This window comes from Paenibacillus sp. FSL W8-1187, from assembly GCF_037965485.1.
GTDB classification, from domain to species: domain Bacteria; phylum Bacillota; class Bacilli; order Paenibacillales; family Paenibacillaceae; genus Paenibacillus_O; species Paenibacillus_O pasadenensis.
This window is the reverse complement of record NZ_CP150181.1, coordinates 2,968,328-3,083,670: the sequence shown is the minus strand read 5'-3', so window position 1 is coordinate 3,083,670 and position 115,343 is coordinate 2,968,328. Positions and strand designations below refer to the sequence as shown.

102 protein-coding genes and 1 pseudogene (2 of these 103 running past the window's edge) are annotated in these 115,343 nt (G+C 65.2%); 93 read left to right on the top strand and 10 right to left on the bottom strand.

Features of this window, described 5'->3' with window-relative positions; all coding sequences use genetic code 11:
• The 52 genes and pseudogenes from tsf to NYE40_RS13120 form a co-directional block, all read left to right on the top strand.
• A protein-coding gene (gene tsf / locus NYE40_RS13375; RefSeq protein ID WP_339278557.1) for a translation elongation factor Ts crosses the window boundary here: on the top strand, positions 1 to 118 show its 3' end. It extends 533 nt beyond the left edge of the window; the window shows 118 of its 651 coding nt (coding positions 534-651); its start codon lies beyond the left edge, outside the window; its stop codon occupies positions 116 to 118.
• 188 nt (positions 119 to 306) lie between these two features.
• A complete protein-coding gene (gene pyrH, locus NYE40_RS13370) occupies positions 307 to 1,035 on the top strand; it encodes a UMP kinase (RefSeq protein ID WP_028597404.1) in 729 nt (242 codons plus the stop codon).
• 1 nt (position 1,036) lies between these two features.
• Positions 1,037 to 1,591 carry a ribosome recycling factor gene (gene frr / locus NYE40_RS13365; protein ID WP_028597403.1) on the top strand — a complete coding sequence of 185 codons (555 nt, stop codon included), beginning with the start codon at positions 1,037 to 1,039 and terminating at the stop codon, positions 1,589 to 1,591.
• A 45-nt stretch (positions 1,592 to 1,636) separates the two neighbouring features.
• A complete protein-coding gene (locus NYE40_RS13360; protein ID WP_028597402.1) occupies positions 1,637 to 2,404 on the top strand; it encodes an isoprenyl transferase in 768 nt (255 codons plus the stop codon).
• A 26-nt stretch (positions 2,405 to 2,430) separates the two neighbouring features.
• On the top strand, positions 2,431 to 3,225 hold the full coding sequence (locus NYE40_RS13355; protein ID WP_339278556.1) for a phosphatidate cytidylyltransferase: 795 nt from the start codon (positions 2,431 to 2,433) through the stop codon (positions 3,223 to 3,225).
• A gap of 52 nt (positions 3,226 to 3,277) precedes the next feature.
• Positions 3,278 to 4,415, top strand: a pseudogene (locus NYE40_RS13350) (1-deoxy-D-xylulose-5-phosphate reductoisomerase).
• 78 nt (positions 4,416 to 4,493) lie between these two features.
• Positions 4,494 to 5,768 (top strand): RIP metalloprotease RseP, encoded by a 1,275-nt coding sequence (gene rseP, locus NYE40_RS13345; protein ID WP_028597399.1) that lies wholly within the window; start codon positions 4,494 to 4,496, stop codon positions 5,766 to 5,768.
• 21 nt (positions 5,769 to 5,789) lie between these two features.
• The gene (proS, locus tag NYE40_RS13340; RefSeq protein ID WP_028597398.1) at positions 5,790 to 7,238 is read left to right on the top strand and encodes a proline--tRNA ligase; all 1,449 of its coding nucleotides are present in this window, start codon (positions 5,790 to 5,792) and stop codon (positions 7,236 to 7,238) included.
• Positions 7,239 to 7,405: 167 nt separating this feature from the next.
• A complete protein-coding gene (locus NYE40_RS13335) occupies positions 7,406 to 11,710 on the top strand; it encodes a PolC-type DNA polymerase III (protein ID WP_153783726.1) in 4,305 nt (1,434 codons plus the stop codon).
• Between the two features lie 178 nt (positions 11,711 to 11,888).
• Positions 11,889 to 12,350 carry a ribosome maturation factor RimP gene (gene rimP, locus NYE40_RS13330; RefSeq protein WP_101809228.1) on the top strand — a complete coding sequence of 154 codons (462 nt, stop codon included), beginning with the start codon at positions 11,889 to 11,891 and terminating at the stop codon, positions 12,348 to 12,350.
• A gap of 26 nt (positions 12,351 to 12,376) precedes the next feature.
• Positions 12,377 to 13,474 (top strand): transcription termination factor NusA, encoded by a 1,098-nt coding sequence (gene nusA / locus NYE40_RS13325; RefSeq protein WP_101809227.1) that lies wholly within the window; start codon positions 12,377 to 12,379, stop codon positions 13,472 to 13,474.
• Between the two features lie 22 nt (positions 13,475 to 13,496).
• Positions 13,497 to 13,814: a YlxR family protein gene (locus tag NYE40_RS13320; RefSeq protein WP_028597394.1), complete on the top strand. Its 318-nt coding sequence runs from the start codon at positions 13,497 to 13,499 to the stop codon at positions 13,812 to 13,814.
• Positions 13,795 to 14,130, top strand: a complete 336-nt coding sequence (locus NYE40_RS13315; RefSeq protein WP_028597393.1) for a ribosomal L7Ae/L30e/S12e/Gadd45 family protein — start codon at positions 13,795 to 13,797, stop codon at positions 14,128 to 14,130. Before NYE40_RS13320 ends, NYE40_RS13315 begins: the two co-directional genes overlap by 20 nt.
• Entirely contained in the window at positions 14,123 to 16,882 is a 2,760-nt protein-coding gene (gene infB, locus NYE40_RS13310) for a translation initiation factor IF-2 (RefSeq protein ID WP_339278555.1), read from the top strand. Before NYE40_RS13315 ends, infB begins: the two co-directional genes overlap by 8 nt.
• Before the next feature lie 16 nt (positions 16,883 to 16,898).
• A complete protein-coding gene (gene rbfA, locus NYE40_RS13305) occupies positions 16,899 to 17,255 on the top strand; it encodes a 30S ribosome-binding factor RbfA (protein ID WP_028597391.1) in 357 nt (118 codons plus the stop codon).
• A complete protein-coding gene (locus NYE40_RS13300) occupies positions 17,252 to 18,235 on the top strand; it encodes a bifunctional oligoribonuclease/PAP phosphatase NrnA (protein ID WP_084136535.1) in 984 nt (327 codons plus the stop codon). Before rbfA ends, NYE40_RS13300 begins: the two co-directional genes overlap by 4 nt.
• Complete coding sequence (gene truB, locus NYE40_RS13295; protein ID WP_028597389.1) at positions 18,232 to 19,149, top strand: tRNA pseudouridine(55) synthase TruB; 918 nt, start codon at positions 18,232 to 18,234, stop codon at positions 19,147 to 19,149. Before NYE40_RS13300 ends, truB begins: the two co-directional genes overlap by 4 nt.
• A 30-nt stretch (positions 19,150 to 19,179) precedes the next feature.
• Entirely contained in the window at positions 19,180 to 20,130 is a 951-nt protein-coding gene (locus tag NYE40_RS13290) for a bifunctional riboflavin kinase/FAD synthetase (protein ID WP_028597388.1), read from the top strand.
• Between the two features lie 166 nt (positions 20,131 to 20,296).
• A complete protein-coding gene (gene rpsO, locus NYE40_RS13285; RefSeq protein WP_028597387.1) occupies positions 20,297 to 20,566 on the top strand; it encodes a 30S ribosomal protein S15 in 270 nt (89 codons plus the stop codon).
• A 193-nt stretch (positions 20,567 to 20,759) separates the two neighbouring features.
• Positions 20,760 to 22,862 carry a polyribonucleotide nucleotidyltransferase gene (pnp, locus tag NYE40_RS13280; protein WP_339280053.1) on the top strand — a complete coding sequence of 701 codons (2,103 nt, stop codon included), beginning with the start codon at positions 20,760 to 20,762 and terminating at the stop codon, positions 22,860 to 22,862.
• A 176-nt stretch (positions 22,863 to 23,038) separates the two neighbouring features.
• Positions 23,039 to 24,022, top strand: coding sequence for a polysaccharide deacetylase family protein (locus NYE40_RS13275; protein ID WP_043110851.1), 984 nt, complete (start codon positions 23,039 to 23,041; stop codon positions 24,020 to 24,022).
• A gap of 40 nt (positions 24,023 to 24,062) precedes the next feature.
• Complete coding sequence (locus NYE40_RS13270) at positions 24,063 to 25,328, top strand: pitrilysin family protein (protein WP_028597385.1); 1,266 nt, start codon at positions 24,063 to 24,065, stop codon at positions 25,326 to 25,328.
• Entirely contained in the window at positions 25,309 to 25,752 is a 444-nt protein-coding gene (gene dut / locus NYE40_RS13265; RefSeq protein ID WP_028597384.1) for a dUTP diphosphatase, read from the top strand. Before NYE40_RS13270 ends, dut begins: the two co-directional genes overlap by 20 nt.
• Positions 25,753 to 26,009: 257 nt before the next feature.
• Positions 26,010 to 26,909 (top strand): dipicolinate synthase subunit DpsA, encoded by a 900-nt coding sequence (gene dpsA, locus NYE40_RS13260; protein WP_028597383.1) that lies wholly within the window; start codon positions 26,010 to 26,012, stop codon positions 26,907 to 26,909.
• Entirely contained in the window at positions 26,906 to 27,493 is a 588-nt protein-coding gene (locus NYE40_RS13255) for a dipicolinate synthase subunit B (RefSeq protein WP_028597382.1), read from the top strand. Before dpsA ends, NYE40_RS13255 begins: the two co-directional genes overlap by 4 nt.
• Positions 27,494 to 27,652: 159 nt before the next feature.
• Positions 27,653 to 28,870 carry an aspartate kinase gene (gene dapG / locus NYE40_RS13250; protein ID WP_028597381.1) on the top strand — a complete coding sequence of 406 codons (1,218 nt, stop codon included), beginning with the start codon at positions 27,653 to 27,655 and terminating at the stop codon, positions 28,868 to 28,870.
• An 87-nt stretch (positions 28,871 to 28,957) separates the two neighbouring features.
• Complete coding sequence (dapA, locus tag NYE40_RS13245; protein ID WP_339278554.1) at positions 28,958 to 29,830, top strand: 4-hydroxy-tetrahydrodipicolinate synthase; 873 nt, start codon at positions 28,958 to 28,960, stop codon at positions 29,828 to 29,830.
• 438 nt (positions 29,831 to 30,268) lie between these two features.
• Complete coding sequence (locus tag NYE40_RS13240; RefSeq protein WP_028597379.1) at positions 30,269 to 31,948, top strand: ribonuclease J; 1,680 nt, start codon at positions 30,269 to 30,271, stop codon at positions 31,946 to 31,948.
• A gap of 156 nt (positions 31,949 to 32,104) precedes the next feature.
• A complete protein-coding gene (locus tag NYE40_RS13235) occupies positions 32,105 to 32,875 on the top strand; it encodes a ClpP family protease (RefSeq protein WP_084136546.1) in 771 nt (256 codons plus the stop codon).
• Positions 32,872 to 33,084: a YlzJ-like family protein gene (locus tag NYE40_RS13230; RefSeq protein ID WP_028597378.1), complete on the top strand. Its 213-nt coding sequence runs from the start codon at positions 32,872 to 32,874 to the stop codon at positions 33,082 to 33,084. Before NYE40_RS13235 ends, NYE40_RS13230 begins: the two co-directional genes overlap by 4 nt.
• A gap of 47 nt (positions 33,085 to 33,131) precedes the next feature.
• Positions 33,132 to 35,792: a DNA translocase FtsK 4TM domain-containing protein gene (locus NYE40_RS13225; RefSeq protein WP_339278553.1), complete on the top strand. Its 2,661-nt coding sequence runs from the start codon at positions 33,132 to 33,134 to the stop codon at positions 35,790 to 35,792.
• Positions 35,793 to 35,855: 63 nt separating this feature from the next.
• Positions 35,856 to 36,668, top strand: coding sequence for a spore cortex-lytic enzyme (gene sleB, locus NYE40_RS13220; protein WP_028597376.1), 813 nt, complete (start codon positions 35,856 to 35,858; stop codon positions 36,666 to 36,668).
• A gap of 157 nt (positions 36,669 to 36,825) precedes the next feature.
• Positions 36,826 to 38,097 carry a pitrilysin family protein gene (locus NYE40_RS13215; RefSeq protein WP_101809224.1) on the top strand — a complete coding sequence of 424 codons (1,272 nt, stop codon included), beginning with the start codon at positions 36,826 to 36,828 and terminating at the stop codon, positions 38,095 to 38,097.
• A gap of 5 nt (positions 38,098 to 38,102) precedes the next feature.
• Entirely contained in the window at positions 38,103 to 39,407 is a 1,305-nt protein-coding gene (locus NYE40_RS13210; protein ID WP_101809223.1) for a pitrilysin family protein, read from the top strand.
• Positions 39,408 to 39,421: 14 nt separating this feature from the next.
• Complete coding sequence (gene fabG, locus NYE40_RS13205) at positions 39,422 to 40,153, top strand: 3-oxoacyl-ACP reductase FabG (protein WP_052332921.1); 732 nt, start codon at positions 39,422 to 39,424, stop codon at positions 40,151 to 40,153.
• A gap of 111 nt (positions 40,154 to 40,264) precedes the next feature.
• Positions 40,265 to 40,516, top strand: coding sequence for a DUF3243 domain-containing protein (locus NYE40_RS13200; protein ID WP_028597372.1), 252 nt, complete (start codon positions 40,265 to 40,267; stop codon positions 40,514 to 40,516).
• 155 nt (positions 40,517 to 40,671) lie between these two features.
• Entirely contained in the window at positions 40,672 to 41,436 is a 765-nt protein-coding gene (locus NYE40_RS13195; RefSeq protein ID WP_028597371.1) for a DUF3388 domain-containing protein, read from the top strand.
• A 23-nt stretch (positions 41,437 to 41,459) separates the two neighbouring features.
• Positions 41,460 to 42,347: a RodZ domain-containing protein gene (locus NYE40_RS13190; protein ID WP_339278552.1), complete on the top strand. Its 888-nt coding sequence runs from the start codon at positions 41,460 to 41,462 to the stop codon at positions 42,345 to 42,347.
• A gap of 186 nt (positions 42,348 to 42,533) precedes the next feature.
• The gene (locus NYE40_RS13185; protein WP_028597370.1) at positions 42,534 to 43,025 is read left to right on the top strand and encodes a YajQ family cyclic di-GMP-binding protein; all 492 of its coding nucleotides are present in this window, start codon (positions 42,534 to 42,536) and stop codon (positions 43,023 to 43,025) included.
• Positions 43,026 to 43,106: 81 nt separating this feature from the next.
• Positions 43,107 to 43,682: a CDP-diacylglycerol--glycerol-3-phosphate 3-phosphatidyltransferase gene (gene pgsA, locus NYE40_RS13180; RefSeq protein WP_028597369.1), complete on the top strand. Its 576-nt coding sequence runs from the start codon at positions 43,107 to 43,109 to the stop codon at positions 43,680 to 43,682.
• Positions 43,683 to 43,761: 79 nt separating this feature from the next.
• Complete coding sequence (locus NYE40_RS13175) at positions 43,762 to 45,009, top strand: competence/damage-inducible protein A (RefSeq protein ID WP_153783719.1); 1,248 nt, start codon at positions 43,762 to 43,764, stop codon at positions 45,007 to 45,009.
• A gap of 238 nt (positions 45,010 to 45,247) precedes the next feature.
• The gene (gene recA / locus NYE40_RS13170; RefSeq protein ID WP_101809220.1) at positions 45,248 to 46,312 is read left to right on the top strand and encodes a recombinase RecA; all 1,065 of its coding nucleotides are present in this window, start codon (positions 45,248 to 45,250) and stop codon (positions 46,310 to 46,312) included.
• A gap of 100 nt (positions 46,313 to 46,412) precedes the next feature.
• Positions 46,413 to 47,096 carry a RecX family transcriptional regulator gene (locus NYE40_RS13165; protein WP_339278551.1) on the top strand — a complete coding sequence of 228 codons (684 nt, stop codon included), beginning with the start codon at positions 46,413 to 46,415 and terminating at the stop codon, positions 47,094 to 47,096.
• Between the two features lie 182 nt (positions 47,097 to 47,278).
• Positions 47,279 to 48,820, top strand: a complete 1,542-nt coding sequence (rny, locus tag NYE40_RS13160) for a ribonuclease Y (protein ID WP_101809218.1) — start codon at positions 47,279 to 47,281, stop codon at positions 48,818 to 48,820.
• 58 nt (positions 48,821 to 48,878) lie between these two features.
• Complete coding sequence (locus NYE40_RS13155) at positions 48,879 to 49,673, top strand: TIGR00282 family metallophosphoesterase (protein ID WP_101809217.1); 795 nt, start codon at positions 48,879 to 48,881, stop codon at positions 49,671 to 49,673.
• A gap of 127 nt (positions 49,674 to 49,800) precedes the next feature.
• Positions 49,801 to 50,061: a stage V sporulation protein S gene (locus NYE40_RS13150; RefSeq protein WP_028597363.1), complete on the top strand. Its 261-nt coding sequence runs from the start codon at positions 49,801 to 49,803 to the stop codon at positions 50,059 to 50,061.
• A gap of 132 nt (positions 50,062 to 50,193) precedes the next feature.
• A complete protein-coding gene (locus NYE40_RS13145) occupies positions 50,194 to 51,171 on the top strand; it encodes a dipeptidase (protein WP_339278550.1) in 978 nt (325 codons plus the stop codon).
• A 153-nt stretch (positions 51,172 to 51,324) separates the two neighbouring features.
• Positions 51,325 to 53,073, top strand: a complete 1,749-nt coding sequence (locus NYE40_RS13140; protein WP_101809215.1) for a 2-oxoacid:acceptor oxidoreductase subunit alpha — start codon at positions 51,325 to 51,327, stop codon at positions 53,071 to 53,073.
• Positions 53,060 to 53,932 (top strand): 2-oxoacid:ferredoxin oxidoreductase subunit beta, encoded by an 873-nt coding sequence (locus NYE40_RS13135; RefSeq protein WP_101809214.1) that lies wholly within the window; start codon positions 53,060 to 53,062, stop codon positions 53,930 to 53,932. Before NYE40_RS13140 ends, NYE40_RS13135 begins: the two co-directional genes overlap by 14 nt.
• Before the next feature lie 185 nt (positions 53,933 to 54,117).
• Entirely contained in the window at positions 54,118 to 54,696 is a 579-nt protein-coding gene (locus tag NYE40_RS13130) for a phosphate propanoyltransferase (protein WP_043110849.1), read from the top strand.
• Between the two features lie 183 nt (positions 54,697 to 54,879).
• A complete protein-coding gene (locus tag NYE40_RS13125) occupies positions 54,880 to 55,365 on the top strand; it encodes a YlbF family regulator (RefSeq protein WP_153783716.1) in 486 nt (161 codons plus the stop codon).
• A gap of 16 nt (positions 55,366 to 55,381) precedes the next feature.
• Positions 55,382 to 56,545, top strand: coding sequence for an iron-containing alcohol dehydrogenase (locus NYE40_RS13120; protein WP_339278549.1), 1,164 nt, complete (start codon positions 55,382 to 55,384; stop codon positions 56,543 to 56,545).
• Between the two features lie 70 nt (positions 56,546 to 56,615).
• On the opposite strand, the gene NYE40_RS13115 is transcribed toward NYE40_RS13120, so the two are convergent.
• Positions 56,616 to 57,230 (bottom strand): biotin transporter BioY, encoded by a 615-nt coding sequence (locus NYE40_RS13115; RefSeq protein WP_339278548.1) that lies wholly within the window; start codon positions 57,228 to 57,230, stop codon positions 56,616 to 56,618.
• Between the two features lie 170 nt (positions 57,231 to 57,400).
• Here NYE40_RS13115 and NYE40_RS13110 point away from each other — a divergent pair, with 170 nt between their 5' ends.
• The 10 genes from NYE40_RS13110 to NYE40_RS13065 all read left to right on the top strand — a co-directional run bounded on the left by NYE40_RS13110 (position 57,401) and on the right by NYE40_RS13065 (position 70,063).
• A complete protein-coding gene (locus NYE40_RS13110) occupies positions 57,401 to 60,070 on the top strand; it encodes an ATP-binding cassette domain-containing protein (protein ID WP_339278547.1) in 2,670 nt (889 codons plus the stop codon).
• Positions 60,071 to 60,211: 141 nt separating this feature from the next.
• Positions 60,212 to 61,465, top strand: a complete 1,254-nt coding sequence (locus tag NYE40_RS13105) for an MFS transporter (RefSeq protein WP_339278546.1) — start codon at positions 60,212 to 60,214, stop codon at positions 61,463 to 61,465.
• Positions 61,466 to 61,724: 259 nt separating this feature from the next.
• The gene (locus tag NYE40_RS13100) at positions 61,725 to 62,726 is read left to right on the top strand and encodes a DUF4184 family protein (RefSeq protein WP_339278545.1); all 1,002 of its coding nucleotides are present in this window, start codon (positions 61,725 to 61,727) and stop codon (positions 62,724 to 62,726) included.
• 342 nt (positions 62,727 to 63,068) lie between these two features.
• Positions 63,069 to 64,532, top strand: a complete 1,464-nt coding sequence (locus tag NYE40_RS13095; protein ID WP_101809203.1) for a HAMP domain-containing sensor histidine kinase — start codon at positions 63,069 to 63,071, stop codon at positions 64,530 to 64,532.
• Positions 64,529 to 65,218, top strand: a complete 690-nt coding sequence (locus NYE40_RS13090) for a response regulator transcription factor (protein WP_101809202.1) — start codon at positions 64,529 to 64,531, stop codon at positions 65,216 to 65,218. The genes NYE40_RS13095 and NYE40_RS13090 overlap by 4 nt, the downstream gene beginning before the upstream one ends.
• Positions 65,219 to 65,299: 81 nt before the next feature.
• Complete coding sequence (locus NYE40_RS13085) at positions 65,300 to 68,506, top strand: efflux RND transporter permease subunit (RefSeq protein WP_101809201.1); 3,207 nt, start codon at positions 65,300 to 65,302, stop codon at positions 68,504 to 68,506.
• Between the two features lie 130 nt (positions 68,507 to 68,636).
• The gene (locus NYE40_RS13080) at positions 68,637 to 69,017 is read left to right on the top strand and encodes a DUF3889 domain-containing protein (protein WP_043110847.1); all 381 of its coding nucleotides are present in this window, start codon (positions 68,637 to 68,639) and stop codon (positions 69,015 to 69,017) included.
• Between the two features lie 40 nt (positions 69,018 to 69,057).
• Entirely contained in the window at positions 69,058 to 69,369 is a 312-nt protein-coding gene (locus tag NYE40_RS13075) for a YbjQ family protein (RefSeq protein ID WP_028597348.1), read from the top strand.
• Positions 69,369 to 69,755 carry a DnaJ family domain-containing protein gene (locus tag NYE40_RS13070; protein WP_028597347.1) on the top strand — a complete coding sequence of 129 codons (387 nt, stop codon included), beginning with the start codon at positions 69,369 to 69,371 and terminating at the stop codon, positions 69,753 to 69,755. Before NYE40_RS13075 ends, NYE40_RS13070 begins: the two co-directional genes overlap by 1 nt.
• Positions 69,752 to 70,063, top strand: a complete 312-nt coding sequence (locus NYE40_RS13065; RefSeq protein WP_174817712.1) for a rhodanese-like domain-containing protein — start codon at positions 69,752 to 69,754, stop codon at positions 70,061 to 70,063. Before NYE40_RS13070 ends, NYE40_RS13065 begins: the two co-directional genes overlap by 4 nt.
• A gap of 97 nt (positions 70,064 to 70,160) precedes the next feature.
• Here the strand turns inward: NYE40_RS13065 and NYE40_RS13060 are convergent, their stop codons facing one another.
• A complete protein-coding gene (locus NYE40_RS13060) occupies positions 70,161 to 71,735 on the bottom strand; it encodes a GGDEF domain-containing protein (protein ID WP_153783710.1) in 1,575 nt (524 codons plus the stop codon).
• A gap of 231 nt (positions 71,736 to 71,966) precedes the next feature.
• Between NYE40_RS13060 and NYE40_RS13055 the strand changes: the two genes are divergently transcribed.
• Complete coding sequence (locus tag NYE40_RS13055) at positions 71,967 to 74,195, top strand: heavy metal translocating P-type ATPase (RefSeq protein WP_153783709.1); 2,229 nt, start codon at positions 71,967 to 71,969, stop codon at positions 74,193 to 74,195.
• 143 nt (positions 74,196 to 74,338) lie between these two features.
• Positions 74,339 to 75,244: a glycoside hydrolase gene (locus NYE40_RS13050; RefSeq protein WP_339280052.1), complete on the top strand. Its 906-nt coding sequence runs from the start codon at positions 74,339 to 74,341 to the stop codon at positions 75,242 to 75,244.
• Between the two features lie 359 nt (positions 75,245 to 75,603).
• Here NYE40_RS13050 and gluQRS read toward each other — a convergent pair whose 3' ends face one another.
• Positions 75,604 to 76,569, bottom strand: a complete 966-nt coding sequence (gene gluQRS, locus NYE40_RS13045; RefSeq protein WP_101809199.1) for a tRNA glutamyl-Q(34) synthetase GluQRS — start codon at positions 76,567 to 76,569, stop codon at positions 75,604 to 75,606.
• Between the two features lie 128 nt (positions 76,570 to 76,697).
• Here gluQRS and NYE40_RS13040 point away from each other — a divergent pair, with 128 nt between their 5' ends.
• From NYE40_RS13040 to NYE40_RS13020, 5 genes are all read left to right on the top strand, one after another.
• The gene (locus tag NYE40_RS13040) at positions 76,698 to 77,720 is read left to right on the top strand and encodes a hypothetical protein (protein WP_153783707.1); all 1,023 of its coding nucleotides are present in this window, start codon (positions 76,698 to 76,700) and stop codon (positions 77,718 to 77,720) included.
• Positions 77,721 to 77,786: 66 nt separating this feature from the next.
• A complete protein-coding gene (gene corA, locus NYE40_RS13035; protein WP_028597342.1) occupies positions 77,787 to 78,737 on the top strand; it encodes a magnesium/cobalt transporter CorA in 951 nt (316 codons plus the stop codon).
• 35 nt (positions 78,738 to 78,772) lie between these two features.
• A complete protein-coding gene (gene hrpB / locus NYE40_RS13030) occupies positions 78,773 to 81,436 on the top strand; it encodes an ATP-dependent helicase HrpB (protein ID WP_101809197.1) in 2,664 nt (887 codons plus the stop codon).
• A gap of 30 nt (positions 81,437 to 81,466) precedes the next feature.
• A complete protein-coding gene (locus NYE40_RS13025; RefSeq protein WP_101809196.1) occupies positions 81,467 to 81,748 on the top strand; it encodes a DUF1294 domain-containing protein in 282 nt (93 codons plus the stop codon).
• A gap of 693 nt (positions 81,749 to 82,441) precedes the next feature.
• On the top strand, positions 82,442 to 82,699 hold the full coding sequence (locus NYE40_RS13020) for a hypothetical protein (protein WP_101809195.1): 258 nt from the start codon (positions 82,442 to 82,444) through the stop codon (positions 82,697 to 82,699).
• Positions 82,700 to 82,821: 122 nt separating this feature from the next.
• Here the strand turns inward: NYE40_RS13020 and NYE40_RS13015 are convergent, their stop codons facing one another.
• Positions 82,822 to 84,879 carry a sensor histidine kinase gene (locus tag NYE40_RS13015; protein WP_339278544.1) on the bottom strand — a complete coding sequence of 686 codons (2,058 nt, stop codon included), beginning with the start codon at positions 84,877 to 84,879 and terminating at the stop codon, positions 82,822 to 82,824.
• Entirely contained in the window at positions 84,876 to 85,631 is a 756-nt protein-coding gene (locus NYE40_RS13010) for a response regulator transcription factor (RefSeq protein ID WP_228551525.1), read from the bottom strand. Before NYE40_RS13010 ends, NYE40_RS13015 begins: the two co-directional genes overlap by 4 nt.
• Positions 85,632 to 85,783: 152 nt before the next feature.
• On the opposite strand from NYE40_RS13010, the gene NYE40_RS13005 reads away from it, so the two are divergent.
• The 10 genes from NYE40_RS13005 to NYE40_RS12960 all read left to right on the top strand — a co-directional run bounded on the left by NYE40_RS13005 (position 85,784) and on the right by NYE40_RS12960 (position 96,576).
• Complete coding sequence (locus NYE40_RS13005) at positions 85,784 to 87,856, top strand: UvrD-helicase domain-containing protein (protein ID WP_153783705.1); 2,073 nt, start codon at positions 85,784 to 85,786, stop codon at positions 87,854 to 87,856.
• A 161-nt stretch (positions 87,857 to 88,017) separates the two neighbouring features.
• Complete coding sequence (locus NYE40_RS13000) at positions 88,018 to 88,872, top strand: EcsC family protein (protein WP_052332915.1); 855 nt, start codon at positions 88,018 to 88,020, stop codon at positions 88,870 to 88,872.
• 4 nt (positions 88,873 to 88,876) lie between these two features.
• Positions 88,877 to 90,136, top strand: coding sequence for a nitric oxide synthase oxygenase (locus NYE40_RS12995; protein WP_339278543.1), 1,260 nt, complete (start codon positions 88,877 to 88,879; stop codon positions 90,134 to 90,136).
• Between the two features lie 232 nt (positions 90,137 to 90,368).
• The gene (gene mbhE / locus NYE40_RS12990) at positions 90,369 to 93,221 is read left to right on the top strand and encodes a hydrogen gas-evolving membrane-bound hydrogenase subunit E (RefSeq protein ID WP_339278542.1); all 2,853 of its coding nucleotides are present in this window, start codon (positions 90,369 to 90,371) and stop codon (positions 93,219 to 93,221) included.
• Complete coding sequence (locus NYE40_RS12985) at positions 93,222 to 93,560, top strand: Na(+)/H(+) antiporter subunit C (RefSeq protein WP_028597333.1); 339 nt, start codon at positions 93,222 to 93,224, stop codon at positions 93,558 to 93,560. It abuts the gene before it with no gap.
• Complete coding sequence (locus tag NYE40_RS12980) at positions 93,553 to 95,043, top strand: Na+/H+ antiporter subunit D (protein WP_339278541.1); 1,491 nt, start codon at positions 93,553 to 93,555, stop codon at positions 95,041 to 95,043. Before NYE40_RS12985 ends, NYE40_RS12980 begins: the two co-directional genes overlap by 8 nt.
• A gap of 6 nt (positions 95,044 to 95,049) precedes the next feature.
• Complete coding sequence (locus NYE40_RS12975; RefSeq protein ID WP_028597331.1) at positions 95,050 to 95,526, top strand: Na+/H+ antiporter subunit E; 477 nt, start codon at positions 95,050 to 95,052, stop codon at positions 95,524 to 95,526.
• Positions 95,526 to 95,801 (top strand): Na(+)/H(+) antiporter subunit F1, encoded by a 276-nt coding sequence (locus tag NYE40_RS12970; protein WP_028597330.1) that lies wholly within the window; start codon positions 95,526 to 95,528, stop codon positions 95,799 to 95,801. Before NYE40_RS12975 ends, NYE40_RS12970 begins: the two co-directional genes overlap by 1 nt.
• The gene (gene mnhG / locus NYE40_RS12965; RefSeq protein ID WP_028597329.1) at positions 95,794 to 96,186 is read left to right on the top strand and encodes a monovalent cation/H(+) antiporter subunit G; all 393 of its coding nucleotides are present in this window, start codon (positions 95,794 to 95,796) and stop codon (positions 96,184 to 96,186) included. The genes NYE40_RS12970 and mnhG overlap by 8 nt, the downstream gene beginning before the upstream one ends.
• A 150-nt stretch (positions 96,187 to 96,336) precedes the next feature.
• Complete coding sequence (locus tag NYE40_RS12960) at positions 96,337 to 96,576, top strand: hypothetical protein (protein ID WP_339278540.1); 240 nt, start codon at positions 96,337 to 96,339, stop codon at positions 96,574 to 96,576.
• A gap of 111 nt (positions 96,577 to 96,687) precedes the next feature.
• On the opposite strand, the gene crtI is transcribed toward NYE40_RS12960, so the two are convergent.
• The gene (gene crtI, locus NYE40_RS12955; protein ID WP_339278539.1) at positions 96,688 to 98,187 is read right to left on the bottom strand and encodes a phytoene desaturase family protein; all 1,500 of its coding nucleotides are present in this window, start codon (positions 98,185 to 98,187) and stop codon (positions 96,688 to 96,690) included.
• Positions 98,188 to 98,362: 175 nt separating this feature from the next.
• Between crtI and NYE40_RS12950 the strand changes: the two genes are divergently transcribed.
• From NYE40_RS12950 to NYE40_RS12915, 8 genes are all read left to right on the top strand, one after another.
• Positions 98,363 to 99,559 carry a glycosyltransferase gene (locus NYE40_RS12950; protein WP_339278538.1) on the top strand — a complete coding sequence of 399 codons (1,197 nt, stop codon included), beginning with the start codon at positions 98,363 to 98,365 and terminating at the stop codon, positions 99,557 to 99,559.
• The gene (locus NYE40_RS12945) at positions 99,549 to 100,040 is read left to right on the top strand and encodes a glycosyl-4,4'-diaponeurosporenoate acyltransferase (protein ID WP_153783702.1); all 492 of its coding nucleotides are present in this window, start codon (positions 99,549 to 99,551) and stop codon (positions 100,038 to 100,040) included. The genes NYE40_RS12950 and NYE40_RS12945 overlap by 11 nt, the downstream gene beginning before the upstream one ends.
• Before the next feature lie 55 nt (positions 100,041 to 100,095).
• Positions 100,096 to 101,223 (top strand): DUF3900 domain-containing protein, encoded by a 1,128-nt coding sequence (locus NYE40_RS12940; RefSeq protein ID WP_153783701.1) that lies wholly within the window; start codon positions 100,096 to 100,098, stop codon positions 101,221 to 101,223.
• A gap of 73 nt (positions 101,224 to 101,296) precedes the next feature.
• Entirely contained in the window at positions 101,297 to 102,088 is a 792-nt protein-coding gene (locus NYE40_RS12935) for an undecaprenyl-diphosphate phosphatase (RefSeq protein ID WP_043110844.1), read from the top strand.
• Between the two features lie 129 nt (positions 102,089 to 102,217).
• Positions 102,218 to 102,352 (top strand): hypothetical protein, encoded by a 135-nt coding sequence (locus tag NYE40_RS12930; protein ID WP_255309697.1) that lies wholly within the window; start codon positions 102,218 to 102,220, stop codon positions 102,350 to 102,352.
• Positions 102,353 to 102,402: 50 nt separating this feature from the next.
• Positions 102,403 to 103,854: a spore germination protein gene (locus NYE40_RS12925; protein WP_228551523.1), complete on the top strand. Its 1,452-nt coding sequence runs from the start codon at positions 102,403 to 102,405 to the stop codon at positions 103,852 to 103,854.
• 19 nt (positions 103,855 to 103,873) lie between these two features.
• On the top strand, positions 103,874 to 104,968 hold the full coding sequence (locus tag NYE40_RS12920; RefSeq protein WP_339278537.1) for a GerAB/ArcD/ProY family transporter: 1,095 nt from the start codon (positions 103,874 to 103,876) through the stop codon (positions 104,966 to 104,968).
• Positions 104,955 to 106,178: a Ger(x)C family spore germination protein gene (locus NYE40_RS12915; RefSeq protein ID WP_339278536.1), complete on the top strand. Its 1,224-nt coding sequence runs from the start codon at positions 104,955 to 104,957 to the stop codon at positions 106,176 to 106,178. The genes NYE40_RS12920 and NYE40_RS12915 overlap by 14 nt, the downstream gene beginning before the upstream one ends.
• A gap of 59 nt (positions 106,179 to 106,237) precedes the next feature.
• Here NYE40_RS12915 and NYE40_RS12910 read toward each other — a convergent pair whose 3' ends face one another.
• The 3 genes from NYE40_RS12910 to helD all read right to left on the bottom strand — a co-directional run bounded on the left by NYE40_RS12910 (position 106,238) and on the right by helD (position 110,422).
• A complete protein-coding gene (locus NYE40_RS12910; protein ID WP_153783699.1) occupies positions 106,238 to 106,414 on the bottom strand; it encodes a hypothetical protein in 177 nt (58 codons plus the stop codon).
• Positions 106,415 to 106,571: 157 nt separating this feature from the next.
• The gene (locus tag NYE40_RS12905; protein WP_339278535.1) at positions 106,572 to 108,011 is read right to left on the bottom strand and encodes a hypothetical protein; all 1,440 of its coding nucleotides are present in this window, start codon (positions 108,009 to 108,011) and stop codon (positions 106,572 to 106,574) included.
• Between the two features lie 62 nt (positions 108,012 to 108,073).
• Positions 108,074 to 110,422, bottom strand: coding sequence for an RNA polymerase recycling motor HelD (gene helD / locus NYE40_RS12900; RefSeq protein WP_339278534.1), 2,349 nt, complete (start codon positions 110,420 to 110,422; stop codon positions 108,074 to 108,076).
• 359 nt (positions 110,423 to 110,781) lie between these two features.
• Here helD and NYE40_RS12895 point away from each other — a divergent pair, with 359 nt between their 5' ends.
• Entirely contained in the window at positions 110,782 to 111,234 is a 453-nt protein-coding gene (locus NYE40_RS12895) for a hypothetical protein (protein ID WP_028597319.1), read from the top strand.
• A 188-nt stretch (positions 111,235 to 111,422) separates the two neighbouring features.
• Positions 111,423 to 111,695 carry a hypothetical protein gene (locus NYE40_RS12890; RefSeq protein WP_101809185.1) on the top strand — a complete coding sequence of 91 codons (273 nt, stop codon included), beginning with the start codon at positions 111,423 to 111,425 and terminating at the stop codon, positions 111,693 to 111,695.
• Here the strand turns inward: NYE40_RS12890 and NYE40_RS12885 are convergent, their stop codons facing one another.
• Positions 111,696 to 112,142 carry a GNAT family N-acetyltransferase gene (locus NYE40_RS12885; protein WP_339278533.1) on the bottom strand — a complete coding sequence of 149 codons (447 nt, stop codon included), beginning with the start codon at positions 112,140 to 112,142 and terminating at the stop codon, positions 111,696 to 111,698.
• A 140-nt stretch (positions 112,143 to 112,282) separates the two neighbouring features.
• Here NYE40_RS12885 and NYE40_RS12880 point away from each other — a divergent pair, with 140 nt between their 5' ends.
• The 4 genes from NYE40_RS12880 to NYE40_RS12865 all read left to right on the top strand — a co-directional run.
• On the top strand, positions 112,283 to 113,017 hold the full coding sequence (locus NYE40_RS12880) for a metallophosphoesterase family protein (RefSeq protein WP_052332912.1): 735 nt from the start codon (positions 112,283 to 112,285) through the stop codon (positions 113,015 to 113,017).
• A gap of 162 nt (positions 113,018 to 113,179) precedes the next feature.
• Positions 113,180 to 113,758, top strand: a complete 579-nt coding sequence (locus NYE40_RS12875; RefSeq protein ID WP_052332911.1) for a conjugal transfer protein TraR — start codon at positions 113,180 to 113,182, stop codon at positions 113,756 to 113,758.
• A 186-nt stretch (positions 113,759 to 113,944) separates the two neighbouring features.
• Positions 113,945 to 114,862, top strand: coding sequence for a hypothetical protein (locus NYE40_RS12870; RefSeq protein WP_043110841.1), 918 nt, complete (start codon positions 113,945 to 113,947; stop codon positions 114,860 to 114,862).
• A 176-nt stretch (positions 114,863 to 115,038) separates the two neighbouring features.
• Positions 115,039 to 115,343: the 5' end (the start) of a serine hydrolase gene (locus NYE40_RS12865; RefSeq protein WP_052332910.1), read on the top strand. Its footprint extends 676 nt past the window's final position; 305 of the gene's 981 nt are visible here — the first part of the coding sequence; the start codon lies at positions 115,039 to 115,041; its stop codon lies beyond the right edge, outside the window.

Below are 115,343 nucleotides of genomic sequence, written 5' to 3'. Positions count from 1 at the left end.
CAGCACGATCGGCGAGAACATCTCCATCCGTCGTTTCGCTCGCTTCGAGCTTGGCGAAGGCCTGGAGAAAAAAGTCGACAACTTCGTCGAAGAAGTTATGTCGCAAGCGAAGCTGTAAGCCGCGTTCCATTGCCAGAAGCTGCCGGCCATCCGGGCGGCCGGCGTCTTTCGAACCGATACCGAACGCGAGGACAGGCGGGGCGGGGCTTCCGCCCCGCCTGTTTTTTTTAGGAAGCTTTCGTTCGACGCCGCATTGTTGAAACTTTTTAAGCACCGAAATCTGTCTTGAACATGGGGGTATTGACGTTGGAGAATCCCGTCTACAAACGCATCGTACTGAAGGTGAGCGGAGAATCGCTGTCCGGCCAGGCTGGCTACGGCATCGAGGCTGAAATCATCTCGTCCATTGCGCAGCAAATCAAGGAAGTCGTGGAGCTGGGCGTCGAAGTGGCCATCGTCGTAGGCGGAGGCAACATCTGGCGCGGCATCGCCGGCACGGCGAAAGGCATCGACCGGGCCACGGCCGACTACATGGGCATGCTCGCAACGGTCATGAACTCGCTCGCCCTTCAGGACGCTCTGGAATCGATCGACGTTCCGACGCGCGTTCAGACCTCCATCGCCATGCAGCAGATCGCCGAGCCTTATATCCGCCGCCGCGCGATCCGCCATCTGGAAAAGGGGCGGGTCGTCATTTTCGCAGCCGGAACCGGCAATCCCTTCTTCTCGACGGATACGACAGCCGCGCTTCGCGCAGCCGAGATCGAAGCCGAGGTCATCCTCATGGCCAAGAACAAGGTGGACGGCGTCTACTCCGCCGATCCGTTCAAGGACTCCACGGCCGAGAAGTTCGAAACGCTGACTTATCTGGACGTGCTCAACCGCAATCTGGGCGTCATGGACTCCACGTCCACCTCGCTCTGCATGGACAACAACATTCCGCTCGTCGTATTCGCGATCACGATCCCTGGCAATATTAAGCGGGTCGTGCTCGGAGAGAAGATCGGAACCATCGTGAAAGGAAGTGCCAACTGACATGCCGCAAACCATCAAATCCGATGCTGCCGAGCGCATGGAAAAAGCGATCGGAGCGCTGAAGCGCGATCTCGCGACGCTTCGCGCCGGCCGCGCGACTCCGGCTCTGCTCGACCGCATCTCGGTCGACTATTACGGCGCGCTGACGCCGCTCAACCAGCTGGCGAACATCAATACGCCGGACTCCCGCACGCTGTTCATCCAGCCATGGGACAAATCGTCGCTCGCGGATATCGAGCGCGCCATCATGAAGTCGGATCTCGGCCTGACGCCTTCGAACGATGGCGCCTCGATCCGCATCCAGGTGCCGATGCTGACCGAGGAGCGCCGTTCGGAGCTCGTCAAGATGACGAAAAAATTCGGCGAAGAGGCGAAGGTAGCGATCCGCAACATCCGCCGCGACGCCAACGAGTCCATTAAAAAGCTCGAGAAGACGGACATCTCCGAGGATGAGTCCAAGCGCCACCAGGACGACATCCAAAAGACGACCGACAAGTTCGTCGCCGAGGTCGACAAGGTGCTGTCCGCCAAAGAGAAGGAAATCATGGAAGTCTGATTGGGACTGGACAACGGGATTCAACGCCTGCGGGGAGGAAGGAAGATGATCGACAGACTGTGGTCAAAACGGGGCAAGGCATCTCCGCAGGAAGCGGAGCTTCCGTCCGGGGAAAATGTGCCGCAGCATGTCGCCATTATAATGGACGGCAACGGGCGATGGGCCCAGAATCGCGGCCTGCCGCGAATCGCCGGCCATCATACCGGAATGAAGGCGGTCAAGAAGGTTACGATGGCTGCCGACAGAGCCGGCGTGAAATATTTGACCTTGTACGCTTTTTCCACCGAGAACTGGAAGCGCCCCAAGCCGGAAGTCGATTTTCTGATGCGTCTTCCGCAGGAGTTTCTCGCTCTGGAGCTGGAAGAGCTGATCGAGAACAACGTGCAGGTGCGGATGATGGGCTACCGGGAGCATCTTCCGTCCTTTACGATCGAAGCCCTCGAGGAAGCGATCGAAAAGACGAAGGAGAACACCGGCCTCGTGCTCAACTTCGCGCTCAACTACGGCAGCAGGGCGGAGATGGCGGACGCCGTCCGCTCCATCGCCCGCGAAGCGGCCGAAGGCAAGCTTGATCCGGAGTCGATCGACGAGGCGCTGTTCGAAAGCCGGCTGCTCAGCAGCGACCTGCCGGATCCCGATCTGCTGATCCGCACGAGCGGCGAGCTGAGGCTGAGCAACTTTATGCTCTGGCAGCTGGCCTACAGCGAGCTGTACTTTACCGATGTCTACTGGCCTTCGTTCACGGAGGAGCAGTTCCAGGAAGCCATCATCGAATATCAGCGGCGGGGCAGACGGTTCGGAGGATTGTCCTAGCCCGCTTCCAAGCGAGGAAAATAGCGATGAAACAACGGATCCTAACCGGCCTCGGGGCAGGCGCTCTCTTCTTGCTGCTGCTCGTCATCGGCGGGACGCCATACGAGCTGCTGCTGCTGCTGCTCGCCCTGATCGGCTTTTTTGAATTCGCGCGCCTGAACGGCATTTCTCCTTTCCACCCGGCTGGGCTGCTCGGCTTCGCCGGGGTGCTTTTTTTTATGCTCCCATGGGAAGAGATGGGCCTCGACGTTCCGTCGGACAGCGCAGCGATATGGCTGCTGCTGCTGCTGCTCCTGTCGGTGACGGTCGTCGCCAAAAACCGGATCGCGGTCGACGGAGCCGCGCTGCTGCTGCTTGGTGCCGTTTATGTCGGCTTCGGCTTCGCCGCCATGGGCGATGTCAGAAGCATCGAGCCGCACGGCCTGTACCTAAGCTTTCTTAGCTTCGCCGCCATCTGGGCTTCGGATATCGGAGCCTACTTCATCGGCAAGGCGATCGGCAAGCGCAAGCTGTGGCCGGCGATCAGCCCGAATAAGACGATCGAAGGCTCGCTCGGCGGCATCGCCTGCGCGATCGCCGCTGCGATCGCCTTCCAGCTCGCAGCTCCGGAGACGATCGGCTTTGGCCGCGCGGTCGCGATCGGCGCCGTCGCGGCGGTCGCCGGACAGTTCGGCGATCTGATCCAGTCGGCGTACAAGCGCCATCGCGGCGTCAAGGACAGCGGCAAGCTGCTGCCCGGCCACGGCGGAGTGCTCGACCGCTGCGACAGCTGGATCGTCGTTTTTCCGCTGCTCGTGCTGACGGGACTGCTCCCGCTCTAGGAACGGTCCCGCTCCGGGCCGGTACATACTGCAAGACAAGGAGTCGATCGCAGTGAAAAAAATTACGGTGCTCGGATCGACCGGCTCGATCGGCACGCAGACGCTGGACATTGTCGCGCACCATCCGGAGCGCTATGCGCTCGACGGCCTGGCGGCGGGAGCCAACTCCGCGCTGCTGATCGAGCAGGCGCTCCGCTTCCGGCCGAAGCGGGTCTGCCTGGCGACCGAGGAGGCGGCTCGCGCCGCGCGCGGCGCTGCCGCAGGAGATCGAGGTGCTGCAGGGCGAGCAGGGGCTGGTCGAGCTTGCCGGCGGCGGCGACGCCGATACGGTCGTCACCGCGCTCGTCGGCAGCCGCGGCCTGCCGGCGACGCTGGCCGCGATCGAAGCGGGCCGCGACATCGCGCTCGCCAACAAGGAGACGCTCGTGACGGCCGGCCATCTCGTCATGGAGGCGGCTCGGCGCAGGGGCGTTTCGATTTTGCCGGTGGACAGCGAGCATTCGGCGATCTTCCAGTGCCTGAACGGCGAGCGGCGCGAGGATGTGCGGGGCATCACGCTGACGGCTTCGGGCGGATCGTTCCGCGACCGAACGCGCGACCAGCTGCGCGGCGTCACCGTGCAGGAGGCGCTCAGCCACCCGAACTGGTCGATGGGAGCCAAGATCACGATCGACTCCGCGACGATGGTCAACAAGGGACTGGAGGTCATCGAAGCCCGCTGGCTGTTCGGCCTCGGCTATGACGACATCGGCGTGCTCATCCATCCCGAGAGCATCATCCACTCCTATGTGGAGTTCAACGACCGCAGCGTCATCGCGCAGCTCGGACTGCCGGACATGCGCGTGCCGATCCAGTACGCGCTGTCGCATCCCGAGCGGCATCCGTCGCCGACGGAACGGCTGAGCCTGGCCGAGCTGGGCAAGCTTACGTTCCGGGAGATGGACTTCGACCGCTACCGCTGCCTCGCGCTCGCCTACGAGTGCGGCCGCATCGGAGGGACGGCGACGACCGTCTTCAACGCGGCCAACGAGGTCGCGGTCGAGCGCTTTCTGCGCGGAGAGATCGAATTCCTCGCGATCGAGGCCATCCTGCAGCAAGCGATGGAGAAGCATGTTCCTGCATCCGATCCCGATCTCGGAACGATCGCCGAGGCGGACCAGTGGGCCCGCCGGCTGGCCGCCTCCCTCTAAGTCGGTTCTCTTGTGCCAGGCTGGAGAATAATGATAATCTAAGGTACAGGCCTAAAGCGACAGGAGGCACCGACATCGATGGGTACATTGCAGGTCATCTTCATGACCGTTCTCGTGTTTTTCGTCATTGTCACCATTCACGAATGGGGACATTATTTTTTTGCGAAGCGCGCCGGCATCCTCGTCCGCGAGTTCGCCATCGGCTTCGGCCCGAAGCTGTTCTCGATCAAGCGGGGCGAGACCCGCTTCACGCTTCGGCTCGTGCCGGCAGGCGGATTCGTCCGCATGGCGGGAGAGGATCCGGAGCTCGTCGAGATCCAGGCGGGCCAGACGATCGCGATCCGCGTCAAGAACGGCCAGGCGACGCGCCTCTACCTCGACAAGCTGGATGAGCGCAGCGGCGTCGTCCGCGGCGAGGTCGAGGCGATCGACCTGGAGCGCCGGCTGTTCGTGCAGCTGCTCGTCGAGGGCGACTCCGAGCGCTACGAGGTGCATCCCGAAGCGCTCATGATCGCCAAGGGCAGGGAGACGCAGATCGCTCCGCTGGACCGGCAGTTCGGCAGCAAGACGGTCGGCCAGCGGGCGCTCGCGATCGCCGCCGGACCGTTCATGAACTTCATCCTCGCGATCGTGCTGTTCGCCGCGTACATCCAGATGGCCGGCGTCGCCGTCGACAACCCGCGGCATCTGGTCATCAACAGCATCGTCGGCGGCATGCCGGCGGAGCAGGCCGGCCTGCACAAAGGCGACGTCATCCAGACGGTCGCCGGCGAGGACATCCAAGCGGACTACGACCGCATGATCCAGGTGATCGGCGAGTCGGCCGGCAAGCCGCTCGACATCGTCGTCGAGCGGGGCGGCGAGACGATGACGTTCACGATGACGCCCAAGCTCGACGCCGACACCAAGATGGGCAAGGTCGGCATCACGGCCGGCTATCCGCGCCGGGCGGCCACGTTCAGCGAGACGATCACCGGCACGTTCACGCTCATGAAGGACATGACGGTAAGCATCTTCCAGGGCTTCGGCAAGCTGATCACCGGCGACTTCAAGCTGGACGACCTCGGCGGTCCGGTGCGCACGGCCGAGGTGACGGGCCAGATCGCCCGCCAGGGCCTGACGCAGCTGACGAGCTGGGCGGCGCTGCTCAGTCTGTATCTTGGCATCTTCAACCTGCTGCCGATCCCGGCGCTTGACGGCAGCCGCCTCGTGTTCATCGGCATCGAGGCGCTGCGCGGACGGCCGATCGATCCGGCGCGGGAGAGCATGGTCCACGTCATCGGCTTCATGATGCTCATGCTGCTGATGCTGGCCGTGACCTACAACGATATATTGCGACTTGTCAAAGGGTAGAGGGGAGCTGGCGGTTCAGCCATGTCGAAGGAAAAGCAGTTCGTAACGGAAATAACGCCTCAAGCGGAGGATTTCTCCCGCTGGTATATCGACGTCATCAAAAAAGCCGAGCTCATGGATTACTCGCCGGTGCGCGGCTGCATCGTGTTCCGTCCCGAGGGCTATGAGATCTGGGAGCATATTAAGGAAGAGCTGGACCGCCGCTTCAAGGCGACCGGCCACCGCAACGCCTACTTCCCGCTGTTCATCCCCGAGAGCTTCTTCCAAAAGGAGAAAGAGCATGTCGAGGGCTTCAACCCCGAGCTGCCGTGGGTGACCGAGGCCGGTGGCGAGCCGCTTGAGGAGCGGCTGGCGATCCGTCCGACGTCCGAGACGATGATCGGCCATATGTACAGCAAATGGATCCAGTCGTACCGCGACCTGCCGGTGCTCATCAACCAGTGGGCGAACGTCGTCCGCTGGGAGAAGCGCACGCTGCCGTTTCTGCGCACGAGCGAGTTCCTCTGGCAGGAGGGCCATACGGCGCATGAGACCGAGACGGAGGCGCGCGAGGAGACGATGCGCATGCTCGAGGTGTACCGCAGCTTCGTCGAGGACTATCTCGCGATTCCGGTCATCAGCGGCGAGAAGACGCCGTCCGAGCGCTTCGCCGGCGCCGTCGACACCTATTCGATCGAAGCGATGATGAAGGACGGGCGCGCCGTGCAGGCGGGGACCTCGCATTATCTCGGCAGCAAGTTCGCGGTCGCGTTCGACATCAAGTACCTCGATCGCGAGAACCAGCTGCAGTTCGCGCATACGACGTCCTGGGGCGTCAGCACGCGCTTGATCGGCTCGCTCATCATGGTGCACGGCGACGACCGCGGCCTCGTGCTGCCGCCGAAGATCGCCCCGACGCAGGTCATCATGATTCCGATCGGACCGCCGAAAACCCGCGACGCGGTGCTCGCGCGGGTGGACGAGCTGTTCGGCCAGCTCAAGCAGGCCGGCGTGCGCGTGCGCGTCGACGACCGCTCGGACGTCAGCCCGGGCTGGAAGTTCAACGAGTACGAGATGCGCGGCGTGCCGATCCGTCTCGAGCTCGGCCCTCGCGACATGGACAACGGCGTCTGCGTGCTCGTCTCCCGCGTCAGCGGCGAAAAGCGTATCGTCAACCAGAGCGACCTGCTCGCCGAGATCGAGAGCATGCTGGAGCAGGTGCATCGCGAGATGTACGAGAAGGCGGCCGCTTTCCGCACGGAGAACACGTTCGCGGTCGATACGCTGGACGAGATGAAGGCGCTGTTCGAGCAGAAGCGCGGCTTCGTTACGGCCGGCTGGTGCGGCTCCGAGGCGTGCGAGAAGCAGGTCAAGGAAGAGACGGGCGCGACGAGCCGGAACATTCCGTTCGAGCCTTCCGAACGCAAGGCGTCCTGCCTGTGCTGCGGCGAGAAAGCCGCCCATACGGTCGTATTCGCCCGGGCGTACTGATATCCAGGCTTGTTCAAGGCCAAGTCCCGCCAGGGGCTTGGCTTTGTTTTTTTGGAGAGCGGCAGCCGCGGCGAGGGCGGCAACTTTCTATGTCTTTCTCCATTTTTCGACGGTATAATAGAGTCTGATTGCTGGAATCGGACGGTCTTCAAGCAGGGAGGGAACATATGAGCGAGGCAAAGCGACAGCGCTTCGAGCTGTTGATGAAGCAGGCGGAGCTGGCGCCGGACCTGATCGGAGCCCATTTTCAGGATGGCCATATCGAGAAGGTGCTGGTCAGCCCGAGCAACCGCGAGTGGACGTTCTGCATCGCCAAAAGTCTGCTCGTGAAACGGGACTATTACAAGGTGTTCTGCCAGACGATCAAACAGAAGTTCAGCCATCTGGCGGACGTCACCTTTTGCTTTACTTATGATGAATCGATCTCCACGGACGAGCTGGCTCTGGAATATTGGCCGCTGTTCGTCGAATGGGCGCAGCGGGAAATGGCGTCGGTCAACGGCTGGCTGGCCAAGGCCGCGCCTTCTGCCAGCGGCGGCGTGCTGCAGATCATGCTGATGGATCGGGCCGGTCTCGAGCTGGCGAAGCGCAAGAAGATCGACGAGGCGATCGTAGCCTTCTACGAAGAGCGCTTCCGCCGCACGCTGCGGGTGAAGCTCGCCGCAGGCGAAAGCTCGCGCGAGCTGTACGAGCAGTTCGAGAAGCGCGTCGTCCAGGAAAACAGCGAGCAGGTGCAGCAGATCATGACGAGCGTCGCCTCTGAGGCGGTGCCGGAGCCGGAGGACGGCGACGTCAAGCTCGCTATCGGCTACGACATCCGCGACGAGCCGGTGCCGATGATGAACATCGTCGAGGAAGAAAAGAAGATCGCCGTGCAAGGCACGGTGTTCGGGCTCGACGTCAAGGAGCTGCGCAACGGCAGCACGCTGTTCACGTTCAACGTCACCGACTTCACCGACTCGATGGCGATGAAGATGTTCGCCAAGACGAAGGAAGACGTCAAGGTGCTGTCCAAGCTGTCCAACGGCAAGTGGATCAAGGCTCGCGGCCGCGTCGAATACGACCGGTTCATGCAGGAGCCGGAGCTGGTCATGATGCCGAACGACCTGCACGAGGTGCTGCCGCCCAAGGAGCGGACCGATACGGCGGAGGTCAAGCGGGTCGAGTTCCATCTGCACACGACGATGAGCACGATGGACGCCGTCACGCCGGTCGACGCGTATATCAAGACTGCCGCCAAATGGGGCCACGGCGCGATCGCCGTCACCGACCACGGCAACGTGCAATGTTTTCCCGACGCGTTCAAGCACGGCAAGAAGAACGGCGTGAAGGTGCTGTTCGGCGTCGAGGCGAACGTCGTCAACGACGCCGTGCCGATGGTGCTGAATCCGCGCGAGGAATCGCTCAAGGATGCGACGTATGTCGTGTTCGACATCGAGACGACGGGACTTTCGATCACGGCCTGCAAAATCATCGAGCTCGCCGGCGTCAAATACAAGGACGGGCATGAGATCGGCCGCTTCGCCACGTTCATCGATCCGCACGAAAAGATTCCGTACCACATCCAGCAGCTGACGAACATTACGGACGACATGGTGCGCGGCGCGCCGGAGCTCGCTCCAAAACTCAAGGAATTCGCCGAGTTCGTAGGCGACAGCGTGCTCGTCGCGCACAACGCCCGCTTCGACATGGGCTTCATCCAGGCGGCCTGCAAGGAGATCGGCATCCCGGAGCTGTCCAATCCGGTGCTCGATACGCTGGAGCTGGCGCGCTTCCTTCACCCGACGATGAAGAACCACCGGCTGAACACGCTGTCGGACAAATACAAGGTCTCGCTCGAAAGCCATCACCGCGCCGTCGACGACTCGGTGGCGCTCGCCGGCGTGCTGTACGGCCTGATCGGCGACGCGGCCGAGCGCAGCATTACGGGGCTGCATCAGCTCAACGATTATGTCGGCATGGACCTGTCCAACTCGCGGCCGTTCCACTGCAACATCTACGCGCTGAACGCGGTCGGCAAGAAGAACCTGTTCAAGCTGATCTCGCTCTCGCATACGAAGCATTTCAAGCGGGTCGCCTGCATTCCCAAGAGCAAGCTCAAGGAGATGCGGGAAGGGCTGCTCGTCATCTCCGGCTGCGAGAAGGGCGAGTTTTTCGAGGCTGTGCTCAACAAGACGGTCGAAGAAGCGGAAGATGTCGCCGAATTCTACGACGTGCTGGAAATCCAGCCGGTCGACTTCTACATGCATCTCGTCGACAAGGGACTCGTCGGCAGCCGCGCCGAGATCGAGGAGGCGATGCGCAAGATCTGCCGCATCGGCGACAAGCTCGGCAAGCCGGTCATCGCCACCGGCAACGTGCATTACCTGCATCCGCGCGACAAGATGTACCGCGAGATCACGATCATGGGCATTACCGGCTTCAGCCCGCTCAAGGACCAGCGCAAGCCGGACGCGCATTTCCGCACGACGGACGAGATGCTCCAGGAATTCCGCTTCCTCGGCGAAGAGCTCGCCTATCGCGTCGTCGTGACGAATACGGTGGAGCTCGCCGAGCGCTTCGAGACGTACGAGATGTTCCCGGACAAGCTGTATACGCCGATCATCGAGGGGGCCGACGACGAGATCCGCGACACCTGCTACGCGACGGCTCGGCGCATGTACGGCGAGGAGCTGCCGCAGGTCGTCATCGACCGGCTGGAGAAGGAGCTCGTGCCGATCATCAAGTACGGCTTCTCGGCGAACTATCTCATCTCGGAGCGTCTCGTCAAGAAATCCAACGAGGACGGCTACCTGGTCGGATCCCGCGGCTCGGTCGGCAGCTCCGTCGTGGCGACCTTCCTCGGCATTTCCGAGGTCAATCCGCTGCCGCCGCATTATTTGTGCAAGACGGACGGCTGCTGCCACAGCGACTGGATTCTCGACGGCAGCGTCTCCTCGGGCTTCAACCTGCCGGACAAGGCCTGTCCCAAGTGCGGAGCGATGATGCGCGGCGAAGGCCAGGACATCCCGTTCGAGACGTTCCTCGGCTTCAAGGGCGACAAGGTTCCCGATATCGACCTCAACTTCTCGGGCGAATACCAGCCGATCGCCCATAACTATACGAAGGTGCTGTTCGGCGAGAAGGCGGTGTTCCGCGCGGGCACGATCGGCACGGTGGCGGAAAAGACGGCGTTCGGCTTCGCCAAGAAATATGAAGAAGAGAAGGGCCGCAAATGGCGGGGAGCGGAGCTCAGCCGCCTCGCATCGGGCTGCACCGGCGTCAAGCGGAGCACGGGCCAGCATCCCGGCGGCATCGTCGTCGTGCCCGACTACATCGAGGTCGAGGACATCACGCCGGTGCAGTATCCGGCCGACGATACGAGCGCGGAGTGGATGACGACCCACTTCGACTACCACGCCTTCGACGCCAACCTGCTCAAGCTCGACATTCTCGGCCACGACGATCCGACGATGATGCGCATGCTCCAGGATCTGACCGGCATCGACCCGACGACGATCCCGATGAACGATCCGAAGGTGATGAGCCTGTTCAACTCGACGACGGCGCTCGGCGTGACGCCGCAGCAGATTCGCTCGAGCGTCGCGACGTACGGCGTGCCGGAGATGGGCACGAAGTTCGTCCGCCAGATGCTCGAAGAGACGCAGCCGAGCTCGTTCGCCGACCTGCTGCAAATATCGGGGCTGTCGCACGGAACGGGCGTCTGGCTCGGCAACGCGCAGGAGCTCATCAAAAAAGGCACCTGCACGATCAAGACCGTCATCGGCTGCCGCGACGAGATCATGCTTTATCTGATCTACAAGGCCGGCATGGACGCGGGCCTCGCGTTCAAGATCACCGAGAGCGTGCGGAAGGGCAAGGGACTGACGCCGGAATGGATCGAGGAGATGAAGCGCTGCAAGGTTCCTCAGTGGTACATCGACTCCTGCCTCCGCATCGAGTACATGTTCCCGAAAGCCCATGCCGCCGCCTACGTCATCTCGGCCGTGCGCACCGCGTTCTTCAAGCTCTACCATCCGATCGCCTACTATGCGACCTACTTCACCGTGCGGGCGGAGGACTTCGACCTGGAGCTGCTCTGCCAAGGCTACGACGCGATTTTGAAGCGGCTCGTGGAAATCGAGCAGAAGGCCTTCGCCGCCTCGCCGAAGGAAAAGGCGTCGATCTCCATCCTGGAGATGGCGCTCGAAATGACGGCGCGCGGCTTCTCGTTCAAGCCGATCGACCTGTACCGCTCGGAGGCGACGCGCTGGACGATCGACGGCGACAGCCTCATTCCGCCGTTCGCGGCGATCGCCGGCATCGGCGAAAATGCCGCGCGCAACATCGCCGCCTCTCGCGACGGCGGAGAGTTCCTCTCGGTAGAAGACTTCCAGCAGCGCTCCAAGGCGACCAAGACGATCGTCGAGGTGCTGGGCGGAATGGGCTGCTTCCGCGGCCTTCCGGAGTCCAACCAGCTGTCTCTCTTCTAGGGCTGGCGGCGGCTGCTCCAATCGCTTTAGAGGAAAACAATTCTTGTCAGTCATCAGGGGTTATGGTATAATTTTTTTGGTAATCATGAGGATAGATGTACTTTCTGAAGAGTGGGGAAACCCACTCTTCACGTTTTGTCCACTACTTTTTACGTTTGGATCAGGGGGTCTATCGGAGTTGAGCACATCCCGAATCAAGGCGGTCGTCGAAGAGATGATCACGCCCTTTCTTACCGAAAACGGCTTCGAGCTTGTCGACATTGACTATGTCAAGGAAGGCAGCCATTGGTTCCTCCGCGTATTCGTCGACAAGGACGGCGGAATCGACATCGACGAGTGCGGCCGAATCAGCGAATACCTGAGCGAGCGCCTGGACGAGAACGATCCCGTCACAGACGCTTATTTTCTGGAGGTCTCTTCTCCGGGAGCGGAGCGTCCGCTCAAGAAGCCTGAGGATGTCAGCAAGGCGGTCGGCAAGCAGGTGTGCGTCACGACGTACGAGCCGGTCGACGGATTGAAAGAATTCGAGGGTCCGCTGCTCGCCTTCGACGGAGAGACCGTCTCCGTCCAGGTCGGACGCAAGAGCTACTCGATTCCATATGCCAAGGTGGCCAGCGCCCGGCTGGCTATCGTTTTCTAATTCGCGAAAGGGGGATTGACAGTTTCATGAGTATGGATTTTATTGAAGCGCTGAACGAGATCGAGCGCGAGAAGGGAATCGCCAAGGACGTGCTTCTGGAAGCGATCGAAGCGGCGCTCATCTCCAGCTACAAGCGCAACTTCAACACCGCTCAGAACGTGCGCGTGGACATCAACCGCCATACCGGCGTGATCAAGGTCTATGCGCGCAAGAACGTCGTGGAAGAAGTGCTCGATCCGCGCCTGGAGATCAGCGTCGAGGCTTCGCGCGAGATCAATCCGCATTATCAGCTCGACGACGTGGCCGAGATCGAGGTTACGCCCCGCGACTTCGGACGGATCGCCGCCCAGACGGCCAAGCAGGTCGTCACGCAGCGCATCCGGGAAGCTGAGCGCGGCCTGATTTATAACGCTTATATCGATAAAGAAGAAGATATCGTCAACGGCATCGTGCAGCGCCAGGATACGCGCAACCTGTTCGTCGACCTCGGCAAGGTGGAGGCGGTGCTGCCGCTGACCGAGCTGATGCCGACCGACAAGTTCAAGCACGGCGATCGCGTCAAGTCGTTCATCACCAAGGTGGAGAATACGACGAAAGGGCCGCAGATCATCCTCTCGCGCACGCATCCGGGGCTGCTGAAGCGCCTGTTCGAGCTCGAGGTGCCGGAGATCTACGACGGCGTCGTCGAGATCCGCTCGGTCGCGCGCGAGGCCGGCTTCCGCTCCAAGATCGCGGTCCACTCCCGCAACGACGAGGTCGATCCCGTCGGCTCTTGCGTCGGCCAGAAGGGCATGCGCGTGCAGACGATCGTCTCCGAGCTCAAAGGGGAGAAGATCGACATCGTGCGCTGGTCGGACAGCGTCGAGGAGTACGTCGCCAACGCGCTCAGTCCGTCCAAGGTGCTGGAGGTCATCGTCTTCGAGCAGGAGAAGATGGCCCGCGTCATCGTGCCGGACTACCAGCTGTCGCTGGCGATCGGCATCAAAGGCCAGAACGCGCGCCTCGCGGCGAAGCTGACCGGCTGGAAGATCGACATCAAGAGCGAGACGCAGGCGGAGCAGGAGTTCGGCCGCGAGCGGACCCAAGGCGCCGCGATGCACCAGGACTCCGTCACGATCGACTGAGCGGGAAGGAGGGAATTCGCCGATGAGACCGAGAAAGATCCCTCTGCGCCGATGCGTCGCAAGCCAGGAGATGCTTCCGAAAAAAGAGCTGATTCGGGTCGTCCGCACGCCGGACGGCCAGATCAGCATCGACCTGACCGGCAAGAAATCCGGCCGCGGCGCCTATTTGAAGGGCACGGCGGAGAACTTCCGCCTCGCCAAGAAGAGCAAGGCGCTCGACCGCGCGCTCAAGCAGGCGGTGCCGCCGGAAATCTATGACCAGCTGGAGCGCGAGTTCATCTCCGTCGAGGAGCAGTTCCTCGCCGCCAAGGCGCAGGAGGATGACGAGGATGGCGAATAAGGCTCTCTCCAGCCTGGGCATGGCGATGCGCGCCGGCAAAGTCGTGACCGGCGACGATACGGTGCTGCGGACCGTGCGCCAGGGAAAGGCGGCGCTCGTGCTTGTGGCTGCCGACGCTTCGGGCAACACCCGCAAGAAATACCGTGACAAATGCTCGTCCTACGGCGTATTTATGGCCGAAGCTTTTTCCCGCGAGACGCTCGGGCATGCCCTCGGCAAGGAAGAGAGGGTGGTCGTCGCCATAACGGATCGGGGATTTGCCGACATGATTCGGGGTCATTTGAGCCAGAATACGGAGGTGGAGAATATTGACTAAACCACAAGACGGTAAAGAAGGCAAAGAGAAGCTTCGCGTGTATGAATACGCGAAGTCCCTTAACATGAGCAGCAAGGAAATCATCACGATTCTTAAGCGGCTGGATACGCCGGTCAACAACCACATGAGCGTCATGGAGAGCGGCATGGTCAGCAAGGTGGAAGGATTCTTCCGCGACATCAAAGCGAACGCCGCGGCGAAGCGGGCGCAGGGCGGCCAGCAGGCCGGCACGTCCTCCGCCCGTCAGACCGAAAAGCGGCCGGAGCAACAAGGAGTGCATACTATTCCACGTCAAGAGCAAACCCAACAACCAAACCAACAGGATCGACAGGTGACTATGAATACGACATCGAACAACTCAAGCAGCAACGGCACTCAGCGTACTTCCCAAGGCGGAAGCCGCGGCGGACAAGGCGGCGGCCAAGGTCGTCCGGCAGGCCAAGGCGGCGGTCAAGGCCGTCCGGCAGGACAGGGCGGCGGTCAAGGACGCCCGGCAGGCCAAGGCGGCGGTCAAGGCCGTCCGGCAGGTCAAGGCGGCGGCTACGGCGGCAATCGTCCCGGCGGCCAAGGCGGCGGCCAAGGCCGTCCGGCAGGCCAAGGCGGCGGCTACGGCGGCAATCGTCCAGGCGGCCAGGGCGGCGGCCCAGGCCGTCCGGCAGGTCAAGGCGGCGGCTACGGCGGCAGCCGGCCAGCCGGCCAAGCCGCAGGCGCAGGCACGGCTTCCCGCGGCGAGAGCCGCAGCACGGCTCCTGCTCCGCGTACGTTCGGCGACAACAAGCCGGCGGGCGGCGGCCAGCGCGACTTCAGCCGCAGCGGCACGGGCGGCGGCGCGGGACGCAGCGGCGGACCGGGCGGCCAAGGCGGCAACCGCCGCGGCGGCGGCAAGCCGGGCGGCCAAGGCGGCCGCTTCGACGATCGCGGCGGAAACTTCCGCAGCCGCGGCAAAAACGGCCGCGGCGGCAAGAGCAGCCAGCCGCAGCGGGACAAGATCGACAACACGCCGAAAAAGATCATCGTCCGCGGCAGCATGACCGTCGGCGAGCTCGCGAAGCTGCTCCACAAGGACGCTTCCGAGGTCATCAAGAAGCTGATCTTCCTCGGCGTCATGGCGACGATCAACCAGGAGCTCGACATCGAGACGATCCAGCTGGTCGCCTCCGAGTTCAAGGTCGAGGAAGTCGAAGTCAAGATTCCGGTCGAAGAGGACGATTTCGAGACGGTCGAGGAGAAGGACGAAGAGGAGAGCCTCGTGTCCCGCGCTCCGGTCGTCACGATCATGGGCCACGTCGACCATGGCAAGACGACGCTGCTTGACGCCATCCGCTCCACCAACGTGACGAGCGGCGAGGCCGGCGGCATCACCCAGCATATCGGCGCGTACCAGGTCGAGATCAACCAGAAGAAGATCACGTTCCTCGATACCCCGGGCCACGAAGCGTTCACGATGATGCGCGCTCGCGGCGCCGAGGTGACGGACATCACGATCATCGTGGTGGCGGCCGACGACGGCGTCATGCCGCAGACGGTCGAAGCGATCAACCACGCCAAGGCGGCCAAGGTGCCGATCATCGTGGCGGTCAACAAGATCGACAAGCCGGATGCCAACCCGGATACGATCAAGCAAGAGCTGACCAAATATGAGCTCGTGCCGGAAGAGTGGGGCGGCGATACGATCTTCGTGAACGTCTCCGCCAAGCAGCGCACCAACCTCGAGGAGCTGCTCGAAATGATCCTGCTCGTGGCCGAGGTCAACGACTATAAAGCGAATCCGAACAAGCGCGCTCGCGGCACCGTGCTCGAGGCCGAGCTCGACAAGGGCAAAGGTCCGGTCGCCCGCGTGCTCGTGCAGCACGGCACGCTCAAGATCGGCGATGCGTTCGTCGCCGGCAATACGTTCGGCCGCGTACGCGCGATGATCAACGACAAGGGACGCCGTCTCAAGGAAGCCGATCCGTCGACTCCAGTCGAGATCACAGGCTTGACGGAAGTGCCTCAAGCCGGCGATCCGTTCATGGTGTTCGAGGACGAGCGCAAAGCCCGCGCGATCTCCGAGCGCCGCTCGATCAAGCAGCGCCAGTCCGAGATGGGCGCGAACTCCCGCGTCACGCTGGACGATCTCTACAAGCACATCAAGGAAGGCGAGATCAAGGACCTCAACGTCATCATCAAGGCCGACGTGCAGGGCTCTCTCGAAGCGCTGCGCGGCTCCCTCGAGAAGATCGAGGTCGAAGGCGTGCGCGTCAAGTCGATCCACAACGGCGTAGGCGCCATCACCGAATCCGACATCGCGCTTGCTTCGGCTTCCAACGCGATCGTCATCGGCTTCAACGTCCGTCCGGAATCCCAGGCGGCGGTAGCGGCCGAGCAGGAGAAGGTCGACGTACGCCTGCACAACATCATCTACAACGTCATCGAGGAGATCGAGCAGGCGATGAAGGGCATGCTCGACCCGATCTTCAAGGAAGTCGTCACCGGCCATGCCGAAGTGCGCAACCTGTTCAAGGTCAGCAAGGTCGGCACGATCGCCGGCTGCATGATCACGGACGGCAAGATCTCGCGCTCGGCCGAAGCCCGCGTCATTCGAGGCGGCATCGTCGTGCATCAAGGCAAGATCGATACGCTCAAGCGCTTCAAGGATGACGTCAAGGAAGTGTCGCAAGGCTACGAGTGCGGCATCACGCTGGAGAAGTTCAACGACATCCAGGAAGGCGACATCATCGAAGGCTTCGTCCAGGAAAAGGTAGAACGCTAAGAAGAGGTGGTCCATCATGGCTAAAATCCGTGTCGGCCGCGTCGGGGAGCAGATCAAGAAGGAGCTCAGCCAGATCATCCAGACCGAGCTCAAAGATCCCCGCATCGGCTTCATTACGGTAACCGGAGTGGACGTCACGAACGATATGTCCCAGGCGCGCGTCTACTTGAGCGTGCTCGGGAACGACGATCAGAAGGAAGAGACGCTCAAGGCTCTGGCGCGGGGAACCGGCTTCATCCGCTCCGAGCTCGGCAAGCGGATCCGCCTTCGCCATACGCCGGAGCTGCTGTTCAAGTTCGACGGCAGCATCGAGTACGGCAGCCGGATCGAATCGCTTCTGACGAAGATCAACCGGGAGAACGGCGGCGAATGAGCGGCGGCATGCACCGCGACTTCGAAGCCGCAATGAGTTTTCTGAACGAGGGAGACGACTATTTAGTCGTCTCCCATGTTCAGCCTGACGGGGATGCGATCAGCTCGACGCTCGCCGCCGCCTGGCTGCTAGACCGGCTCGGCAAGCGCGTCGTGCTGGCGAACCAGGATCCGGTGCCGGATCGCCTTCGCTTTTTGAGCGGCAGCGAGCGGATCCTGAGCCTGGACTCGCTCGCTCCCGACCTCCGCTTCAAGCGGATCGTAGCGGTCGACTGCGCCGATTTCAAGCGGATCGGCCAGCTGTCCGAGCGGTTCGCGGAAGGCGCCGAGCTGCTCAATATCGACCATCATCCGACGAACGACGCCTACGGCGTCTGCAATCTGATCGTGCCGGAGGCGGCGGCGACGGCGCAGATCCTGTTCGAGCTGATCGCGGCATCCGGCCATGCGCTCGATGCGGCCGCGGCGGAGCTGCTGTACACGGGCTTGCTGACCGACACGGGCGGCTTCCGTTATTCCAACACCGATACCCGCGTCATGCAGACCGCTGCGCGGCTGCTTGAGGCGGGCGCGGACGGCTACCGCATCGCGGATCGGCTGCTGGAGACGATGACGCTGCCGCAGCTCAAGCTGCTGCGTCTGGGCCTCAACCGGATGGAGTTCCGGTTCGACGACCGGGTCTGCTCGATGCTCATCACGCCGGAGGACATGGCGGAGATCGGCGCCGCGCCCGAGGATCTCGAAGGGCTCGTGAACTACGCCCGCAACGTCGAAGGCGTGGAGGCAGGCGTCCTGTTGAAGGGCTTGCGCGACGGCAGCGTCAAGGCGAGCCTCCGCTCCGGCGGAACGCTCGACGTCGCCGCGATCGCCTCGGCGTTCGGCGGCGGCGGCCATATCCGCGCGGCCGGCTGCCGTCTCGAGGACGACGTTCAGATCGAGGCGCTTCTGTCCGCCATCGGGGAGGCGCTGGAGCCGAGATGAATGGAATCCTCCCGATCTGGAAGCCGGCCGGCTGGACGTCCCATGACGTCGTAGCCAAATGCCGCCGGCTGCTTCGCACGAAGCGCATCGGCCATGCCGGCACCCTCGATCCGATGGTGACCGGCGTGCTGCCGCTTTGCATCGGACCGGCGACGCGCTTCGTCGAGTACTTGCAGGAGCTGCCCAAGGAATACGAGGCGGTGCTGCAATTCGGCGTGGCGACCGATACGCAGGATCTGACCGGCGAGACGATCGCGCAGGTCGATTCGGTCGAAATCGGAGAGGAGCGTCTCCTGGAGACGCTCCTCTCGTTCGTCGGGGACATCTGGCAGCTGCCGCCCATGTACTCCGCCGTCAAGGTCGACGGCAAGCGGCTGTACGAGCTGGCCCGCGAGGGCAAGACGGTCGAGCGCAAGCCTCGCCAGGCGACGATCCACGAGCTGGAGCTGCTGGAGGCGGACCTGAGCCTCGACCATCCCCGCATCCGGTTCCGCGTGCTCTGCTCCAAAGGCACCTATATCCGCACGCTCTGCGTCGACATCGGCGAGAAGCTGGGCGTGCCCGCGGCGATGGCGGAGCTGACGCGGACCGAGTCCGCGGGCTTCCGCCGCGAGGACTGCGTCACGCTGGAGCAGCTGGAGGCGCTGCAGCGGGATGGAGCGGAAGGCAGCCCGCTGCTGGCGGCCGACCGCACGCTCTCGCATATCCCCGCCCTCACGGCGGCCACTCCCGCCGTGCGCCAGGCGCTGCAGGGCCGGCGGATTCCGCTCGACTGGCTGGACGGGACGGCTCCAGCCGGCGGCATGATCCGGCTCTACAGCCATAGCGGCCTGTTCGCCGGCCTGTTCGAAGCGGAGCCGGAGGACGGCATGCTGAAGGCGGTCAAGGTGTTCGCCCGTCCGGAAGAGGTCTGAACCTAAAGAGAAATGCAGGTGGGAGAGCAAATGGAGATCCATGTTGTAAGCTATCCGCTGGAGGTCGCGGTCCATGAGCCTTGCGCGCTTGCGATCGGCCATTTCGACGGCGTGCATCTCGGCCATCTCTCGGTCATCGAGCGGGCCGTAGCCCATGCTTCCGCCGCCGGCATCCGAGCGGCCGTCATGACGTTCGATCCCCATCCTCGCGAGGTGCTCGGGCGAGGCAGCGGCTATGCCGCCAGCCTGACGCCGCTGGAGGACAAGCTCGAGCTGTTCCGGCAGGCCGGCGTCGATGCGGCATACGTCATGCGCTTCGAGCCCGCCTTCGCCGAAATCAGTCCGCGCGTATTCGTCGACGAGGTGCTGCTGCGTCTCGGCGTCCGCCATGCGGTCGTCGGCTTCGACTTCCGCTTCGGCCATTTCGGCGAAGGCAGCGCGACCAGCCTCGGCGAGCTCGGAGCGGGCCGCTTCGGAGTCGAGATCATGCCGGCCTACAGCCGCGACGGGCAAAAGGTGAGCAGCACCTATGTGCGCGAAGCGCTGGAAAACGGGCAGGTCGAGCTGGCCGCCGAGCTGCTCGGCCGCCCGTACGCCGTGAGCGGCGTCGTCGTCCACGGAGACGCGAGGGGGCGCACGATCGGCTTTCCGACCGCGAATGTCCTGCAGGACGCCGCTTATGTCGTGCCGCGCCTCGGCGTCTACGCGGTCCGCGTCCATTTGCCGGAGCGGGACGGCCATCCGGCGGAAACGCTGCCCGCCGTGCTGAACCACGGCATGAAGCCGACCTTCAACAAGGAGAGCATCGTGCCTGTCCTCGAAGCCCATCTGCTGGACTTCGAGGGGGATCTGTACGGCCTGCGCGTGCGCATCGAGTTCCTTCATTTCCTGCGGCCCGAGCGCAAGTTCTCCGGCGTGGCGGAGCTCGTGGAGCAGCTGGGCAAGGACCGGGACCGGTCCGCCGAGCTGCTTCGGGGCTGACGGAGCATTCCGGTTTACTTTAGGCTCCGTTGATGCTATACTGTGTCATGTTGTCCAAGAGGCTTCCTCTGGATACGCTGGCCCCGGCTTGGCCGGCCGCTCTCACCGGCGGCGGCGAGGCTGACGGCGACTTAGGCAACGATAACGAATTTGGAGGTGAACATGGATGGCACTTACGCAAGAACGCAAGCAAGAGCTCATCGAAGAGCACAAGACGCATGCAACTGACACGGGTTCCCCCGAGGTTCAGGTCGCTATCCTGACTCAGAACATCGTCAACCTGACAGACCACCTGCGGACGCACAAGAAGGATCACCACTCGCGCCGCGGTCTTCTGAAAATGGTCGGTCAGCGCCGCAAGCTGCTGGCTTACCTGAAAAACAACGATGTACGCCGTTACAGCGCTCTGATCGAGAAGCTTGGCCTTCGCCGCTAGGAATGCCGCTGTAAAAGAAGCAACCTGGTTTGCAAGCTGTCCGGGATTCCGGACGAGGCGCAGCCGGGTTGCTTTTTATCATGAAGGAAACCTTACCTGCACCCATACATAATTCGTTCCCTGCCGCTCGCGCAGCTGGAGGGCAGAGGATTCGGAAGCTGCCTGTCGAATGGATTCAACAAATAGGAGGGATATCATGCACCAGGTTCAAATGACACTCGGCGGCCGCGAGCTCGTACTCGAGACCGGACGCCTGGCGAAGCAGGCCAACGCGGCGGTTACGGTGCGCTACGGCGATACCGTCATTCTCTGCACGGTGACCGCGTCCTCGGGTCCGAAGGATCTGGACTTCTTCCCGTTGACGGTCAACTACGAAGAGCGTCTTTATGCCGTCGGCAAAATCCCGGGCGGCTTCATCAAGCGCGAGGGACGCCCGAGCGAAAAGGCGATCCTGTCGAGCCGCCTGACGGACCGTCCGATCCGCCCGCTGTTCCCGGAAGGCTTCCGCAACGACGTGCAGGTGCTCAACCTCGTCATGAGCGTCGATCAGGACTGCCCACCGGAAATCGCGGCGATGATCGGCACGGGCGCCGCGCTGAGCGTGTCCGACGTTCCGTTCAACGGCCCGATCGGCGGCGTCATCGTCGGCCGCGTGGACGGCGAGTTCGTCATCAACCCGACCGTCGAGCAGGAAGAGAAGAGCGACATCCATGTCGTCGTATCCGGAACCCGCGACGCGATCATGATGGTCGAGGCCGAGGCGAACGAGGTGTCCGAGGAAGTCATGCTCGAAGCGATCATGTTCGGCCATGACGAAATCAAGAAGATCTGCGCGACGATCGACGAGCTGACCGCTCTGAGCGGCAAGCAGAAGATGGACGTCGTGCTCCATGCCGTCGACGCCGAGACGAGCGCCGAGGTGCGCGGCTTCGCGTCCGCTCGCCTCGTGGAAGCGATCCGGATCGAGGAGAAGCATGCTCGCCAGGAAGCGATCGACGCCATCAACCGCGAGACGGTGGCGCATTTCGAGGAGCTGTACGCCGACCAGCCGGAGCGCATGGGCGACGTGAAGGAAACGCTGTACGACATCGTCAAGGAAGAAGTGCGCCGCCTGATCACGCATGACAAGATCCGTCCGGACGGACGCGGACTGGACGAGATCCGTCCGATCGAATGCGATGTCAACCTGCTGCCTCGCACGCACGGCACGGGCCTGTTCACGCGCGGCCAGACGCAAGCGCTCAGCATCTGCACCCTCGGCGCTCTCGGCGATGTGCAGATTCTCGACGGAATCAGCCCGGAAACGACCAAGCGGTTCATGCACCATTACAATTTCCCTCCGTTCAGCGTCGGCGAAGCCCGTCCGCTGCGCGCTCCGGGCCGCCGCGAGATCGGCCACGGCGCTCTCGGAGAGCGCGCGCTCTCCAAGGTGCTGCCGTCCGAAGCGGACTTCCCGTACACGATCCGCCTCGTCTCCGAGGTGCTGGAGTCCAACGGCTCCACGTCCCAGGCAAGCATCTGCGCCAGCTCGCTGGCGATGATGGATGCCGGCGTGCCGATCAAGGCTCCGGTAGCCGGCGTGGCGATGGGCCTCATCAAGGACGGAGACCATTTCTCCATCCTGTCGGACATCCAGGGGATGGAAGACCATCTCGGCGACATGGACTTTAAAGTAGCCGGCACGGCGGAAGGCGTCACCGCGATCCAGATGGACATCAAGATCGACGGCATCGACCGCAGCATCCTGACGCAGGCGCTCGAGCAGGCGCGCGTCGGCCGGATGCATATCCTCGGCAAGATGAACGAGGTCATGGACAAGCCGCGCGCGAGCCTGTCGCAGTACGCGCCGAAGATCATGACGCTCCGCATCAACCCGGACAAGATCCGCGACGTCATCGGCGCCGGCGGCAAGATCATCAACAAGATCATCGAAGAGACCGGCGTCAAGATCGACATCGAGCAGGACGGCATGGTGTACATCGCTTCGTCCAACGAAGAGATGAACAAGCGCGCGCGCTCGATCATCGAGGGCATCGTCAAGGAAGTCGTCGTCGGCGAGATCTACACCGGCACGGTCAAGCGCATCGAGAAGTTCGGCGCGTTCGTCGAGATCCTGCCGAACAAGGACGGCCTCGTCCACATCTCGCAGCTGTCGACCGAGCGCGTCGCGAAGACCGAGGACGCGGTCAGCATCGGCGACGTCATTACCGTCAAGGTGACCGAGATCGACGGACAGGGACGCATCAATCTGTCCCGCAAAGCGGTCCTCACCGCTGAGACGCCAGCCGGCTCCTAGAGCCGCCGAGCAGCACGAACCAAGAATCAGAGCGTCGCCTCTGATTCTTTTTTATTGCCTTGGCGCCGCCGCGTCCCGCCGCCGAATCCGGACCTGTCCCGGAGAAATGGGCCAAGCCGCATAATCGCCTTGATCTCCTCATACATTGGGGGGAGAACAGGTGGAGGGTGAGGCAGATGAATCTCCGTGCATGGTGCGCGTCGGCCGCATGCGGGGCCGTGCTGGTGCTCGCGGCTGCGGCCTGGAGCCCGGCCGGAACGTATGTCCGCTCGCTGGGAGACGGCGAGCTGCGCGCGGCGATGGCGGCGAGGGACGCGGACCGCTCGCTGCTGGATCAGATCCGGGAGGAGGCGGCGAGCCGCTACGTGCCGCCGGTCGACGCGTCGGTCGACCGCTGGTTCCGCGCCATTCCAGGCTACGAGGGCCGGGAGGTCGACGTGGAGGCGTCCTACCGGGCGACGCTGCAGCGGCCGGAGGATGGATTGACGTTCCGCTACAAGCCGGTCGCGCCGGCCAAAAGGCTGGCGGACTTTCCGCTGGAGCCGGTCTACAAGGGCAATCCGGCCAAGCCTGCCGCCTCGCTCATGATCAATGTGGCCTGGGGCAACGAATATTTGGAGCCGATGCTCGAGACGCTGCGGCGCAACGAGGTGAAGGCGACGTTTTTCCTGGACGGCAGCTGGCTGAAGCGATACCCGGAGCTGGCGCTCAAGATCAAGGAGGGCGGCCATGAGATCGGCAACCATGCCTACACCCATCCCGACATGAGCCGGCTCGGCCCGGCGCAGCAGCGAAGCCAGATCGAGCGCACGAGCTCGCTGATCGAGCAGACGCTCGGCGTGAAAAGCCTTTATTTCGCGCCTCCGTCAGGCAGCTTCAACGCGCTCACGGTGAAGGCCGCGCGGGAGCAGGGCATGACGACGGTGCTGTGGACGCTCGACACGGTCGATTGGATGAAGCCGCAGCCGCATGCGGTGCTCGCCAAAATATCCCGCGGCCTGAAGCCGGGCTCGCTGGTGCTGATGCATCCGACCTATGCGTCGAGCCGCGCGCTTCAGGGCATCATCGATTCGGCCAAGCAAAAAGGGCTGAGCCTCGTCCCGGTGAGCGAGACGCTTTCCGAGGAGCGGCTGGACGGCGCGGTTGAGAGCGGCCGCTGATTTTGATATGATGATAGTTAAACTTCGAGGAGGAGAACCGGTGAATCTATATCGACTAAGCAACGGGCTTCGCGTCGTCGCGGAACCGATCCCGACCTGCCGCTCCGTTTCCTTCGGGATTTGGGTGAAGACGGGCTCGCGCAGCGAAACCCCGGCCAACAACGGCATCTCCCATTTCATCGAGCACATGCTGTTCAAAGGCACCGATACGCGCAGCGCCAAGGACATCGCGGATCTGTTCGACGGCATCGGGGGCAACGTGAACGCATTCACAGCCAAAGAATATACATGCTACTTCGCGAAGGTGCTTGACCTGCATCTGCCGCTCGCGATCGACGCGCTGGCGGACATGTTCTTCAACTCCCGCTTCGACGAGGAGGAGCTGGCCAAGGAGAAAAACGTCATCCTCGAGGAAATCTCGATGTACGAGGATACGCCGGACGACAAGGTCCATGACGAGGCTTCGCGCGCGTCGTACGGGGACCATCCGCTCGCCTATTCGATCCTCGGCCTGGAGGAGCGGCTGGAGGCGATGGGACCGGACGACCTGCGCCGTTATATGCAGGATCAATATACGATCGAGAATACCGTCATCAGCGTGGCGGGCAACATTGAGGAGAAGGCGCTGCTCGCGCTGCTGGAGGAGAAATTCTCGGGCATGAGCGCGCGCGGCGCCGGCCGCAGCCTGACGCCTGCGGCATTCAACGGGCAGTATCTGTTCCATCCGAAGCAGACGGAGCAGAACCATATCTGCCTCACGTTCCCCGGCTGCTCGATCGACGACGACAAGCTGTATGCGATGGTGCTGCTCAACAACGCCCTCGGCGGCGGGATGAGCTCGCGCCTGTTCCAGGAGATCCGCGAGAAGCGCGGCCTGGCCTACTCCGTCTACTCCTACCATACCTCCTATGCGGACTCCGGCCTGTTCACCGTCTATGCGGGCACGGCGCCCAAGCAGACGGCCGACGTGCTGGACCTGACGATGGAGCTGCTCGCCGACGTCTCCGCATCGGGCCTGAGCGAGGCGGAGCTGCGCCGGGGCAAGGAGCAGCTCAAGGGGAGCCTCATCCTCAGCCTGGAGAGCACGAGCAGCCGCATGAACCGCAACGGCAAAAACGAGCTCATGCTCGGCCGCCACTTCACGATGGACGAGATCATCGAGCGCATCGAGGCCGTGACGATGGGGGACATCCGTACCGTCACCGCGCGCATGCTGGAGAAGCCTTTCGCCGTCGCGATGGTCGGAACGGAAGAAGGGCCGGCCGCGGCTCTGAGGAGGGACCGCTTTGCATCAAGTCCAATTTAAGCGGCTTCCGGGCAACGAGGACGTGCCGCTTCCGGCGCGCATGTCCGCCGCTGCGGCGGGCTTCGACCTGCACGCCGCCGTCGCGGAGCCGGTCGTGCTCCAGCCGGGAGCGCGCATCCTCGTCCCGACGGGCTTCGCGATGGCGATGCCGCCGGAGCTCGAGGCGCAGATCCGCCCCCGCAGCGGGCTCGCCTACAAGCACGGCGTCACCTGCCTCAATTCGCCCGGCACGATCGACGCCGACTATCGCGGCGAGGTCAAGGTGCTGCTGATCAACCACGGCGAGGAGCCGTTCCTCATCGCGCGGGGCGAGCGGATCGCCCAGATGGTGTTCCAGTCCGTGCCTCCCGTGGCGATCGAGGAGGCGGACGAGCTTCCCGATACGGCTCGCGGAGCCGGAGGCTTCGGCCATACGGGCAAGTGAGCCGAGCGACGCCTCTTCCATAGCCTATAGCTTAGCCGCAGCCGCGGCCGTCCTTTTACGGGATGGCCGCGGCTGCGGCTTTTTCGGGCTCGGCTGCGGCGTGATCCGCGGCGGCCCGACAGTAACCCCCGCCCGCCCTGCGGCATAAACTGCCCTATACCAGGCAAAACGGCTGCAGGCTTCGGCGGGCGGTCGTTTGCGATGGAATCGTAAGGAAGCCGTACGACGCGATTATGGGGAGAGGATGTGACGCCAGCATGCTGACCGGCGTTCAGGTGCTGCTGATCGGCGGCGATGCAAGACAGCTTGAGGTCATCCGCAGGCTGTCCGAGCTGGATGCTTCGCTTACGGTGTCCGGATTCGACGGGCTTCGTACCCTTCCCGGAGACAGCTCGGACTCCGAGCTGCGGGAAGAGCTGTTTGACAAGACGGATGCGGTGATCCTGCCGGCAGTAGGCACCGACGACGCCGGCCTCATTCCGGCGGCCTTCAGCGACAGCGAGCTGCGGCTCACGGGCGCGATGCTCGCCCGGCTGCCGAAGCACGCCACGATCTATGCGGGCATGGCCAGACCGTATCTGAAGGAGCTGTGCCGCGAGCACGGCCTCGGCCTCGTCGAGCTGTTCGAGCGGGACGACGTCGCCATCCTGAATTCGATTCCGACGGCCGAAGGAGCCGTCAAGATGGCGATCGAGCATACGGACATCACGATCCACGGATCGACCTGCATGGTTCTCGGCCTCGGCCGCACCGGACTGACGCTCGTGCGCACGCTGCAGGGGCTGGGGGCGACCGTGCTGGCCGGCGTGAACCGTCCCGAGCCGTTCGCGAGGGCGGCGGAGATGGGCGCGAAGCCTTTCTACACGCGGGATCTGCAGGATCATGCGGGCAACATCGACTTGCTTTTTAACACAATTCCCACTATGATAGTCACAGCGCAAATGATAGCCAGAATGCCTTCTCGCGCGGTCATCATCGACCTGGCCTCCAAGCCGGGCGGCACTGATTTCCGCTTCGCGGAGAAGCGCGGCCTCAAGGCCATTCTGGCACCGGGACTGCCCGGCATCGTCGCCCCCGTGACCGCTGGTCGCATCATAGCGGATTGTGTCACTCAGCTGATTTTGGAAGAGATCAGCGCGCGGGGGAATGCACAATGAACTGGAACGGACTTACGGTCGGCTACGCGCTTTCGGGCTCCCACTGCACCTTCGCCGAAGTAATGCCGCAGATTCAGCGGTTCGTCGACGCAGGCGCGGACGTGGTGCCGATCGTCACGCAGAGCCTGATGACGACGGATACCCGGTTCGGCACGGCGGCGGAGTGGAGGCGGCAGCTGACGGAGATCACCGGCAACGAGATCATCTCGACCGTCGTGCAGGCGGAGCCGCTCGGCCCGTCCAAGCGGCTGGACGTCATGCTCATCGCGCCGTGCACCGGCAACACGACGAGCAAGCTCGCCAACGCGCTGACCGACGGAGCGGTGCTCATGGCGGCCAAGGCCCAGATGCGCAACGGCCGTCCGGTCGTGCTGGCCATCTCCACCAACGACGGGCTCGGCCTCAACATGGCCAACATCGCCAAGCTCATGGTCGCGAAGAACATCTACTTCGTGCCGTTCGGCCAGGACGATCCGGTGAACAAGCCGAACTCGCTCGTCGCCCGCATGGACCTGGTGATGGAGGCTTGCGAGCATGCCCTGCAGGGCAGGCAGATGCAGCCGGTCCTCGTCGAGAGGGCGTGAGCGGAGCGGCCTGACCGGCCGGATCCGCTGCAAGCACCAACGATAGACAGCCGGCAGCGAGCTTTACGCTGGCGGCTTTTTTTACAGGCGGGGGCCGCGGTCCTCGCCTTCAAGCGGGTTTGTTCTGCTTGCATCAAGGGCAGAGAAGGGATGACATCAATGGGGGTACGGGTATTGAAGTTCGGCGGGACGTCGGTGGCGACCCGCCAGACGAGGGAGCTTGTCGTGAACCACATCGAGCGGGAGCGCGCCGCCGGGCATAAGCTCGTCGTCGTCGTCTCGGCGATGGGGCGCACCGGCGATCCCTATGCGACGGATACGCTGCTGTCGCTCGCCAAGGAAGAGGGGGGCGAGCTCGGCGCGCGGGAGCGCGACCTGCTGATGGGCTGCGGCGAGATCATTTCGGCCGTCGTCCTTTGCAGCGCGCTGGCGGCCCGCTCGATTCCCGCCGTGGCGCTCACGGGCGGATGCGCCGGCATCCTGACCGGCAGCCAGTTCGGGGAAGCTCGCATCGAGGAGATCCGCACGGAGCGGATGCAGCGGCATATGGAGCAGGGCGAGGTCGTCGTCGTCACCGGCTTCCAGGGCCAGGACGCGCAGGGCGACCTGACGACGCTCGGACGGGGCGGCAGCGATACGTCCGCGACCGCGCTCGGCGCGGCGCTGCAGGCGGAGATGGTCGACATCTATACGGATGTCAACGGCATCCTGACAGCCGATCCGCGCATCGTCAAGGATGCGAAGCCGCTCACGGTCGTCGGCTACGCCGAAATCTGCAACATGGCCCGTCTCGGCGCCAAGGTGATCCATCCGCGCGCGGTCGAGATCGCCCAGCAGGCGCGCATTCCGCTGCGCGTCCGCTCGACCTTCTCCGAGGACGAGGGCACGCTGGTCACCGACCTGCCGACCGCGCTCAGCCTCGCGTCGCCGCTCAAGGACCGCCATGTGACGGGCATCGCCCATGTGCAGGGCGTGACGCAGATTTCCGTCCGCACCGTCGACGGCATCGCCGACACGCAGCTGCAGGTGTTCCAGTCGATGGCGCGGCATCATATCAGCGTCGACTTCATCAACGTCACGCCGGCCGGAGCGCTGTATACGGTCATGGACGACGACGCGCCCAAAGCGACGCGCGTGCTGCAGGAGCTCGGCTTCGAGCCGGAGACGGTGAGCGGCTGCGCCAAGGTGTCGGTCATCGGCGGCGGCATGCACCGCGTGCCCGGCGTCATGGCGAAGATCGTGGAGGCGCTTGCGGAGCAAAGCATACCGATCCTGCAGTCCGCCGACTCCAACACGACGATCTGGGTGCTCGTCCGCGAGGAGCATATGGGCAACGCCTTGCGCGCGCTGCACGCCAAGTTCGAGCTGCATCTTTGACAGCAATCATCGCCATCAGGCATACTTATCATTCATTGGGGCTGGGTGCGGGAGCGGGAAGCCGCCTATGCCGAGGAGGGTACCTTCATGGATTATGGCAGACTGATTACAGCAATGGCGACTCCGTTCACTCCGGAGGGCGCGGTCGATTGGGAGACGGCCGGCAAGCTCATCGACGAGCTGATCGACGTCCAAAAGAGCGACAGCATCGTCATCAGCGGCACGACGGGCGAATCGCCGACGCTGACCGACGAGGAGAAGCTCGAGCTGTTCCGCTTCGCCGTCGCCCGCAGCGCCGGGCGCGCGCGCATCATCGCAGGCACGGGCAGCAACGACACCGCCCATAGCATCCATCTTACGGCGGCGGCCGAACAGGCCGGCGTCGACGGGGCGCTGCTGGTCGTCCCTTATTACAACAAGCCGAGCCAGGAAGGCCTCTACCGCCACTTCAAGGCGATCGCCGAATCGACCTCGCTCCCGGTCATGCTGTACAACGTTCCCGGACGCACGATCGTCAGCATGAGTCCGGAGACGACGATCCGGCTCGCGCGCGACGTCGCCAACATCATCTCGACCAAGGAATGCCATTCGCTGGAGTATGTGGCCGCGATCATCAGCGGCGTCCCGGACAGCTTCCGCGTCTACACGGGCGACGACAGCGCGGCGCTGCCGGCGCTGGCGGTCGGCGCTCACGGCGTCGTGAGCGTAGCCTCGCATATCGCGGGCAGCCGGATGAAAGCGATGATCGACGCGTTCCTCGCCGGCCGCACGGCCGAAGCGGCCGAGCTGCACCGGAGCCTGCTTCCGCTGTATCAGGGCTTGTTCGCGGCTCCGAGCCCGACGCTGGTCAAAAAGGCGCTGGAGCTCAAAGGGCTGCCCGTCGGAGGCGTGCGCCTGCCATTGATTGAAGCGGACGAGGCCGAGACCGAGACGCTGAAGCGGCTGCTAGAGCGGTACTGAGCCCTTCGCTTTGCCAGCGGCACGGAATTTATTCCGGACTTATCCATCGCCAGCCCCGCCGGGGCTGGCTTTTTTGCGCGTTTCCGGACGGAATTCCGGCGCTTGGACGGAAGGGGTCGAGCTTCGGCTTGTGTTCCATCTTTTGCATCATGTATAATATTCCTAAATGACTGGTGCGGCAAAGTGAATATGGCTTCGACCCCATTCGCGCGGCGGATGGGTGGATCCGTGCATAACGTTGCATGTATTTGGTCGTACCCCGCATGGAAGCGGTTTTCCGGCCGCGGTTCGGCGCTTTGGGATCGACAGGAGCGGCACGAGCTCCGGCTTCCGTCTTCTTTGCGGAGACCGTCCTCGAGGGACGGCGAGCCGTTTCGCGGCTTACACGATTCGTTCGATCGTTAACTATTTCACATATATTAGGAGGTAAGATTTCCCTTGTCCAAAAAGAATCCCCAAGACAAGCTGCTCGTCTTCGCCCTAGGCGGCGTAGGCGAGATCGGCAAAAACATGTATGTCATCCAATACGGCAATGACATCGTCGTCGTCGACTCCGGCCTGAAGTTTCCCGAGGAGGACATGCTCGGCATCGACATCGTCATTCCCGACATCACATACCTGACCGACAACCGCGACAAAGTGCGCGGCATCATCATCACCCACGGCCACGAGGACCATATCGGCGGCTTGCCGTACGTGCTGCGCCACCTGAACGTGCCGGTCTACGCGACCAAGCTGACGCTCGGCCTCATCGAGGGCAAGCTCAAGGAAGCCGGCCTGCTCGGCGAGACGAAGCGCATCCTCATCAACGCCGACTCCGTGCTGGAGCTCGGCTCGATCACGGCGAGCTTCTTCAAGACGAACCACAGCATTCCGGACTCCGTCGGCGTCTGCCTCGACACGCCGGAGGGCACGATCGTCCATACCGGCGACTTCAAGTTCGACTTCACGCCGGTCAACGACCAGTACGCCGACCTGCAGCGCATCGCCGAGATCGGCAAGCGCGGCGTGCTGGCGCTGCTGTCGGACAGCACCAACGCGGAGCGTCCGGGCATGACTCCTTCGGAGAGCAACGTCGGCGTCGAGCTGACGGAGATCTTCCGCAAGTCGCAGCAGCGCGTCGTCGTCGCGACGTTCGCGTCCAACGTCCACCGCATCCAGCAGGTGTTCAACGCGGCGATGGCGACCAAGCGCAAAGTCGCGATCGTCGGCCGCAGCATGGTCAACGTCGTGACGATCGCCGGCGAGCTCGGCTATCTCAACATTCCTGAAGGCATGATCATCGAGCCGGAGGAAGTGAACAAGATGGCGGCCGACCGCGTCGTCGTCCTCTGCACGGGCAGCCAAGGCGAGCCGATGTCGGCGCTGACGCGCATGGCCCGCTCGACGCACCGCAAGATCGACATCCTGCCGGGCGACACCGTCATCATCGCGGCGACGCCGATCCCGGGCAACGAGCGCGACGTAGGCCGCACGGTGGACGAGCTGTTCCGCCTCGGCGCCAACGTCATCTACGGTCCGGGCTCCGTCTCCGGCGTCCACGTATCCGGCCACGGCAGCCAGGAAGAGCTCAAGCTGATGCTCAACCTCATCAAGCCGGAGTACTTCATGCCGATCCACGGCGAGTACCGCATGCTCCGCCAGCACGCCAAGCTGGGCGAGGCGGTCGGCGTCGATCCAGACAAGATCTTCATCTGCGACATCGGCGATACGGTCGAGTTCCAAGGCGGCGTCGGCCGCAAAGGCTCCAAGGTGCCTTCCGGCAACGTGCTCATCGACGGCCTCGGCGTCGGCGACGTCGGCAACATCGTCCTGCGCGACCGCAAGCTGCTCTCCCAGGACGGCATCCTCGTCGTCGTCGTCACGCTCAGCAAGCAGGACGGCACGATCAAGTCCGGTCCGGACATCATCTCCCGCGGCTTCGTGTACGTCCGCGAGTCGGAGGGCCTGCTCGACGAGGCCAACCGCATCGTCACGACGACGCTGCACAAGCTCATGAACGACAAGGTCAACGAGTGGGCTTCGCTCAAGACCAACGTCAAGGATGCGCTCGGTCGTTTCCTTTATGAGCAGACCCGCCGCCGCCCGATGATCCTGCCGATCATCATGGAAGTATAATTGAAATGCGATCCGCCTGCCTCCATTCCGGAGGCAGGCTTTTTCGTGCTCCCAAGGCCGCGTATGGGGCGATGCCTCCCGCCTCATACTAGACAGGCAATCCAAGGGAGAAAAAGGAGGAGATGACGCTTGAACGAGCAATCCACCGGCGCGCGCATGGAAGCGGAGCCTGCGGCGGCGATCGACAAGGCGAAGCTCGACGCGATCCAGCAGCTGGGGCAGATGGCGGTGCCGGCCGCGGACCCGTCCAATGTGTTCTGCATGTCGATCATCGGCCAGATCGAGGGCCATATGGTGCTGCCGCCGCAAAACAAAACGACGAAGTACGAGCATCTGATTCCGCAGCTCGTGGCGGCGGAGCAAAGCAGCAAGATCGAGGGCATCCTGATCGTGCTCAACACGGTCGGCGGCGATGTCGAGGCGGGCCTCGCGATCGCCGAGATGATCAGCTCGCTGAGCAAGCCTGCCGTTACGCTCGTGCTCGGCGGCGGCCATTCGATCGGCGTGCCGATCGCGGTGGCGGGCGACCGTTCGTTCATCGCCGAGTCGGCGACGATGACGATCCATCCGATCCGGATGAACGGCCTCGTCATCGGCGTGCCGCAAACGTTCGAATACTTGGAAAAAATGCAGGAGCGGGTCGTGCGCTTCGTCACGTCGCATTCGCGGGTGCAGGAGAAGACGTTCAAGGAGCTCATGTTCAAGATGGGCGAGCTGACGCGGGACATCGGCACGACCGTCATCGGCGAGGATGCCGTGCGGCATGGGCTGATCGACGAGGTCGGCGGACTCGGCAAGGCGCTCGCCGCGCTCAACGGGCTCATCCAGGAGCGCAGGCCGAAGGCAAGCGCGGCTGCGGCGCCGTTCGCGCCTGCCGCGCCGCTGACGGCTGCGGCGCCGGCAGCGGAAGGCGGACTGCCTCAATGACCCTCTACACGATCATGCCGCTGGAGCTCGTCCTGAACGGAGCGGATGCCGAGCGGGAGCCCTGGCTCGAGGCGCGCCTGGACGGCGTGCTGCTGCAGCTCGAGCCGCTCGAGCCGGGCTGGGGAAAGGTCGTCCGCATCGTCGACGGCCCGCTGGAATGCTACCTGGACCCGAGGTTCCAGCCGGGCTCGGTGCTGCCCGTCCGATAGGAACATTCCACCACCTATGGTATAATACTGAACCAGAGGTGAGAGGATTGGCCAAGAAAAGGCGGCGCAAAAGACGCACGTTCGGAGAAAACTTAAAATACGAGGTTTACGGAATCTTGCTCATAACGGTGTCGGTAATCGCCTTGTCAGGCGAGGCTACGGTCGGCAGGTCGCTGACGAAGCTGTTCGCGCTCGTTTTGGGCAAGTTTCATTTTGCGCTCGCGCTCGTCGGCATCGCGGCCGGCCTATATGTCATGGTGACGAGGATGTGGCCGAAGGGGTGGACGTACCGCAGGACCGGCTTCCTGCTGCTGCTCATGGCGCTGACGCTCATGAGCTCGATCGGGGAGATCGACCGCAAGCTCGCGCCTGCGGACCTGGTCAGCGGCTCGGCCATCTTTGCCCAGCTTGGACAAGACATCCGCGACGGCCTGCTCACGGACGGCACCGAGGCCGATCCGGGAGGACCGATCGGAGCCTCGGTCAGCGGCGGCTATCTCGGAGCGCTCCAATACTCGCTGCTCTACACGCTGTTCGGCTACTTCGGCTCCAAGCTGCTGCTGATCGTCATGTTCGCCATCTCGGCGATGCTCATCACGGGCCGCTCGTACGTCGAGCTTGGACGGGTCGTGCGGGACCGGCTGGGCCGGCTGGCCAAGCTGCTGCAGGCCAAGGCCGCCGGCCGGCCGCGCAAGCCGAAGGCTCCGAAAAAGGCCGCCGGAACCGGCGCCGGGGCGGCAGCCGCGGCCTCCGCCGGGCCGGATCATCTGGGCTACGGGCTCAACGCCGACGGAGAGGACGACGACTTCGGCAGCACGGTCGCCGCGCCGGCGGCCAAGAGCCGCTCGCTCTTCTTTTCCTGGGGCAGCCGCAAGGACGAGGGCGAGCAGGAAGGTTCTGCCGGCGAAGCGGACAAGGAGTGGCTGATGGAGGAGTCCGCGCTGAGCCAGGCCAAGGCAGCCGTCAAGCCGTCCATCTCCTTGCGCGGGCGGCAAGCGGAGCCGCCTCGCGACGCCGCTCCATGGGAAGACGACGATGGAGACGACTGGGAGGACGCGCAGCCGTTTCCGGCCGCGCTGCCGCCTGCCGTCTCCGCCGTCCGTCCCGAATCGGAACCGCTGCCGGAGCCGGCAGCTGCCGATCGGTCGGCGGGCTTGCTGGACGATGCGGCCGACTTTCCGATTCCGCCGCCGGCGGTCCATCCGGCGGAGCAGTCGGAAGCGCTCGCCGGCCCGGAGGGCGACGGCGAGGGCGCTCCGGCCCAGGCGCGGACGGCCAAGCCATACCGCCTGCCGCCGCTGTCGCTGCTCGCCAAGCCCGCCTCGACCGGGCGGGCGGGGGACATGACCGACATCAACAACGACTCCCGCCGCAAGCTCGAGGCGACGCTCGAGAGCTTCGGCGTCCGCGCGAAGGTGCTTGATGTCGTGCCTGGACCGGCCGTGACCCGTTATGAGGTGCAGCCTGCGACCGGCGTCAAGGTCAGCCGCATCGTCGGCCTGACCGACGACATCGCGCTCGCGCTCGCGGCCAAGGATATCCGCATGGAGGCTCCGATCCCGGGCAAGTCGGCGATCGGCATCGAGGTGCCGAACGCCGAGGTGGCGGTCGTGACGATGCGCGAGGTGATGGAGACGCCGACCTTCGCCAGCGCCTCGTCCAAGCTGTCGATCGCGTTCGGGCGCGACATCGCCGGCCAGTCGATCGTCGGCAATCTCGCCAAGATGCCCCATCTGCTCGTCGCCGGGGCGACCGGCTCCGGCAAGTCGGTGTGCATCAACGGCATCATCACGAGCATTTTGTACAAGGCGGCTCCGGACGAGGTCAAGTTCATGATGATCGACCCGAAGATGGTCGAGCTCAACATGTACAACGGCATCCCGCATCTGCTCGCGCCGGTCGTCACCGATCCGCGGCGGGCGTCGCTCGCGCTCAAGAAGATCGTCGTCGAGATGGAAAAGCGCTACGAGCTGTTCTCCAAGTCCGGCACGCGCAACATCGAGGGCTACAACAGCCTGATGCAGGACAATCCGAACGCCGTGCTGCCGTACATCGTCGTCATCGTCGACGAGCTCGCCGATCTGATGATGGTCGCCGCCAAGGACGTCGAGGACAGCATCACGCGGCTCGCGCAGATGGCGCGGGCGGCCGGCATCCACCTGATCATCGCCACGCAGCGGCCTTCCGTCGACGTCATCACGGGCGTCATCAAGGCCAACATTCCGTCGCGGATCGCGTTCGGCGTCTCGTCCCAGGTCGATTCGCGGACGATCCTCGACATGGTCGGAGCGGAAAAGCTGCTCGGCCGCGGCGACATGCTGTTCCTGCCGGTCGGCATGTCCAAGCCGATCCGCGTCCAGGGAGCGTTCCTGTCGGACGGCGAGGTGGAGGCCGTCGTCGAGTACGCCCGCTCGCAGGCTGAAGCGGAGTACAAGGAGGACCTCGTGCCGGAGCTGGACGAGGCGGGGGAGAGCGGGGACGGCGAAGATCTGGACGAGCTGTTCGACCAGGCGATGCAAATCGTCGTCGAGGCGCAGCAGGCGTCCGTCTCGCTGCTGCAGCGCCGGATGCGCGTCGGCTATACGCGCGCGGCCCGGCTGATCGACCAGCTGGAGGCCAAGGGCATCGTCGGCGCTTACGAAGGCAGCAAGCCGCGCGAGGTCATGATGACGCTCGACCAGTTCCAGGCGAACCAGAAACATGCATAGAAGGGACTTGCCTTTCTCATACTAGGGACGGTTAAACATCCCGTAGCAGAAAGGCAGATCCCCATGAAAAAAATGCGTTTGATCGTCATGACGGTCGCAGCCACGCTGCTTTTGCTCAGCCTGTATACGCTCAAGGAAGGCTGGCCTCCGCGCGCGGCCGAGACATTCAGCAACGCGACGTTCCAGATGGGCGCGTCCGGCAAGGACGTCGTAGAGCTGCAGGGACGCCTGCGCTTCCTCGGCTACTACGAAGGCAAGATCGACGGGCAGTTCGGACCGAAGACGAAAAACTCGGTGACCTGGTTCCAATGGAAGTTCGGCATGAAGTCCGACGGCGTCGTCGGGCCGAAAACGAAGCTGAAGCTGTGGGAAGCGACCAAGAGCTGGAAGCCGACTGCAGCGGACCTTCCCGGCGGCGAAAGCGGCTCGAGCGGCGGCGGCAGCGGCGCCTCCGGAGGCGGCTCCGCCGGATCGGCCGGCGCTTCCAACAGCTCGATGGACAAGTCCAACAAGCTCGGGCTGTCCGCCAACGACATCAAGATCATGGCCAACGCCGTCTACGGCGAGGCGCGCGGAGAGCCGTACGAAGGCCAGGTCGCGGTCGCGGCGGTCATCCTGAACCGGCTGCGGTCGCCGGAGTTCCCGAACTCGATCACCGGCGTCATTTTCCAGAACCTCGCCTTCACCGCGGTCGCGGACGGCCAGATCTGGCTGACCCCGAACGAACGGGCGAAGCAGGCCGTTCAGGACGCGATCAACGGCTGGGATCCTTCGGACGGCTGCCTGTACTACTTCAATCCGGTCACGGCCACCTCCAAATGGATCTGGAGCCGTCCGCAGGTGAAGACGATCGGCAAGCATATTTTCTGCATGTAGCATCAGCCGGCTGCGCCGGCTCACGGGCAGCCGGGAGGGCATTCCTTCCGGTTGCCTTCTCTGTTTGCGGGCCAAGGCCGCCTTGGGATAGAATGGAAGGACAGCAAGCGGAAGTGCAAGTTCGACCAATAAGCGATGGCGGGAGGCGTTTCCATCCATGTCTTTTCAGCAAGCGACAACCGGCCGGATCCGGCTGCATGTGCTGCCGACGAAGCGGTTCAAGACTTTTGCAATCTCCCTGTTCGCAGGCATTCCTCTGCAGGAGGATACCGTCACCAAGACGGCGCTGACGCCCTTCGTGCTTCGCCGCGGCACGCAGAGCGCTCCGGAGACGATCGCGTTCCGCGAGCAGCTCGACGAGATGTACGGAGCCGGATTCGGCTTCGACGTCTACAAGCGCGGCAGCTCGCAGATCGTGCAGTTCCGCATGGACGTCATCAACGATCGGTTCGTCCGCTCGGACAGCTCCCTGCTGGCGCGCTCGATGAAATTTCTCGGCGAGGCCGTGACCTCGCCGGCGCTGGAGGACGGAGCGTTCCGATCCAAATATGTCGACAGCGAGAAGCGCACCCTCGCGCGCAAGCTGGAGAGCATCATCAACGACAAGATCCGCTATGCGGGCGAGCGCTGCCTGGAAATCATGTGCGAAGGCGATCCGTACCGGCTGCACTCGCTCGGCCGGCTGCAGGATCTGCCCGGCATCGATCCGGCGAGCCTGCATGAGGCGTATGCCGCCTGGCTGGCCGGGGCGGTGCTCGACCTGTACGTCGTCGGCGATACGACGCTGGACGAGGTGCGCGAGCTGGCGGAGGCTTCGTTCCGCCTGCCGTCGACGGGTCCGTCGGAGTACGGGCCGCCGGACATCCGCCGCCGCAGCGGCGAGGTCAAGACGGTCGTCGAGAAGCTCGACGTCGCCCAGGGCAAGCTGAACCTCGGCCTCAGGACCGGCATCGCCTACGGCGACGACGCCTACGCGGCGGCGCTTCTGTACAACGGCATTCTCGGCGGATTCCCGCACTCCAAGCTGTTCATGAACGTGCGCGAGAAGGAGAGCCTCGCATACTATGCCTCCTCGCGCATGGACGGACACAAGGGGCTGCTGACGATCCAGTCCGGCATCGAGATCGCCAATTACGAAAAAGCGGTCGCCATCATCAAGGAGCAGCTTGAGAGCATGCGCCAAGGGCAGCTGTCGGAGCTGGAGCTCGGCCAGACCAAGGCGATGCTCGTCAACTCCTTGCGCGAGCTGCAGGATTCGGCTTACGAGATGATCGCCTTCGACTTCAACAGCGTCCTGTCCGGACGCCGGCGCACGGCGCAGGAGCTGCTCGATGCGGTGCAGGCGGTGACGCCGGAGCAGATCGTATCCGTGGCCGAGGGCGTCGAGCTGGATACGGTGTACTTTTTGCGCGACCGAAAGGAGGGCTAGCCGACATGCAGAAGCTACATTACCCCGGCGTCGAGGAGACGCTGTACTACGAGCAGCTGCCGAACGGGCTGAGCGTCTATCTGCTTCCGAAGGAAGGCTTCCAAAAGACGTACGCGACGTTCTCGACCCGCTACGGCTCCGTCGACAACCATTTCCGCAGCGGCAGCCAGCCGCTGACGCGCGTGCCGGACGGCATCGCCCATTTCCTGGAGCACAAGATGTTCGAGGAGCCGCAGGGCGACATCTTCGCCACCTTCGCTTCGCAGGGGGCTTCGGCCAACGCGTTCACGAGCTTCGACCGCACCGTCTACCTGTTCTCGGCGACGGAGCAGATCGAGGCCAACCTGACGACCCTCATCGACTTCGTGCAGCATCCGTACTTCACGGATCAGAACGTCGACAAGGAAAAGGGCATCATCGCGCAGGAAATCAACATGTACAGCGACAATCCGGACTGGCGCGTGTACTACGGCCTGATCGAGGCGATGTACCAGAAGCATCCGGTGCACATCGACATCGCCGGCACCGTGGAGTCGATCTACCAGATCGACAAGGAGCTGCTTTACCTGTGCTACAACACGTTTTATCATCCGTCCAACATGCTGCTGTTCGTCGTCGGCGGCATTGATGCCGAGCGGATCATGGAGCTGATCCGGAGCAACCAGGCGGCCAAGTCCTTCGAGGACATCGGCGAGATCGAGCGCTTCTTCGATCCGGAGCCGCAGGGCGTGCGCGAGCCGCTGAAGTCGCTCTCGCTGCAGGTGTCGCTGCCCAAGTGCCTGTTCGGCTTCAAAGAAAAGACGAACGGCCTCGGCAGCGCCGAACTGCTGCGCCGCGACGTGACGACGAAGCTGATGCTCGAGACGCTGCTCGGCTCGAGCTCGCCGCTGTACCAGAGCCTGTACGACGACAATCTCATCTCCGACTCGTTCGGTTATGAGTACAACTGCAGCACGGACTACGGCTTCAGCATCATCGGCGGCGATACGAACGATCCGGATCGGCTCGTCGAGCGGATCAAGGAGGCGATCGGCGAGGCGCTGCAGTCCGGGCTCGACGCCGCCGCGTTCGAGCGCACGAAGAAAAAGCGGATCGGCAGCTACCTGCGCATGCTCAATTCGCCGGAATCGATCGCCGGGGAATTCACCCGCTATAAATTCCGCGGCCAGGATCTGTTCGAGCTGCTGCCGGCTTACGAGAGCCTGACGCTCGAGCAGGCGAACGCGCGGCTGCGCGAGCATTTCGACTTCGGACAGCTCGCCGTCTCGCTCGTGCTGCCGACCGCCGAGCAGGAGGCGGAGCCGAGCTGAAGCCCTTGCATGAAATGAACGTGCTCGTCACCGGAGGCAGCCGCGGCATCGGCGCCGCGATCGCGCGGCGCTTCGCCCGCGAGGGCATGAATGTCGCGCTTCATTACCTTCACTCGCATGAGCAGGCCAACGAGACGGCGCGCGAATGCCTCGCGCTCGGAAGCGGGCGCGTCATGACGGCGTCGGCCGACCTGCGCTCGCGGGAAAGCCTGGAGCGGATGCGCGAGAAGCTGGCGGGAGCGGATCTGCTGCCGGACATCCTCGTCAACAACGCCGGCATTTCCCATTACGGGCTGCTTTCCGATCTGACCGACGCCGAGTGGGACGACGTCACCGCGGTCAATCTGCGGGGCGTTTTCCTCTGCACCCAGCTGTTCATGCCCGAGATGATCCGCGCCCGCTGGGGACGCATCATCAACATCTCGTCCGTATGGGGCGTCGCGGGAGCCTCGTGCGAGGTGCTTTATTCCGCCACCAAGGGCGGCGTCAACGCCTTCACCAAAGCGCTCGCCAAAGAGCTCGCCCCCTCGGGCGTGACGGTGAACGCCGTCGCTCCCGGCGCGATCGACACGGAAATGCTCGGCGGCTTCGATTCCCAGGAGCTGAAGCAGCTCGAGCAGGACATTCCCGCGGGGCGGCTCGGCCAGCCCGACGAGATCGCCTCGCTCGTCTATTTCCTGTCGCTGCCGGAGTCGTCCTACATCACCGGACAGGTGATCAGCCCGAACGGCGGCTGGATCACCTGAAGATTGAAACCTTTTGCCAGCCCTGATCGTCGTATAGCTGACCCGGCCGCCGCGCACACTAATGCCGTTGATGGTGCTATTCCTCAACGACTTTAAGGAGGCGAACCGAGCATGTCTACCGTACTTTCGAACTTCGATTCCTGGAAGGAATTTCTTGCAGAGCGACTGGAACAAGGCAAGAAGCTCGGCTTGAGCGAAGAGGCGATCGGCAACCTCGCTTACGAAATCGGCTCTTTCCTCGACGAGAAGGTCGACCCGAAAAACGAAGAGCAGCGCATGCTGAAGGAAATCTGGGATGTCGGCGACGAAAATGAGCGCAAGACGATCGCCCGGCTGATGGTGAAGCTGGTCGGACATCGCTAGTCATCGGCGTCACGGCAGAGAGCTCCCGGTCTAACGGGAGCTTTTCTGTCATGTAGAACGAGCGTGCTCATTGCGGAAACGTGGCGAATCCTGTAGAATGTAGGCTTATAATGAAGGCGGTTCGAAGCGCCTGCAACCTTGGGATGGTGTGATTGATGGAATCGAAACAGTGGTATATGGAATACAAAATACATAAGAATCGGCCAGGCCTGCTCGGCGACATCGCCTCGCTGCTGGGCATGCTCAACGTCAACATCATTACGATCAACGGGGTGGAGGACCGCACCCGCGGCATGCTGCTGCAGACCAACGACGACGAGAAGATCGAGATTCTCGGCAAGATGCTGCAGAAGGTCGAGAACATCACCGTCAACAAGCTCCGTCCGCCAAGCTTGGTCGACCGCCTGGCCGTGCGCCACGGACGCTATATCGAGCGAGACTCCGACGACCGCAAGACGTTCCGCTTCACGCGCGACGAGCTCGGCCTGCTCGTCGATTTTCTCGGCGAGATCTTCAAGCGCGACGGCAACCAGGTCATCGGGCTGCGCGGCATGCCGCGGGTCGGCAAGACGGAGTCGATCATCGCGGGCAGCGTCTGCTCGAACAAGCGCTGGACGTTCGTCAGCTCCACGCTGCTCCGGCAAACCGTGCGCAGCCAGCTTTCGAGCGAGGAGATGAACCCCGACAACATCTTCATCATCGACGGCATCGTCAGCACGATCCGCTCCAACGAGCGGCATCATTCGCTGCTGCAGGAAATCATGGAGATGCCGTCGACCAAAGTCATCGAGCATCCGGACATCTTCATCCGCGAATCCAATTTCGATTACAGCACTTTTACGACGATCATCGAGCTTCGCAACACCCCGGACGAGGAGATCTCCTACGACTCCTTCACGGTCAACTACAATGACTTCTAATCGGAAAGGAGGCTATGCCAATTATGTCTGAACTGGGCCAAACCCTGCGGACCGCAAGGGAAGAATCCGGCTTGTCCCTCGACGAGCTGCAGGAGATGACCAAGATCCGCAAGCATTATTTGATCGCGATCGAGGAAGGCAACTACAGCGCGCTGCCCGGCAGCTTCTACGCCCGCGCGTTCGTCAAGAACTATGCCGAGGCGGTAGGGCTGAACGCGGAGGAAGTGCTCAGCTACTACAAGAACGAGCTGCCTTCCGCTCCGCAGACTTCCGCCGCCGAGCCGTCGGCTTCTCCTCAGCCGCCGCGCAAGGCGTCGACGTCGCGGACGATGTCGGAGCGTTTCGGCAAGCTCGGCTTTTCCGTGCTAATGTGGGCGTTCCTCGGGCTGATCGTGTTCCTGCTCTGGATGTTCGTCATTCGGGACGACGGCGCCAAGAGCGCCGACTCCACGGACCGGACGCCGATGACGACGGCGACTCCGGGACCGAACGACAGCCGGCCGACGGCGTCCCCGGGCAGCGGCGCGCTCGCATCCCCGAGCCCGACGGCTACGCCGACTCCGACGCCTCCGGCAGGCGCGGTCACGTTCGACCGCAAGTCGGGCGGAGTGGACTATTATCAAGTCACCGGCCAGCCGATGCTTCAGCTCAAGTTTTCCGGCGGAGCCTGGCTGGAGGTCCGCAAAGGCGGAAAATCCGGCGAGCGCCTTTACAACCAGAACGTTACGGCTGAAGACACGATCGAAATTCCGCTTGATGCGGTCATCTACGTGAACACGGGACGCGCGGACAACACCGAGTTCTACATCGACGGCACGCTTCTCGAGGACGGCGACCGTCCCGGTCCGAAGCGCTTCCAGTTCGATCCGTCCTCGGGCGATGCGGTATCGCAGGACGAGACGGGCGAGTAATTCGGCGGCGCTTGAAGCGCGGCCGCCCGCTTGCCGCGAGAGTCGTCAGGCACAGGCGATAGAAGGTTGAAGGGCGCTTTCTTCCTGCGGGAAGAAGCGCCTTTCTGCGCCCCGGCGGCGCGTTATACTTTCGCTTTCGGATGATTTATAATAGAGGACGATGAAAACGCAAGGAGGACTGGACCCATGAGTTCGGAAAGTTCGTTCGATATCGTATCGAAGGTAGACCTGCAGGAGCTGAACAACGCCATCGTCCAGGCGGAAAAGGAAATCGAGAACCGCTTCGACTTCAAGGGGAGCAAGAGCAGCATCAAGCTGGAGAAGGAGGAGCTGGTCGTCGCTTCCGACGACGAGTACAAGCTGAAAAGCGTCATCGACATCCTCCAGACGAAAATGATCAAGCGCGGAGTGCCGATCAAGAACATGGACTTCGGCAAGATCGAAGCGGCCACGCTCGGCACGGTGCGCCAGCGGATCAAGCTCAAGCAAGGCATCGGCCAGGACGACGCCAAGAAGATCAACGTGCTCATCCGCGATTCCAAGCTGAAGGTGAAAAGCCAGATTCAAGGCGATCAATTGCGCGTGACGGGCAAGAGCCGGGACGATCTGCAAGCGGTCATCTCGCTGCTGCGCGGCGCCAACCTCGAGCTCGAGCTGCAGTTCACCAACTATCGCTGACGGCCGTCGATCCTCGTTTTGACAGGCCGCTTCCGCTTCGATTATACTTGTGAAGTTTGAAACGTCAGGGAGGGGAAGGGCTTGAACCTGGCCAACAAGATCACGCTCGCGCGCATCTTCTTAGTGCCTGTCATCCTGTTTTTTCTATTGATCCGGTTCGATCTGGGAACGGTCCGGTTCGAAGATTTCGAGCTTACATACACGCAGATCATCGCCGCCCTGATCTTCATCATCGCGGCGAGCACCGACGGGCTCGACGGCTATCTGGCCCGCAAGAACAAGATGGTCACCAATCTCGGCAAGCTGCTTGATCCGCTGGCGGACAAGCTGCTCGTCGCGGCCGTCCTCATCTCGCTCGTGCAGATGGACAAGCTTTCCGCGTTCATCGCCATCGTCATCATCAGCCGCGAGTTCGCCGTGACGGGCCTGCGCCAGGTCGCCCTGCTGGAGGGCGCCGTGCTTGCGGCAAGCACCTGGGGCAAGTGGAAGACCGGCATCCAGATCGCGATGATCATCGCGCTGCTGCTCAACAACTTCCCGTTCGCGCTGGTGGACATCCGCATGGATATCATCCTCAGCTGGGCGGCGGCGCTGATCACGATCTGGTCCGGCATCGACTACTTCGTCAAGAACCGCAACCTGATTCCCGTCGAGTAGCTTACAAGGTCTCTTTCCTTTTCGGGAAAGGGACCTTGTCCGTTACCGACAGCCCAATCCACGACAGGAGTGAAGCGCTGTGAAAGCCGAAATCATCGCTGTTGGAACGGAACTGCTGCTTGGACAGATCGTCAATACGAACGCACGCTATCTTTCCCAAGGACTCGCCGCCCTCGGCATCGACGTCTTTTTCCAGACGGTCGTCGGCGACAACGCCGCCCGCATCCGTCAGGCGATCGATACGGCACGCTCCCGCGCCGACCTGCTGCTGTTCACCGGCGGTCTCGGGCCGACGATGGACGACCTCACCAAGGACGTGCTCGGCGACTATCTCGGGCGCCGGCTCGTCGTCCATGAGCCGACGATGGAGGCGATGGAGCGGTTTTTCGCTTCCCGCGGAAGCCATATGGTCGAGAGCAACCGCCGGCAGGCCAACTGGATCGAGGGCAGCGTAGCGCTCGAGAACGACGCGGGGCTTGCCGTCGGCAACGCGCTGGAGCAGGACGGAACCCGCTATATCCTGCTGCCGGGTCCGCCCAAGGAAATGATGCCGATGTTCGAGGGGCCGGCGACGCGCTGGCTGCTGGCCGAGCTCGGAGCGGGGGCTCCGCTGCATTCGCGCATCCTGCGCTTCGCCGGCATCGGCGAGTCGCGGCTCGAGCATGAGCTGATCGACCTGATCGAGAGCCAGAGCGATCCGACGATCGCTCCGTATGCCAAGGAAGGCGAGGTGGCGATCCGCCTCTCCAGCAAGTCCGCGGACGAGGCGCAGGCGCTGGACCGCATCGAGCGGATGGCGCAGCAGATCCGCGAGCGCCTCGGCGCCCATATCTATGCCGAAGAGGACATCTCGCTCGAAGAGGCCGTGCTGCGGCGGCTGCGCACGAGGCGGATGCGGGTCAGCGTGGCCGAGAGCTGCACGGGCGGCCTGCTGGCCGAGCTCATCACCGGCATCCCCGGCAGCAGCGGCGAGTTCCTCGGCGGCATCGTCACCTATACGAATACGATGAAGCACAAGCTGCTCGGCATTCCGCTCGCCCAGCTGGAGGGGGCGGACGCGCCTGGAGCGGTGAGCGCCTCCACCGCGGCGCTGATGGCGCAGCGGGTGGCGGAGACGACCGGCAGCGACTGGGGCGTCTCGATTACCGGCGTCGCCGGGCCGGGCTCCTCCGAGGGCAAGCCGATCGGCCTCGTCTACATCGGCATCGCCCGCAAAGGCGGGGAGGCCGAGACGCATGAGCTGAACGCCGGCGGCAATCGCGACATGGTGCGCATCCGCGCCGCCAAGCACGCGCTGTACCGGCTCTGGCTGGCGCTCCAGGAATAGCCGCGGCGCGCTTGCGCTGGCCGGCTCGGATCGCGTACAATAAGGGCAGTTGACGGAAGAACCGCAGCGAGTCGGACCAGCTGCGGTTCTTTGTCTTTTTTCGGGGCTGCGGCGGGACTCGGGGAGGGACGGAGCGCGCTTCAAAAAAAGCGAATGTATGTTCGAAAAAAGTCTTGGCAAACGGCTTCAAGTAGACTAGAATAGAACTATAAATCGACGAACGAAGGATGTGGATCTCTTGTCAGATCGCCGCGCAGCTTTAGATATGGCGCTTCGCCAGATTGAGAAACAATTCGGAAAAGGCTCCATCATGAAATTAGGCGAGTCCGCCCAGCTGGCCGTTGAAACGGTCTCCAGCGGCGCCCTCGCATTGGATATCGCGCTCGGCATCGGGGGCTTCCCTCGCGGCCGCATCATCGAAGTCTACGGACCGGAGTCGTCCGGCAAGACGACCGTCGCCCTGCACGCGATCGCCGAAGTGCAGCGCACGGGCGGACAAGCCGCCTTCATCGACGCGGAGCATGCGCTGGATCCGCTCTACGCCAGCAAGCTCGGCGTCAACATCGACGAGCTGCTGCTGTCCCAGCCGGATACGGGCGAACAGGCGCTGGAGATCGCCGAGGCGCTCGTGCGCAGCGGCGCCGTCGACATCATCGTCATCGACTCCGTCGCGGCGCTCGTGCCGAAGGCCGAGATCGAGGGCGAGATGGGCGACTCCCACGTCGGCCTCCAGGCGCGCCTCATGTCGCAGGCGCTGCGCAAGCTGTCCGGAGCGATCAGCAAGTCCAAGACGATCGCCATCTTCATCAACCAGCTCCGCGAGAAGGTCGGCGTCATGTTCGGCAACCCGGAGACGACTCCGGGCGGACGCGCCCTGAAGTTCTACAGCAGCGTGCGGCTGGACGTGCGCCGCATCGAGAGCATCAAGCAAGGCACCGACGTCGTGGGCAACCGGACCCGCATCAAGGTCGTCAAGAACAAGGTGGCGCCTCCGTTCCGCCAGGCCGAGCTGGACATCATGTACGGCGAAGGCATCTCGCGCGTCGGCAGCATCATCGACATCGGCGTGGAGATGGACATCGTGCAGAAGAGCGGCGCTTGGTTCAGCTTCAACGGCGACCGCCTCGGCCAAGGACGGGAGAACGCCAAGCAGTTCCTCAAGGACAACGAGCCGATCGCAAGCGTGATCGAAGGCAAGATCCGCGAGGCGCATAACCTCAATGCGGCTGCGGAGCGCGCTGCCGGCGCCGAAGTTTCCAAGGACGAGGCAGACGAGTTTGAGGAGCTGGAGCTCGACGTCTGATTGTTTCCGCTCTGCGAAGTAGCGGCATGACCAAGCATCCCTGATGGAGTCGGGGGTGCTTTTTTCTTCATTAGAATCGACGAGGAAGGGAGCGGCGAAGATGGAGGAGCAGGAAAAACGGATCACGCGCGTAGAGCAGGACGACAAGAAGCCGTCTCTCTACTGGATTTATCTCGAAGGCAGCGAGGAGCCGGAGCTGTCGGTGCATGAGGACATTCTCGTCAAGTACCGGCTGCTCAAAGACACGCTCATCGAGCCGAAGCTGATGGCGCGGATCGCGGAGGAGAACGCTCGCTACCGGGCGTATGCGGCGGCCGTCTTCTACGCCGGCTTCAAGATGCGATCGTCGAAGGAGATGTCCGCCTATCTCAAGCGCAAGGAATTCGAAGAAGAGGATATCCGCTATGCTATCGAGCGGCTGCAGCAGGAGCGGGTCGTCGACGACCGCGACTATGCCCGCATGTTCGCCTCCCAGCGTCTGCGGAGCAGCCAGAAGGGCAGCCGTCTCATCCGCATGGAGCTCGAGCAGCGCGGCATTCCAAAGGAGACGGCGGGACATGCGGTCGAAGCTCTCGACGACGAGGAAGAACGGCGCGCCGCGCTCAAGGCCGGAGAGAAGAAATGGCGGAGCCTAAAGGGAGAAGAGCGGGACAAACGGATGAAGCTGACCGGATTCCTGCTGCGGCGCGGATTCCCGAGCGATCTCGTGCGGGAGACGGTCCGGCAGATTCAGGACTCGGCCGAGGGCGAGGACGACGCCGACGGGGGCTGGCTTGACAATTGATTTTGCGGAAAGCTACAATAATAAAGCATCCATCTGGCATGGGATGCCTTTCCTTCCGTAAATGGGTTCAGGTTTTTTGTCTCCATTTCTACAGTCGTAAAGCACGGTATGGAACCGAATGGCAACAATTGAATATCATTCCCGGCTGATGCCTTGGTGAATGCAACGAGGAGGTGAACAAGATGAACCCCATTTGGTGGATCTTGATCGTTCTCGTTGTTGGCGCGATTACCTTTGGGATTGGTTACTTCGTCCGAAAGTCGTTTGCCGAGGCTAAGATTTCCAGCGCTGAGCAGGCCGCGCTCCAGATCGTCGAACAGGCGAAGAAGGAAGCGGATGCGTTGAAAAAGGAAACGGTGCTGGAAGCGAAAGACGAAATCCATAAACTCCGTTCGGAAGCGGACAAGGACATTCGGGAGAGACGCAATGAGAATCAGCGTCTTGAAAGGCGCTTGCTGCAAAAAGAGGAGTCTTTGGATAAGAAAATTGAGGCACTCGAACGCAAAGAAGAATTGGTAGCCAACAAGGAGAAACGAATCGAGGAAACGCAAGAGCAGATTGATTCCATCTACCGGCAGCAGCAGAGCGAGCTGGAACGGATCTCCGGCTTGACTACGGAGGACGCGAAGACGATCATCTTCAACAACGTGGAGCAGGAAGTCCGTCACGAGACGGCGCAGATGATCAAGGAGCTGGAGCAGCAGGCGAAGGAAGAAGCGGACAAAAAAGCCCGCGACATCATTTCCCTGGCGATCCAGCGCTGCGCGGCCGACCATGTCGCGGAGACGACGGTATCCGTCGTGACGCTGCCGAACGAAGAGATGAAGGGCCGGATCATCGGCCGCGAGGGCCGCAACATCCGCGCGCTCGAGACGCTCACCGGCATCGATCTGATCATCGACGATACGCCGGAAGCGGTCATCTTGTCCGGATTCGATCCGATACGCCGGGAGATTGCCCGTACAGCGCTCGAGAAGCTCGTCGCCGACGGCAGGATCCATCCCGCCCGAATCGAGGAGATGGTCGAGAAATCCCGCCGCGAGGTGGACGAGCGGATTCGCGAGTATGGCGAGCAGGCGACTTTCGAGGTCGGCGTGCATGCGATCCATCCGGATCTGATCAAGATTCTCGGCCGCCTGAAGTATCGGACGAGCTATGGCCAGAACGTGCTGAAGCATTCGATGGAGGTCGCTTATCTGACCGGCCTGATGGCGGCCGAGCTGGGCGAGGACATCACCTTGGCCAAGCGCGCCGGCTTGCTGCATGACATCGGCAAAGCGCTCGACCACGAGGTCGAAGGCTCCCATGTCGAGATCGGCGTCGAGCTGGCCCGCAAGTACAAGGAGCATCCGGTCGTCATCAACAGCATCGCGTCCCATCACGGCGATTGCGAGGCGACTTCGGTCATCGCGATGCTCGTCGGAGCCGCGGACGCGCTGTCGGCCGCCCGTCCGGGAGCCCGCCGCGAGACGCTCGAGACGTATATCAAGCGTCTGGAGAAGCTCGAGGCGATCTCCGAATCGTTCGATGGCGTCGAGAAATCGTACGCCATCCAGGCCGGACGCGAAGTTCGCGTCATGGTCCAGCCGGAGAAGATCGACGATACGGAAGCGTTCCGTCTGGCACGCGACATTACCAAAAAGATCGAGGGAGAACTGGACTATCCGGGCCATATCAAGGTCACGGTCATCCGCGAAACCCGTGCGGTCGAATACGCCAAGTAGGCGAACCAGACATCCCGCTCCTGCCGGAGCGGGATTTTGTCATGATAGGAGGCCATCCATGAAAGTTCTTTTTATCGGCGACATCGTCGGCAACGTCGGCCGTGCCGCGCTGCGCAAGGCGCTGCCGGCGCTCAGGGCCAAGCATAATCCGGATATCATCATCGTCAACGGCGAGAACGCCGCCGCCGGCCGCGGCATCACCGCCGCGATCGCCAAGGAGTTTTTCGACTGGGGCGTGAACGGCATCACGATGGGCAACCATACATGGGACAACAAGGATCTGTTCGACTGGATCGACGATGAGCCGCGGCTCGTCCGTCCGGCGAATTTTTCGAGCGAATCGCCAGGCATCGGCTCCACGGTCATCAAGGCCGGCAGCAAAAAGCTCGGCATCCTCAATGTCCAAGGGCGCACGTTCCTGCCGCCGAACGACTGCCCGTTCAAGACGGCGGATGCGCATCTGGAGCGGCTGAAGCGCGAGACGAGCTGCGTGCTGGTCGACTTCCACGCCGAAGCGACATCGGAGAAAATCGCGATGGGCTGGTATTTGGACGGCCGGGCCTCGGTCGTGCTCGGCACCCACACGCATGTGCAGACGAACGATGACCGGATCCTTCCGCAAGGAACGGCGTTCTTGACCGATGTCGGCATGACCGGTCCGATGGACGGAATTCTCGGCATGGATCGCGACGCCGTGCTGCACAGGTTTCTGACCGGCCTGCCGTCGCGCTTTGTCGTAGCGGAAGGGGACTGGCATCTGCACGGGGTGCTGGCGGTGTTGGACGAAGCGACGGGACGGGCGCAGCGGCTCGAGAAGATCCGCCTTACGGAAACGTCGCTCGCGATGTTCTAGAGCTTGCCGCTTGACCTGACAACGCCTGGCAGCATGGATGCCGTTGCGGAAGAAGGAATTTTTTGTCCTCTCTCGAATAGGTTTAGGGATATAGGGATACGCCACTATTCCTGAGGAGGTACTTGACATGGACGTCTTAAAAGTTTCCGCTAAGTCCAATCCAAATTCCGTAGCAGGGGCGCTGGCAGGAGTTCTCAGGGAGCGTGGTGCGGCCGAGCTGCAAGCAATCGGAGCCGGCGCCTTGAATCAAGCGGTCAAAGCCGTCGCGATCGCAAGGGGGTTCGTCGCTCCGAGCGGCGTGGACCTGATCTGCATCCCGGCCTTTACCGACATCGTCATCGACGGCGAGGACCGCACCGCGATCAAGCTGATCGTAGAGCCGCGCTGAGCCGAAGAGAAAAACATGCAACGGCCTGTTTACGGAGTAAGCAGGTTTTTTTGCGTTTTCCGGAGACGGAAGTGCATATCGTAGGAGAAGAGGCCGGCATCGGGCGGCCGCGAACGACAGGAGGCGGGGCAGATGAACGACAGATATCCAGGCGAGGAGCCTCGGATCGCGGATTTCCATTGCGACGTGCTGAGCAAGCTGCTGGCGGATCCGCGCCTTGATCCGATCGATTCCGCGAACAATCGCGGGCCGGTGACGCTCGACGCGACGCTCGACCGGCAGCGTGCGGGCGGCTATATGCTCCAGGCCTATGCGATCTATTTGACCGAGTCGAAGCCGAAAACGATGGATGCGGTGCTCCGTTCGGCCGATCTGTTCGAGCAGAAGATCGCCTCTCATCCCGGATATGCCAAGGTACGCGGAAGGCGCGATCTGGAGCGGGCGCTGCAGGAGGGCAAGATCGCCGCGCTGCTGACGCTGGAGGGGGCGGATGCGCTGCAGGGAGACTGGGCGCTGCTGCGAACGGCATTCGCGCTCGGCGTGCGCGTGCTCGGCTTGACGTGGAATTACGCGAACTGGGCGGCGGACGGCGTGCTGGAGCCGAGGCAAGGCGGGCTGACCGCCAAAGGCCGGGAGCTGGTCGATGCGGCGCGCGATCTCGGGCTGCTGCTCGACGTCTCTCATCTGACCGATGCCGGCTTCTGGGAGCTGGTCGAGCGGACCGAGCGGCCGCTGATAGCTTCCCACTCCAACTCGCGCCGCATTTGCCCGCATCCGCGCAATCTGACCGACGACCAGCTGCGCGCGCTGATCGCCATGGACGGGCGGATCGGCTTGACGTACGTGCCCTACTTCATCACCGATCGCGGACAGGCCGCAGCGAGCGACCTGCTGCCGCATATCGAACATATCTGCTCCCTCGGAGGGGAAGACCAATTGATGCTGGGCTCGGACTTCGACGGCATCGAGCAGCATCCGGCCGGCCTGCGCCATGCCGGCGAGGCCGGCCAGCTGCGGCAGGAAGTCGAGCGGGCCTACGGCGCGGCGTTCGCGGAGAAGCTGCTTGGAGGAAACGCGATCCGCTTTTTGCGCCAAAACCTCCCGGAATAAAGGGATTATGGGCTTTATCAGGTTTCTTTATAGCTTTCATCGGAATGCTGAATGCGGCAAGTTCGGAGATTTCCTTGCAATTTTCAATAGCGAGGCATAAAATTTAGGAGGATTGAAAGCAGTTCTCACAGCAGATGAGGAGTTGGACTTATCGTGATTAGTCAGCTGTCTTGGAAGATCGGGGGCCAGCAGGGAGAAGGCGTCGAAAGCACGGACCGGATCTTCTCCACCGCCCTCAACCGTCTCGGGTACTATCTGTACGGATACCGCCATTTCTCTTCGAGGATCAAGGGCGGCCATACCAATAACAAGATTCGCATCAGCACGCAACCGATCCGAGCGATCTCGGACGATCTCGATATTCTTGTCGCATTCGATCAGGAGAGCATCGACCTGAACGCGCCGGAGCTTCGTCCCGGCGGAGTCGTCGTCGCCGACGCCAAGTTCAAGCCGCAGCTGCCGGAAGGCATCGACGCCCGCCTGTTCGCGGTGCCGATCACGGCGATCGCCGAGGAGCTCGGCACGTCCCTCATGAAGAACATGGTCGCTTCCGGCGCTTCCTGGGCGCTGCTCGGCCTGCCGCTCGAGGTGTTCAACCAGGCGGTCGAGGAGGAGTTCGGACGCAAAGGCCCGGCCATCGTCGAGAAAAACGTCGAGGCGGTCAAGCGCGGCGCCGAGTTCGTTCTCGAGCAGGCGGGAGGACCGCTGGAGGCATTCGCGCTGGAGCCTGCCGACGGCAAGCAGAAGCTGTTCATGATCGGCAACGAGGCGATCGGCCTCGGCACGGTCGCCGCAGGCTGCCGCCTCATGAGCGCGTATCCGATCACGCCGGCCTCCGAGATCATGGAATACCTGATCAAGAAGCTGCCGAAGTTCGGCGGCACGGTCGTGCAGACCGAGGATGAGATCGCGGCCGTCACGATGGCGATCGGCGCGAACTACGCCGGCGTGCGGACGATGACCGCATCTGCCGGTCCCGGCCTGTCCCTCATGATGGAGGCGATCGGCCTCGCCGGCATGACCGAGCAGCCGCTCGTCATCGTCGACACGCAGCGCGGCGGTCCTTCGACCGGCTTGCCGACCAAGCAGGAGCAGTCCGACCTCAACGCGATGGTCTACGGCACGCACGGCGAGATTCCCAAGGTCGTCATCGCGCCGGCCAGCATCGAGGACTGCTTCTACGATACGGTCGAGGCGTTCAACATCGCCGAGGAGTATCAGGTGCCGGTCATCATCATGACCGATCTGCAGCTGTCGCTCGGCAAGCAGAGCTGCGAGCCGCTCGACTACGACCGCATCGAGATTCGCCGCGGCAAGCTGCAGCGCGAGCTGCCCGAGCTCGAGCCGAATGTGCTCTTCAAGCGCTACGAGCTTACCGAGGACGGCGTATCGCCGCGCTCGCTGCCGGGCGACAAGGGCGGCCTGCATCATGTGACGGGCGTCGAGCATGACGAGACCGGGCGTCCGTCCGAGAATGCGCTCAACCGCAAGCGGATGATGGATAAGCGGCTCGGCAAGCTCGACCGCCTGCTCATTCCGGAAGCGATCCGCGTCGACGTGCCGCATGAGCGCCCGGACATCCTGATCATCGGCATGGGCTCCACCGGAGGCACGATCGAGGAAGCCCGCAGCCGCCTTGAGCAGGACGGAGCGGCGACCGGCCAGATTCAGGTCCGGCAGATCCATCCGTTCCCGGCCGAGCAGCTGACTCCTTATCTGGAGGCGGCAAGCACCGTCATCGTCCTGGAGAACAACGCGACCGCCCAGCTGGCGGCGCAGATCAAGCTGCATTGCGGCCATGCGGACAAGATCCGCAGCCTGCTCAAATACGACGGCAATCCGTTCCTGCCGTCCGAGGTTTACCAAGCGTCGAAGGAGATGAGCCACGTTGGCCACATTTAAGGAATTCCGCAACAACGTCAAGCCGAACTGGTGCCCGGGCTGCGGAGACTTCTCCATCCAGGCCGCCATCCAGCGCGCCGCGGCGAACGTCGGCCTCGAGCCGGAGCAGCTCGCGGTCATCTCGGGCATCGGCTGCTCGGGCCGGATCTCCGGCTACATCAACGCCTACGGCCTGCACGGCATCCATGGCCGCGCGCTGCCGATCGCCCAAGGCGTCAAGCTGGCGAACCGCGAGCTGACCGTCATCGCCTCCGGCGGCGACGGCGACGGCTTCGCGATCGGCATGGGCCATACGGTGCATGCGATCCGCCGCAACGTCAACCTGACCTACATCGTCATGGACAACCAGATCTACGGCCTGACCAAAGGACAGACTTCCCCGCGCAGCGCGGAAGGCTTCAAGACGAAGTCGACGCCCGAGGGCTCGATCGAGTCGGTGCTCTCGCCGCTGGAGATCGCCTTGTCGGCGGGCGCGACGTTCGTGGCGCAGTCGTTCTCGAGCGACCTCAAGCAGCTGACCGCGCTGATCGAGGCCGGCATCAAGCATGAAGGCTTCTCGCTCATCAACGTCTTCAGCCCTTGCGTCACGTTCAACAAGGTCAACACGTACGACTGGTTCAAGGAAAACATCGTCAACCTCGACGGCGAGGCCGGCGAAGGCTACGATCCGTCGAACCGCCTGGCCGCGATGACGAAGATCATGGAGACGAACGGCCTCGTCACCGGCCTGATCTACCAGGACACGAAGCGCCGCTCCTACGAGAACCTCATCACCGGGTTCAAGCAAGAGGGACTCGCGAACCAGGACATCAAGATTTCCCGCGAGGACTTCGCGAAGTTGGCCGCGGACTTCGTGTAGAATAGGCGGAAGCCCTTATCGTTTTTCCATTAATCCAACAAAAAGCAACCCGTGCGAGGCGGGCTGCTTTTTGTTCGTTTGAGTTCAAGAATCGACGACGGCGCCGTTCGACACGGGCTGTCCCGAAAGTCTATAATGGAGCATGAGAGAGAAAGACGAGTGGAGAAAGGAAGAACATCATGACCATGACTGAAACCAAAACGGTACCTGTAGGCGTCTCCGCGCGCCATATCCATTTATCGCAAGCCCATGTCGAAGCGCTGTTCGGAGCGGGTTATGAGCTGACCGAGTTCAAGCCGCTGTCGCAGCCGGGGCAGTTCGCCGCCAACGAGACGGTCGCCGTCAAAGGGCCCAAAGGCGCTTTCCCGAAAGTGCGCATCCTCGGCCCGGCGCGCAAGGCGACCCAGCTCGAAATTTCCCGCACGGACGCGTTCGCGATCGGCGTGCCCGCGCCGGTGCGCGAATCCGGCAATATCGCCGGCTCGGCCGGCATCACGATCACCGGACCGGCCGGAGAGGTCACGATCGAGGAAGGCGTCATCGTAGCTGCGCGCCATATCCATTTCCATACGGATGACGCGGCGGCCTGGGGCATCGCGGACCAGCAGCTGCTGAAGGTGCGCGTCGGCGGCGAGCGCGGCCTCGTCTTCGAGAACGTCATCGCCCGCGTGTCGGACAGCTTCGCGCTGGACATGCACATCGATACCGACGAGGCCAACGCGGCCGGCGTCAAGAACGGCGACACGGCCGAGATCGTCGGCTGAGGAAGCGGCGCCTTCCACGCGGGAAGCCGGAGCCGCACGCCATCTTCGGCCGATGCGGCTGCCCGGACCGGGCAGTCGTTTTTATGTCCGCGGAGTGGTATAATGTGGACTTGGACAACCAGATCTAGCGGCCCAGGCGCCGCATGGCTCTACATACACGTCAGCAGACAGGAGCGATAGACAATGGCAGAACAGCATACATCGGCGCTCAAGCCGGGACAAGTGCATGACCACGGACCGAACTGCCCCGTCGAAGTGTACGATACGCGGGACCTTCTCGTGCGCGAGGACATCATGCAAAAGGCGCGCGAGCTCGCCGGACTAATCTTCTCCTCCGACGAGGTGCAGCAGTTCCGCAAGGCCGAGGATCAGATCAAGGGCAACGAGCGGGTGCAGAGCCTGATGGCCGGACTGAAAAAGAAGCAGAAGGAGCTTGTCGCCTTCGAGCAGACGTTCAAAAATCCGACGATGGTGCAGAAGATCGAGGGCGAGATGGACGCCCTCCAGAACGAGCTCGACGGCATCCCGATCGTCAGCCAGTTCCAGCAGAGCCAGGCGGACATCAACTACCTGCTGCAGATGGTCGTCTCGATCATTCAGGATACAGTGGCGGAGAAGATCACGCTCGACGGCGCCCGTCCGGAAGATCCCGAAAGCTGCGACGAATAAAAGGAGGCGGGAGCGCATGAGACCATTCGTATTCCACAACCCGACGAAGCTCATCTTCGGCGAAGGCCAGCTGCAGCAGCTGACCAAAGAAGCGGACAAGCTCGGACGCAGGGTGCTGCTCGTCTACGGCGGCGGCAGCATCAAGCGCAACGGCTTGTACGACCAGGTGCTTGGCGTGCTGGCCGCTGCCGGCTGCAGCGTCGTCGAGCTCGCCGGCGTCGAGCCGAATCCGCGCCTGTCCACCGTCCACCGCGGAGCGGAGCTGTGCCGCGAGCACGGCGTCGACTGGGTGCTTGCCGTCGGCGGCGGCAGCACGCTCGACTGCGGCAAGGCGATCGCCGCGGCGGCGCGCTACGAGGGCAGCTTCTGGGACATCGTCAGCCGCAAGGCAGTCGTGCAGGAGGCGCTGCCGCTCGGCACGATCCTGACGCTGGCCGCGACCGGCAGCGAGATGAACAGCGGCTCGGTCATCACCAACGAGGAGACGCAGGAGAAGCACGGCTGGGGCAGCCCGCATGTGTTTCCGCGCTTCTCGATCCTCGACCCGGCGTTCACCGCGACCGCGCCCAAGGACCATACGGTGTACGGCATCGTCGACATGATGTCCCATGTGTTCGAGCAATACTTCCATCATGACGCGCTGACGCCGGTGCAGGACGGATTTTGCGAGTCGGTGCTGCGCGCCGTCGTCGACACCGCGCCGAAGCTGGTCGACGATCTCGCGAACCTGGAGCATCGCGGCACGATCCTCTACGCCGGCACGATGGCGCTGAACGGCGTGCTGGCGATGGGCACGCTCGGCGACTGGGCCAACCATGACATGGAGCATGCGCTGTCTGCCGTCTACGACATCCCGCATGGCGGCGGCCTGGCGATCCTGTTCCCGAACTGGATGACGTACGTGCTGGACGACAACGTCGGCCGCTTCAAGCAGTTCGCGGTCAACGTCTTCGACGTGGACACGGACGGACGCAGCGACCGCGCGATCGCGGAGGAAGGCATCCGCCGCCTGCGCGCGTTCTGGAGCTCGCTCGGAGCGCCGTCGCGGCTCGCCGACTACGGCATCGACGAGAGCCGGCTTGAAGAGATGGCCGGCAAGGCGGCCCCGGGCCGCAAGATCGGCAACTTCCGCAAGCTGGATGAGCAGGACGTTCGGAACATCTACCGCATGTCCCTTTGAGAGCATCGGCGGAAGCCAAAAACAGCCGCGCAGTTTGCGCGGCTGTTTTTTGTGCTGCGGCAACAGGCGCTTAAGCGGCTGCAGTCGGGCGGTCGGGACGATCGGCTGCACGGAGCAGCCGCAGCGACGGCAGATAGGCGCTCAGCGCGACGGCGGCTCCGGCGGCGACGACGTTTTTGAGCAGGTCGGGCAGCAGGAACGGGTAGCAGCCGGCGGCCATCGCCTCGGCAAGCGAGAGGCCGGTCGCCTGCATCAGCCAAGGGATGCCGACAACGTAGGCGAGCAGGGAGCCGAGCAGCTCGAGGACGGCGAACACGGCGAGGAACGTCAGCACGGGGCTGCGGCCGGAGAGGCGGACCAGCAGGCGCGGCACGATCAGGCCGATCAGCAGCGCGCACAGCGGAAACACCCACAGGAAGCCCGCCGTCGGTCCGACAAACAGCGAGAGCCCGCCTTGAAAACGGATGAGCGGCAAGCCGGTCGCGGCAAGTCCGTACACGAGCGCGATGCTGAGGAAGCTGTCTCTGGCGCCGAGGAACGAGCCGGCGATCGCGACGGCCATCGTCTGCAGCGTGAACGGAACCGGGGAGATGCCGATTTGGATCTGGACGGCGCTGAAGACGACGAAGAGCGCGGCGAACAGGGCGATGAATACGATGCGGCGAAGCGGAGATACAGTTGGCATTCGGAAATTCGCTCCTTTGAGGATATAACATTCGGATTGATAGGTTAACTTAAATCCGGTAGATTTGGTTAACAGAACGGATTGTAGCATAGCCGTTCCGGTTTGAGAAGCCGGTTCAGACGTTTTTTTGCGGATCGGGCGAAATAGGGGCAGAAGGAAGGTGCGGCTCGATGCGGAGCGCAAGCGAAAAAGGGGAACGGCTCGTCTGTTGGAACGGGCATGCCGTGCAGGCGGCCGCCGGGGGACAGCTGCGGACGATTATCGGATCGGCCAGCCTGGAGCTGCGGCAGGGAGACTGGCTTGCTCTATGCGGGAGCAACGGATCGGGAAAATCCACGCTGCTCCGCGAGCTGGCCGGCCTCGGGGCGCCGCCTGACGGAATCCGGCATCAGCGGACGGCTGCCTTTCCTTATGACGTTCGTCCGTTCGCCGTCGTGCTGCAGCAGCCCGACGCGGCGCTTGTCGGCTCGACGGCGAGGGAGGATCTCATCCTCACGCTCGAATACGCCGGCATGGAGGGGAGCCGGATTCTCGACGCGGCCGAGGAGGCGCTGGAGCGCTTCGGCCTGACGGCGCTGGCGGATACGCCCGCAGAGAAGCTATCCGGCGGCCAAAAGCAGCTCGTCGCGATCGCCGGCGCGGTCGCGGCCGGCTCGCCGGCGCTGCTGTTCGACGAGGCGACGTCGATGCTGGACGCGGAATCGGCGCGGCTCGTCCTTCGTCAGGTGCGGCAGCTCCATCGGGCCGGGGCGACGGTCGTCTGGTGCACCCAGCGGCTGGAGGAGCTGGAGAGCGAGGATCGGGTGCTGGCGATGGCGGATGGCAGCATCGAATATTCCGGGTCTGCCGAGGCGTTTTTCAAACGGACGGGCGGAGAGGCTTCGGCCTGCGAACGAGTCGGATTGGCCGCTCCTTATCCCGTGCGCGCGGCATGGGCGCTGCAGGAGCGGGGCGTGCGCCTCGACCGGCTGCCGCTGCGGCTGGAGGAGCTGGCGCCGGAGTTCGAGGCGTCCGCGGATAGCCGCGCGGAAGCGGCGGCAAGCAGTCGGAGGAATGCCGCAGCGGAGGCGCTGCCGGCATCCGCCGGGATGCAGCGGCATGAGGCGGACGGCGCAGAGCGGGAAGGAGCTGACCCTTTGCGCTTCGCCGCAGAGGAGCTGATTGTGGAGGGGTTCCGTCCCGACGCGGCCGCTCCTGGAAAAGGGGAGCCGACGGAGCTGCGGCTGCCGCCGGGACGCATCCTGCTGCTCGCCGGCAGCAACGGCTCCGGCAAGTCGACGCTGCTGGAGTCGCTGGCCGGCTTGCGCGAGCCTTCGTCAGGGTCGATCCGGTACGGTTCCGAGCCGCTCTGGCTCGGCAAGAGGCCGAACCGGGCGGCGCTGCTGCAGCTCGGAGCGACGCTGCAGCAGTCGGAGACGCAATGGTTTGCGCGGACGGTTCGCGAGGAGCTGGACTACTCCGCGCGGCCGTTCCGGCTGCCGCCGTCACGGCGCTCCGCCGCCATCGCGGATTCGCTGCGGCGGGCCGGCTTGCCGGAACGTCTGCTGGAGCAGGATCCGCTGACGCTGAGCGGCGGCCAGCAGCGCCGGCTCGCCCTAGCCTGCGCGCTCGTCGGCGGGCCGGAATGGCTGCTGCTCGACGAGCCGGCGGCCGGACTTGACGCCGAAGGACTCGAACGGCTGACGGAGCTGCTGCAGCGGCATCGGGCGAGCGGAGGCTCGGCGATCGTGTCGGCGCATAGCCTCGCCGCGCTGCTGCCGATAGCCGACAGCGTCGCCGTCATGGAAGACGGCAGGCTCAAGGAGCTGCTGCCCGCGCCGGAATATGCTCGCCGGCTGGCGGAGCGCGGGGATCGGTCCGCTCCGCCGCCGCTGCTTGCGGCGGCGCGCTTCGGCGCGGCGGCGGACGGCAGGCTCTGGCTCGAGCCGGAGGAGCTGGCGGAGCGGCTGGCGGCGGACGGCCCGGTCCGGACGGAGCTTGCCGCTGCGACCGGCATCGCCACCGCGCCCGGCATCGCCGCCGCGAGGACGACGGACGGCGTCCCGGCCGGCCAACCGTCCGCGCCGCGCCGGTCCGGGCCTGCGCCTGTCGCCGCCTCGGCGGAGACGCGCCTGCCGGACAGCGGCCTGCCCGATCCGCGCGCGTTGATCGCGTCGTATCTGCTGGTCGGCGCCGGCATCATGGCGCAAGACCGCTGGCCCGGCCTGCTGCTCGCGCTGGCTGGGGCGGCGCTGCTGGCGGTCGTCCAGCGCGAGCGCATCGGCCTTTATTTGCCGCTGGCGCGCGGCTATGCCGTCTTCGCGCTGACGCTGGCGGCCGTCGCGGGCATCCAGCTGTCGCCGCCAGCCTTCGATGCCGCGGCCGCGGCGCAGACGCTGTTCAAGCTGTCTCGCCTGTTCGCCGTCCTGCTGCTCGGCCTGCCGCTGCTCTCGCTGCTGCCGCCTTTCCGGCTGCAGCGGGCGGCGGACCAGCTGCTGCGGCCGCTTGTCCGGTTCGGCGTGCCGGTATCGCGGCTGACGCTGTCCATCTCGCTGCTGTTCCGCTTCCTGCCGCTGCTCGCCGGCGAGTGGCGCCGCTACAGCCGCATCGCCGCCGCCCGAGGCAAGCTCGCCGCTCGTCCAGGCAAGGTCCCGGCGGCAATGCTTTCCCGCATCGTGCTGCCATTTCTGCTGTCGCTCATCCGGCTCGGCGACGCGGTGGCCGACGCGCTCGAGGCGCGAGGCTTCGGGCATGGCGCCGCAGTCAAGACGTCGGCGTTCCGGCTGCGGCTCAAGCGCCTGGACGCAGGGCTGCTGCTCGCCGCCTCGGCGGCCTGGGGGCTGCTGCTGGCGCTGCGCTAGCGGCGGAACGCGGCTAACGTCGCCAAATCGCGGCGGCGCAGCAAAAAAAGATGTACACGCCGGTTCCGTTGGAAGATAATGTGGATGCGGCCGGGCGAGGCGACGTGAGCCAGTCCGGCGAGATCAACCGAAGAAGCGAAGGTGCATCAAGTGCAAGCAGAAGGACGGCCAGGAAGGGCCCGTCTGCTGAAATTCGGCATGGTCATGAGCCCGCGAGTCTGGCTCAACGCGAGGATCGACCTTGCGGCGACCTGCCTGTTCAGCTTGTTCAACGTCGTCATGAACCAGTTTTTCATCACCTTCGCGCTCAAGCAGGGGGCGAGCAACGCGGAGGCGGGCCTGCTCGCCGCCGCGCCGGCTGTCGGGCTCATCTTCTCCCCGCTGTGGGCGGCGCTGATCGAGCGCAGCGGCAAGCCGAAGCCCTATGTCGTCCTGCCCAATCTGGTCGGACGGCTGCTCATCCTGCTCCCGGCCCTGTTCCCGGATCCGCAGGTGTACGTGGCGACGGCGTTCGCCTTCCAGCTGCTGATGGGCATCCAGGCGCCGGCCTACGCGGCCTTCCTGCCCAAGGTCTATCCGCCCGACCTGCGCGGACGCCTGATGGGCTACGTGCGGATGGCCTCCGGCGTGCTCATGATTCCGATGTCCTATCTGGTCGGCGTCTGGGCGGAGGCATCCGGCCCGTCGGGCCCGCTCGCGGCGGCATCGCTCATGGGCGTCGCCTCGATCCTGCTGTTCCAGAAGATGAAGCTGCGCAAGGAGCCGCCGCGGCGGACGGCGCCGCCGCGCTTCAGCCCCCGCTCCCAGTGGGAGCTCGTCAAAAGCAACCGTCCGCTTGCCGCGTTTCTCGGAGCGACGATGTTCGCCGGCTTCGGCAACATGCTTGCGTATCCGCTTTACCAGATTTTCCAGGTGTCCTACCTCGGCCTGTCCAACACCGAGATCGGCCTGACGCGCGTCGCCTACTTCACGGCGCTGCTGCTCACCTATCTGGTGGCGGGGCGCATGCTGGACCGCTTCGACATCCGCTATACGCTGCTCGCCGGCATCGGCGCCTATGCGGTCGTGCCGATGCTGTACGGCCTTTGGGGCACCTACGAGGCGGTCATGCTCGGCAACTTCATCCAGGGCATGGGCGAGGCGATTTGGGACATCGGCATCCTGGCGTTCATTTTCCGACTTGCGCCTGGGCGCGAGGGAGCCGTCTTCTCGATCCACCTCATGCTGTTCGGCATCCGGGGCACGGTCGGGCCGCTGCTCAGCACCGGCCTTTCCGGCCATCTGACGCTGAGCTGGATGCTGCTGTTCGCCTCGGTTTGCGGCTGGATCGGCACGCTGCTGTTCGCCGGAGGCATGCTGCGCCGTGGACGAGGCGAGCCGGAGAGCGCAGGCTGAATCCGTGATGAGAGCGGCCGGAGTCCGGGCATCGACGCCCAGGCTCCGGCCGCCGCTTTTGTTTTTCATCCGGCAGCAGGCTGTCTGCCGCTCGCCCGGAGCGCATCCGGCGAAGCGGCGCGACGCGCCGGCATCCCGTCGGCCTCCGTTCGGAAGAAGCTTTTTCCAGCCGCCGCTCGTCATAGCAGAAAAGAGGCCGCCGGCATCCCGAGACCGCGGAGGAGGGCGGCGCTCGGGTCCAGGGGGAAAGGAGGCCGCCATGCCGTTCACATTCTCGCATCCGCTGTTCGCCGTTCCGCTGCGCCGGCTCGCGCCGAGCCTCAGCCTGTCCGGCCTGCTGCTCGGCAGCATGACGCCGGACATGGAGTATTTCGTCGCCATGGAGCCGTTCCGCTCCATCGGCCACTCGTGGCAAGGCTTCCTGCTGCTCGGCGTGCCGCTCAGCATCGCCGCCGCTGCCGCCTGGCGCTTCGTGCTCGCGCCGCTGCTGCCGAGGCTGCTGCCGGCCGCGCTGCGGCTCGACCGCTACGCGGCCGACCGGCTCGCCGAACGGCGCGATCCGCTGCTGACGCCGCGCGCGGCCGGCTGGTTCCTGCTGTCGCTTTATATCGGCTTCCTCAGCCATCTGCTCGTCGACGGGATGACGCATACGCATGGCTGGTTCGTGCTGTGGCAGTCCGACCTGATGCACGCGCGTCATGCCGGGCTGCCGCTGTATCGCTGGCTCCAGTACCTGTTCTCGCTGCTCGGCCTGCTCGCCGGAGCGTGCTGGCTCGCGGCGGACTACGCGCGCTGGCGACGCGCCTCCCGCGCGGCGCGCCCGGCGCGTCCGGCTGTCCGGCCGCTCGCCAAGCTCGGCGGCTGGACGCTCGCCGGAGCGTGCGGCCTGCTGCTGTTCGCGCCCAAGCTGCTGCTCGCCCCGTCGCCGGACAATCCCGTGCTCTGGCTGGTCGCCGCCTGCAGCTCGCTGCTGTTCGGACTGTTCGCCGCCGGGCTGCTGCTCCGTCCGGGCCGCATCCTGCGCAAGCTGGCCGGCGCCGCGCTCGTGCCGCTGCTCGCGGCGGGCTACAAGGCGGCGGCGATGGCGCGGGACATCGGCGGGCCGATGGCCGCATCCGACCTGCCGCTCTGGATCGGCTACGTGTGGTTGCTCTCGATCGCCTTCGTCGCGCTTTCTGCGGTGCCGTCCGGGCGCGCTGCCGCCGCCGGCGCGGGCGGTGCCCGTAGACGCTCGGAGAGCCGGTCCGGCCCCGCCGTTTGAAGGACCCTCCGAGGGTCCTTTTTTAGCGAAAAGGGACTTCTTCGGGGCGTCCCTCGGCGGCCGGGCGCGGGGCTCCCTAGCGCCAAATTCACCCGTGAGGGAGCCTTTTCGCGTCTGAGGGGCTCCCTAGCGCCAATCGTTATCGGCAGTTGGATCGGGACCGCGCGGTCAGGTCAGGGATGTTTTTGGCTCCGCAGCCGTCCAAGCCTGTTCCTCCGGCATCCATGATGAAACGGATGGAAATGGTTTATACTTTTGTAAGAATTGCGTCCGCAATCGTTTAGATCTGTCGGTTACACTGGTTATGGCGCAGCAGGACCGAAAGCTTCAGGGGGTGATCCGATGTCGATCCGCATCAGGCTGCTGCTGTCCTACATCGCGATGGCGGCCATTCCAGTCGTGCTGCTCGGCATCTTGACGATGTTCGTCATCTATCTGCTCGGCTACGAGGACATGCGCGACTTCTTCGAGAAGAACCGCGACAAGACGTACCGCCAGTCGGTGCAGCTCGGCGAGATGTGGTACGTGCTGAACCACGATGCGGACAAGCTGCTCGACGCGTCCTACGTCGCCGACATCGACGAGCGGCTCGAGACGGTCGGCAGCGGCTTCGTGCTGACGATCCCGGGCCGCGGACTGTACGTCTCGGGACTGGCGGAGGCGAGAAAGGATCCGCAAGCCTGGTTTTCGGACCGCAAGGGCCATTCCGTCGACATGACGGTCGGCGGCTTCTCGTACAGCGTATTCACGACCGGCTTCCGCTTCGGCGACGGAACCGCGTCGGAGGCGGCGCTCATCTTCCGCAAGGACGACATCCCGGTCATCTGGCAGCCGGTGAGCGGGCTCGGCCTGCTGCTGCTCGTCGGGCTCGTCAGCGTGTTCATGACGGTCGTCGTCTCGCGCAGCATCGTGCGGCCGCTGTCGACGCTGCGCGACGCCGCGCTGTCGCTCAAGGAGGGCAATCTCGAGCCGGTGCCGCTGCCCCGCTCGCGCAACGAGCTCGGCGAGGTCGGGACGGCGTTCGAGGAGATGCGGCAGCGCCTCAAGGATACGATCCAGCAGATGCAGCAGTACGAGGAGAACCGCAAGATGCTGCTGTCGCACATCTCGCATGACCTCAAGACGCCGATCACCGCGATCAAAGGCTACATCGAGGGCATCATGGACGGCGTCGCCAACACCCCGGAGAAGCAGGAGAAGTACATCCGCACCGTCTACGCCAAGGCGGACGGGATGGACCGGCTGATCGACGAGCTGTTCCTCTATTCCAAGCTCGACCTGCACAAGGAAGAGTTCCACTTCGCGCGGATGGACCTGCGGGCGTTCGTAGTCCACTATATGGAGGACCAGCACTTCGAGATGGAGAAGCGGGGCATCGCGCTGGCCGTGAAGGCCGGCGAGTCGCCGCTGCCTGTGCGGGCGGATGCGGAAAAGCTCAGCCGAGCGCTCGGCAACATGCTCGACAACAGCGCGAAGTACATGTCGATGCGAGGGCCGGATCGGAGCGATCCGCCTGCCGTATCGGCGACGCTGGAGGCGCGCGGCGGCTTCGCCCGCCTGACGGTCGAGGACAACGGGCCGGGCATCGAGGATGCCGCGCTGCCGCATCTGTTCGACCGCTTCTATCGGGCCGAGCTGTCCCGCAGCTCGGAAACCGGCGGCAGCGGCCTCGGCCTCGCGATCGTCCGCCAGATTGTGGAGGAGCACGGCGGCAAGATCGAGGCGGCCAATCGTCCGCATGGCGGAGCGGCGTTCGTCATCGAGCTGCCGCTCGCCGCGGACCGGGAAAAGGAGGCTCAGCCGTGAAGAAGATCCTCATCATCGAAGACGAGAGCTCCATCGCGGAGCTTCAGCGCGATTATCTCGAAAGCTACGGGTTCGCCGTCAGCATCGAGCATCGGGGCGACAGCGGGCTGGAGCGGGCGCTCAACGAGCGGTTCGACCTCATCGTGCTGGATGTCATGCTGCCGATGCTCGACGGCTTCGAGATCTGCCGGCGGATCCGTCAGGACAAGGAGGTCCCGATCCTGATGATCACCGCCCGCAAGGAGGATATCGACAAGATCCGGGGCCTCGGGCTCGGCGCGGACGACTACATGACCAAGCCGTTCAGTCCGGGGGAGATGGTCGCGCGCGTGAAGGCGCACTTGAGCCGCTACGACCGTCTGACCGGACAGTCCGGCGCCGTCCAGGAGCAGATCCGCGTGCGCGGGCTGCTCATCGACAAGGCGTCGCATCGCGTATTCGTCAACGGCGAGGAGAAGGGCCTCACGAACAAGGAGTTCGAGCTGATTCAGCTGCTCGCCTCCCATCCGGGCAAGGTATACAGCAAAGAGGAGCTGTTCGAGCGCATCTGGGGCTACGACTCGCTCGGCGACATCGCGACGGTGACGGTGCACATCCGCCGCCTGCGCGAGAAGCTGGAGGAGTCGCCGTCCGAGCCGAAGTATGTCGAGACCGTCTGGGGAGTCGGCTATCGGCTGCGCGGGTAGGGGGAGCATCGCGGCTGCGGCCGCGTTGACCATAGAGCAACGATATTTTTCGCTTGATAGAGAAAAGGAGTGGATGTCGGCTTGAAGAGCATCATCAATTTTTCCTTGAACAACAAGTTCGCGCTATGGATCATGACGATCATCGTCCTGTTCGGAGGCGTCTACGCCGGCACGAACATGAAGATGGAGACGCTGCCGGACATTACGGTGCCGATCGTCAGCGTGACGACCGTCTATCCGGGGGCTTCGCCCGAGGAGATCATGAACGAGGTCACCTTGCCGATCGAGCAGGCGACCCGCAATCTGGACGGCGTCAAGGACGTCATGTCCACCTCGATGGAGAACGCCTCGTCGATCATCATCGAGTACGACTACAGCAAGGATATGGACAAAGCCCAGGACGAGGTGCGCAAGGCGCTGGACGGGCTCGACTTCAAGGAGGGCATCCAGGATCCGGGCGTGTCGCGGATCAGCCTGAACGCCTTCCCGGTGCTGTCGCTCAGCATCTCCAGCGACTCGCAGGATCTGGTCGCGCTGACCAAGACGGTCGAGGACGAGATCCTGCCGGAGCTGAAGTCCGTGGAGGGCGTCGCGTCCGTGCAGATTTCCGGCCAGAACGTGACCGAGGCGGAGCTCAGCTATAAGGCCGAGGAGCTGGCCAAGTACGGCCTGACCCCGGAATCGGTGCAAAATGCGATCAAGGCGGCCGCCGTCAGCGTGCCGCTCGGCATCTTCCCGTTCGGCGACGCCGAGAAATCGGTCGTCGTCGACGGCCGCGTGCTGACCGAGCAGGATCTGCTGAACGTCGAGATCCCGCTGCTGCCGTCCGCCGCAGGCGGAGCCGGAGCTGCCGGCGCGGGTGCCGGCGCGGGCCAAGGCGGCGCAGCGCCAGGCGGTGCCGGCGCAGAGGCTGGCGCAGGCCAAGGCGGCGCAGCCGGAGCAGCTGGCGGAGCGGCGGCAGGCGGCGTCAAGCTGCCGACCGTCAAGCTGAGCCAGGTCGCCGACGTGACCGTGCTCGATAAGGCGGAATCCATTTCCCGCACGAACGGGAAGGACGCGATCGGCGTCTCGATCGTCAAGGCGGCCGACGCCAACACGGTCGACGTCTCCGACGCCGTATCGGAGCGCATGGCCGAGCTGGCCGGCAGCCATGAGGGGCTCAGCTCCACGGTGACGCTCGACCAGGGCAAGCCGATCAAGGAGTCCGTCGAGACGATGCTGTCCAAGGCGGTGCTCGGCGCGGCGTTCGCGGTGCTCATCATCCTCATCTTCCTGCGCGACCTGCGCTCGACGATCATCGCGGTCGTCTCGATCCCGCTGTCGCTGCTGATCGCGGTGCTCGTCCTGCAGGAGATGGACATCACGCTCAACATCATGACGCTCGGCGCGATGACCGTCGCGATCGGGCGGGTCGTCGACGACTCGATCGTCGTCATCGAGAACATCTACCGGCGCATGGCGATGTCCGGCGAGAAGCTGACGGGCAAATCGCTCATCCTCGAGTCGACGCGCGAGATGTTCGTGCCGATCCTCGCCTCGACCATCGTGACGATCGCGGTGTTCCTGCCGCTCGGCCTCGTCACGGGCCCGATCGGCGAGATCTTCCTGCCGTTCGCGCTGACGATCGTCTTCGCGCTGCTCGCCTCGCTGCTCGTCGCGATCACGATCGTGCCGATGCTCGCCCACATGATGTTCCGCAAGGGACTCAAGGGCACGAAGCACGAGGACAAGCCGAGCCGCTTGGCGAACAGCTACAAGCGCCTGCTCAACTGGACGCTCGACCACAAGGGCATCAGCTTCGGAGCGGCGACGCTGCTGCTCGTCGGCAGCCTGTTCCTGTTCCCGCTCATCGGCGTCAGCTTCATCCCGAATACGGGCGACAACTCCATGATCGTCACGTACAACCCGGCGCCGGGCGAGAAGCTGGAGGACGTGGAGAAATACGCGCTGGACGCGGAGAAAAAGCTGCTGGAGCGCGAAGGCGTGGAGATCGTGCAATACTCCATCGGCGGCGGCAACCCGCTGAATCCGGGCGCTTCCAAGCAGGCGCTGTTCAACCTCCGGTACAGCTCCGACTACAAGGAGTTCGACGCCGAGAAGGAGCGCGTCGTCGAGCTGCTGCAGGAAAGCGGCAGCAAGGGCGAATGGAAGCAGCAGGACTTCACTGGCGGCGGCCTCGGCGGCAGCAGCCTGACCGTCACCGCCTTCGGGCCGGACATGGCGGCGCTGGAGCCGGTCGTATCCGACCTCAAGCAGAAGCTGGACGGCATCGAGCATCTGACCAACCTCGATACGAGCCTGTCGGAGACATATGAGCAGTACCGCATCGTCGCCGATAAGAAAAAGCTCAGCGAGAACGCGCTCAGCGCCGGCCAGCTGGCGATGGCGCTCAGCCCGGTCCGCGAGCGTCCGCTCGTGACGACGATCGAGAAAGACGGCAGCAATCTGAACGTCTACCTCAAGACCGAGGAGCGGACGTACGCGGACAAGGCCGCGCTGGAGAACACGCCGATCGTCACGCCGCTCGGCACGACGGTCAAGCTGTCCGACGTCGCGACGATCGAGGAAGGCACGTCGCCGAACACGATCACCCGCAAAGGCGACCGCGTCTACGCCGACGTGACGGCCGACGTGACGTCGAGCGACATCAGCAAGGCGTCGCGCGACGTGCAGGCGGTCATCGACGGCCTGCAGCTGCCGGCGAACGTCGACGTCGAGATGGGCGGCGTGACCGAGGACATCAACGAGTCGTTCCGCCAGCTCGGCCTGGCGATCCTCGTCGCGATCGCGGTCGTCTACCTCGTGCTCGTCATCACGTTCGGCGGCGCGCTGACGCCGCTCACGATCCTGTTCTCGCTGCCGTTCACCGTCATCGGCGCGCTGGTCGGCCTGCTGATCGCCGGCGAGACGGTCAGCGTCACCGCGCTCATCGGCATGCTCATGCTGATCGGGATCGTCGTCACGAACGCGATCGTGCTCATCGACCGCGTCATCCACATGGAGCGTGACGGGCTGAGCGTGCGCGAGGCGCTGCTCGAGGCGGCAGGCACGCGCCTGCGTCCGATCCTGATGACCGCGCTCGCCACGGTCGGCGCGCTGCTGCCGCTGGCGTTCGGCTTCGAGTCGGGAGCGCTCATCTCCAAAGGACTCGGCGTGACCGTCATCGGCGGCCTCATCAGCTCGACGCTGCTGACGCTCATCATCGTGCCGGTCGTGTACGAGTTCCTGAACCGCCGCCGCGCCAAGCGGCAGCGCGATGGCGTCGCCGCCTCTCCGGCTGCGGAATGACGGCTCCCGCATCCCGCCCTCTTGGGCAGGATGCGCGGATCCGCCGCGACAGCGAGCATCCTGCCCTCATCGGGCAGGATGCTTTTTCTTTTCACGGGAAAAGCTAGGGAAAACGAAAGGAGGCGGGCGCATGAAAGCGATCCTGACAGGACTGGCGGTCGGAACGGGGCTGCTGGCCGCCGTTGCGGGCAGCGCCTGCGCGGCGGGGGCGTCAGCGGAGGGGCCGGCAGGGGGAGCGGTCCCGGCGCTTGTCGCAGCGGCGCCTTCGCATGCGGCTCCTGCCTATGCGAGATGGGGCAGGCTCGCGGTCGAGCAGACGATGAAGAAGTATGGAGCCGGCATCCGGGACTACCGCTACGAAGGAGCCTTTCCGGGCCAAAGCGGCTCGGTGGAGCATCGCTTCAAGCTCGTGCTCGAGCCGAAGTCCGGCGTGCCGGCGGCGGTCGTCTGCCGCGTGCGGGTTGAAGAGGGCCGGCTGCTGGAGGTAGAATGGACGGAGAGCGCTCCGTGAGGAGCGCCGGGCAGCCGATATCCAATGAGGAGGAAGCGATATGCTGATTACGACGACGCCGTCCGTAGAGGGCCGGCCGATCCGCGAGTATGTGGGCATCGTGAACGGAGAGGCGATCATGGGAGCGAACGTGGTGAGGGACTTCCTCGCTTCGATCACGGATGTGGTAGGCGGCCGCTCCGGCGCTTACGAGGGCAAGCTGAAGCAGGCGCGCGACATCGCCATCGAGGAGATGCGCCAGCAGGCGTCGAGCCTCGGCGCCAACGCGATCGTCGGCGTCGATCTCGACTACGAGGTCGTGCGCGACGGCATGCTGATGGTCACCTGCAGCGGCACGGCGGTCCGCCTCTGATGGACTTCCTCTACCGGATCGCCGAAGAGAAGATTCGCGAGGCGATGGAGAGAGGGGAATTCGAAGGGCTGGCAGGCAAAGGCAGGCCGCTCGAGCTCGACGATCTGGCGCATGTGCCGGAGGAGCTGCGAGCCGGCTACCGCATGCTCAAAAATGCGGGCATGGTGCCCGAGGAGGTGCAGCTCTCGCGCGACATCGCCAGCCTGAACGGCTTGCTGGCGCTATGCCGCGACGAGGAGGAGCGCCGCAGCCTCGGCCAGCAGCTGTCGCTCAAGCGGATGCGGCTGCAGGCGCTGTCCGGCTCCCGCGGCTGGGACCACTTGGCCGCGCATGCGGAGTATGGAGCTAAAATCAGGGAGAAGCTGGAAGGGGAATCGGAGCAGTGAGCAAGGTGCAGACGACAGAGGAGCTGCTGAAGCGGCTCGAGCAAGGCGAAGCGATCAATCTCGTGGACGTGCGCGAGGACGAGGAATGGGAGGACGGGCATATCGCCGAGGCGCGCCATGTCGCGCTTTCGCGCCTGCAGGAGAGCATGGACGAGCTCCGTCCGGAGGACGGCACGATCTGGCTCATCTGCCGCAGCGGCGCGCGCAGCGGACGCGCCTGCGACTATCTGAACGCGATCGGCTACGACGCGGTCAACGTCGAGGGCGGCATGCTGTCCTGGCCGGGGGAGATCGTGACCGGGCGCTAGGATGGGGATCGTTGAAGTGAAAAAGGGACGCAGGCGGAATTTTCCGCCTGCGTCCCTTTACGTTTTTATGCCGCGCTGCGCGGCGGCTTCCATGGCTTCAAGCGAAGGAGGAACTTCCCGTGCCTTCGTCCAGCGTGACCCGGTTGCGTCCGGCATCCTTGGAGCGGTAAAGCGCCCGGTCGGCGCGCCCGATCAGCTCGGCGGCCTCGGCCGTCGCCCCGGAGCCTTCGCCGGAATCCGGCGATGCCGCTCCCGCAGCCGAGTCCCGGGCGGCGCCGGACTTGCCTGCGGCAGCGGCTCCGGCGGCGGACGCGGCGGCGGCTGGCCGCGTCTCTTCCCGAGGCTGGCCCGTCTCGATCGACGCGACGCCGATGCTGAGCGTCACGCTGGGGGCGACTCGCGACTGCTCATGGAGCATCGCGGCCTCCTCGATGGCCCGCCGGATCGCTTCGGCGGCCTGCACCGCGTCATGGCTGCCGGAGCCGGGCAGCAGCACGGCGAATTCCTCGCCGCCGTAACGGGCCGCGGAAGCCGGGCCCGGGGCGATCCGATCCTCGATGAGCCGCGCGGTCTGCTTGAGGATGCGGTCCCCTTGCTGATGGCCGTAATGGTCGTTGTACGCCTTGAAAAAGTCGATGTCCAGCAGCAGCAGGCTGAACGGGGCGCCGGTGCGGCGCGACTCGGTCAGGTGGCGGGCGAGCAGCTCGTCGAAGCGGCGGCGGTTGGCGATGCCGGTCAGGCCGTCGAGCTGCGACAGCCGGCTCAGCTCGTCGTTGAGCGCATGCAGCTCCTCCTGCGTCTGCAGCAGATCCTCCTGATGCCGGGCAAGCCGGACGTAGAGCCGGTTCACCTCATAGATGATCGCGCAGATGATGGCGAAGGCGGAGACGAGCGAGTTGACCCGCGCGAGATACCAGCCGAGCGAGTAGCGGGCGCCGGCGAATACCGTGAGCGTGATGTCGAGCATGAAGGCGAGCATCGCGACGGTCAGCCACAGGTTCAGCACGGTGCGGCCGCGCTGCAGCGTCCAGAGCAGGACGAGCGCGATGGCGCTGAACAGCCAGATGACCGGTCCGATCCCTTGGCTGAGCAGCGGCGTGAACCTGCTCTCGTCGAGCAGGATCGGCAGATGGTCATGGGCGAGCAGCGCGACGAGCGTCAGCGCCGTCACGAGCGCGATCGATGCCGCTCCTGCCAGCAGGGCGAGGGGCATGCTGCCCCTGCCTGGCGGGCGGCCGCGCTCGAAGCGGGCGACGGCCAGATAGGCGATGAGGCCGATCGGGAATCCGGCATGCCAGAGCGTCCAGAGCCAGACGGAAGTTTGCGGCCCGGCTCCGAACAGGCCATTCTCGCTGAAGACGCCGGGAAACGTCAGGATATGCGGCACGATGATGAGGCCGCTGTACAGATACGTCGCGGCGAGGACGAGCGTCGCCCGGCTGCCGGCGGCGCGGTACTGGCTGAACAGCAGATGCGCCGTCAGCAGGTCGGCGAAGATGAACCAGGCGATGAACGCCGGCAGGAAAGGCTGGATCGTGCCGATCGGATGCTGCCCGAAGGGCAGCGCGGCGATGGAGATGGCGGCGAGCAGCGCGGCAGAGACGGCTGCGGCTGTCCGCTGCTTGGCGCTGGAGGGGAGCTGCAGCAGCTGGGTCGTCATTCGGTCGGTCATGTAGAGGAAAGCTCCTTCTTGTTGTCCTAGTGGCGCTTGGCTGCGCCTTCTCCCCTATATCGGCAGGAAGGACGAAATGTTGCTCCTTCGGGAGAGGCCGCGGGCAACTTTTGCGCTGCATCCGCATAATTCGGCCCGATGGCGCCATAGAGTAGGGTAAGCGATTCTATGAATCTAGGGAAGGCTGCGAGAGTCTGAGGCCAGGCCGTGCGGCGAAGGGAGAGGCTGGAGATGGAAGGAAACAAGGGAACGGCTCTCGATCTGGGCATCCAGGGGATGAGCTGCTCGGCATGCGCGGTCCGCATCGAGAAATCGCTCGGCAAGCTCGGCGGCGTGCAGGAGGCTGCGGTCAGCTATGCCTCCCGCCGGGCCTGGATCCGCTATGCTCCGGACGAGCTCGAGGCGGAGGCGATCAAGGAGCGGATCCGCCGGCTCGGCTTCGGCGTCTCGGATCCGGGCGACCGGAGCGCCGAGTACGCCGCGATGCGGACGCTGCGCTTGCGGCTGCTCGTCTCGGCGCTGCTGACGCTGCCGCTGCTGTGGGCGATGGCCGGGCATTACGCGGCCCTTTCCTTCCTCCCGCTGCCGGATTTCATCCGCAGCGGCTGGGTGCAGCTCGGGCTGGCGACGGCGATCCAGTTCGGCGTCGGCCTGCCTTTCTACCAGAATGCCTGGAGCGCGCTGCGGGCCGGCAGCGCCAACATGGACGTGCTCGTCGCGCTCGGGACGTCCGCCGCCTATCTGTACAGCCACTATGTCGTGTTCGCCCATGCCTCCTCCTCGGGCGCGCATCCGGACGGCATGCTCCCGCTGTACTTCGATACCGGAGCGGTCGTCATCACGGCCGTGCTGCTCGGCAAGTACATGGAATCCCGCTCGGCGGCGCGGGCGCTGCGGGAGAGCGACGGCTACGCCAAGCTCAAGGCGGAGGAGATCACCGTGCTGCGGGCCGAGGAGGCGCGGCGGGTGCCGGCATCGAGCGTCCGCGACGGAGATATCGTGCTCGTCGCGCCGGGCGGCCTCGTGCCGGTGGACGGGCTGGTGACGGGAGGGCAGTCGGAGGTCGACGAATCGCTGCTGACGGGCGAAAGCCGCGCCGTCTCCAAGCGTCCCGGCAGCCGCGTCTGGGCGGGCACGACGAACCGCGGCGATACGCTGCGCATCCGCACCGAGACGACCGGCGAAGGCACGCTGCTGAGCCGGATCGACGCGCTGCTGCGCCAGGCGCAGGCGTCCAAGACCGGCATCCAGCGCAAGGTGGACCGCATATCCGCTCGGTTCGTGCCGCTCATGCTGCTCGCATCCGCCTTGACCTACGCCGCCTGGGCGCTCTGGCTCGCTCCGGGAGACGGCTCGCAGGCGGCGCTGAGCGCGCTGGCGGTGCTGCTCGTCGCCTGTCCGTGCGCGCTCGGGCTGGCGACGCCGATCTCGCTCGTCATCGCCTCCGGCAAGCTGGCGCGCCGCGGCGTCATCGTCAAGGAGGCTTCGGCGCTGGAAAGCTTGGCCAAGGTGGAGGTCGTGCTGCTGGACAAGACGGGCACGCTGACCGAAGGCAGGCCTTGCGTCGCCGGCATGCAGCCCGCGCCGGGCTGGAGCGCTGCCGCCGTGCTGAAGCTGGCCGCCGCCGCCGAAGCGGAGTCGCCGCATCCGTATGCGGCGGCCGTCCGCGAGGAGGCGAGGCGCCGCGGGCTCGTGCCGCCTGCCGCCGACAACCGGATCGAGTGGACGGGCTACGGCGTAGCCGCGGACTGCGTGGAGGGGCGGGTCGCCGTCGGCGGCAGGCAGCTGGCCCAGCAGGAGCGCTGGAGCGGCATGAAGCGGGCGGAGGACTTCGCGGCGATCCGCGAGGCGCAGGGCGAGACGGTGCTGTTCGTCGCGCTCGGCCGCGACTGCATCGGCGCGCTCGCGCTCGGCGACCGGCTCAAGCGGGAGTCGCCGGAGGCGGTGCAGGCGCTGCGGATGGCCGGGCTGGACGTCTGGCTGGCGACCGGCGACAGCGCCGGACCGGCAGCCGCCGCGGCGCGGGAGGCGGGCATCGTCCGCTGGAAGGCCGGCATGCTGCCGGAAGACAAGCTGCAGCAGATCCGCGCGCTGCAGCGCCAAGGGCGCGTCGTCGCGATGGCCGGCGACGGCTGGAACGACGCGCCGGCGCTCGCGGCGGCCGATGCCGGCTTCGCGATGGCCGGCGGCACCGACGCCGCGCTGGATGCCGGCCATGTCGCGCTGCTGCGGCCGAGCCTGACGGGCATCCACGGCGCGATCGCGGCGAGCCGGCTGACGATGCGCAACATCAAGCAGAATCTCGGCTTTGCTTTCCTCTACAATGTCGTCATGGTGCCCGTCGCCGCCTGCGGCCTGCTGGAGCCGTGGATGGCCGGAGCGGCGATGGCGCTCAGCTCGGTCACTGTCGTGGGCAACGCGCTGCGGCTGTCCGGACGCCTAGCGCGCGAGCTCCGCTAGGACGCGGGCCGCGCGCCAGGCTGCGGCAGAGGCTGCGGCAGGCAGGAATCCGCTTTCAACGTGCAGAAGGAGATAGCGGAGCAGCCGGCAAGCGGGCGAGGGCAAGCCCGCTTGCCGCAGCGAAGAGGAGGCGTTCGGAAGTGATGATGTTCACGGACCTGGACCGGGGCAGGCCTTTCGCCAAGGATCCTGCGGTCGTCAAGCATGGCGGAAGATATCTTCTCTACTACTCGATCGGGCCGCAAGCCGGCACGGACGATGCCGGAGCGTGGGGAATCGGCATCGCGGCCAGCGAGGATCGGGTCAGCTGGAGCAAGCTCGGCGAAGTGCCGCTGGAGCAGCAGTGCGAGCGGAACGGAATCTGCGCGCCCGGGGCGGTCGTGCTGGACGGGAGGATCCATCTGTTCTATCAGACGTACGGCAACGGGCCGCTCGACGCGATCTGCCACGCGGTGTCGGAGGACGGCATCCGCTTCGAGAAGAACGGCTCGAACCCGGTGTTCCGCCCGACAGGGCAGTGGAACAACGGCAGGGCGATCGACGCGGAGGCGATTCCGTTTCGGGGCAAGCTGCTGCTGTACTTCGCCACCCGCGATCCGCAAGGCAGGATCCAGCTGCAAGGAGTCGCCGCCGCGGAGCTGGATTCCGGATTCGGCCGGGAAGCCTGGACGCAGGCCTGCGACGCTCCGATCCTCCGGCCGGAGCTTCCCTGGGAGGAGGAATGCATCGAGGCGGCTGCGGTCTGCGAGCGCGACGGCAGGCTGTACATGTTCTACGGCGGCGCCTACAACAACCGCCCGCAGCAGATCGGCTGCGCGGTCAGCGACGACGGCATCTGCTGGACGCGGCTTTTCGACGAGCCGTTCCTGCCGAACGGGGAGCCCGGCAGCTGGAACTCGAGCGAGTCCGGACATCCGTTCCTGTTCACGGACGAAGACGGGCGGACGTACTTGTATTATCAGGGGAATGGCGACATGGGGCGCTCCTGGTACTTGTCGATGACCGAGATCGGCTGGCGGGACGGACTGCCTTTCCTGATCTCGGGCTAGACGAGGCTCGGCTTTTACGGCGCGACTGCGGGCAGGTCGAGCGCGGCCAGAGGGGCCTAGATGGCGAAAACAGGCGTTTTGCGGGCGGCCAAGAGGGCCGCCGCCGCAAAACGCCTGTTGGGCTTGGCTAGGGCGTGTTTGCAAACACGCCCAGGGCATCTATCACCGCCTTTTTGCCCCCTGCTTTGCCACGCAGACTCGACGTACTCCAGGTACGCCTTCGCCTACGTTCCTCGCAGGGACCAAAAATTCGGATCTATCGGCTTCCTTCGGAGTAGTCAAACACGCTCTAGGCCAGCATCGAGAGAGGCGGCTGGTCCGCCTCAAGCCCCTCAAGCGCCCCAAGCTCCGCATGCGCCTCATTCGCCGAGCATGCCGCGCAGCTCCTCCTCGCGCACGACGACCGGCTCGAGCGGCAGAGGCCGCTCCCGCGCCGCCTCGATCAGCTCGCTCGGCATGACCGGCTCGGCCCGCTCGAGCAGGCCGCTCCAGCGGGCGAGCAGGCCGACGACGCGCTCGGGCCGCACGCCGGCCTCGCGCAGCGCCTGCAGCGAGATGCCGCCGTGGCGCTTGGCAAGCCGTTTGCCGTCCGGCCCCATGAGCAGCGGCACATGCGCGTAGCGCGGCGCCGCATGGCCGAGCGCCTCGAGCAGCAGCAGCTGGCGCGGCGTCGAGTCGAGCAGATCGCTGCCGCGCAGCACATGAGTGACGCCCATGGCGGCATCGTCGACGGCGACCGCGAGCTGGTAGCTGAAGATGCCGTCCGCCCGCCGCACGACGAAGTCGCCTCCCGCTCCGGGCGCCGTCTCTTGCGGCCCGGCGACTTCGTCGTCGAAGCGGACGATCCGCTCCGGCGGCACGGCGAACCGCAGCGACGGCTGCTTGCGCCGCGCGCGCTCCTGCCGCTCCTCCTCGCTCAGGCAGCGGCAGGTGCCGGGATAGGCCGGCCCTTCCGAGGCCAGGCCATGGGGCGCGCTCGCGACGGCGGCCAGCTCGGCGCGGCTGCAATAGCACGGGTACAGCAGCCCCTGCGCGCGCAGCCGCTCCAGCGCTTCTTCGTAAAGAGGGAGCCGCTCGCTCTGCGTGTACGGTCCGCGCGGGCCGCCGCTGTCTGGCCCCTCGTCCCAGTCGAGTCCGAGCCAGCGCAGGTCGCGCAGCGCCGCCTCGGCGTAGTCGGGCCGCGAGCGCGGGCCGTCGATGTCCTCCATGCGGAGCAGGAACGAGCCGCCGAGGCGGCGGATCTGGAGCCAGGCGAGCAAGGCGGTGCGGGCGTTGCCGAGATGCATGAGCCCCGACGGAGTCGGAGCGAAGCGGCCGGCGGTCATCGGTTGTCCCTCCTCGCGGCGGAAGCCTGCGGCTCCCGCGAATTCAACTTCGGGCTTGGGCGCGCCCGGTCTGACTGGTATGATAGCATGAGAGATTGCGGGCTGCAATTCGAGAGGAGAGGACGACGATGGACGACAGGACGACAGATCGCGGCCATGGAGCCGCCGGGCCGGACGGGCCGGACGCGTCGGACGCGACGGTCGCGGAGCGCGTCCGCGAGCTTGGACGGCGGCTGGACGAGGCGCTGGAGGCGGAATCGGAGCAGCGCGTGCTGGAGCGCAGCCGCGAGCGGCTCGATCGCGAGATCTGGCAGCTGGAGCGGCGGCAGGCGGAGCGTCTGGTGCGGCACGGCAAGGAAGCGGCGGACGTCGAGCGCCTGTCGCAGCGCAGCTGGAGCTCGATCTGGCTGCGGCTCAGCGGAGGCTTGGAGGAGCAGCTGGAGCTGGAGCAGCTGGAAGCCGAGCGGGCGGCCGCCGAGGTCAAGGAGGGCGAGGCGGAGCTGCAGGAGCTGCGCGAGATGCTGGCGCGGACGAGCGTCCGGCTCGGAGAGCTCGCTCCTGCGGCGGGCGGCAGCGAGGCGATCCGCAGCGAGCGGGAGCGGCTCGTCTTGAGCGCGTTCCCCGCCGTCGCCGCCGGCGTGCGGGAAGTCGACGGCCAGCTCCGCGCCAGGCAGGCGCTGCTCGCGGAGCTGCGCGAGGCGATTCATGCGGCGGGCGCGCTCGTCTCGCAGCTGGAGCGCGCGGTGGACCGGCTGGAGTCGGCGGCCGCCTGGGGCACGTACGACATGCTCGGCGGCGGCGTGATCGCGACAGCGGCCAAGCATGGCCGGCTCGACGAGGCGCAGGAGGCGCTGGTCGGCGCGCGCTCGGCGGCGCGGCGGCTGCACAAGGAGCTGGCCGATGTCGGCGAGGCCGCCTCGTTCGACATCGCGATCAGCGACGGAGCCCGGCTCGGCGATTATTTGCTGGACGGGCTGTTCATGGACTGGCATGTCCAGGGCAAGATCAACGGCGCGAGGGATAGCAACGAACGCCTGCTGGGCGAGGCTCGCCAGCTTCGGCGGCGGCTGGAGACGGAAGCGGGCAAGGCCGAGCGGGAGCTGGCGGCGCTGCGCGCCCGCCGCGCGTCCCTGCTGGATTCGGCGGGATGACGGACCGGAGGCCGTCCTCCCCAAGCGATGATTTAGGAAGCGAATCAATAGAATGGAGCTGCGAGCATGCTGCGCATCATGGCGATGGATTCAACCGGCCGACTCCGCAAGGATGTCGGGCTGGACGAGCTTAAAACGATGGACCCGGTCTGGTACTGGGCCGATATCGGACAGCCGGAAGAGGCCGAGATCCGGCTGCTGGACGAGTATTTCCATTTTCACCCGCTGGCCATCGAGGACTGCCTGCATCTGCTGCAGCGGCCGAAGGTCGACCATTACGAGGACGTCCATTTCTTCGTCCTGCATGCGCTGGAGGCGGAGACGCTTCAGGTGCAGGAAGTGAACCTGTTCCTCGGCCCGAACTTCGCGGTGACGTTCCGCTTCGCCGCCTGCGCCGAGATCGACGCGGCCTGGCAGGCGGCGGCCGTGCATCCCAAGCATCCCCGCAGCGGCCATCTGGCCGTCGCGCACGCGGTCATGGACCGGCTCGTGGACCGGTATTTCCCGTCGATCTACGAGCTGGAGGATCAGCTGCTCGACGCCGATCCCGGCAGCCGCGGCTATTCCGACCGGACCGGCATCGACGGGGTGTTCGCGATTCGCAGCAAGCTGCTGCGCCTGCGCAAGACGATCGTGCCGATGCGCGACCTGCTGTACCGGATGACGACGATCGAGGCGATTCCCGGGCTGAAGGAGTTCCGGGCCTTTTTCCACGACATCTACGACCATCTGCTCAAGCAGGCGGAGACGCTGGAGGCATGCCGGGACATGACCGCGGACATGCGGGACAGCTACATGAGCTACAGCTCCAACCGGATGAACGGCATCATGAAGACGCTCACCGTCATCACGACGATCTTCATGCCGCTGACGTTCCTCGCGGGCATCTACGGCATGAACTTCATCCATATGCCCGAGCTCGAGTGGCGCTACGGCTACTTCGGCGTGCTGGCGGGCATGGGGCTGATCGCGTCGGGCATGTTCGCCTGGTTCAAGCGCAAGGGGTGGTTCGACTGAGCGGAGCGGGCAAGCCTACGGAAAGAGGTGGGACGATGGAAGGATCAGGCAGGCTGCCGGTCGACGAGATCCTGCCGGGACTGCTGGACGCGCTGGAAACGCAGGGCCGGGCCGTGCTCGTCGCGCAGCCCGGCGCGGGCAAGACGACGCGCGTGCCGCTCGCGCTGCTCGGCGCAGGCTGGCTTGGCGGGCGCAAGGTGCTCATGCTCGAGCCGCGGCGGCTCGCCGCGCGCTCGGCGGCGGCGTACATGGCCCGGCAGCTCGGCGAGGAGCCGGGAGGCACGGTCGGCTATCGCGTGCGGCTCGACACCAAGGTCGGGCCGCGCACGCGCGTCGAGGTCGTCACGGAGGGCATCCTGACGCGGCTGCTTCAGGAGGACCCGGCGCTGGAGGCGTACGGAGCGGTGCTGTTCGACGAATTCCACGAGCGGCATCTGCACAGCGACCTCGGCCTGGCGCTTTGCCTGCAGTCCGCGGCGCTGCTGCGCGAGGACCTGCGGCTCGTCGTCATGTCGGCGACGCTGGACGCCGGCCGCGTGGCGGAGCTGCTCGGCGGAGCGCCGGTGCTGGCGAGCGAGGGGCGCCAATATCCGGTGGAGACGCGCCATCGGCCTCGGCCCGCGGGCTCGCGGCTGGAGCAGGCGGCGGCCGCGGCGGCGCTCGAGGCTCTGCGCGAGCAGGAAGGCGACGTGCTCGTGTTTTTGCCGGGCATCGCGGATATCCGGCGGACGGAGTCCGAGCTGCGGCGGGTCGGACTGCCGGCTGGCGTCGACGCGCGCCAGCTGCACGGCGGCATGCCGCTGCAGGCGCAGGACGAGGCGGTCGCCGCCTGCGCGCCCGGCAGGCGCAAAATCGTGCTCGCGACGTCGATCGCGGAGTCGAGCCTGACGGTCGCCGGAGTGCGGGCCGTCGTCGACGCCGGGCTGATGCGGGTGCCGCGCTTCTCGCCGCGCACCGGCATGACGCGGCTCGAGACGGTGCCGGTGTCGCAGGCGTCCGCCGACCAGCGGCGCGGACGCGCGGGGCGCACCGCGCCGGGCCGCTGCTGGCGGCTGTGGAGCGAGGAGGCGCATCGGCTGCTGCCGGCCTACGGCACGCCGGAGCTGCTGGAGGCGGATCTCGCGCCGCTCGCGCTGGAGCTGGCGGCGTGGGGAACGGCCGATCCGGCGGAGCTGGACTGGCTGGACGCGCCGCCGTCCGGCGCGTACGAGCAGGCCTGCTCGCTGCTGGAGCGGCTCGGCGCGCTCACGGCGGAGCGGCGCATTACGCCGCACGGCCGGCGCATGGCCGCGCTCGGCGGGCATCCGCGGCTCGCGCATATGGCGCTGGAGGCGGAGCGGCTCGGCTGGAGCGAGGCCGCCTGCGAGCTGGCGGCGCTGCTCGGCGAGCGCGATCTGCTGCGCGGCGAGCGCAGCGCCGACCTGCGGCTGCGCGTCGAGGCGCTGCGCGCCGCCGGCCGCGGCGGCGGGAGCGGCGGCGATCCGGCGCTGGCCGCCGCCGCTGCGCGCATCGCGGCGGAAGCGCGCCAGTGGCGCCGCTCGCTGGAGGCGATGCGCCGGGACGGCTCGGCGGCGGAGCGGCGAGCGGCTGCTTCGGCGCCGGGCGCGGACAGGCGAAGGGCCGCTCCGGCGGCCGGAACGGAGCGGACGCCGGGCGGCGAAGCCGGGCGGACGGCAGGCGAGGCTTCGCCGCGCGGCAGCTCCATGCCGTCTGCCGCGCGCGGGGCGGAGCAGCCGGACATCGGACTGCTGCTCGCGCTCGCCTATCCCGACCGGATCGCGCAGCGGCGCCCGGACGGACGCTATGTGCTGGCGATCGGCCGCGGAGCGGCGCTGGCGAATGTCCAGCCGATCTCCTCGTCCGCCTATCTCGTCGCCGCCGATCTCGACGATGCCGGGACGGAAAGCCGGATCGATCTGGCCGCTCCGGTCGAGCTCGCGGCGCTGGAGGCGCTGCTGCCGGAGCTGTTCGAGCCGGAGCAGACCGTCGAATGGGATGCCGCCGCGCAAGCGGTGCGCAGCCGCAGACAGACCCGGCTCGGCGCGATTGTCGTGCGCGAGGCGCAGCTGGACCGTCCGGATCCGGAGCGGGTGACGGCGGCGCTGCTTCAGGGCATCCGCAGCGAAGGCTTGCGGCTGCTGCCGTGGACGCGCCAGACGCGCCAGCTGCAGGCGCGCATGCAGCTCATGCATGCGGTGCGGCCCGACTGGCCGGACGCGTCCGACGAAGTACTGCTCGCGACGCTGGAGGACTGGCTGGCGCCGCATGCCGCCGGCATTCGCAGCGCCTCCGGCTTGCAAAAGCTGCCGCTGGCCGAGGCGCTCGACTCGCGTCTCGGCTGGGAGCGGCGCAGGCAGCTCGACTCGTATGCGCCGACGCATTTGACGGTGCCGAGCGGCTCGCGCGTTCCGGTCGATTACAGCGATCCGCAGGCGCCTTTCCTCGCGGTGCGGCTGCAGGAGCTGTTCGGAATGAAGGAGACGCCGCGCGTCGGCGGCGGCCGGCTCCCGGTCGTGCTGCATCTGCTGTCGCCGGCGCAGCGCCCGGTGCAGGTGACGCGCGACCTCGAAAGCTTCTGGAGCACGACGTACTTCGAGGTGCGCAAGGAGCTCAAGGTGCGCTATCCGAAGCATTACTGGCCGGAGAATCCGCTGGAAGCCCAGGCGACGAGCCGCGTGCGGCCGAGGAGCCCGGGCTGAGCGAGGGGCAGGAGAGAGGGGGATGGTCGGATGAATGGATGGCAAGGCGCGGTCCTGCTTTATGCGGCGGCCATGAGCGTCTACGCGTTCGCGCTGTTCGGCATCGACAAAAAGGCGGCGCGGAAGTCCCGGCGGCGCATACCGGAAAAAAGGCTGTTTGCCGCAGGCTTCCTCGGGGGCGGCATCGGGGCTTGGATCGGCATGTCCGCATGGCGGCACAAGACGAAGCATGCCTCCTTCCGCATCGGCGTGCCGCTGCTCGCTGTCTGGAGCGTTGCAGCGCTTGGCGCGCTGGTTTGGCTCGTCCGCTGATTGAAGGTGCAGGAGCAAGGTTGGCCTGTCTCGTCCGCAGCTTGACGGTGCAGGAGCAAGAATGGCCTGTCTCGTCCGCAGCTTGACGGTGCAGGAACAAAAAAAAGCGAGCTGCCCTGTCGGGGCGGCTCGCTTTTGTCGTTGTTAGAGATCACGCCTTTTTAGGCTTGCATTCTAGTCCGCTGCGCGAGGGCAGGCAAGGTCGACTCTCTGGTTGAGCCGATGCGCCGGAGCTGCGCTGCGCGAAAAAACCGAGTAACTCGCGTTCGGAGGAGGTGGACCGGGGGGAGTTACGCGGAAAAACCGAGCAACTGGAGAGCGGAGGAGGCAGACCGAGGGGAGCTGCGCGGAAAAACCGAGCAACTGGAGTGCGGAGGAGTCAGACCGAGGGGAGTTGCGCGGAAAAACCGAGCAACTGGCGCACGGGGAAGGCAAACCGAGGGGAGCTGCGCGGAAAAACCGAGCAACTGGAGTGCGGAGGAGTCAGACCGAGGGGAAGTTAGCGCGACCAATCGGCTCCGCATTGCTTGTTGCCGGAAGTGAAAGGGAGCGGGAGCTTACGACTCAGCCAGCCATGACGGTATATCCGGCAAGCGATGACCGGGTCATGAAGGAAATAGGCTCCCCGCCGCTGGGACGGCGCATGACGCTGTGAGATGCTGGAGAGGAACATGACCGCTAGGAGGTTCCTCCATGAATCAATGCGACAATCGGCGGCTGGCGCTCGACATTGCCTACGGCTTGGCCTGCGAAGGACGGGCGCTGTCGAACGGCTTGCCGAAGCGGCTGCTGGACCGGGCAGTCTGGCATGCCCGGGCAGCGAGCCATCCCGCCGGCAGGCTGCCGAAAGGCAAGCGGCTGCCTTGGCGCATGCTGTATTGGATCGCGCGGCTGGCCGGCACCGAACGCCGGCTGCGGCGCGCTTATTCCCGACCGGGGTTGCCAGACTAGACGTCCCCAGCGCCGTGACCGCCCGTTTTGCGGAAACGGCCGATTGAGCTGCCTTGACCGCCTCATAGTCGGCGTCTCAGGCATCGGTCTCCTTTGCCTGATGCTGCGGCGACGGCCGCCCCTCACCCCGCCTCGTCGGCGTCGCTGCCTGCTGCCGCTCCGCAGTCGAGCGGCATGCGGAGCGACAGCGCCGCTTCGCCCGGCTGCGCCTCCAGACGCAGCCGCCCGCCGAGGCGCTCCGCTTCTTCCCGCAGCCTCCGCAGTCCGAAGCCCTCCGCCGCTTCGGGCCGCGGAGGCTGTCCGTCGTTGCGCAGCTCGAACGAGAGCATGCCGCCGTCCGCCGCGACGCGGCAGCGGAAGCGGCTCGCGGCGCCATGGCGCAGGCCGTTCGTCAGCCCCTCCCGAGCCGCTCGAACGAGCAGCGAGGTCAGCTCCCGCGGCAGCGGGGGCATAGGGCGCAGCTCCAGGCTGACGACGATGCCGGCATTCGCCTCGGCGTCGGCGAACAGCCGCTCGAGCGCCGGCGCGAGCCGCAGCTCCTCGTCCTCCTCGCGCATCGCGCGCACCGACGCGCGGATTTCGTCCAAGCCTTTGCGTACGAGCGATTGGGCAAGGCGGGCTTTGTCCAGCCCTTCGTTGCGCTGCCGCTCCAGCAGCAGGATGGACGCCTCAAGCTGGACGATAGAGGCGGTCAGCGTATGCCCGACATGATCATGCAGCTCCTGGGAGATGCGGGAGCGCTCTGCCAGGATGCCGTCCTTGATGCGGTCGCGCTCCAGCAGCTCCTCGTTCTGCTGCTCCAGCACCCGCTGATACTCGAGCCTCAGCCGCTTCTCGCGCAGCAGCAGGACGAGCCCGATGCAGCAGATGAGCACAAAGACGGCGATCAGCACGAGCTGGCGCAGCACGATCAGCGCGATATCGGAGAGGGAGTTCTCCAGCCAGACCGAGACCGACGGCATCGCGACCGCGATCCGGTCGGCGGCGACGCTGAGCAGCAGCGCGACGAGCCCCGTCCGCAGCCAGGCGAGCTCGCCGCTCCTGAGGCCGAATTCCCAGCGCAGCGCATGCAGATACCACGGCGTGGACAGCAGGATGAAGGCGAACGTGGCTTCGGTCAGCGTCCGATACAGGTACGGACTCGTCAGCGACAGGACGGCGCTTGCGATCGCAAGCGCTCCGAACAGCATCGTCAGCTTGCGGAACCGGCTCCGTCCGGCTCCGGCCAGGTGGCCGAGCAAGCCTGCGATCGCGCAAGCCATGAGCGGATTGCTGATGCCGTTGAAGTACGAGAAGCGGCTCGTGGCGGCGAGCACATAGAAGAGCGACGAGCCGAACAAGGCGGAATAGCCGGAGACAAACGTGATGGCGCCGAAATACAGGTAAAGCGAACTGCGGGAGACGAGCAGCCAGGCGATGCCGGAAAAGACGGCAAGCATCCCGTAGCAAGCCGCCATCGCGAAGCGGACGGAGTCCGCGCGCAGCGCGTAGTCGAGCAGCCGCTCCGCCGGCGCGGCGGCGATGCCGCCGAGGGCGAGCGAGCCGGGAGAGGCGGGCTCGATCTCGAGCTGGAGCAGCCGTCCTTGGGGGCGGAGCGGCAGCTCCGCCGCCCGCCAGCGGTCGGCGAGCGGCGCCTGCTCCGGCAGCGGGCCGTAGTCCGCCAGCGGCTGCCCGTCCAGCGTAACGCGGAACGCGCCCGGCTGGCGGAAAAAGAGGCGGTAGCTCCGCGGCTGGTCCAGCGCGTCCGGCAGCGTCCTCCGCACGATGAACCGCTCCGCCGCCTCGCCGGGCAGGCGCATGTCCGAGCCGCCGGAGGCGGCGTGGAGCTGCCCGGCGCCATCTCTGTCCGCCCCGCCGCTGCGGTCCTCGGCTCTTGTCGTTGTCGCCTCGCCTCGTGCCGCACCATCGCGATCACTCTCGCCGTCCGCCAAGCCCCGTGCCGCCAAGCCCCCTGCCGCCTGGATCTCGCCCTCGGCCAGCAGCCGCTCGGCCCGATCCAGCCGAATCCAGCGGCCGTCTGCGGCGAGCAGCTCCCAGCGCTCCGGCAAGCTGAGCGTGAACATCTCCGCCGGCCGCGCGACGCCCGGCTGCAGCGGCACCAAATAGAGCACGGCCGTAGCGGCCATCGCCGTCAGCAGCAGCGCCGAGGCGAGCCGCCTTGCCAGCCGGGACGCCTTCATTCGCGGCTCTCCGCGAGCCATTCGCCGAGCGCGATCGCGGCGACGGTGCGGTCGCGCGTGCCGAGCTTGGCGTACAGGCCGCTGACGTAATTTTTGACCGTGCCCTCGCTCATGAACAGGCGGGCGGCGATGTCCTTGTTGGCGCAGCCTGCGGCGAGCAGCGCGGCGACCTCGCGCTCCTTGGCCCCGAGCTGCAGCCGTCCGGCGCGGGCGCGGCTCGCGCCGATCAGCCCCTGGGCGGCCGCTCCGGCCGATTTCAGCCGGGCAGCCAGCCGTCCGGCGACGGAGGAGGGCAGCATGTAGGAGCCGTCCGCCGCTTGCCGGATCGCCTCGGCGAGCCGCTCGCCGGGGATGTCCTTGAGCAGGAAGCCGGCCGCTCCGGCGGCGAGCGCCTCGATGATGTAGTCGTCCTCCTCGAACGTCGTCAGCATGAGCACGACCGTGCCGGGCAGCGCTTGCTTGATGCGGCGCGCGGACTCGATGCCGTCCATGACCGGCATGCGGATGTCCATCAGCACGACCTGCGGCTTCAGCCGCACGGCCAGCTCCAGCGCCTCGGCGCCGTCCGCCGCCGCGCCCGTCACCGTCATGTCGTCCCGCAGCCCCAGAATCGTGCTCAGCCCGTCCCTCATCAGCTTCTGGTCGTCCGCCAGCAGCACCTCGATCATCGCTTCCGCCACCCCTTCGTCGCCTTCGTCGGCTTTTCCAGCCTCATCCATTCGAGTATACGAGCCGCGTTTCCGACCGGGCAAGCCTCCCCCTCCAAAAAGAGGACGCAGGAACCAGCCCGCCGTGACCAAGTCATGCCGCCGGATTCCCTTCATGCCGCTATTGCAGGCGCAAGCGGCGCTATGGTATAGTGTTCTTTCGCTTTTCATTGGAATCCCTTAGGAGGTAACTGACCATGAGCGCTCAAAGTGCCTATCAAGCGGAAGAAACGCGGCTCGCGGAAGCCGTGGAGGACATCAAGGGCCAGCTCGGAGGCATCGGCCCGCGCTATACCGGAGACGACTTCACCGAGCAGATGCTCGACCTGCAGCGCGAGGAGCGCCGCCAGCGGCTCGAGATCGCCCGCAAGGAAGCTTATTTCGGCCGGATCGACTTTCAAGAGGAAGGCAAGCCGGCGCCGCTGCCGCTGTACATCGGCAAGGCCGGCGTCGCCCGCGCAGGCTCGGACGAGCTGCTCGTCATCGATTGGCGGGCGCCCGTCGCGAGCCTGTTCTATTCCTTCAGCGGGGGCGAGGCTCCGGTAACCTACGACTCGCCGGACGGCGAGATCGGCGGCACGGTACATCTCAAGCGCAACCTGATGGTCCGGCAAAAGGAGCTGCTGCGGCTCGTCGACAGCTTCGTGCGCGGGCAGGAGGAGGACGCCGTCACCGACGAGTTCCTGCTGTACCGGCTCGGAGAGAGCAAGGACAACAAGCTGCGCGACATCGTCTCGACGATCCAGCAGGAGCAGGACAAGATCATCCGCGCGGACAAGAACCTGGCGCTGTTCATCCAGGGCGTGGCCGGCTCGGGAAAAACGACGGTCGCGCTGCACCGGCTCGCGTTCCTGCTCTACCAGTACGCCGGCCGCATCCGTTCGGAACGGATGATCATCTTCGCGCCGAACCGCATGTTCCTCGACTATATCAGCGGCGTGCTGCCGGAGCTCGGCGTCGGGGACATCGTGCAGACGACGTTCGCCGACTGGGCGATCGAGCTGCTGGAGCGCGAGGTGATGCTGCGCTCGCCGGTAGAGACGCTCGCCTATTGGTTCGAGCAGCCTCATGCGGAGGAGGAATACGCCGCCGCCTCCGGCCGGCTCAAGGGCAGCGCGGCGTTCAAGGAAGCGCTCGACGGCCGGCTCGCGGAGCTGGAGGCTTCGCTGCTGCCGGCCGAGCCGTTCGAGCCGCTGCCGGGCTTCAAGCTGACCGTCGCCAAGATGAAGGAATGGCATGAAACGGATTACGGCGAGGAGTCGATCATGCGCCGCAGGGAGCGGCTCGTCAGCCGCGTCAAGCGCTGGCTCGAGTCGGAGCTCAAGCAGCGGGGCGTCGCCGACAAAAAGCTGCGCTCGAAGGCGATGGCCAAGCTGAACGCCTTTTCCAAACGGATCCCCGCCTACAGCGCTCCGCAGCTGTACCGCAAGCTGCTGGAGGGCAAGAGCGGGGCGCAGCTGCTGCCCGCGCCGCTCGCCAAGGCGACGGCGGCCCGCCTCAAGCAAGGAGAAGCGGAGGCGGAGGACCTCGCTCCGCTCGTCTACCTGCATATCCGCCTGCACGGCCTCGGCCGGCCGTTCTACGACCATATCGTCATCGACGAGGCGCAGGACTACTCGCCGTTCCAGCTCGAGGCGCTCCGCCTCTGCCAGCAGCAGCCGTCGATGACGGTGCTCGGCGACCTGCAGCAGGGCATCCATGCCTATGCCGGCATCTCCGACTGGAGCGAGCTGAGCGGACGGTTCGACGAGGGCAGCGCCGGTTATTTCGAGCTGGACCGCAGCTACCGCTCGACGACGGAGATCATCGACTTCGCCAATCTGGTCCTCGCGGGCATGGGCAGCGCGGTCAAGCCGGCCGTGCCGGTGTTCCGCAGCGGCGATCCCGTCGTGCTGGAGCGCGTCTCCGCCGACGGCTGGGCGCCCAGGCTGGCCGCGGTTGTCGCGGACTGGCAGCGCGAAGGCCGCTTCCAGACGATCGCCGTCATCGGCCGCACCGAGCGCGAGTGCGCGGACATCCATGCGGCGCTGGAGTCGGCGGGCATCGAGGCGGCGCTCGTCCATGCTCGCCAGCCCGCTTACGGCGGCGGCCTGACGGTCGTGCCGGCCTATCTGTCCAAAGGGCTGGAATTCGACGCCGTGCTCGTCGCCGACGCGAGCGCCGAGGCTTACGGAGCGGCGGACGCCAAGCTGCTGTACGTCGCCTGCACGAGGGCGCTGCATCGGCTCGGACTGCTCCATCGCGGAGAGCCGGCCGTCCTGCTCGGCTGAAAAAGGGACAGAATCGGGCATACAGGGTAATACGCGGTAAAGCCGGCTCGTCCGGAACCGCGCCCGATGCGGCTGCGTATTGCACGGCAGCGCACGGACCGCGCGGCCATGGCGGAACAGCCGGGCCGGCGGCAGGCGATCCCGAAGGAGGAAGACGACGCATGGAGACAGATCGAGACACGAGCGAAGTACAGGAGGAGCGGCCGGCGGGCCGGATGGAGTCGCGAGAGCAGCTGCAGGCGGCGCTGGCGGAAATCGAGCGATGGGAAAAGGATCAGAAGAACCTGATGATCTGGGACCGGATGGCGCGGCTGCCGTTCAAGCTGCTCGACCGGCTGACGCCGAAAATCGTGCACGAGAAGCTCGGCCTGGCGCTCGACGAGCTGGGCGGCTACATCCAGAACGGCGGCAAGTATCTCGTCGCCGGACGGAAGGTCGGGGAGCTGCTGCGGTCCGCGGACCGCAGCCAGGGCGGAAGCGGCGACGGACCTTACCCGCTGGCCGCGATGAATGCGGCAGCGGCCCAGCTCGCCGAGGAACGCACGCGATTCGCGACCGCGCAGGGCGCGACGACCGGCTTCGGCGGCCTCTTCACGCTGGCGATCGACGTGCCTGCGGTGCTCGGCCTGTCGCTCAAGGCGATTCAGGAAATCGCGCTCAGCTACGGCTACGACCCGACGCTCAAGGAGGAGCGCGTCTTCACGGTCAAGGTCATGCAGTTCGCATCCTCGGATATTGTCGGGAAACGTGCTATTCTGGAAGAGATGATGCAGAGCGCCGCGGATGGAGGCAAGGCGGCCGGCGAGGCCGTCTCCCGCATCCAGGGCTGGCGCGAGGTGATCGCCGTCTACCGGGACAACTGGGGCTGGAAGAAGCTGCTCCAGGCCGTGCCGGTCGCCGGACTCGTGTTCGGGGCGTTCATCAATCGCGGCATGCTCCAGAACGTGACGGAATCCGCGATCATGCTCTATCGCAAGCGGCGCATTACCGAAAGGCTGGCAGAAAGCGGGGAATGACAGCATGAACGGCGGCAGCAGCCGAAGGGAGGAGCAGGCGGAAGCCTGGCTCCGCCAGTTCGGCATGGAGAACGGATGGGAAGAGGAGCGCCTGGCGGCGCGGATAGAAGCAGTCCGGGCGGCGATCGGCCGCGGAGAAGCATACGAGCCCTCGGCGGAAGAGCTCGTCTGGGGAGCGCGCGTCGCCTGGCGCAACAACAGCCGCTGCATCGGGCGCCTGTTCTGGCAGACGCTCGACGTGATCGACGCGCGCGGCGTACGGACCGAGGAAGAAGCGGCGGGGGCGCTGCTGCGGCATCTGGAGACGGCCGCGAACGGCGGGCGCATCCGCCCGGTCATGACGGTGTTCCCAAGCGCGGATTCCGGCGCGGACATCCGCGTCTGGAACCACCAGCTGCTTCGCTACGCCGGCTATCCCGCCGCCGGGCCGGGAGAGCAGCGCCGCGGCGATCCGGCATCGGATGCGTTCACGGCGCTTTGCCTGGAGCTCGGCTGGCGGGGGACGGGCGGCGACTTCGACCTGCTGCCGCTCGTCGTCAGCGCGGGCGGAGGCGAGCCGCGCTGGTTCCCGATCCCGGCGCATCTGACGCCGGAGGTGGCGATCGAGCATCCCGAGCATGAGGGCATCGGGCGGCTCGGCCTGCGCTGGTACGCCGTGCCGATCATTTCCGACATGGCGCTGGAGATCGGAGGGACCGTTTATCCGGCCGCTCCGTTCAACGGCTGGTACATGGAGACGGAGATCGGCGCGCGCAACTTCGGGGATCCGGGCCGCTATGACCGGATCGCCGCCGTCGCCGACGCGCTCGGACTCGACCGCAGCAGCAACACGACGCTCTGGAAGGACCGCGCGATCGTAGAGCTCAACATTGCCGTGCTGCATTCGTTCCGCAAGGCAGGCGTCAGCATCGTCGACCATCATACGGCTGCCGACCAGTTCGTCCGCTTCCAGCGGCAGGAGGCGGAGCGCGGCCGCGAGACGAGCGCCCGCTGGTCCTGGCTGATCCCGCCGCTGTCGCCTTCGCTGACGCCGGTCTGGCATGATGCCGGGATGCGCGAGCTGGAGCTGTCGCCGCGCCTGCTGCCGCAGGACAAGCCGGCCCGGCTGGAGCGGCTGGAGCGGCAATGCCGGAGCGGCTTCGGAGCCGCGGCCGCCTCCGGAGCGGCGGGCTGCCCGGCTGGAGCGGCGCATGCCGGCGCTTCCGCGGGAGCGGGCGCGGGCGTCTCCGGGGCCGCCCGCTGTCCGTTCGGGGCGAGCAGCTGAGCGGCCTCGCTCAAAAACGGTTGACACGCTGCGCTGGAATTCGATACAATATTCCTACTGCCTAACTTGTTTATACCGGAAAATACGATACGTTCTATCGGAGGAGCCTGCCACCAGCGGGCTCTTTTTGTCATTTTCCGGGTAAAGGGGGCTATCGGCCTGTTTTTTCGGGCGCATCAGGAAATACTGGAAGGAATGCCAAGCGTCATTCCGAACGTAAGGAGGCTCTATCTTGCCATTGCTTCATGTCCTTTTGCTTCTCCCTTTCCTGCTGGCGGCCGCGCTTCCTTGGCTGAGCCGGCTCGCGCCTAGGCTGCACGCGGGCTGGATCGCCCTCGCCGGCCCGCTTCTGCTGCTCGCGGGCTTCCTTCGGCTGCGGACCGCCGGGGATGGCGCGCCGCTTTCCGCCTCCATGCCGTGGATGCCGAGCCTCGGCGTCAATCTCGAGCTTCGGCTCGACGGCCTGGCGATGCTGTTCGCCTTGCTCATCAGCGGCATCGGAGCGCTTGTCGTGCTCTATTCGATCTTTTACCTGGACCGCCGCCGCGAGGCGGTCGGCCGCTTCTACGCCTGCCTGCTGCTGTTCATGGGAGCGATGCTCGGCGTCGTGCTGTCGGATCATCTGATCGTCCTCTACGGGTTCTGGGAGCTGACGAGCGTCAGCTCGTTCCTGCTCATCGCCTTCTGGCATCGACGGCAGGCTTCGCTGGACGGCGCGCTCAAATCGCTGCTCGTGACCGGCATGGGCGGACTCGCGATGCTGGCCGGCTTCCTGCTGCTCGGCATCGCCGGGGACAGCCTGCGCGTCTCGGAGCTGATCGGCTCGGCGGAGGCGCTCGCCGCCAGCCCGCTGCTCTTGCCGGCGATGGGGCTCATCCTGCTCGGCGTATTCACCAAGTCGGCCCAGTTCCCGTTCCACATCTGGCTGCCGGACGCGATGGAAGCGCCGACGCCGGTCAGCGCCTACCTGCACTCCGCGACGATGGTCAAGGCCGGCCTCTACCTGGCCGCGCGGCTGACGCCGCTGTTCGCCGGCCAGCAGCTCTGGTACGGCTCGCTCACGGCAGTCGGCCTCGCCACGCTCGTCTACGGCAGCTTCCGCGCGATCAAGCAGACCGACCTGAAGGCGCTGCTCGCCTATTCGACGATCAGCCAGCTCGGCCTCGTGACGGCGCTGATCGGGCTCGGCTCGGTCTATCCGGCCGGCTCGGCCTCGCCTTACGCCGCTTACGGAGCGGCCGCAGCCGCGGCCGGGCTGCTGCATCTGCTCAACCATGCGGCGTTCAAGGGCGCGCTGTTCATGACGGCGGGCATCGTCGACCACGAGACCGGCACGCGCGACCTGCGGCGGCTCGGCGGCTTGATCCGGTTCATGCCCGTCACGTTCGCGGTCTCGCTCGCGGCGTCGCTGTCGATGGCCGGCGTGCCGCCGCTGGGCGGCTTCCTCAGCAAGGAGCTGTTTTTCGGCTCGGCGCTGAACGCCTATCGGGCGGGCGAGGGGAGCCTGGCCGCGCTGCTCGTGCCGGCCGTCGCCTGGACGGCCAGCGCGTTCACCTTCGTCTACAGCGGCATCTTCGCCTGGCGCACGTTCGGCGGACCGGCGCGCGAGACGCGGGAGGCCGCCGTCCATGAGCCGTCCTGGGGCTTGCTGGCGCCGCCGCTCGTGCTCGCCGCCGCGGCGCTGCTGCTCGGCCTGGCTCCGGCGCTGGTGGCGCCGGGGCTGCTGCAGCCGGCGCTGCTGTCGATGCATCCCGCGGCGCCGGACGCTTACGGCGAGCTTGCCCTATGGCATGGCGTCACGCCGGAGCTGCTGCTGACGGCCGCCGTATTCGCCGTCGGCGGCCTGCTGCTGTACGCCGCGCCGCGCTGGGCGCCGCTGCACCGGACCATCCGGCTGCCCCTGAGCTGGAACGGCATGTACGAGCGCCTGCTGCGCGGACTCGACGCCGGCTCGGAAAAGCTGACAGCCGCATACATGGACGGAGGGATGCGCCGCAGCGCCGGCTACATCTTCGTCGTGCTGGCCGCGTTCCTGGCCATCGCGGCCGCCTTGGCCGGAGACATTTCGGTCGTCCTGTCCGGCATGGCGCCGGTGACGCTGTTCGAGGGCATCGCCGTGCTCGCGCTGATCGCGGCCACGCTCGCCGTTCCGTTCGCGCAGTCGCGGATGATGGCGATCATCCTGACCGGCACGGTCGGCTATATGGTCGTGCTGTTCTTCGTCCTGTTCCGCGCGCCGGACCTGGCGCTGACGCAGATGATCGTCGAGACGGTATCCGTCACGCTGTTCCTGCTCTGCTTCTATCATCTGCCGGCGCTCAAGCGGGAGCGCGTCGCCCGCCGGACGAAGCTGGCCAGCGGCCTGATCGCCGGCGCGGCCGGCCTCGCCATGACGCTGGTCGCGCTCGGCGCGCTCTCGGACCGGAAGTTCGGCTCGATCTCCGACTTTTATCTCCGCAACAGCTACGAGCTGGCCGGAGGCAAAAATGTCGTGAACGTCATCCTGGTCGACTTCCGCGGCTTCGATACGATGCTCGAAATCGTCGTGCTCGGCATCGCCTCCTACGCGATCTATGCGATCATCCGGCTCAAATGGCCGGGCGAGGCGGAGGAGGAGGGCAGCGGCTTGCGGGAAAGCGAGTTCCGCCTCGTCTACGAGGACGCGCGCAGCAACGACGTCATCCTGCAGACGCTGGCCAAGGTCATCCTGTTCCTCATCCTGACGTTCTCGCTCTACCTGCTGTTCGCCGGACACCATCAGCCGGGCGGCGGCTTCATCGGAGCGCTCATGACCGCCTCGGCGCTCGTGCTCATGAGCATCGCGTTCGGCGTGCGCACGATCCGCAAGGCGCTGCCGGTCGACTTCCGCATCGTCAGCGCCTGCGGCATCTCGCTCGCGCTGCTGACCGGCATCGGCTCGTTCGCCTTCGGCAAGCCGTTCCTGAGCCATGCGTTCGGCTACGCGCAGCTGCCGTTTTTCGGCCAGAACGAGCTGGCGACCGCCGTGCTGTTCGATCTGGGCGTCTACTTCAACGTCGTCGGCATCACGATGACGATCATTCTGGCGATCGGGAGGGACAAATAAATGGAGCTGCTGCTCGCGCTCGCCGTCGGCGCCCTGTTCGGCGTCGGCGTCTACATGATCCTGGCCCGCAGCCTGCTGCGCGTCATCCTCGGCCTGTCGCTGCTGACGCATAGCGTCCATCTGCTGCTGCTGACGATGTCCGGCCTCAAGCGCGGAGCGGCGCCGCTGCTCGGCGAGCATGCCGAGCGCTACGTCGACCCGCTGCCGCAGGCGCTCATCCTGACGTCGATCGTCATCAGCTTCGGCGTCACGTCGCTCTACTTCGTCCTCGCCTACAAGGCGTACAAATCCATCGGCACCGACGATACCGAGCAGCTCAGGAGGGAAGCGAATGACTAATCTTGTCGTGCTGCCGCTGCTGCTGCCGCTATGCACGGCCGTGCTGCTGCTCTTCTTCAAGGAAAAGGTGATCCTGCAGCGCTTGATCAGCGCCGCCGGCATCGCCGCGACAGCGGCGGCCAGCGCGCTCCTGCTCGCGAGGGCGGGCTCGGACGGCATGCAGACGCTGGCGATGGGCGGCTGGGCCGCGCCGTTCGGCATCGTCTTCGCCGCCGATTTTTTCGCCGCGCTGCTCGTGACCGCCGCCAGTGTCACGACCGGCTTCTGCCTCGCCTATGCGATGGGGACGGTCGGACCGGAGCGGGAAAAGTTCTATTTCTACCCGTTCCTGAATTTCCTGCTCGCCGGGGTGAACGGCTCGTTCCTGACCGGCGACCTGTTCAACCTGTTCGTCTGCTTCGAGGTGATGCTCATCTCCTCGTACGCGCTGCTCGTGCTGGGCGGCACGAAGCGGCAGCTGAAGGCGACGCTCGGCTACATGCTCGTCAATATCGTCTCCTCGACGCTGTTCGTGGCCGGCGTCGCCTACCTGTACGGGATGATCGGCACGCTCAACATGGCGCAGCTGTCGGCCCGCATCGCCGAGGCCGGCTCCGGCGGCATGCTGGACGTCCTGTCGGTGTTCTTTCTGATCGTGTTCTCGCTCAAAGCCGGCCTGTTCCTGTTCTTCTGGCTGCCGGAGGCGTACGAGGCGCCGCCGGCGGCCGTCTCCGCGCTGTTCGCCGCGCTGCTCACCAAGGTCGGGCTGTACGCGCTCATCCGCACGTTCACGCTCATCTTCCCCGCCGGGCACGGATTCGCCGCGCAGGAGTGGATCGCCTGGATGGCCGGAGCGACGATGCTGCTCGGAGCGGCCGGAGCGCTCGCGAGCAAGGACGTCATGCGCATCCTGAACTACAACATCGTCATCAGCGTCGGCTTCCTCGCCTTCGGGCTGGCGGTCTCCGGCGAAAAATCGCTGCAGGGCGCCGTCTTTTACCTGATCCACGACATGGCTGTCAAGGCGCTGCTGTTCCTGCTCGCCGGGATGATGATCCGCGCGGCCGGCACCGGCCGCCTGGACGAGATGGGGGGACTGATCGGGCGGCTACCGCTCGTCGGCTGGATGTTCCTCGTCGCCTCGCTCGCTGCCGCCGGCATTCCGCCGCTCAGCGGCTTCGGCGGCAAGCTGCTGCTCGTGCAAGGCGGCTTGGAGGCCGGCTCGCATCTGCTCGCCGGCATCTCGCTGGCGACGAGCCTCGTCGTCCTGTATACGCTCGTGCGGCTGTTCATGCGGGCTTTCTGGGGAGAAGCGCCGGCGTCGTTGCCGATTCCGGCGGAGGAGGCCCGCGTTTCGAGGGCTCATACCGCTTGCGCCGCGGCGCTCTGCCTGCTCGTCGTGCTCATGGGCCTCGGCTCGGAGTGGATGGTCCAGGCATCCGCGGAGGCGGCGCGCACGCTCGTCTCGCCGTCCGACTATATCGACGCCGTGTGGAAGGAGTGAGCCCGAATGGCTTCCCAGTTTCTCATCAACCTGCTGATCGCGTTCCTCTGGATGTTTCTCTATGACGATCTCAGCTTTACCCGCTTCGCGGCCGGCTTCGGGCTCGGGCTCTTGTTCATCGGCCTGCTCAACCGCTTCCTCAAGCGGGACTTCTACCTGCGCAAGGTGAAGGCCGTGCTCGTCCTGCTCCTCATCTTCATCCGCGAGCTGTTCCTGTCCAGCTTCACGGTCATCTATCAGATCCTGAAGCCGAAGCTGACGATCCGGCCCGGCATCGTGGCGATGGAGACGCGGCTCAAGAGCGACGGGGAGCTGACGCTGCTCGCCTGCCTCATCTGCCTCACGCCCGGCACGCTGACGCTCGACGTGGCGGACGACCATCGGACGCTGTACATCCACGCGATGGATATCGGCGACGCCGAGCAGCTGCGTCAGCAGATCCGCTCGACGTTCGAGCGGGCGATCATGGAGGTGACGCGCTGATGGTCGATCTGCTGCTGCAAGCGTCGCTCGTCCTGCTCATGCTTTCGATCGCGGGCTGCATGTACCGGCTGCTCAAAGGCCCTTCCGTATCCGACCGGATCGCCGCGCTCGATACGATCGGCATCCTGCTGCTGTCGATGATCGCCGTATTCGGCATGCTGCAGGGAACGACCGTCTACTTCGACATCATCCTCGTCATCGGCATCGTCAGCTTCATCGGCACGACCGCCTTCGCGCGCTATATCGAGAGAGGGGCGGTGATGGAGGATGAATGAGGCGCTCGCGATCGGCTCGGCCGTCATCGTCCTGTTCGGCTCCGTGCTCAGCCTGTTCAGCGCCTTCGGCCTGATCCGGCTGCCGGACGTTTACCTGCGCTCCCATGCGGCGACCAAAAGCGCTACGCTCGGCGTGCTGTTCATCCTGACCGGCGCTTTCCTTTATTACACGTTCGTCCACGACGTCGTCAGCGTCAAGCTGCTGCTCGGCATCGTCTTCGTCTTCCTGACCGGCCCGGTGGCCGGGCATCTCAATGCCCGCGCCGCTTACCGGACCGGCGTCCGCCTGTGGGAGCGGAGCACGCGCGACGATCTCAAGGAGGCGCTGCAGCAGGAACGGGCTCAGGCCAAGAAGCAAGCGGAAATACGGGATAAGCTGCGCTGAGCCGCTGCCCGCCGATCCGTAAGTTCTCCTGGAAAATGGAAAAAAGAGAAGAAACCACTGTCCTTTCCGGAAGATTGTGGTAAAATATGCCTATTCATGCAGAAAGCCTGAAGGTCTTATTTTTTTTCGGAATGGAGAAGCTGAATCGGCATGCTGGCCTTGTGCGGACGCGTTGGAATCTTATTGCTGCTGTATATGCTGTTTTTTCTAGGGCCGTTCGGAATTTATTCGCTCGGCATGGCTCTATTCCTCGGCTTCGCCCGGCTGTCGCTGTCACTGCTCGAAGAGCGGCCGCGATGGACGCTTCCGTACCGCCGCCGCAAAAGCCGGCGGAAGTCCGAGGCCGGCCGTCGCGAGACGGGCAAGCCGACTTCTTCGTTCAGGCGCTGAGTGGACGGACGTCAAAAAAAAGGGGCTTTCGCCGCGACCGTGGATCGGTCCGGCGAAAGCCCTTTTTCAAGCGGAATCGGTCCCCCTCGGCACGCTCGAGCGGCGGCTGGACTACATCGCCTCGGAGGCGGACAGATCCTCGCGGATCAGGTCCGCCGTCAGCTGGCCGCTCAGCGTCACCATCGGCACGCCGCCGCCGGGATGCGTGGAGCCGCCGACGAAGTAGAGGCCGCCGAGCAGCGGGCTGCGGCTCGGAATCTTGAAGCCGCCGTTCAGCTTGCGGTCGGTGACGACGCCGTAGATGGAGCCGCCGTTCGCTCCGTACAGCTGCTGCAGATCGTCCGGAATGAACTGCTCCTCGTACTCGATATGCCCGCGAAGCCCGTCGGCGCCCATCCGCTCGAGCTTGTCCAGCACGAGCTCGCGGTAGCGGGAGCGATGGGCTTCCCAGCTCTCGCCCGCGCGCAGCGGCGGCACATGCGTCAGCACGAACCAGTTCTCGCAGCCTTCCGGCGCCTGCGACGGGTCGGTCTTGGACGAGATGCCGACGTAGACGGTCGGGTCGTCAGTCGGAATCTTGCCGACGAACATGTCGTGGAACTCGCGCTCCGGATCGCGGGAGAAGAAGAAGTTGTGATGCTTGAACGCCTCGTAGCTGCGGTTCACGCCGAGCAGCAGCACATGCCCGGATACGGCCGGCTCATACTTGGCGAGCTTCTCCGTCTGGCGATCGGCGCCCGGTACGTCCCGCAGCAGCGAGCGATGGGCCGGGATCGCCTCCAGGTTGCAGACGACGGCATCGGCGCGCAGCTCCTCGCCGCTCGCCAGACGCACGCCGACGGCCCGGCCGCCGGCTTCGAGGATGTCCGCCGCCTCGGCTCCCGTGCGCACCTGGGCGCCGAGCTCCTCGAGCAGCCGCAGCTCGGCGCGGGCGATCTCGTACATCCCGCCTTCGACGAAGTAGATGCCGAGCCCCATCTGCACGTACGTCAGCTGCGAGAGGACGGCCGGCGCGGCGTACGGGGAGGAGCCGACATACATCGTGAAGAAATTGAAGATCTGGCGCAGCTGCGGATGCTTCAGATGCTGGGCGGTCAGCTGCGCGGTCGTCTTCATCGGATCCATCGCGAGCAGCTCCTTGAGCGTATGCTGCTGGCGCAGGTCCGGCAGGCCGGACAGCGAGCGGCTGTAGAAGCTTTTCAAGCTCAGATCGTACTGCTTGCGGCTGTAGTCCAAATAGCCGAGGAAGCGCTCGCGGTCGTCCGGCGACAGCTCTCCGATCGCCTCCAGCATCTGCGGCAGGTCGCCGACGAGATCGAGCGTCGCGCCGTCCTCGTACAGGCCGCGCCACTGCGGCTCGACGCGCTTCAGCTTGACATAGTCATGCAGGTCGCGGCCGGCGGAGCGGAACAGCTGCTCCAGCGTCCAGGGCATCGTCAGAATCGACGGACCGGTGTCGAACCGGTAGCCTTTGCCGGAACGGATGTTCAGCTTGCCTCCGGCGCGCTCGTTCTTTTCGAGCACGGTGACCTGGTGGCCGTCCGCGCTCAGGCGGATCGCAGCCGACAGGCCGGCCAGGCCGCCTCCGACGACGATGATCGTTTTTTTCAACTCTAGCTCCTCCTCTAGTCCATGCGGTTTTGACGGGCGATGGATCGTCCATACTAGCTTAGGACCGGGCAAATCTCCCGATTTCCTCTTTTACCCATTGTGGGCGCTTTTCGCTCCGCGAATACGCGGCGGGGGGCAAAAAATCAAGCATCGTACGAAACGGGGAGGGACTGGCATGGATGCAGGATGGTGGCTGACCTTCGGGCTGCTGGCGCTTGGCAGGCTGCTGCTGGCCGAGCGGCGGCTGACGGCGTCAAAGCTCGGGAGCGAGCTCGAGCCGGCGGGGGCAAATGAATCTTTCCGCGAGGCTGGCTCGTCTGCGGACAAGGAGGCAGCGCAGGCCGGGCGCTGGAGCGTCGTCATTCCGGCGCGCGACGAGGCTCGCAATCTCGAGGCGCTGCTGCCGCTGCTGCTCGGCCAGACGGTTCAAGCGGACATCGTCGTCGTCGACGACGGCTCGACGGACGGAACCGCCGCCGCCGCGGCCAAGCATGCGGGCGTGCGCGTCGTTCCGGCCGGCAGCCTGCCTGCAGGCTGGCGGGGCAAAAACTGGGCGTGCAGCCGGGGCGCAGCCGCCTCCGCAAGCGGCCGGATCGTCTTTTTGGACGCGGACGCCCGTCCGGGGCCGGACTTTCTCGAGGCGCTGTCCGCCGCCTGCCCGGCCGGCACCGTCGTCACCGTGCAGCCCTGGCATCGCGCGGACAGCCTCCGCGAGCAGCTGTCGGCGATGCTGAATGCCGCCGTCATCGCCGGCTCGGGACGGTTCGCCGCCTGGCGGCGCGTCGGCGGCCCCCGGCCGGGCTCGTTCGGGCCTTGCCTCGCCTGCTGGCGCGACGATTACGAGGCGGCAGGCGGCCACGAGGCGGTCAAGGGGGAGATTCTCGACCACGATCGCCTGGCCGCCCGCTTCGCCGCCTGCGGCAGGCGGAGCTTGGCGCTGCTGGGCGGAGAGCGGCTGGCCTTCCGCATGTATGCGGGCGGCTGGAGCGAGATGACGGCGGGCTGGAGCAAAAGCATCGCGCTCGGAGCCGGCGGCACGCCGGCGGCGGCGCTGCTGCTCATGATCGGCTGGGTCAGCGGGCTGTCCGGCGCCGCCGCGGCATGGCTCGAGCAGCTGACCGCGGCAGCGGCGGCGCTCGCGCAGGGCGGCCTTCCAGCCGCCGGGGCGCTGTCCGCCGCCGCGCTGCTCTACGCGCTCGCCGTCCTCAGCGCGCGGCGGGCCTGGAAGCACGCGGGCTCTTTCGGCTGGCTGGCCGCTCTGCTGTACCCGCTGCCGCTGCTCTATTTTTTCGCCGTGTTCGCGCTGTCCTTCTATCGCGCCTTCGTTCGCCGCCGCGTGAGCTGGAAAGGGAGGGATCTCGATGTCGCATGAGCTCGGTCCGGCGGCCGTCATCCTGCTTGATGCCGCCGTCTGGCTGCTCCTGCATGGAGCCGCCGTCGCCGCCGCGATCCGCATTCCCTGGGAGCGCTTCGCCGCCGACGGGCCGGTGACCCGCCTGCGCGGCTTCGAGGCCGGCGGCCGCTGGTACGAGCGGCGGCTGCTCGTCCAGCGCTGGAAGGACCGGCTGCCGGATGGAGGCGGGTGGGTGAAGGCGGGCTTTCCGAAGCGGCGCCTGCGCTCGGGCAGCCGCGAGTATCTCGAGCGCTTCGCGGCGGAGACGCGTCGGGGAGAGCTGACCCACTGGGCGATGCTGCTGCCGCTGCCGCTTTTTGCGTTGTGGAATAACGCGATCGGCATGATTATCATGACGATATATGCGCTTATCGCGAACATTCCCTGCATTCTCGTCCAGCGCTACAATCGCGCGCCTGCTGAAAGTCATGTCGCGGCCAAGCCGAGTATGCTATTCTAGGAAAGTGATATCCGGCCATCTGGAAGAATAGGGTAGAGGGAGCTGTCTTGCGGGAATGGAATTTGACGTGCAGTACATAAGCTTTTTTGTCATCCAGACGGATGGGGAAGGAACGGATTCCGGCAAGCGGTTCCGTCACTTCCAGACGATGGACGGCGAGGACTACGAGGACAGCCCGCTCAAGGATTTCCTGAGCGGCGAGTTCGCGCGCATCGTGAAGCGCAAGGCGGAGCGGCATCCGCCCTCCGAGTCCGTCCCGACCAAGATCGGACGGTTCCGGGTCGAGCCCGGCTATGAGCTGGACAGCAATCCCGATTACAACCTGCTGCAGCGGCTTCGCACGGCCGATACGGCGGAGCGGTTCCACGGCATCGCGGACGAGCTGGTGCGGATCTACATGGACACCTCGGCGGTGCGGGGCGGAGCGCTCATCGCCGTGCAGGCGACGCTGAGCAAGCTGTTCGACACGCCGTTCCTGTTCGTGCTCAAGTGCGACTTCGAGTCCAAGATCGCCCGCATCGCCGACGAGCGCAGCCTCGTCGCGAACGTCGAGATGGCGATCAGCGCGCGCACGATCAAGTCGATCCAGTACCCGCACATGCCGGAGGAGGGCATGCTCGAGCCGTGGGAGGTCAAGATCCACCAGGCGTCGCATGCCCGCTACTTCGAGGACTTCCTCAAGTTCGTCAGCTACGAGCGTCCGCTGCCGGAGGTGATGGGCGAGCGGGTGCTGGACATGGTGCAGCAGTACATGGAGGACAAGTGGCGCGACGACGCGAGCCCGCTGCGCAAGGAAGAGGAGGAGGCCGTCGAGATCTGGGCCGCCTCCGAGAAGCGGGAGCTGCTCGAGCGCTGGACGCCGGAGCAGGTGTACGAGGCTTCCGCCCTGCTCGTCGAGCAGAAGGAGGATCTCGGGCTCAGCTTCAAGCTCGGCGGCGTGCAGGTCAAAGGCCTGCTCACCGACTTCGGCCGCTCGCTTCATTTCGCTTGCCACAACGGCAAATACGTCGCTGTCATCGAGGGCGACGCGTTCCAGTTCGAGCGGGGACTGTCGCCGGTCGAGCTGCTGCATCCGCCGGAGCTCGCGCAGGTGATGGAGGTCATCGGGACGTCCGAGCCGGAGGCCGAGGCGGCCGCCGCTTCGGATCTCGCGCCGGAGGATGATGGGGACGTGCCGTGGTAAGGCGTCCTTCCGACGTCTATTTCTCATGAACCGATAAAGTCGAAATCAGCATGCAGGGACAGGAGTGGAGCGAGTGGATTACATCAAGGCGGTCGTCCTCGGCATCATCGAGGGCTTGACGGAATTTTTGCCGGTCTCGTCGACCGGCCATATGATTTTGGCAGGCGATCTGATGAACTTTACGGGCGACAAGGCCGGCACGTTCGAGGTCGTCGTGCAGCTTGGCGCCGTGCTGGCCGTATTTGTCCTTTATTTCAAGCGGTTCATCAGCTTCCTGAAGTTCGACTTCTCCAAGGGCTCGGGCCTCAACGCGCTGCATATCGTGCTCGGCATGATTCCGGCCGGCGTCCTGGGCGTCGTGCTGCACGGCTTCATCAAGGAGCATCTGTTCGGACCGACGACGGTGCTGCTCGCGCTGATCGCGGGCGGCCTGCTCATGATCGCCGCCGAGCAGTATCAGAAGCGGCATGTGCCGTCGGCGGAGACGGTCGACGACATCACCTACAAGCAGGCGTTCGGCATCGGCGTCTTCCAGATCCTCGCGCTCTGGTCCGGCTTCTCGCGCTCGGGCTCGACGATTTCCGGCGGCATCTTCATGGGCACGAGCCAAAAGGCGGCGGCCGACTTCACGTTCATCCTGTCGGTGCCGATGATGTTCGGCGCGACAGGAGTCGACCTGTACAAGAGCCGCGACCTGCTCGTCCGGGAAGATTACGGCCTGCTGCTCGTCGGCCTCGTCGTATCGTTCATCGTCGGGCTGATCGCCGTCGTCACCTTCATCAACCTGATCAAAAAGCTCAAGCTCAGCTGGTTCGCGTACTACCGCTTCGTCTTGGCGGCCTTATTCTTCCTTTTTGTGATGTAGACTCAACATCCAGCGCTTACGGGTACAAGCCGGCGTCCATGCGGACGCCGGCTTTTTCATGTCTTGGGATAAGCTGGATGGAGCCCGCGCACATTAAGGCAGAGCAAACCGTCAAAGGAGAGTGTGCGAATGGAGGAGCTGTTGAAGCGGCTGCTGACCCCCTCGATGTGGGGATTCGCCGTCACGGCCGCCGTCGTGCCCTGGGCGCTGTCCGCGCTCGCCCGGAAGCTGGAGCCGGCGAGGAAGAAGGATTGGAAGCGGTGAGCGGGAGCGGCGTGGGGCGGGCGGAGAAAGCTTGGGATGGGGACGGCATCGTGGGCGAGCTCCGAGAGGAGCTGCTCGATCGGCTGGAGACCCGCGCCGACATGGCGCGGCGCGAGATCAGCTTCGGGCGGACGGCTCACGCGCTGATGCTTTATATACCGGGCATGGTCCAGGAGAGCAAGCTGGAGGCGATCCGGACGGAGATGGCCGCGTTCCCTGCGCCGGAACATCCGGAGGACGGAGAAGCGGCTGCGGAGCGGCTCAAGCTGCGACTGCAGGCCTCGGGAGCCGAGCGCTGGACGGGAGGGCTGGAGGAGCTGCTGAAGGAGGTCCAAGAAGGGAGCACGGCGCTGCTCGCGGAAGGATTGCCCGACGCGCTGCTGGTCGATACCCGGCATATCGAGGCGCGGAGCTTGGAAGAGCCGATCTCCGAGGCGGTGCTGCGCGGACCGCGGATCGGCTTTTGCGAGTCGCTCGAGAAAAATGCCGCGCTGCTCCGTTCGTACGGCTCCGTGCCCGATCTGGCGATGGAGCGCCTCGAAGTCGGCAGCGCCGTGCGCAAGCCGCTGCTCATCGTCTACATGCGGGACGTAGTCCAGGCCGGCCTGATCGAAGAGATGAAGCTGCGGATCCGCGGCTTGGAGGGGGACGACTTTCCGGAGTCCGGGTATATCGAGCAGATGATCGAGGACAACTCCTACAGCCCGTTCCAGCAGCTGCAAAATACCGAGCGGCCGGACCGGGTGATGTCGGGCCTGCTGGAGGGGAGGGCGGCGATCCTGCTGGAGGGGACGCCGTTCGCCCTGATCGCGCCGTTCACGCTGCCGATGATCATCCAGTCGCCGGAGGATTATTACGAGCGCTGGCTGCCCGGCTCGCTGATCCGCATGCTGCGCTTCTTCTCCGCCCTGATCGCGATGTTCACCCCCGCTCTTTATATCGCCTTCACCTCGTTCCATCCGGGACTCATCCCGACCAAGCTGGCCCTGACCGTGGTCGGAGCCCGGCAGGGCGTGCCGTTCCCTTCGCTGATCGAAGCGCTGATCATGGAGGTGTCGCTGGAAATTCTGCGCGAGGCGGGGCTGCGACTGCCCAAGCCGATCGGACCGGCGATGGGCATCGTCGGGGGCCTCATCATCGGGGAGGCCGCCGTTCAAGCGGGCATCATCAGTCCGATCCTGGTCATCGTCGTGGCGATTACGGCCATCTCGTCGTTCGTGATTCCCGTCTACAGCGCCGGCATCTCCATCCGGATGCTGCGCTTCGGAGCGATGTTCAGCGCCGCCGTTTACGGCTTGTACGGAGTCGTGCTGTTTTTCCTGCTGCTGCTGTCCCATCTGTCCCGCCTCAAGAGCTTCGGCACGCCGTTCCTGCGTCCGCTCGGATCGTACCGCGCCCACGACTTCAAGGACATGCTCGTCCGCTTCCCGCTGCCTGCCATGCTGGAGCGGCGGCGGTTCCTGGCGGCGGACCGGCGCGACCCGGCCAAGCCGTCGGAATAAAAAAGAGAGGAGACGGCCTATGAACGCCGACAAGCTGACGAACACGCAGATCTCCATCCTCATCGTCAATTACATGCTGGCTACGGCCATACTCGTGCTCCCCCGCATGCTGGTGGACAAGGCGGGCACGCCGGACGTATGGCTCAGCCTCATGCTCGCGGGCGTCATTTCCGCCGCCGGGGGCTGGCTCGCCAGCCGGCTCAGCCTGAGCTTTCCCGGAGAGACCATTTTCCAATACGGCCGCAAGCTGATCGGCAAAGGGCTCGGAGCCGCTTTCGGAACGAGCCTCGTGCTTTATTTCCTCGTCATCTGCGGTCTGGAGGCGAGATCGCTGGAGGAAATCACGACGAAATACTTGCTGGAAGGAACGCCTTCCTGGGCCGTCACGCTGCCTTTCCTCTGGCTGGGGGCTTACCTCGTCCTCGGAGGCATCCAAGCGATCGTCCAGGCGAGCGACCTCATCTTTCCGCTGACCGGATTCATCCTGCTCGTCGTGCTGCTGCTCAGCCTGCGCGTCGTCGAGTTCAGCCATCTGCTCCCCGTGCTCGGCCAGGGCCTGCCGCCGGTGCTGCGGTCGATGAAGACAGCCGCATTCGCCTACAGCGGTCCGGAGCTCATGCTGCTGCTCGTCGCCTACATGAAGCGGCCCCGCTCGGCCGGCAAGGCGTATGCCGCGGCCATCGCCATCTGCATGGCGTTCTACGTCGTCACGACGGTCATCGTCATCGGAGCGTTCTCCATCGACGGAGTTACGCTGCGGACATGGCCGACGATCGATCTGATCCGCAGCTTCGAAATTCCGGGCCTGATCTTCGAGCGGTACGAATCGCTCATTCTGGCGATTTGGATCATGAAGTTCTTCTCGACCTTCGTGCTCGCGCTGTTCGCCTCGTCCCTCGGCATCTCGCAGCTGTTCCGCGTTCCGTTCCGCACGGCTGTTTTCGCGCAGCTTCCTTTCATCTATATCGTCCAGGAGCTCCCGAAGACGATCGAGGATGTCTTCCACGTCTGGGACTATCTTTCGATGGCAGGAGCCGCGCTGTCCGTCGGCGTTCCGGCTCTGCTGCTCGTTCTGCAGCGATGGAAGAAGGGGGCCGCCCATGGCCGCGTCTAGCTTTCCACGGCGCATGCTGGCGGCGAGCCAGATCGCGCTGCTGCTGCTGACGGGCGGCTGCTGGAGCAACAAGGAGATCGAGACGCAGAGTCTGGAGATCGCCGTGGCGGTGGACGTGCCCGAGCCGGCGGCAAGCGAGAGGGAGCTCCAGCGCAAAAGCCCCGGCGTCGACCGCACGGACCGCATCACGTCGACGTACCAGCTCATCCTCCCGAGCCTGATCGGCGATATCGGCGGATCGACCAGCGACGAGACATCGTCCAGCCCGTTCAAAAACATGACGCAGACGGGCGACTCGCTGCTGGAGAACGTCAGGCAGCTGTCGCTGCGCACGAATGCGGCCCCGCTGGGCCATCATCTCAAGGTGATCGTCATCGGAGACCGCCTGGCAAGAAAGCATGACCTGATGACCTTCCTCGACTTCTTCTTCCGCGACAACGACATTCGGCTCAGTCCGCTCGTCCTGATCTGCAAAGGCAAGGCTTCCGATACGCTGGAGCCTTTGTACAAAGGCGATATTCCCGGATTCCAGATTCCCGAGACGGTGCGCAACCAATACCGCAACAACAAGATCCTCGAGCCGATCCGCATGTACAATCTGATGAGCCGGCTCCATGCCAAGACGAGCTTTCTGCTCCAAAATGTCGTCAAGACGAAGGAGGAGCTGGTCTACTCGGGCGCGGCGGTCATCCAGGGGACGAGCGGCAAGCTGATCGGCTTCCTTACGGAAAAGGACATGGAATCGGTGTTCTGGATCAAAGGCGGCGGACGCAAGGGAGGCTTGCTCAAGCTGGACGATCCGGAGCTGGGCGCTCCGCTGGATATGGAGATCAATTCTGTCCGCAGCCGGATCGTGCCTTCGATGGCCGACGGGCGATTCGCCTTCCGGATCGAGCTGGAGGCGGAAGGCGATCTGATGGAATCGTGGAGCCACAAGGATGCGGGCAGAGGCGGCGTGTCGGAAGCGTTTTATGCGGAGGTCGAAAAGAAGCTGGAACGGAAGCTGAAGGGCAATGCCGATCTTCTGATCCAAAAGCTGCAGAAGACGTACGGCGCCGATGCGATCGGACTGTACGAGTCGGTGCGGGTGCGGATGCCGAAGACGTGGAGCCGCATCCATGCCGACTGGGACCGCCATTTCGCGGAGGCGGACATCACCGTCTCGGTCAGCATCGCCTTGAAAGGCCATGGCGCGACCGAGCTCACTTGAGACAAAAAAGCATCCGTTCCCGAAGGAACGGATGCTTTTTGACGTCCGTTGCCGGTGCTTCAGATCTTGGAAGATCCGCTGCGGTCAGCCGGCTGCGCGGCCGGGCGCTGCACGGAGCCTTGGCGGCTCGAGGCGAAGTTCCGAACCGTCGAGATCAGCTTGTCCCGCGCGCTTTTGTTGCGCATGAGATACGTCACGCCTGCGCCGATCACCGTTCCGAGCACTTTTTTGTTCATCGTCGGGTCCTCCCTTGTCGTGTTCGTTCTGATTCCTTCTTACCCGTTTGGCCGCCGGAGAAACTTTAGCGGTGAACCGATTCCGCTCGCCAAAAAGACGAAGCAGCCGGGCGGCCGCTTCGTCTTTTTGGCTTTCGTATGGGGCTTTTGCATCGGCTCAAAGCAGAAATACGGCTACGACCGTCGTCACGACGAGTCCGATCGCGACCGGCTTCAGGTTGCGCCGGGCCAGCTCGAACGGGCTGACGCCGCAGATCGCCGCCGCCGGAATGAGCGCCCACGGGATGAGCGTGCCTCCGCCGACCCAGATGGCCGCGATCTGGCCGAGCGCCGTCAGCACGTCGGTGCCGTGGCCGAGCGCCGTGCCGAACAGGCTGGCGACCGAGCCGGCGAGCGAGATGCCGGAGAACCCGGAGCCGTCGAGTCCGGTGATGGCTCCGACCGCAGTGAGCGTGCCCGCCGCGAAGGCGCTGCTGACGGGCACCGAATGGGCCAGCAGCGCTCCCAGATCGTTGACGATGCCGTGGGAGCCGGCCGGAAGGGCGGACTCGCCGAACAAGGCCGGCAGCGCCGAGTCGCCGAGGTAGAAGAAGGCGGCGATCGGGATGACGGGGCCGAACACTTTGAAGCCGAACGTGAAGCCGTCCACCAGATAGGTCGTGGACTTCTCGAGGCCGCGTCCGCGGTGGGCGAGCAGCGACAGGACGGCGACGATGAGGGCGGCAGTCCCGCCGATGAGCGCGGTGGCGTCTCCGCCTTGCAGGTTGAGCCGGAACAGGAGATAGACGTCGAGCGCGAACAGCAGCGGGATCGCGACCGCGGCCGCGCGCTTCGCGCCGAGCGGGAGCGGCATCGCCCTGTCGCCGTCGCCGCCGGAGCGGCCGCTCGCGCCGTCCTCCGCCGCTCCGAACAGCGTGCCGGACGACGGCTGCACGAGGCCGTCGCGCCAGGCGCCGGTCTTCATGTCGCGCCGCATGAACCAAAAGGCGGCGACCGTCGTCGTGAGGCCCATGACGATGACGAGCGGCACGCTCGCCGCCATCACTTGGGCGACGCCGATGCCGGCCGCGTCGGCGGTCAGCTTGGGGGCGCCCTGGATCACATAATCGCCGGAGAGGGCGATGCCGTGGCCGAACAGGTTCATCGCCATCGCCGCGCCGAGCGCCGGCAGGCCGACGCGGATCGCCACCGGCAGCAGCACGGCGCCGATCAGGGCGACGGCCGGAGACGGCCAGAAAAAGAAGCTGACCGTCATCATGATCAAACCGATGCCCCAGTACGCCATCGCCGGCGACCGCAGCAGGCGCGCGAACGGGGAGACCATGATCTCGTTGATGCCGGTGGCGACGAGCAGCCGGCTCATCGCCACGATGATCGAGATGATGAGGATCGTGCCCGACAGCTCCTTGATCGCGTAGATCAAGCTGTTGAACAGGCCGCCGACGGCGCCGCTCGCCGAGCCGGAGGCGAGCCAGCCGATCGCGCCGATGCCGAGCAGGCAGGCGATCGTCGTATCGCGGCGGAGGCTGAGCAGGACGATGATGGCGCCGACAAAAGCGAGGTAAAGCCAGTGGATGGAACCGGCGGTGACGTCCATAGGATCGGTCCTTTCACGGATAGGCTACAGCATCCTATGCCGGACCGGGACGTGACGTTCGCTTAGGAACGGGCGGGATTCGCCTCGCGATAAGAGCCGGGAGCGGCGTCGGCGAAAAACGGCGACGGCTCGCCCGGAGCATACATGCGCAGCACATGCATGGCGCGCGTGCAGGCGGTGTAGAACAGCTTGCGCAGGCGCTCCTCGCCATAGGCGTCCGCGCTGGCGTCGTAGAGCAGCACGGCGTCGAACTCGACGCCTTTGGCGAGATAGGCGGGGATGACGAGCAGGCCGGTCTCGAACTTGACCGTATCCTTCGTCACGAGCTTCAGCTTCTCGAGGCCGGGCATCCGCCGCAAGCGCTCCCAAGCGGTCCGCGATTCCGCTTCGGTCCGGCAGATGACCGCCGCCGTCGCCGCGGACGCCTCCAGCTCCAGCAGATCGGCGGCGAGCAGCCGGTCGCGCTCCTCGGGGCCGCCGGCGCGGACGAGCACGGGCAGCTCGCCCGGCCGGTCGAACGGCTCGATGCCGCTGCCGTCCGGCAGCAGCGAGCGGGTGAACTCGACGATCGGCCGGGTCGAGCGGTAGCTGCGGCGCAGCACGATCGTCTTCGTCTGCTCGGGGCCGTACAGCCGCTGCAGCCACGCGCTTGCCGCCAGCTCCGTGGAGTGGGCGAAGATCGCCTGGTTGAAGTCGCCGAGCGCCGTAATTTTCGCCATCGGGAACAGCCGCTTGAGGAAGTGGAACTGGAACGCCGAAAAATCCTGCGCCTCGTCGACGATGACGTAGCGGATCGCCGTGTTCATGCGGAAGCCCTGCACCAGCTCCGTCAAATACAGGAGCGGGGCGGCGTCCTCGTGCAGCAGGCGGCCTTCCTCCAGCGCCGAGAGCGTGCGGGAGCCGATCTCGCTCCAGCGCTCCTCCTCCGCGTCTGCGGCATGCTCGCCGCGGAACAGATCCTTATACAGGCCGGCGGCATCGACCCAGGCGAGGCTTTCCGCGAGGCGGCGCAGCGGACGGAACGTCCGGCGAGCGACCTCGGCCCGCAGCAGCCGCTCCTCGAGCACGCTCTCGTCCTCGTCCGCTCCGGCCCGCCGCTGGCGGCTCAGCGACTTGTGGATCTTTCGATACTGCTCGTTGTCGAGATACTCGATCTCTTCCCGCACCCAGTCGGCGTCGCGCTCCTCCGTCTCCAGCCGCTCCAGCTCCTCGAGCAGCCATTCCTTGAGCAGCTCGATCCGGTTGGGCAGGCGGATCGAGGCGTCCATGCCATAGAAGCGCTCCTCCAGCTGGCCGCGGGCGATGACGACCCGTCCGCGCAGGCGGAAGCCCTTGAAGCGCATGCCGGAGCGGAGCAGGCCGCTCGCGAACGCTTCGATCCGCTCCAGGAAGCGCACGGAGCTCTTGCTGCGGATGGCCGCGGCGCGCAGCCGGATCTCCTCGTCCGCCTCCGGCCCGGCCAGCACCGCTTCGAGCTGCTCGGCGGCGTCCTCCAGCCGCCAGCGCTTGCCGAGGCGCAGCTCGAGGTAGTCCTGGAACGTCGTCTGCTTGATGTTCTCCTCGCCGAGCTCCGGCAGGACGGACGAGATGTAGCTGCTGAACATCGGGTTGGGGGAAAAGAGCACCATCTGCTCGGCGGAGATGCGGGAGCGATGCTTGTAGAGCAGGTAGGCGACGCGCTGCAGCGCCGCCGACGTCTTGCCGCTGCCTGCCGCTCCCTGCACGATCAGAAGCCGCTCGCGGTCGTTGCGGATGATCGCGTTCTGATCCTGCTGGATCGTGCCGACGATCGCCTGCATCTGCGAGCTGGACGTGCGGCTCAGCACGTCCTGCAGCAGCTCGTCGCCGATCGTCATGCCCGTGTCGAACATCGAGCGGATGCGGCCCTCGCGGATGGAGAACTGGCGCTTGAGCGTCATCTCCCCGGTGATCTCTCCGCCCGGCGTCTCGTAACGGACCGCGCCGGGTCCGTAATCGTAGTAGAGGCTCGCGATCGGCGTCCTCCAGTCATAGACGAGGAACGTCTCTCCGTCATCCGCAAGGAAGGAAGCGACGCCGACGTAGACCGGCTCCGGCGTTCCGTCCGTCCCGTCCTCGACGAGGTCGATGCGGCCGAAATACGGCGCGGGGAGCAGACGGCGCATCTTTTGCAGCCCGCTGCGCAGCGCGCGATGGCTGCGCTCCCGCTCGGACAGCACCTCCGCTTGCTGCTTCATGCTGACCGCCGTCTCGATCCGGTCGTCGCTCTCGGCGAGGTTGACGGTGACATCGTCCCAGAACTCCGAGCGGATGCCGACGACTTGCGACTTCAGCTCCGAGACGAGCGGCTCGTCCCTTGCGATCCGCGCCTTCAGCTGGCTGCGGACGTCGTCGACCCGAGCCTGTTCCTTGTTCCATTGCTCTGCATCCATCGAGAGACACATCCTTTCCTTGGAATCGGCACGCCTCCGTTCTGAAAAGCAAGCTTGACAGGGAGGGTGGTTTCGATGTAATATAAGATAGAAATCTAATGTCCATTTTTATGTGGATGTTTTTGCGTGACTTAATTACTATACTACGGGAAGCGATCCCGTTTCAATCCTGCCCGCTCTGCGGTCAGGATTTTTTTGGCTGGCCTCCTAACAAAGCTTGTTCCCTGTCCGCCGCGGATTTCCTTCCTCGGAAACGGCGGCTCCGCAGGAATAATTCCGGTGTCGGCCCGATAGGATGGATCATCTTGCGCGCCTCTTCTTTAGCTGCGGCTGCGCCGGCGCGGGATGGAGGGAGCGCGATGATCCGATTCAACGCCGTCTGGGTCGCCGGACCGGGCATGCTCGACCGTTACATCCGCGAATGCACGCTGTCCGAGCGGCAGCGCGATCCGCTGTTTCCGCGCATGCGGCTGCTGCTGCGCAAGGTGCCGATTCCGTTCGAGGCGTTCGGCCAGCTGACGTTGAGCGAAAAGGAGCTTGAGTTCGAGGCGCTGCGCCCGACGTTCTCGAGCGTGGCGGTGTTCCAGTTCTACGGGCTCAATCGCTCGCTGACGTTCCGCTTCCGCTACTCGGAGCTGTACGTGTCGCCGCTGCCGCCGCTGCGGGATCAGCCGCTGCCGACCTGGGGGGACTGGGTCCGGCTGACGAGCCGCAGCTCCAGCGTCGAATACGTGCTCGCGGCTTCCAGCACGGGAGCGCGCCTCTATCCTTGGCTGGCCAGCCGGATCGCGCCCTTGCCGGGATCGCGCTGACGCGATTCAGTCGCTGCCTGCTCGTCCAGGCAGCGGATAACGCTTCGCCGTTGGCGAAAAGGCCCCCTTGAGCGGGCTTCGCCGTTGGCGAAAAGGCCCCCCTAAGCGGGCTTCGCCATTGGCGAAGCTTTTTCCTTTGCCCGGAATCGAGTATGATAGGTCTATTCGAGCTTGGGAGGAAAATAGGCATGGAATGGAAGCTGATTTACGCGGAAATGACCCGCACGGACGAAGACGGATTCGTCGGCAAGGTGCAGTTCGAGGTGCCGGGCCACAAAAAGCCGTATGAGATCGCTCTGCAGAGCAAGAAGGGCAAGGACTGGGCGTACGGCCTGTTCTTCCTGAACGAGGCCGGTCCCGAGGAAGAGATCGAGCAAGTGGAGGAGGAGCTGGAGGAGGACGACGAGCTGTATGAAGCGCTCATCGAGGCCGCCCGCTCCACCTATGCCGCCGAGGGCTGATCAGCTCCAGCGGCGAGACATGCGCACATGGGGAATGCCCGCATCGAGGAAAATGTCCGGCGAGACCGGCTCGTAGCCGAGCTTGGCGTAAAAGCCCTCCGCCTGGCACTGCGCGTCGAGCACCGCTCCGGCATAACCTCGCTCGCGAGCGGCATCCTCCATCGCCCGCACGAGCGCGGCTCCCGTGCCGCGGCCGCGCCGGCCGGCGAGCACGGCGATGCGCTGCAGCTTGGCCATGCCGTCGTCGAACGGCTTGACCCTTCCGGTGCCGACCGCGGCTCCTTGCTCGTCGAGGAGCAGCAGATGCAGGCAGCTGTCCGGCGAGGCGTCGTAGAGGTCCCACTCTTCTTCGGGAGAGACGCCTTGCTCGACGACGAATACTTCCTTGCGGATGGCGAGGCACTGGGCCAGCTGATCCGGCGTGTTCACTACGATGGCTTGCAGCAAGATCGATCCTTCCTTTCTGATAAGACGCTGGTGTAAGAAGCTGGTGGACTGGCATCGACTCGTATTCTAGCAATGATCGCAGGCGTTCGCAATGGAAACGGCTCTATCGAGAGATCGAGAGCGAAAAAGGAGAGAGGGCGATGGGCATGAAAAGGACGATCGCGATCAGCGATATCCACGGCTGTCCGGATGCGCTTCGCCGGCTGCTCGACAAGGTCGGCTACGCCCCTGCGGCCGATCGGCTGCTGCTCCTCGGCGATTATGTCGGGCGCGGACCCGACAGCAAGGGGGCGCTGGACGCCCTGATCCGGCTGAAGGCCGAGGGCGGGGCGAGCGTCGTGCTGCTCAAGGGCAACCACGACCATCGGTTTCTGGAGCTGATGAAGACCGGCCACCCGGGACTGGCGCGGAGCTTCCTCGAGCATGGAGGCAAGGCGGCTCTGTCGAGCTACGGGGGCTGGCCGGAGGATCGGAGCTGGCCGCAGGGCGAGCTGGAGGAAGCGCTGCGCCTCATCCGGCGGCGCCATCCCGAGCATGTGCGGCTGCTGCAGGGCATGGAGCTGTTCGCCGAGGACGAGCGGTTCATCTACGCGCACGCGGGCCTCGATCCCGTCTGGGGCAAGCGGTGGAAAAAGCAGCCCGCGCCGATGTTCTACACGATCCGCGAGCCGTTCCTGCGCCATCCGGTGGCCGCCGGCAAGACGGTCGTGTTCGGCCACACGCAGACGCGCAAGCTGCAGGACGGCTCCGGCGTCTGGAACGCCGGCGACAAGATCGGCATCGACGGCGGCTGCGCCTACGGGCATCAGCTGAACGCGCTGCTGATCGATCCGAGCGGAAGCTGGGAGGAAGCCAGCGTGCCGGCGAAGCCTTGATGCGATCCGCCCCGTCTTTGCCGCCTCGCGGCCAGGACGGGTTTTTTTTTCGTGGCTGCCCAGCCCGCTCTCGGCTTCGATCCGGCGGCCAGGCTGCTTCATCGGCTCGCTTCCGAGGGTATAGGTATTCAATCCCGCACGAACGCAGAGGAGGAAGCCGATATGAACCATTTGAAGCCATCGCAGATCGAACAGCTGAAAGCCGCTCTCTTGGAGGAGAAGGCCGAGCTGGAAGCGCATTTTGAGCTGAACGCGGCCCATACGGAGGACGGCGGGCCGGCGACGATGCAGGAAGCCGACGGGGAGCTGTCGAGCTACGACAATCATCCCGCGGATGCGGCGACGACGACGTTCGAGCGCGAGCGCGACATGGCGCTGGACGAGAAGCTGGGCAAGAAGCTCGCTCAGGTGAACCGCGCGCTCAGCCAGATGGAGGACGGCACGTACGGCCTCGACGCCGAGTCCGGAGAGCCGATCCCGTTCGAGCGGCTCGAAGCGATTCCGTCGACTCGGCATACGGTGCAGAACGTGCCGGATCGCGCTCCGGCGCCGGAGCGGCCGGTCGAGGAGCAGGTCATGACGCTGCCTCCGAAGGGCGCCGGCGAAGGCCGGCAGTCCCATGCCGGCCGGTTCGACGACGCGGGAGCGTGGCAGGCGGTCGAGGATTACGGCAACGCCTCCCGGACGGTCGATCCGCAGGCCGAGGCCGAGGCGGCGAACGAAATGGAGAAGCTGCGCTGAACGGCGAGGGAGGCAGAACCGGAAGCTCCGGTTCTGTCTCCTTTTTGCATCGGGTCGAATCGCCTTCGCCGCGCGGGACGGCGGTTATTCGATGAGAATCCTTAGAGCCGGATGAGAGAAGCTTAACGCTGCTCCCGGCTCTTTTCCGCTACACTGGGACGACGACTGGACAGGAGGAATGACATCATGATCACCAAACGCTGCCTCTTCTGCGACTCGCCCGTGCCCGTGAAGGCCGGCGCCGGGACGCTGGAGCGCTTCATCGGCTGCGACTGCGCGCCGGCGGCGGACTACGGCATCGCGGCGGAGCACTACGAGGCGCTCGGAGCGCTTTCCTATCCGCGCCAGCGCGAGCTGTTTCCGCTGGCTTCCGCTTACATCCGCGAGATGACCGGCCTCGGCCGGGACATCGTCGTCACGGCCGAGGAAGTGGAGGCGCTGCCGGCCTCGCCTCATGTGCCGCTGACGGTGGAGGCCAAGAGCGCCAAGCTGCTTGCCTATCTGCGCCGCCAGTGCGCCGGGCCGGGCGAGCCCGTCATCGTGCACCGGCTCGCGCGCAGCTACAACCTTACGTATTCGCAAAACTTGCAGGAGATGGTCTACGTCATCGAGAAGCTGCGGGACGAAGAGCTGCTCGAGCGGACCGGCTCGGTCTTCTCGCTGACGGCCAAAGGCTGGGAGCAGGCCGGGCTGGCGGCCGACGGCGGCATGCAGAAAATCTGCGTCGTCGCCGGCAGCGGCGATCCCGAGGCCGACGCCGAATGGACGGGCCATGTGCTGCCGCTGCTGCAGCAATGCGGCTATACGCCGCGGATGCTCGGCCGCGAAGGCGATGCCGAGGCCGAGCGGCCGCTCGAGCTGCTGGCGCGGGCCGATCTTGTCCTCGCCGAGCTGTCCGGCGACGCGGCATCGGCCAGCCTCGCCGGCGGCTACGCGCTTGGTGCGGGCATCCCGCTGCTCTGGACGTCCCGCCAAGGGGCCGCTGCGCCTCCGGCATGGGCCGGCGCGGCGCCGCTCCGCTGGCAGGACCCCTCGGAGCTGAGCGCGCTGCTGCTGCAGCGGCTGCGCTCCGAGGCGGCGCTGGCGGCCGCTGCGGGAGCTTGACGCCAGGACGCTGCGCTCGGCGCCGCTCCTTCGCTTGCCGGCGCGTCCGGCCAGGGCCGCGCCGATTTTTCCGCGGGACAAGCGCTTCGTTTCGGGGTAAGGTGGAACAAGGATAAGGCCGCCAGCGGAGCGGCATGCTATCCGGACGATCCGCCAACTTCGGGAGGGAATGCGGCATGCAGACGACGGCAGGGACGAAGGAGGAGCTGCGGCTCGGGAAAGACGCGCTGGGGATGCTGGAGAAATGGAGCATCCAGGGCGTGCATGTGGAGCAGGCCGGGCGCGAGCGGCTGCACTGGAGCGCGACGGGCGAGGATCGTCCGTCCGCCGTGCTGTCGTGCACGAAGAGCGTGCTGTCCGCGCTGATCGGCATCGCGATCGGACAAGGGCTGATCGGCGGCGCAGACGATCCGATCTGCGCTTATTTGGACGAGTCGGATCCGCGTCTGGCCGAGGCGCTCCGGGACGATCCGCGCAAGCG

Coding starts and splice junctions, on each gene's coding strand:
- frr (WP_028597403.1), top strand. CDS start 1,037: ATGCCGCAAACCATCAAATCCGATGCTGCCGAGCGCATGGAAAAAGCG.
- NYE40_RS13360 (WP_028597402.1), top strand. CDS start 1,637: ATGATCGACAGACTGTGGTCAAAACGGGGCAAGGCATCTCCGCAGGAA.
- NYE40_RS13355 (WP_339278556.1), top strand. CDS start 2,431: ATGAAACAACGGATCCTAACCGGCCTCGGGGCAGGCGCTCTCTTCTTG.
- rseP (WP_028597399.1), top strand. CDS start 4,494: ATGGGTACATTGCAGGTCATCTTCATGACCGTTCTCGTGTTTTTCGTC.
- proS (WP_028597398.1), top strand. CDS start 5,790: ATGTCGAAGGAAAAGCAGTTCGTAACGGAAATAACGCCTCAAGCGGAG.
- NYE40_RS13335 (WP_153783726.1), top strand. CDS start 7,406: ATGAGCGAGGCAAAGCGACAGCGCTTCGAGCTGTTGATGAAGCAGGCG.
- nusA (WP_101809227.1), top strand. CDS start 12,377: ATGAGTATGGATTTTATTGAAGCGCTGAACGAGATCGAGCGCGAGAAG.
- NYE40_RS13320 (WP_028597394.1), top strand. CDS start 13,497: ATGAGACCGAGAAAGATCCCTCTGCGCCGATGCGTCGCAAGCCAGGAG.
- NYE40_RS13315 (WP_028597393.1), top strand. CDS start 13,795: ATGACGAGGATGGCGAATAAGGCTCTCTCCAGCCTGGGCATGGCGATG.
- rbfA (WP_028597391.1), top strand. CDS start 16,899: ATGGCTAAAATCCGTGTCGGCCGCGTCGGGGAGCAGATCAAGAAGGAG.
- NYE40_RS13300 (WP_084136535.1), top strand. CDS start 17,252: ATGAGCGGCGGCATGCACCGCGACTTCGAAGCCGCAATGAGTTTTCTG.
- truB (WP_028597389.1), top strand. CDS start 18,232: ATGAATGGAATCCTCCCGATCTGGAAGCCGGCCGGCTGGACGTCCCAT.
- NYE40_RS13290 (WP_028597388.1), top strand. CDS start 19,180: ATGGAGATCCATGTTGTAAGCTATCCGCTGGAGGTCGCGGTCCATGAG.
- rpsO (WP_028597387.1), top strand. CDS start 20,297: ATGGCACTTACGCAAGAACGCAAGCAAGAGCTCATCGAAGAGCACAAG.
- NYE40_RS13275 (WP_043110851.1), top strand. CDS start 23,039: ATGAATCTCCGTGCATGGTGCGCGTCGGCCGCATGCGGGGCCGTGCTG.
- dpsA (WP_028597383.1), top strand. CDS start 26,010: ATGCTGACCGGCGTTCAGGTGCTGCTGATCGGCGGCGATGCAAGACAG.
- NYE40_RS13255 (WP_028597382.1), top strand. CDS start 26,906: ATGAACTGGAACGGACTTACGGTCGGCTACGCGCTTTCGGGCTCCCAC.
- dapG (WP_028597381.1), top strand. CDS start 27,653: ATGGGGGTACGGGTATTGAAGTTCGGCGGGACGTCGGTGGCGACCCGC.
- dapA (WP_339278554.1), top strand. CDS start 28,958: ATGGATTATGGCAGACTGATTACAGCAATGGCGACTCCGTTCACTCCG.
- NYE40_RS13235 (WP_084136546.1), top strand. CDS start 32,105: ATGGAAGCGGAGCCTGCGGCGGCGATCGACAAGGCGAAGCTCGACGCG.
- NYE40_RS13230 (WP_028597378.1), top strand. CDS start 32,872: ATGACCCTCTACACGATCATGCCGCTGGAGCTCGTCCTGAACGGAGCG.
- sleB (WP_028597376.1), top strand. CDS start 35,856: ATGAAAAAAATGCGTTTGATCGTCATGACGGTCGCAGCCACGCTGCTT.
- NYE40_RS13215 (WP_101809224.1), top strand. CDS start 36,826: ATGTCTTTTCAGCAAGCGACAACCGGCCGGATCCGGCTGCATGTGCTG.
- NYE40_RS13210 (WP_101809223.1), top strand. CDS start 38,103: ATGCAGAAGCTACATTACCCCGGCGTCGAGGAGACGCTGTACTACGAG.
- fabG (WP_052332921.1), top strand. CDS start 39,422: ATGAACGTGCTCGTCACCGGAGGCAGCCGCGGCATCGGCGCCGCGATC.
- NYE40_RS13200 (WP_028597372.1), top strand. CDS start 40,265: ATGTCTACCGTACTTTCGAACTTCGATTCCTGGAAGGAATTTCTTGCA.
- NYE40_RS13195 (WP_028597371.1), top strand. CDS start 40,672: ATGGAATCGAAACAGTGGTATATGGAATACAAAATACATAAGAATCGG.
- NYE40_RS13190 (WP_339278552.1), top strand. CDS start 41,460: ATGTCTGAACTGGGCCAAACCCTGCGGACCGCAAGGGAAGAATCCGGC.
- NYE40_RS13185 (WP_028597370.1), top strand. CDS start 42,534: ATGAGTTCGGAAAGTTCGTTCGATATCGTATCGAAGGTAGACCTGCAG.
- NYE40_RS13165 (WP_339278551.1), top strand. CDS start 46,413: ATGGAGGAGCAGGAAAAACGGATCACGCGCGTAGAGCAGGACGACAAG.
- rny (WP_101809218.1), top strand. CDS start 47,279: ATGAACCCCATTTGGTGGATCTTGATCGTTCTCGTTGTTGGCGCGATT.
- NYE40_RS13155 (WP_101809217.1), top strand. CDS start 48,879: ATGAAAGTTCTTTTTATCGGCGACATCGTCGGCAACGTCGGCCGTGCC.
- NYE40_RS13150 (WP_028597363.1), top strand. CDS start 49,801: ATGGACGTCTTAAAAGTTTCCGCTAAGTCCAATCCAAATTCCGTAGCA.
- NYE40_RS13145 (WP_339278550.1), top strand. CDS start 50,194: ATGAACGACAGATATCCAGGCGAGGAGCCTCGGATCGCGGATTTCCAT.
- NYE40_RS13130 (WP_043110849.1), top strand. CDS start 54,118: ATGACTGAAACCAAAACGGTACCTGTAGGCGTCTCCGCGCGCCATATC.
- NYE40_RS13125 (WP_153783716.1), top strand. CDS start 54,880: ATGGCAGAACAGCATACATCGGCGCTCAAGCCGGGACAAGTGCATGAC.
- NYE40_RS13120 (WP_339278549.1), top strand. CDS start 55,382: ATGAGACCATTCGTATTCCACAACCCGACGAAGCTCATCTTCGGCGAA.
- NYE40_RS13115 (WP_339278548.1), bottom strand. CDS start 57,230: ATGCCAACTGTATCTCCGCTTCGCCGCATCGTATTCATCGCCCTGTTC.
- NYE40_RS13110 (WP_339278547.1), top strand. CDS start 57,401: ATGCGGAGCGCAAGCGAAAAAGGGGAACGGCTCGTCTGTTGGAACGGG.
- NYE40_RS13100 (WP_339278545.1), top strand. CDS start 61,725: ATGCCGTTCACATTCTCGCATCCGCTGTTCGCCGTTCCGCTGCGCCGG.
- NYE40_RS13095 (WP_101809203.1), top strand. CDS start 63,069: ATGTCGATCCGCATCAGGCTGCTGCTGTCCTACATCGCGATGGCGGCC.
- NYE40_RS13080 (WP_043110847.1), top strand. CDS start 68,637: ATGAAAGCGATCCTGACAGGACTGGCGGTCGGAACGGGGCTGCTGGCC.
- NYE40_RS13075 (WP_028597348.1), top strand. CDS start 69,058: ATGCTGATTACGACGACGCCGTCCGTAGAGGGCCGGCCGATCCGCGAG.
- NYE40_RS13070 (WP_028597347.1), top strand. CDS start 69,369: ATGGACTTCCTCTACCGGATCGCCGAAGAGAAGATTCGCGAGGCGATG.
- NYE40_RS13060 (WP_153783710.1), bottom strand. CDS start 71,735: ATGACCGACCGAATGACGACCCAGCTGCTGCAGCTCCCCTCCAGCGCC.
- NYE40_RS13055 (WP_153783709.1), top strand. CDS start 71,967: ATGGAAGGAAACAAGGGAACGGCTCTCGATCTGGGCATCCAGGGGATG.
- NYE40_RS13050 (WP_339280052.1), top strand. CDS start 74,339: ATGATGTTCACGGACCTGGACCGGGGCAGGCCTTTCGCCAAGGATCCT.
- gluQRS (WP_101809199.1), bottom strand. CDS start 76,569: ATGACCGCCGGCCGCTTCGCTCCGACTCCGTCGGGGCTCATGCATCTC.
- NYE40_RS13040 (WP_153783707.1), top strand. CDS start 76,698: ATGGACGACAGGACGACAGATCGCGGCCATGGAGCCGCCGGGCCGGAC.
- corA (WP_028597342.1), top strand. CDS start 77,787: ATGCTGCGCATCATGGCGATGGATTCAACCGGCCGACTCCGCAAGGAT.
- hrpB (WP_101809197.1), top strand. CDS start 78,773: ATGGAAGGATCAGGCAGGCTGCCGGTCGACGAGATCCTGCCGGGACTG.
- NYE40_RS13025 (WP_101809196.1), top strand. CDS start 81,467: ATGAATGGATGGCAAGGCGCGGTCCTGCTTTATGCGGCGGCCATGAGC.
- NYE40_RS13020 (WP_101809195.1), top strand. CDS start 82,442: ATGAATCAATGCGACAATCGGCGGCTGGCGCTCGACATTGCCTACGGC.
- NYE40_RS13015 (WP_339278544.1), bottom strand. CDS start 84,879: ATGAAGGCGTCCCGGCTGGCAAGGCGGCTCGCCTCGGCGCTGCTGCTG.
- NYE40_RS13005 (WP_153783705.1), top strand. CDS start 85,784: ATGAGCGCTCAAAGTGCCTATCAAGCGGAAGAAACGCGGCTCGCGGAA.
- NYE40_RS13000 (WP_052332915.1), top strand. CDS start 88,018: ATGGAGACAGATCGAGACACGAGCGAAGTACAGGAGGAGCGGCCGGCG.
- NYE40_RS12995 (WP_339278543.1), top strand. CDS start 88,877: ATGAACGGCGGCAGCAGCCGAAGGGAGGAGCAGGCGGAAGCCTGGCTC.
- NYE40_RS12985 (WP_028597333.1), top strand. CDS start 93,222: ATGGAGCTGCTGCTCGCGCTCGCCGTCGGCGCCCTGTTCGGCGTCGGC.
- NYE40_RS12980 (WP_339278541.1), top strand. CDS start 93,553: ATGACTAATCTTGTCGTGCTGCCGCTGCTGCTGCCGCTATGCACGGCC.
- NYE40_RS12975 (WP_028597331.1), top strand. CDS start 95,050: ATGGCTTCCCAGTTTCTCATCAACCTGCTGATCGCGTTCCTCTGGATG.
- NYE40_RS12970 (WP_028597330.1), top strand. CDS start 95,526: ATGGTCGATCTGCTGCTGCAAGCGTCGCTCGTCCTGCTCATGCTTTCG.
- mnhG (WP_028597329.1), top strand. CDS start 95,794: ATGAATGAGGCGCTCGCGATCGGCTCGGCCGTCATCGTCCTGTTCGGC.
- NYE40_RS12960 (WP_339278540.1), top strand. CDS start 96,337: ATGCTGGCCTTGTGCGGACGCGTTGGAATCTTATTGCTGCTGTATATG.
- NYE40_RS12950 (WP_339278538.1), top strand. CDS start 98,363: ATGGATGCAGGATGGTGGCTGACCTTCGGGCTGCTGGCGCTTGGCAGG.
- NYE40_RS12945 (WP_153783702.1), top strand. CDS start 99,549: ATGTCGCATGAGCTCGGTCCGGCGGCCGTCATCCTGCTTGATGCCGCC.
- NYE40_RS12940 (WP_153783701.1), top strand. CDS start 100,096: ATGGAATTTGACGTGCAGTACATAAGCTTTTTTGTCATCCAGACGGAT.
- NYE40_RS12930 (WP_255309697.1), top strand. CDS start 102,218: ATGGAGGAGCTGTTGAAGCGGCTGCTGACCCCCTCGATGTGGGGATTC.
- NYE40_RS12920 (WP_339278537.1), top strand. CDS start 103,874: ATGAACGCCGACAAGCTGACGAACACGCAGATCTCCATCCTCATCGTC.
- NYE40_RS12915 (WP_339278536.1), top strand. CDS start 104,955: ATGGCCGCGTCTAGCTTTCCACGGCGCATGCTGGCGGCGAGCCAGATC.
- NYE40_RS12910 (WP_153783699.1), bottom strand. CDS start 106,414: ATGAACAAAAAAGTGCTCGGAACGGTGATCGGCGCAGGCGTGACGTAT.
- NYE40_RS12905 (WP_339278535.1), bottom strand. CDS start 108,011: ATGGACGTCACCGCCGGTTCCATCCACTGGCTTTACCTCGCTTTTGTC.
- helD (WP_339278534.1), bottom strand. CDS start 110,422: ATGGATGCAGAGCAATGGAACAAGGAACAGGCTCGGGTCGACGACGTC.
- NYE40_RS12895 (WP_028597319.1), top strand. CDS start 110,782: ATGATCCGATTCAACGCCGTCTGGGTCGCCGGACCGGGCATGCTCGAC.
- NYE40_RS12890 (WP_101809185.1), top strand. CDS start 111,423: ATGGAATGGAAGCTGATTTACGCGGAAATGACCCGCACGGACGAAGAC.
- NYE40_RS12880 (WP_052332912.1), top strand. CDS start 112,283: ATGGGCATGAAAAGGACGATCGCGATCAGCGATATCCACGGCTGTCCG.
- NYE40_RS12875 (WP_052332911.1), top strand. CDS start 113,180: ATGAACCATTTGAAGCCATCGCAGATCGAACAGCTGAAAGCCGCTCTC.
- NYE40_RS12870 (WP_043110841.1), top strand. CDS start 113,945: ATGATCACCAAACGCTGCCTCTTCTGCGACTCGCCCGTGCCCGTGAAG.